Annotated in this window: 111 protein-coding genes, 6 tRNA genes, 1 other RNA gene, 5 pseudogenes and 1 riboswitch (1 of these 124 running past the window's edge); of the genes and pseudogenes, 28 read left to right on the forward strand and 95 right to left on the reverse strand. The window is 31.4% G+C overall.

All coding sequences use genetic code 11. The features are described 5' to 3' along the window. Nucleotides 1-2,645, reverse strand: a 2,645-nt coding sequence (locus tag AJN60_RS10215; protein ID WP_070286213.1) for an autotransporter outer membrane beta-barrel domain-containing protein, incomplete at its 3' end; no start/stop codon positions are given. Between the two features lie 268 nt (nt 2,646-2,913). After that, complete coding sequence (locus AJN60_RS07715) at nt 2,914-4,290, reverse strand: replicative DNA helicase (protein WP_044794230.1); 1,377 nt, start codon at nt 4,288-4,290, stop codon at nt 2,914-2,916. 139 nt (nt 4,291-4,429) lie between these two features. On the opposite strand from AJN60_RS07715, the gene AJN60_RS07720 reads away from it, so the two are divergent. Further along, entirely contained in the window at nt 4,430-5,359 is a 930-nt protein-coding gene (locus tag AJN60_RS07720; RefSeq protein WP_002881020.1) for a DUF2860 family protein, read from the forward strand. Between the two features lie 49 nt (nt 5,360-5,408). On the opposite strand, the gene AJN60_RS07725 is transcribed toward AJN60_RS07720, so the two are convergent. Both AJN60_RS07725 and AJN60_RS07730 read right to left on the reverse strand, forming a co-directional pair. Beyond that, on the reverse strand, nt 5,409-6,737 hold the full coding sequence (locus tag AJN60_RS07725) for an MATE family efflux transporter (RefSeq protein WP_070240552.1): 1,329 nt from the start codon (nt 6,735-6,737) through the stop codon (nt 5,409-5,411). 207 nt (nt 6,738-6,944) lie between these two features. Continuing rightward, nucleotides 6,945-7,880 (reverse strand): NAD(P)-binding domain-containing protein, encoded by a 936-nt coding sequence (locus AJN60_RS07730; protein WP_070286214.1) that lies wholly within the window; start codon nt 7,878-7,880, stop codon nt 6,945-6,947. A gap of 70 nt (nt 7,881-7,950) precedes the next feature. Between AJN60_RS07730 and AJN60_RS07735 the strand changes: the two genes are divergently transcribed. Both AJN60_RS07735 and AJN60_RS07740 read left to right on the forward strand, forming a co-directional pair. Further along, on the forward strand, nt 7,951-9,183 hold the full coding sequence (locus AJN60_RS07735) for a glutamate-5-semialdehyde dehydrogenase (RefSeq protein WP_070240554.1): 1,233 nt from the start codon (nt 7,951-7,953) through the stop codon (nt 9,181-9,183). Then, a complete protein-coding gene (locus AJN60_RS07740) occupies nt 9,180-10,265 on the forward strand; it encodes an FUSC family protein (protein ID WP_070240555.1) in 1,086 nt (361 codons plus the stop codon). The genes AJN60_RS07735 and AJN60_RS07740 overlap by 4 nt, the downstream gene beginning before the upstream one ends. Here AJN60_RS07740 and AJN60_RS07745 read toward each other — a convergent pair. From AJN60_RS07745 to efp, 3 genes are all read right to left on the reverse strand, one after another. Then, the gene (locus tag AJN60_RS07745) at nt 10,262-11,059 is read right to left on the reverse strand and encodes an amidohydrolase family protein (RefSeq protein WP_044779921.1); all 798 of its coding nucleotides are present in this window, start codon (nt 11,057-11,059) and stop codon (nt 10,262-10,264) included. The genes AJN60_RS07740 and AJN60_RS07745 overlap by 4 nt on opposite strands. 10 nt (nt 11,060-11,069) lie before the next feature. Then, a complete protein-coding gene (locus AJN60_RS07750; RefSeq protein ID WP_079860385.1) occupies nt 11,070-12,362 on the reverse strand; it encodes an SLC13 family permease in 1,293 nt (430 codons plus the stop codon). Nucleotides 12,363-12,729: 367 nt separating this feature from the next. Further along, complete coding sequence (efp, locus tag AJN60_RS07755; RefSeq protein ID WP_002855210.1) at nt 12,730-13,299, reverse strand: elongation factor P; 570 nt, start codon at nt 13,297-13,299, stop codon at nt 12,730-12,732. Between the two features lie 113 nt (nt 13,300-13,412). Here efp and rnpB point away from each other — a divergent pair. Continuing rightward, nucleotides 13,413-13,733, forward strand: an RNA gene (rnpB, locus tag AJN60_RS07760) — RNase P RNA component class A. Here the strand turns inward: rnpB and AJN60_RS07765 are convergent. The 21 genes from AJN60_RS07765 to AJN60_RS07865 all read right to left on the reverse strand — a co-directional run bounded on the left by AJN60_RS07765 (nt 13,730) and on the right by AJN60_RS07865 (nt 35,483). Continuing rightward, nucleotides 13,730-14,005, reverse strand: a complete 276-nt coding sequence (locus AJN60_RS07765; protein ID WP_002861272.1) for a hypothetical protein — start codon at nt 14,003-14,005, stop codon at nt 13,730-13,732. The genes rnpB and AJN60_RS07765 overlap by 4 nt on opposite strands. Beyond that, nucleotides 13,986-14,372 carry a flagellar export chaperone FliS gene (gene fliS / locus AJN60_RS07770; RefSeq protein WP_002861271.1) on the reverse strand — a complete coding sequence of 129 codons (387 nt, stop codon included), beginning with the start codon at nt 14,370-14,372 and terminating at the stop codon, nt 13,986-13,988. Before fliS ends, AJN60_RS07765 begins: the two co-directional genes overlap by 20 nt. An 11-nt stretch (nt 14,373-14,383) precedes the next feature. After that, nucleotides 14,384-16,327: a flagellar filament capping protein FliD gene (gene fliD, locus AJN60_RS07775; protein WP_044778754.1), complete on the reverse strand. Its 1,944-nt coding sequence runs from the start codon at nt 16,325-16,327 to the stop codon at nt 14,384-14,386. 2 nt (nt 16,328-16,329) lie between these two features. Next, nucleotides 16,330-16,695, reverse strand: a complete 366-nt coding sequence (locus tag AJN60_RS07780) for a FlaG family protein (RefSeq protein ID WP_002870942.1) — start codon at nt 16,693-16,695, stop codon at nt 16,330-16,332. Between the two features lie 154 nt (nt 16,696-16,849). Then, nucleotides 16,850-18,652, reverse strand: a complete 1,803-nt coding sequence (locus AJN60_RS07785; RefSeq protein ID WP_070210647.1) for a menaquinone biosynthesis decarboxylase — start codon at nt 18,650-18,652, stop codon at nt 16,850-16,852. Then, entirely contained in the window at nt 18,649-19,572 is a 924-nt protein-coding gene (hemC, locus tag AJN60_RS07790; RefSeq protein WP_002870944.1) for a hydroxymethylbilane synthase, read from the reverse strand. Before hemC ends, AJN60_RS07785 begins: the two co-directional genes overlap by 4 nt. Next, nucleotides 19,569-19,958 (reverse strand): FxsA family membrane protein, encoded by a 390-nt coding sequence (gene fxsA, locus AJN60_RS07795; protein ID WP_002870945.1) that lies wholly within the window; start codon nt 19,956-19,958, stop codon nt 19,569-19,571. The genes hemC and fxsA overlap by 4 nt, the downstream gene beginning before the upstream one ends. Next, a complete protein-coding gene (locus AJN60_RS07800) occupies nt 19,955-21,664 on the reverse strand; it encodes a proline--tRNA ligase (protein ID WP_072223793.1) in 1,710 nt (569 codons plus the stop codon). Before AJN60_RS07800 ends, fxsA begins: the two co-directional genes overlap by 4 nt. Next, nucleotides 21,648-22,946 carry a glutamyl-tRNA reductase gene (gene hemA, locus AJN60_RS07805; protein ID WP_044778757.1) on the reverse strand — a complete coding sequence of 433 codons (1,299 nt, stop codon included), beginning with the start codon at nt 22,944-22,946 and terminating at the stop codon, nt 21,648-21,650. The genes AJN60_RS07800 and hemA overlap by 17 nt, the downstream gene beginning before the upstream one ends. Next, nucleotides 22,946-23,839, reverse strand: coding sequence for a hexaprenyl-diphosphate synthase (locus AJN60_RS07810; protein ID WP_044778758.1), 894 nt, complete (start codon nt 23,837-23,839; stop codon nt 22,946-22,948). Before AJN60_RS07810 ends, hemA begins: the two co-directional genes overlap by 1 nt. A 13-nt stretch (nt 23,840-23,852) precedes the next feature. Then, the gene (locus AJN60_RS07815; RefSeq protein ID WP_044778759.1) at nt 23,853-24,389 is read right to left on the reverse strand and encodes a hypothetical protein; all 537 of its coding nucleotides are present in this window, start codon (nt 24,387-24,389) and stop codon (nt 23,853-23,855) included. A 2-nt stretch (nt 24,390-24,391) separates the two neighbouring features. Continuing rightward, entirely contained in the window at nt 24,392-24,655 is a 264-nt protein-coding gene (locus tag AJN60_RS07820) for a DUF2018 family protein (protein WP_002854834.1), read from the reverse strand. A gap of 138 nt (nt 24,656-24,793) precedes the next feature. Next, entirely contained in the window at nt 24,794-25,351 is a 558-nt protein-coding gene (locus AJN60_RS07825) for a 2-oxoacid:acceptor oxidoreductase family protein (RefSeq protein ID WP_070274443.1), read from the reverse strand. Then, entirely contained in the window at nt 25,348-26,193 is an 846-nt protein-coding gene (locus AJN60_RS07830) for a 2-oxoglutarate ferredoxin oxidoreductase subunit beta (protein ID WP_070274445.1), read from the reverse strand. Before AJN60_RS07830 ends, AJN60_RS07825 begins: the two co-directional genes overlap by 4 nt. Continuing rightward, nucleotides 26,194-27,318 (reverse strand): 2-oxoglutarate synthase subunit alpha, encoded by a 1,125-nt coding sequence (locus tag AJN60_RS07835; protein WP_052857915.1) that lies wholly within the window; start codon nt 27,316-27,318, stop codon nt 26,194-26,196. 8 nt (nt 27,319-27,326) lie between these two features. Further along, complete coding sequence (locus AJN60_RS07840; protein ID WP_032599199.1) at nt 27,327-27,638, reverse strand: 4Fe-4S binding protein; 312 nt, start codon at nt 27,636-27,638, stop codon at nt 27,327-27,329. 12 nt (nt 27,639-27,650) lie between these two features. Continuing rightward, nucleotides 27,651-28,520 (reverse strand): succinate--CoA ligase subunit alpha, encoded by an 870-nt coding sequence (sucD, locus tag AJN60_RS07845; protein ID WP_070286215.1) that lies wholly within the window; start codon nt 28,518-28,520, stop codon nt 27,651-27,653. A gap of 9 nt (nt 28,521-28,529) precedes the next feature. Further along, on the reverse strand, nt 28,530-29,693 hold the full coding sequence (gene sucC / locus AJN60_RS07850; RefSeq protein WP_002855069.1) for an ADP-forming succinate--CoA ligase subunit beta: 1,164 nt from the start codon (nt 29,691-29,693) through the stop codon (nt 28,530-28,532). Beyond that, on the reverse strand, nt 29,694-30,596 hold the full coding sequence (locus AJN60_RS07855) for a malate dehydrogenase (RefSeq protein ID WP_070286216.1): 903 nt from the start codon (nt 30,594-30,596) through the stop codon (nt 29,694-29,696). Beyond that, nucleotides 30,593-32,797 carry an NADP-dependent isocitrate dehydrogenase gene (locus AJN60_RS07860; protein WP_070286217.1) on the reverse strand — a complete coding sequence of 735 codons (2,205 nt, stop codon included), beginning with the start codon at nt 32,795-32,797 and terminating at the stop codon, nt 30,593-30,595. Before AJN60_RS07860 ends, AJN60_RS07855 begins: the two co-directional genes overlap by 4 nt. Before the next feature lie 115 nt (nt 32,798-32,912). Continuing rightward, complete coding sequence (locus tag AJN60_RS07865) at nt 32,913-35,483, reverse strand: DUF3971 domain-containing protein (RefSeq protein WP_070286218.1); 2,571 nt, start codon at nt 35,481-35,483, stop codon at nt 32,913-32,915. Here AJN60_RS07865 and mltG point away from each other — a divergent pair. The 5 genes from mltG (at nt 35,398) to AJN60_RS07890 (ending at nt 39,532) form a co-directional block, all read left to right on the forward strand. After that, a complete protein-coding gene (mltG, locus tag AJN60_RS07870; protein ID WP_044778761.1) occupies nt 35,398-36,399 on the forward strand; it encodes an endolytic transglycosylase MltG in 1,002 nt (333 codons plus the stop codon). The genes AJN60_RS07865 and mltG overlap by 86 nt on opposite strands. Nucleotides 36,400-36,478: 79 nt before the next feature. After that, nucleotides 36,479-36,910 (forward strand): flagellar basal body rod protein FlgB, encoded by a 432-nt coding sequence (flgB, locus tag AJN60_RS07875; RefSeq protein WP_002854879.1) that lies wholly within the window; start codon nt 36,479-36,481, stop codon nt 36,908-36,910. Between the two features lie 9 nt (nt 36,911-36,919). Next, nucleotides 36,920-37,414, forward strand: a complete 495-nt coding sequence (flgC, locus tag AJN60_RS07880; RefSeq protein ID WP_002855235.1) for a flagellar basal body rod protein FlgC — start codon at nt 36,920-36,922, stop codon at nt 37,412-37,414. Between the two features lie 6 nt (nt 37,415-37,420). Continuing rightward, complete coding sequence (gene fliE, locus AJN60_RS07885; RefSeq protein ID WP_002856884.1) at nt 37,421-37,717, forward strand: flagellar hook-basal body complex protein FliE; 297 nt, start codon at nt 37,421-37,423, stop codon at nt 37,715-37,717. Nucleotides 37,718-37,723: 6 nt separating this feature from the next. Further along, nucleotides 37,724-39,532, forward strand: coding sequence for a peptidoglycan D,D-transpeptidase FtsI family protein (locus AJN60_RS07890; RefSeq protein WP_002861253.1), 1,809 nt, complete (start codon nt 37,724-37,726; stop codon nt 39,530-39,532). Here the strand turns inward: AJN60_RS07890 and AJN60_RS07895 are convergent. From AJN60_RS07895 to AJN60_RS07945, 11 genes and pseudogenes are all read right to left on the reverse strand, one after another. Beyond that, nucleotides 39,529-41,298, reverse strand: a complete 1,770-nt coding sequence (locus AJN60_RS07895; protein ID WP_070286219.1) for a Na/Pi cotransporter family protein — start codon at nt 41,296-41,298, stop codon at nt 39,529-39,531. The two genes, AJN60_RS07890 and AJN60_RS07895, sit on opposite strands and share 4 nt — an antisense overlap. Before the next feature lie 3 nt (nt 41,299-41,301). Further along, on the reverse strand, nt 41,302-41,736 hold the full coding sequence (locus AJN60_RS07900) for a hypothetical protein (protein ID WP_044778764.1): 435 nt from the start codon (nt 41,734-41,736) through the stop codon (nt 41,302-41,304). Beyond that, nucleotides 41,736-42,053: a rhodanese-like domain-containing protein gene (locus AJN60_RS07905; protein ID WP_002872637.1), complete on the reverse strand. Its 318-nt coding sequence runs from the start codon at nt 42,051-42,053 to the stop codon at nt 41,736-41,738. Before AJN60_RS07905 ends, AJN60_RS07900 begins: the two co-directional genes overlap by 1 nt. Then, on the reverse strand, nt 42,050-43,876 hold the full coding sequence (htpG, locus tag AJN60_RS07910) for a molecular chaperone HtpG (RefSeq protein WP_002921604.1): 1,827 nt from the start codon (nt 43,874-43,876) through the stop codon (nt 42,050-42,052). The genes AJN60_RS07905 and htpG overlap by 4 nt, the downstream gene beginning before the upstream one ends. A 72-nt stretch (nt 43,877-43,948) precedes the next feature. After that, complete coding sequence (gene crcB, locus AJN60_RS07915; RefSeq protein ID WP_052857932.1) at nt 43,949-44,317, reverse strand: fluoride efflux transporter CrcB; 369 nt, start codon at nt 44,315-44,317, stop codon at nt 43,949-43,951. Next, the gene (locus AJN60_RS07920; protein ID WP_070286220.1) at nt 44,311-45,003 is read right to left on the reverse strand and encodes a lysophospholipid acyltransferase family protein; all 693 of its coding nucleotides are present in this window, start codon (nt 45,001-45,003) and stop codon (nt 44,311-44,313) included. Before AJN60_RS07920 ends, crcB begins: the two co-directional genes overlap by 7 nt. Next, nucleotides 44,984-46,180 carry an SH3 domain-containing protein gene (locus tag AJN60_RS07925; protein ID WP_044779934.1) on the reverse strand — a complete coding sequence of 399 codons (1,197 nt, stop codon included), beginning with the start codon at nt 46,178-46,180 and terminating at the stop codon, nt 44,984-44,986. Before AJN60_RS07925 ends, AJN60_RS07920 begins: the two co-directional genes overlap by 20 nt. Further along, nucleotides 46,152-46,824 (reverse strand): annotated as a pseudogene (gene purQ / locus AJN60_RS07930) (phosphoribosylformylglycinamidine synthase I). The gene AJN60_RS07925 and the pseudogene purQ overlap by 29 nt, the downstream one beginning before the upstream one ends. 1 nt (nt 46,825) lies before the next feature. Then, entirely contained in the window at nt 46,826-47,071 is a 246-nt protein-coding gene (purS, locus tag AJN60_RS07935; RefSeq protein ID WP_070278850.1) for a phosphoribosylformylglycinamidine synthase subunit PurS, read from the reverse strand. An 8-nt stretch (nt 47,072-47,079) separates the two neighbouring features. Then, complete coding sequence (purC, locus tag AJN60_RS07940) at nt 47,080-47,790, reverse strand: phosphoribosylaminoimidazolesuccinocarboxamide synthase (protein WP_002880951.1); 711 nt, start codon at nt 47,788-47,790, stop codon at nt 47,080-47,082. Between the two features lies 1 nt (nt 47,791). Further along, the gene (locus AJN60_RS07945) at nt 47,792-49,126 is read right to left on the reverse strand and encodes a S41 family peptidase (protein WP_074487233.1); all 1,335 of its coding nucleotides are present in this window, start codon (nt 49,124-49,126) and stop codon (nt 47,792-47,794) included. A gap of 117 nt (nt 49,127-49,243) precedes the next feature. Here AJN60_RS07945 and AJN60_RS07950 point away from each other — a divergent pair, with 117 nt between their 5' ends. Together AJN60_RS07950 and AJN60_RS07955 are read left to right on the forward strand one after the other, a co-directional pair. Beyond that, entirely contained in the window at nt 49,244-49,534 is a 291-nt protein-coding gene (locus tag AJN60_RS07950) for a metal-sensing transcriptional repressor (protein WP_002859054.1), read from the forward strand. Between the two features lie 111 nt (nt 49,535-49,645). After that, nucleotides 49,646-52,219 (forward strand): ATP-dependent Clp protease ATP-binding subunit, encoded by a 2,574-nt coding sequence (locus AJN60_RS07955; RefSeq protein ID WP_070286221.1) that lies wholly within the window; start codon nt 49,646-49,648, stop codon nt 52,217-52,219. Between the two features lie 28 nt (nt 52,220-52,247). Here the strand turns inward: AJN60_RS07955 and AJN60_RS07960 are convergent, their stop codons facing one another. The 3 genes from AJN60_RS07960 to alaS are packed head-to-tail and all read right to left on the reverse strand — an operon-like array spanning nt 52,248 to nt 57,255. Further along, nucleotides 52,248-54,179, reverse strand: coding sequence for a penicillin-binding protein 1A (locus tag AJN60_RS07960; protein WP_070286222.1), 1,932 nt, complete (start codon nt 54,177-54,179; stop codon nt 52,248-52,250). Then, nucleotides 54,176-54,727: a septum formation inhibitor Maf gene (maf, locus tag AJN60_RS07965; RefSeq protein ID WP_070286223.1), complete on the reverse strand. Its 552-nt coding sequence runs from the start codon at nt 54,725-54,727 to the stop codon at nt 54,176-54,178. The genes AJN60_RS07960 and maf overlap by 4 nt, the downstream gene beginning before the upstream one ends. Further along, on the reverse strand, nt 54,727-57,255 hold the full coding sequence (alaS, locus tag AJN60_RS07970; RefSeq protein ID WP_044779939.1) for an alanine--tRNA ligase: 2,529 nt from the start codon (nt 57,253-57,255) through the stop codon (nt 54,727-54,729). The genes maf and alaS overlap by 1 nt, the downstream gene beginning before the upstream one ends. Before the next feature lie 114 nt (nt 57,256-57,369). Between alaS and AJN60_RS07975 the strand changes: the two genes are divergently transcribed. From AJN60_RS07975 to hemH, 3 genes are read left to right on the forward strand one after another with little or no spacing between them, the layout of a single operon-like run. Next, nucleotides 57,370-58,443, forward strand: coding sequence for a DegT/DnrJ/EryC1/StrS family aminotransferase (locus AJN60_RS07975; RefSeq protein ID WP_044779940.1), 1,074 nt, complete (start codon nt 57,370-57,372; stop codon nt 58,441-58,443). A gap of 4 nt (nt 58,444-58,447) precedes the next feature. Further along, entirely contained in the window at nt 58,448-59,314 is an 867-nt protein-coding gene (locus tag AJN60_RS07980) for a Gfo/Idh/MocA family protein (RefSeq protein ID WP_002861237.1), read from the forward strand. Then, nucleotides 59,311-60,228, forward strand: a complete 918-nt coding sequence (gene hemH / locus AJN60_RS07985) for a ferrochelatase (protein ID WP_002861236.1) — start codon at nt 59,311-59,313, stop codon at nt 60,226-60,228. The genes AJN60_RS07980 and hemH overlap by 4 nt, the downstream gene beginning before the upstream one ends. A 66-nt stretch (nt 60,229-60,294) precedes the next feature. Here hemH and AJN60_RS10170 read toward each other — a convergent pair whose 3' ends face one another. From AJN60_RS10170 to nssR, 34 genes and pseudogenes are all read right to left on the reverse strand, one after another. Further along, entirely contained in the window at nt 60,295-60,414 is a 120-nt protein-coding gene (locus tag AJN60_RS10170; RefSeq protein ID WP_126224537.1) for an ammonium transporter, read from the reverse strand. A 92-nt stretch (nt 60,415-60,506) separates the two neighbouring features. Continuing rightward, entirely contained in the window at nt 60,507-60,644 is a 138-nt protein-coding gene (locus AJN60_RS10175) for an ammonium transporter (protein WP_002861234.1), read from the reverse strand. Next, nucleotides 60,631-60,909 (reverse strand): annotated as a pseudogene (locus AJN60_RS10180) (hypothetical protein). Before AJN60_RS10180 ends, AJN60_RS10175 begins: the two are co-directional and overlap by 14 nt. A gap of 8 nt (nt 60,910-60,917) precedes the next feature. Beyond that, nucleotides 60,918-61,460, reverse strand: a pseudogene (locus tag AJN60_RS10185) (ammonium transporter). Nucleotides 61,461-61,808: 348 nt separating this feature from the next. Next, nucleotides 61,809-62,795, reverse strand: a complete 987-nt coding sequence (gene mnmH, locus AJN60_RS08005; protein ID WP_070286244.1) for a tRNA 2-selenouridine(34) synthase MnmH — start codon at nt 62,793-62,795, stop codon at nt 61,809-61,811. Beyond that, nucleotides 62,785-63,270 carry an HIT family protein gene (locus AJN60_RS08010; protein WP_002861229.1) on the reverse strand — a complete coding sequence of 162 codons (486 nt, stop codon included), beginning with the start codon at nt 63,268-63,270 and terminating at the stop codon, nt 62,785-62,787. Before AJN60_RS08010 ends, mnmH begins: the two co-directional genes overlap by 11 nt. Nucleotides 63,271-63,279: 9 nt before the next feature. Further along, complete coding sequence (trpC, locus tag AJN60_RS08015; protein WP_002868783.1) at nt 63,280-64,056, reverse strand: indole-3-glycerol phosphate synthase TrpC; 777 nt, start codon at nt 64,054-64,056, stop codon at nt 63,280-63,282. Next, nucleotides 64,053-65,330: a tetratricopeptide repeat protein gene (locus tag AJN60_RS08020; RefSeq protein ID WP_070286224.1), complete on the reverse strand. Its 1,278-nt coding sequence runs from the start codon at nt 65,328-65,330 to the stop codon at nt 64,053-64,055. The genes trpC and AJN60_RS08020 overlap by 4 nt, the downstream gene beginning before the upstream one ends. After that, complete coding sequence (locus AJN60_RS08025) at nt 65,303-65,677, reverse strand: YkgJ family cysteine cluster protein (RefSeq protein ID WP_070286225.1); 375 nt, start codon at nt 65,675-65,677, stop codon at nt 65,303-65,305. Before AJN60_RS08025 ends, AJN60_RS08020 begins: the two co-directional genes overlap by 28 nt. Further along, nucleotides 65,667-66,368, reverse strand: a complete 702-nt coding sequence (locus AJN60_RS08030; RefSeq protein ID WP_002861225.1) for a tRNA1(Val) (adenine(37)-N6)-methyltransferase — start codon at nt 66,366-66,368, stop codon at nt 65,667-65,669. The genes AJN60_RS08025 and AJN60_RS08030 overlap by 11 nt, the downstream gene beginning before the upstream one ends. A gap of 7 nt (nt 66,369-66,375) precedes the next feature. Then, complete coding sequence (locus tag AJN60_RS08035) at nt 66,376-66,525, reverse strand: hypothetical protein (protein ID WP_004306029.1); 150 nt, start codon at nt 66,523-66,525, stop codon at nt 66,376-66,378. A gap of 17 nt (nt 66,526-66,542) precedes the next feature. After that, nucleotides 66,543-66,619 (reverse strand) — tRNA-Arg (locus tag AJN60_RS08040). Between the two features lie 28 nt (nt 66,620-66,647). Next, nucleotides 66,648-68,723: an elongation factor G gene (gene fusA, locus AJN60_RS08045; protein ID WP_070286226.1), complete on the reverse strand. Its 2,076-nt coding sequence runs from the start codon at nt 68,721-68,723 to the stop codon at nt 66,648-66,650. A gap of 12 nt (nt 68,724-68,735) precedes the next feature. Continuing rightward, complete coding sequence (rpsG, locus tag AJN60_RS08050; protein ID WP_002779471.1) at nt 68,736-69,206, reverse strand: 30S ribosomal protein S7; 471 nt, start codon at nt 69,204-69,206, stop codon at nt 68,736-68,738. 69 nt (nt 69,207-69,275) lie between these two features. Further along, nucleotides 69,276-69,662: a 30S ribosomal protein S12 gene (rpsL, locus tag AJN60_RS08055; RefSeq protein WP_002782934.1), complete on the reverse strand. Its 387-nt coding sequence runs from the start codon at nt 69,660-69,662 to the stop codon at nt 69,276-69,278. A 121-nt stretch (nt 69,663-69,783) separates the two neighbouring features. After that, on the reverse strand, nt 69,784-74,337 hold the full coding sequence (gene rpoC, locus AJN60_RS08060; RefSeq protein ID WP_070286227.1) for a DNA-directed RNA polymerase subunit beta': 4,554 nt from the start codon (nt 74,335-74,337) through the stop codon (nt 69,784-69,786). Next, nucleotides 74,330-78,466: a DNA-directed RNA polymerase subunit beta gene (gene rpoB / locus AJN60_RS08065; RefSeq protein WP_079861570.1), complete on the reverse strand. Its 4,137-nt coding sequence runs from the start codon at nt 78,464-78,466 to the stop codon at nt 74,330-74,332. The genes rpoC and rpoB overlap by 8 nt, the downstream gene beginning before the upstream one ends. Before the next feature lie 108 nt (nt 78,467-78,574). Further along, complete coding sequence (gene rplL / locus AJN60_RS08070; RefSeq protein WP_002854820.1) at nt 78,575-78,952, reverse strand: 50S ribosomal protein L7/L12; 378 nt, start codon at nt 78,950-78,952, stop codon at nt 78,575-78,577. Nucleotides 78,953-78,972: 20 nt separating this feature from the next. Beyond that, nucleotides 78,973-79,452: a 50S ribosomal protein L10 gene (rplJ, locus tag AJN60_RS08075; RefSeq protein WP_002858610.1), complete on the reverse strand. Its 480-nt coding sequence runs from the start codon at nt 79,450-79,452 to the stop codon at nt 78,973-78,975. A gap of 151 nt (nt 79,453-79,603) precedes the next feature. Further along, the gene (gene rplA / locus AJN60_RS08080) at nt 79,604-80,305 is read right to left on the reverse strand and encodes a 50S ribosomal protein L1 (RefSeq protein ID WP_070286229.1); all 702 of its coding nucleotides are present in this window, start codon (nt 80,303-80,305) and stop codon (nt 79,604-79,606) included. A 54-nt stretch (nt 80,306-80,359) separates the two neighbouring features. Further along, nucleotides 80,360-80,785 carry a 50S ribosomal protein L11 gene (gene rplK, locus AJN60_RS08085; protein WP_002779452.1) on the reverse strand — a complete coding sequence of 142 codons (426 nt, stop codon included), beginning with the start codon at nt 80,783-80,785 and terminating at the stop codon, nt 80,360-80,362. A 25-nt stretch (nt 80,786-80,810) separates the two neighbouring features. Next, nucleotides 80,811-81,344: a transcription termination/antitermination protein NusG gene (gene nusG / locus AJN60_RS08090; protein WP_002851098.1), complete on the reverse strand. Its 534-nt coding sequence runs from the start codon at nt 81,342-81,344 to the stop codon at nt 80,811-80,813. A gap of 9 nt (nt 81,345-81,353) precedes the next feature. After that, a complete protein-coding gene (secE, locus tag AJN60_RS08095) occupies nt 81,354-81,533 on the reverse strand; it encodes a preprotein translocase subunit SecE (protein WP_002854985.1) in 180 nt (59 codons plus the stop codon). 18 nt (nt 81,534-81,551) lie between these two features. Next, nucleotides 81,552-81,627: transfer RNA gene (locus tag AJN60_RS08100), tRNA-Trp, on the reverse strand. A gap of 12 nt (nt 81,628-81,639) precedes the next feature. Continuing rightward, complete coding sequence (gene rpmG, locus AJN60_RS08105) at nt 81,640-81,798, reverse strand: 50S ribosomal protein L33 (protein WP_002793551.1); 159 nt, start codon at nt 81,796-81,798, stop codon at nt 81,640-81,642. A gap of 52 nt (nt 81,799-81,850) precedes the next feature. After that, nucleotides 81,851-83,050, reverse strand: a complete 1,200-nt coding sequence (gene tuf, locus AJN60_RS08110) for an elongation factor Tu (RefSeq protein ID WP_002855271.1) — start codon at nt 83,048-83,050, stop codon at nt 81,851-81,853. Between the two features lie 68 nt (nt 83,051-83,118). After that, nucleotides 83,119-83,193, reverse strand: a tRNA-Thr gene (locus AJN60_RS08115). A gap of 104 nt (nt 83,194-83,297) precedes the next feature. Continuing rightward, nucleotides 83,298-83,374 (reverse strand) — tRNA-Gly (locus AJN60_RS08120). Nucleotides 83,375-83,380: 6 nt separating this feature from the next. Further along, nucleotides 83,381-83,466, reverse strand: a tRNA-Tyr gene (locus AJN60_RS08125). 49 nt (nt 83,467-83,515) lie between these two features. Then, nucleotides 83,516-83,591: transfer RNA gene (locus AJN60_RS08130), tRNA-Thr, on the reverse strand. Between the two features lie 91 nt (nt 83,592-83,682). Then, nucleotides 83,683-84,443, reverse strand: a pseudogene (locus AJN60_RS08135) (amino acid ABC transporter ATP-binding protein). 1 nt (nt 84,444) lies between these two features. Beyond that, on the reverse strand, nt 84,445-85,101 hold the full coding sequence (locus AJN60_RS08140; protein ID WP_070286230.1) for an amino acid ABC transporter permease: 657 nt from the start codon (nt 85,099-85,101) through the stop codon (nt 84,445-84,447). Further along, nucleotides 85,094-85,795 (reverse strand): amino acid ABC transporter permease, encoded by a 702-nt coding sequence (locus tag AJN60_RS08145; protein ID WP_002858512.1) that lies wholly within the window; start codon nt 85,793-85,795, stop codon nt 85,094-85,096. Before AJN60_RS08145 ends, AJN60_RS08140 begins: the two co-directional genes overlap by 8 nt. Before the next feature lie 15 nt (nt 85,796-85,810). Next, complete coding sequence (gene nssR, locus AJN60_RS08150) at nt 85,811-86,407, reverse strand: nitrosative stress-sensitive transcriptional regulator NssR (protein ID WP_002871191.1); 597 nt, start codon at nt 86,405-86,407, stop codon at nt 85,811-85,813. A 94-nt stretch (nt 86,408-86,501) separates the two neighbouring features. Here nssR and ctb point away from each other — a divergent pair, with 94 nt between their 5' ends. Beyond that, a complete protein-coding gene (gene ctb, locus AJN60_RS08155; RefSeq protein ID WP_002858471.1) occupies nt 86,502-86,885 on the forward strand; it encodes a truncated hemoglobin Ctb in 384 nt (127 codons plus the stop codon). Here the strand turns inward: ctb and recG are convergent. From recG to AJN60_RS08170, 3 genes are read right to left on the reverse strand one after another with little or no spacing between them, the layout of a single operon-like run. Next, a complete protein-coding gene (gene recG / locus AJN60_RS08160; RefSeq protein ID WP_070286231.1) occupies nt 86,882-88,705 on the reverse strand; it encodes an ATP-dependent DNA helicase RecG in 1,824 nt (607 codons plus the stop codon). The genes ctb and recG overlap by 4 nt on opposite strands. Further along, complete coding sequence (locus AJN60_RS08165; protein ID WP_070286232.1) at nt 88,695-89,915, reverse strand: M16 family metallopeptidase; 1,221 nt, start codon at nt 89,913-89,915, stop codon at nt 88,695-88,697. The genes recG and AJN60_RS08165 overlap by 11 nt, the downstream gene beginning before the upstream one ends. Further along, nucleotides 89,915-90,961, reverse strand: coding sequence for a dehypoxanthine futalosine cyclase (locus AJN60_RS08170; RefSeq protein WP_070286233.1), 1,047 nt, complete (start codon nt 90,959-90,961; stop codon nt 89,915-89,917). The genes AJN60_RS08165 and AJN60_RS08170 overlap by 1 nt, the downstream gene beginning before the upstream one ends. 73 nt (nt 90,962-91,034) lie before the next feature. Here AJN60_RS08170 and AJN60_RS08175 point away from each other — a divergent pair, with 73 nt between their 5' ends. Next, on the forward strand, nt 91,035-92,222 hold the full coding sequence (locus AJN60_RS08175) for an MFS transporter (protein WP_070286234.1): 1,188 nt from the start codon (nt 91,035-91,037) through the stop codon (nt 92,220-92,222). Between the two features lie 15 nt (nt 92,223-92,237). Here AJN60_RS08175 and nusA read toward each other — a convergent pair whose 3' ends face one another. Continuing rightward, the gene (nusA, locus tag AJN60_RS08180) at nt 92,238-93,326 is read right to left on the reverse strand and encodes a transcription termination factor NusA (protein WP_002871185.1); all 1,089 of its coding nucleotides are present in this window, start codon (nt 93,324-93,326) and stop codon (nt 92,238-92,240) included. A gap of 127 nt (nt 93,327-93,453) precedes the next feature. Between nusA and AJN60_RS08185 the strand changes: the two genes are divergently transcribed. The 6 genes from AJN60_RS08185 to AJN60_RS08210 are packed head-to-tail and all read left to right on the forward strand — an operon-like array spanning nt 93,454 to nt 97,600. Continuing rightward, a complete protein-coding gene (locus tag AJN60_RS08185) occupies nt 93,454-93,696 on the forward strand; it encodes an HP0268 family nuclease (RefSeq protein WP_002851103.1) in 243 nt (80 codons plus the stop codon). Next, on the forward strand, nt 93,693-94,994 hold the full coding sequence (gene miaB / locus AJN60_RS08190) for a tRNA (N6-isopentenyl adenosine(37)-C2)-methylthiotransferase MiaB (RefSeq protein WP_002857621.1): 1,302 nt from the start codon (nt 93,693-93,695) through the stop codon (nt 94,992-94,994). Before AJN60_RS08185 ends, miaB begins: the two co-directional genes overlap by 4 nt. Beyond that, complete coding sequence (locus AJN60_RS08195; RefSeq protein ID WP_002938027.1) at nt 94,978-95,607, forward strand: lysophospholipid acyltransferase family protein; 630 nt, start codon at nt 94,978-94,980, stop codon at nt 95,605-95,607. The genes miaB and AJN60_RS08195 overlap by 17 nt, the downstream gene beginning before the upstream one ends. 1 nt (nt 95,608) lies before the next feature. Continuing rightward, nucleotides 95,609-96,568, forward strand: a complete 960-nt coding sequence (locus tag AJN60_RS08200; RefSeq protein ID WP_070286235.1) for a clan AA aspartic protease — start codon at nt 95,609-95,611, stop codon at nt 96,566-96,568. Next, a complete protein-coding gene (locus AJN60_RS08205; RefSeq protein WP_070286236.1) occupies nt 96,565-97,092 on the forward strand; it encodes a hypothetical protein in 528 nt (175 codons plus the stop codon). The genes AJN60_RS08200 and AJN60_RS08205 overlap by 4 nt, the downstream gene beginning before the upstream one ends. Beyond that, nucleotides 97,082-97,600 (forward strand): hypothetical protein, encoded by a 519-nt coding sequence (locus AJN60_RS08210; RefSeq protein WP_002867617.1) that lies wholly within the window; start codon nt 97,082-97,084, stop codon nt 97,598-97,600. The genes AJN60_RS08205 and AJN60_RS08210 overlap by 11 nt, the downstream gene beginning before the upstream one ends. Here AJN60_RS08210 and thiC read toward each other — a convergent pair. The 3 genes from thiC to rpe form a co-directional block, all read right to left on the reverse strand. Further along, a complete protein-coding gene (gene thiC / locus AJN60_RS08215) occupies nt 97,592-98,884 on the reverse strand; it encodes a phosphomethylpyrimidine synthase ThiC (RefSeq protein ID WP_070286237.1) in 1,293 nt (430 codons plus the stop codon). The genes AJN60_RS08210 and thiC overlap by 9 nt on opposite strands. Nucleotides 98,885-98,940: 56 nt before the next feature. Then, nucleotides 98,941-99,045: riboswitch (TPP riboswitch) on the reverse strand. A gap of 21 nt (nt 99,046-99,066) precedes the next feature. Then, complete coding sequence (locus AJN60_RS08220) at nt 99,067-99,828, reverse strand: 3'-5' exonuclease (protein ID WP_044779802.1); 762 nt, start codon at nt 99,826-99,828, stop codon at nt 99,067-99,069. Beyond that, entirely contained in the window at nt 99,825-100,472 is a 648-nt protein-coding gene (gene rpe, locus AJN60_RS08225) for a ribulose-phosphate 3-epimerase (protein ID WP_002859889.1), read from the reverse strand. The genes AJN60_RS08220 and rpe overlap by 4 nt, the downstream gene beginning before the upstream one ends. Before the next feature lie 139 nt (nt 100,473-100,611). On the opposite strand from rpe, the gene rpmB reads away from it, so the two are divergent. The 4 genes and pseudogenes from rpmB to AJN60_RS10195 all read left to right on the forward strand — a co-directional run bounded on the left by rpmB (nt 100,612) and on the right by AJN60_RS10195 (nt 102,313). After that, a complete protein-coding gene (rpmB, locus tag AJN60_RS08230) occupies nt 100,612-100,806 on the forward strand; it encodes a 50S ribosomal protein L28 (protein WP_002854974.1) in 195 nt (64 codons plus the stop codon). 184 nt (nt 100,807-100,990) lie between these two features. Next, on the forward strand, nt 100,991-101,206 hold the full coding sequence (locus AJN60_RS08235; protein ID WP_002855201.1) for a YdcH family protein: 216 nt from the start codon (nt 100,991-100,993) through the stop codon (nt 101,204-101,206). A 420-nt stretch (nt 101,207-101,626) separates the two neighbouring features. Continuing rightward, nucleotides 101,627-101,881, forward strand: a pseudogene (locus AJN60_RS10190) (methyl-accepting chemotaxis protein); the annotation flags it as partial. Then, nucleotides 101,879-102,313, forward strand: coding sequence for a CZB domain-containing protein (locus tag AJN60_RS10195; RefSeq protein WP_373604568.1), 435 nt, complete (start codon nt 101,879-101,881; stop codon nt 102,311-102,313). The pseudogene AJN60_RS10190 and the gene AJN60_RS10195, both read left to right, overlap by 3 nt. A 31-nt stretch (nt 102,314-102,344) precedes the next feature. On the opposite strand, the gene AJN60_RS08245 is transcribed toward AJN60_RS10195, so the two are convergent. The 5 genes from AJN60_RS08245 to acpP form a co-directional block, all read right to left on the reverse strand. Continuing rightward, nucleotides 102,345-102,941: an NUDIX domain-containing protein gene (locus AJN60_RS08245; protein WP_044778825.1), complete on the reverse strand. Its 597-nt coding sequence runs from the start codon at nt 102,939-102,941 to the stop codon at nt 102,345-102,347. A gap of 82 nt (nt 102,942-103,023) precedes the next feature. Further along, nucleotides 103,024-105,078, reverse strand: coding sequence for a TonB-dependent receptor domain-containing protein (locus AJN60_RS08250; RefSeq protein WP_070286245.1), 2,055 nt, complete (start codon nt 105,076-105,078; stop codon nt 103,024-103,026). A gap of 151 nt (nt 105,079-105,229) precedes the next feature. Beyond that, nucleotides 105,230-106,168, reverse strand: coding sequence for an acetyl-CoA carboxylase carboxyltransferase subunit alpha (locus AJN60_RS08255; protein ID WP_002854780.1), 939 nt, complete (start codon nt 106,166-106,168; stop codon nt 105,230-105,232). A gap of 1 nt (nt 106,169) precedes the next feature. Further along, nucleotides 106,170-107,384 carry a beta-ketoacyl-ACP synthase II gene (locus AJN60_RS08260; RefSeq protein ID WP_070243548.1) on the reverse strand — a complete coding sequence of 405 codons (1,215 nt, stop codon included), beginning with the start codon at nt 107,382-107,384 and terminating at the stop codon, nt 106,170-106,172. Nucleotides 107,385-107,409: 25 nt separating this feature from the next. Further along, nucleotides 107,410-107,643 carry an acyl carrier protein gene (acpP, locus tag AJN60_RS08265; protein ID WP_002871173.1) on the reverse strand — a complete coding sequence of 78 codons (234 nt, stop codon included), beginning with the start codon at nt 107,641-107,643 and terminating at the stop codon, nt 107,410-107,412. 109 nt (nt 107,644-107,752) lie between these two features. Here acpP and tenA point away from each other — a divergent pair, with 109 nt between their 5' ends. Next, the gene (tenA, locus tag AJN60_RS08270; RefSeq protein WP_079861569.1) at nt 107,753-108,388 is read left to right on the forward strand and encodes a thiaminase II; all 636 of its coding nucleotides are present in this window, start codon (nt 107,753-107,755) and stop codon (nt 108,386-108,388) included. Between the two features lie 56 nt (nt 108,389-108,444). On the opposite strand, the gene sdhE is transcribed toward tenA, so the two are convergent. From sdhE to gpmI, 7 genes are all read right to left on the reverse strand, one after another. Continuing rightward, nucleotides 108,445-109,302, reverse strand: a complete 858-nt coding sequence (gene sdhE, locus AJN60_RS08275; protein WP_002871171.1) for an 8-methylmenaquinol:fumarate reductase membrane anchor subunit — start codon at nt 109,300-109,302, stop codon at nt 108,445-108,447. A 3-nt stretch (nt 109,303-109,305) separates the two neighbouring features. Continuing rightward, on the reverse strand, nt 109,306-110,271 hold the full coding sequence (gene sdhB / locus AJN60_RS08280; RefSeq protein WP_002854950.1) for an 8-methylmenaquinol:fumarate reductase iron-sulfur subunit: 966 nt from the start codon (nt 110,269-110,271) through the stop codon (nt 109,306-109,308). Beyond that, on the reverse strand, nt 110,268-112,103 hold the full coding sequence (gene sdhA, locus AJN60_RS08285; protein ID WP_070286239.1) for an 8-methylmenaquinol:fumarate reductase flavoprotein subunit: 1,836 nt from the start codon (nt 112,101-112,103) through the stop codon (nt 110,268-110,270). The genes sdhB and sdhA overlap by 4 nt, the downstream gene beginning before the upstream one ends. A gap of 336 nt (nt 112,104-112,439) precedes the next feature. Then, a complete protein-coding gene (locus tag AJN60_RS08290; RefSeq protein WP_079861568.1) occupies nt 112,440-112,850 on the reverse strand; it encodes a pyridoxamine 5'-phosphate oxidase family protein in 411 nt (136 codons plus the stop codon). A gap of 6 nt (nt 112,851-112,856) precedes the next feature. Then, on the reverse strand, nt 112,857-113,600 hold the full coding sequence (gene fabG, locus AJN60_RS08295; RefSeq protein ID WP_002870134.1) for a 3-oxoacyl-ACP reductase FabG: 744 nt from the start codon (nt 113,598-113,600) through the stop codon (nt 112,857-112,859). Then, on the reverse strand, nt 113,590-113,688 hold the full coding sequence (locus AJN60_RS10105) for a 3-ketoacyl-ACP reductase (protein ID WP_079861413.1): 99 nt from the start codon (nt 113,686-113,688) through the stop codon (nt 113,590-113,592). Before AJN60_RS10105 ends, fabG begins: the two co-directional genes overlap by 11 nt. Next, nucleotides 113,672-115,150, reverse strand: coding sequence for a 2,3-bisphosphoglycerate-independent phosphoglycerate mutase (gpmI, locus tag AJN60_RS08300; protein ID WP_070286241.1), 1,479 nt, complete (start codon nt 115,148-115,150; stop codon nt 113,672-113,674). Before gpmI ends, AJN60_RS10105 begins: the two co-directional genes overlap by 17 nt. Before the next feature lie 79 nt (nt 115,151-115,229). On the opposite strand from gpmI, the gene mraY reads away from it, so the two are divergent. After that, on the forward strand, nt 115,230-115,343 hold the start of the coding sequence (gene mraY, locus AJN60_RS08305; RefSeq protein ID WP_070286242.1) for a phospho-N-acetylmuramoyl-pentapeptide-transferase. It continues 948 nt past the right edge of the window; only the first 114 of its 1,062 coding nucleotides appear in the window; the start codon lies at nt 115,230-115,232; its stop codon lies beyond the right edge, outside the window.

Raw genomic sequence — 115,343 nt, forward strand, 5'->3', positions numbered from 1 at the left:
CCTCCTTCATAAGCAAGACCTATTTCAGGGGAGAATATATCTTTATTAGAAATAAAATTCATACCTAAGGCTGTATTGACTCCATAAGCATAAGAATTAGGTTCAGCTTTAGCTTCATTATTTCCTATTTTTTTAGTTAAATCATTTTTAATCAAAGCAGCTTTACCTTGAGCTTTGATATAAACTTCTTGACCTTTTTCTGTAGTAAATAAGGTATTAAAGTATTTTAAACCTGCATAATAGGTTCTATTATTAATATCAAAATAAGTTGAACCCATTTTTGTATCTTCATAACCTGCATACACACCATATATTCCACTGTCTTTTAAAGTAGAATAACCTATAATGGTTCCTTTAGTGTGTCCTTTACTTTCTTCATTCAAAGAAAGTTCAACATTCTGTGAAGAAGTATAAGGAAGGATGAATAAAGAATGTTCTTTATTAGAACCATAGCTTCCATTATTTAAATCACTCTTTATATAATCACTTGCATCTGCATATAAATTACCCTTTTCAGACATAGCGATGCTTTGAGATTTACTTGAAGAAGCTAAAGCAAAGCTTTGCATAGAATTACCCATAACATTATCTATAAAGGTAGATCTTCTTGAAGTAGTAGAGATTAAAGATCTAAAGGTTGCACCTGATATGGAGGCATTAAGATTAAAATCTGTAGTAAGCTTTCCTGTTATTGGATCAAAGCTTAAAGATATTTCTCCACCTCCATTGGTTCCTATATTGCCAATATTGCCTTGATTAACACCTGAGATGATATTGTTTATATTGCCTAATTCATCAAGATTAACATTGCTTTGATCTACAGTGATGTTTTCTACTTTTACATTATCTTTACCACTTCCACCTACAACCACAGTGTCTAATTTACCTGTATCTTTATCTGTAGTAACAAGCCAATCTTCTATGACTATGCTACCAGATCCGCTATTAGTTAAATGATTGCCACTATTATCTTTATCTATGGTTCCTTGGTTATTAACAAAGATGGTTCCACCACCTTCATTTTTAATACCACTTGTAATAGTCGCATCAGAATCATTTTTTAAACTTAAATTATTATTACTTCTATTGAAGATATTACCATAAATAATTCCATTGTCAGTATTTAAAATACCACTTCCTTTTGCAGAAGCAATAAGACCTTCATTTTCAATAGTGATTCCGTATTCTTGTTTTTCTTGTCCTTCTTTTCCAATGGTTCCAGTATTTATAATACCCCCATTACCACCTTGGATAGTTCCAGATACATTGATGCTAGTATTTACTTGCTTACCGCCACCTATATAAATACCTGCATTACCACCTTCTAATCTACCCCCTGCTTTAACTTCAATGCCTTCACCCTCAATACCATTTTTACTTCCATCTATATGGATTGCATCATTGCCTGCTTTAATAACACCACCACTTTCTATAGTGATTTTACCAATATTAACGGGCTTTTTATTTGTATCAAATGCATAAAAAGTTATACCATTGTTGCCTGCTTCTATAGTTCCTTTATTTGTAAGGGTTTCTATCTTGTTGCCATCACCTATGAAGATACCATTAGCGTTTTGATTTTTGATTAGGCCTGTGTTTTCAAAATTTTTAATAGTGGAGCCGCTACTATAAACACTTTGTATATTTATAGCTCCTGCTAATTTATTGGCTCCAGATGTTCCTTCTATAGTGCCACTGTTTTTAAAATCATCTATGATGCCATTTGACAAATTTACACCTACTTTACCTGAAATGAAACCCGAATTGTCAAAAGTTTTTATAGTAGAGCTATAAAGATTAACCCCAGAACTCGCATATAAACCAGCGAATGATTCATTTGGTTCTGCTGTTCCACTAGTTTTTATAGTTTTAGTATTTTTAAAATTTTCTATAGTAGCACTGGAGAGGTTTACACCACTTCCACCACCGCTGTTTATTGAACCGTTATTAGTGAAAGTTTGTACATTAGTATGAGTAAACCGGACAGCTTCTTTATTTGTTGAACTTATAACTCCAGTATTGTTAAAATTATTAATCGTAGATTTGTTATTAGCAAGGCCTTGGAAAAAAACTCCTTGATCATTGTTGGAAGCTGTTATAGTTCCACTATTTTCAAATTTATCCACAGTGAGAGTTCCCTGACCTCCCCAAATTCCCATGTAAATTTGACCATTAACTTGACCTGTATTTTCAAAGGTATTGACAGTAATGGTTCCTGTAAAATCTTTATCATGTTCTACAGCTACCTTACCGTTAATAGTTCCTTTATTGGTAAGATTGGTAAGAGTAAGAGTATCGCTATTCTTAGCATGAACATAGATGACTTTGTCTTTACCGGTTAAAGTTCCGGTTTTTTCAATTATTATGGTATGTGGACCTTGATCGGAAATGTTGATTTGATTGTTGATTGAACTACTTACAGTCGTATTAATCCTAGCTTGAGGAGCATAAACACTTGCTGAACTAGCTTTAGTATTTTTACTTATTTCATCATAAGTTTTTATTTCAGGAGTAGGTGCAGCATTTGCACAACTAGCTAAGAAAGAAATAGTAGCTAAAGATAAAACTATCTTTTTAGAATTTAAACAGGGTTCTTTAATCCCCCCCCCCGTAGACACCTTACTTGAAATAATATTTTTACTCAAATATTTTTCTCCTTCCTTATTTAAAATGATTTATTTTGAAATTAATTTCATATTATTCATTTTTTAATAATAATATAAAATATAAAAATAAAATAGCGGAATAATAAAATATTTAAACTTAAAGTATAATTAAATACTGATTATTATATAATTATAAAATTTCAATTTAAATTTTATTTTATATAAAAAATTGATTTAATGAGAGTAAAATTAATTAAATATTGAAATTATCTGTGAAATATTTTTAATTAATTTATATTAATTAAAGCTAGCCTGTAAATTCAGTAGCTTCATAGCCTATAGGTTTATCTACAAAACAAGATTTTTCTTTTAAAAATATAACCTCTATAGTTCCGACCGGTCCATTTCTATTTTTTCCAACAATAATTTCAGCATTTTCTTGCATAGGATTTGGTATAAAAAGCCTTTGATAAGCTTTACCTTCAGCTTTAGCTTTATTCTCTCTTTCTTTTTCTTCTTGCTCCCTATAAACCTCATCGCGATATACAAATAAAATAGCATCCGCATCTTGCTCTATAGCTCCACTTTCTCGCAAATCACTCATCAAAGGACGCTTATTTGCTCTTTGCTCTAAACCACGATTAAGTTGTGAAAGTGCGATAATCGGCATATCAAGCTCCCTAGCCAAAAGCTTAAGTCCTCTTGAAATTTCACTCACTTGCAAATGCCTATCATTAAAATTTGAATTACTCATCATAAGCCCTATATAGTCAATCACACAAAGTCCTACACTTTCATCTTGAGATTTTAAACGCCTTAAAATAGCCCTTACATCAGCAATAGTTGCATAACCACTATCATAAATATATAATTTCTTTTGACTATAATCATTACAAGCATCTCCTAAACGCTCCCATTCATCATCGTTTAAATCTGCGGTTAAAATTCTTTGTAAAGGGATAGAAGTTTTTGAAGAAAGCATTCTTTGCATGATTTGAGTTGCGGGCATTTCAAGAGAAAACAAAGCCACACCTTTATTTTGTCTTAAAACTTTATCAATGAAATTTAAACAAAGGGTTGTTTTTCCCATACCTGGGCGCGCAGCGATTATTATAAGCTCACCTCCTTTAAAACCTTTTGTCATTTTATTTAAACCCTCAAAACCTGTATCAAGGCCTATGATATTTTTATTTTCTAAAGTTTTTTGCTTTTTAAATTCTTCAAAAAGTTCTGATATTATTATATTAACATCTTTAATATCTCTAAAATTTACACGATTTGTAATGCTAAAAATTTCTTTACCAATTTCATCTGCGATTTCACTTACAGCACGATTTTCATTAATACGAGCTGGTAAAAGATGTGCAAAACTCAAAAGTTGTCTTTTGATGGACTTTTCGCGAAGTTCATTTACATAAGCAGGCAAATCTATCATAGAAGGAGTGGCAAGAATTTCTGCTAAAATCTCTTCATCTATTTTTTTATGTTTTTTTAAAAAACTTATAGAAATAGGCTCTTTGTTGTTGCTACAAGCTATAATTGCTTTAAAAATATCTTCATGAGCTTTAAGACTAAAATCTTTTGGACTGATATCGCCTGCTATACTAGCGTAAGCTTCTTCACTCATGATGCAACTGCTTAAAATAGCTCGCTCTAAATCCAAGTCATAATACTCTTGTTGCACTAAATTTCCTTATAAATATAAATAGTTTTAAAAATTTTATCTAAAAAAACTTAAAATTATAAACTTTAATTTTTTATAAATATTTAAAGTAATATTAGTTACAATTATAATCACAACATTTATTTTATTAGGAGAACACTTGAAAAAACATTTATTTTCATGTATTTTAGCTTCCATCTTAGCCCAGTCAGCTATGGCTGTAGATTTTCAAGAAGGTTTTAGTGGAAATTTAAGCATAGGTGTAGGTGCAAGAGATATTAAAAGCAATATTTCAACTTTAGCGGATAGTGATTACTTAGGTGGTTATGATGCTGATAATTCGGACTCTTCTTTTATTCCTTTTATCGGTGTAGAACTTTACTATGGCAACCTTATAGACAATGATAGAGTTTTTATCAAAAACTACAATGGAAGAGATATCAGCGGTATAGCTTTAGGTTATGAAAAAGCCTATTTAGAGCGTTTTAGTACTTCTTTTTCTGTAATTTCTTCTTTAAGAGAAAAAGCTTATGCAAATCCTTATCAAATAGGCAATAGAGAAGAAACTGATGTTGATAGATATGGTTTTAAAATCTCTCAACTTTACGAAAGTGATTTAGGAAAATTTACAGCTTCATATTTATTTAGCAAAAACAAATATGATAAAGACGCAGTTGAGTACAACTCTTTAAAAAGAGAGGGGTATTATCACGAGTTTGAATTAAATTACAATTATAGTTTGTTAAATTTAGGACTAAGCTATGATTATAATGATGCAGATGGAAAAGCTCAAAGTTACTCAAGATATGGTTTAAGCATGGGGGCAAATTTAGCTTTTGCTAATGACTATATCTTCACCCCAAATTTAAGTCTTAGTAAATATGAAGCAGTAGGAACAGATCCTATCTTCCACAAAAAACAAGACGGTAATATAGTTAAGCTTAATCTAAAAGTTGTTAAAAATCAATTTTTGGGCTATAACGGACTTTATGGTTTTGCAAATTATGGTATAGAAAAAAGAAATAGCGATATAGGATTTTATGATGAAACCTATCAAGTTGTTTTAACTGGAATAGGATATAAATTCTAAAAAATTATAAAAAAAGCTCCTTTGATAAAATTTAAAAAAGATCTATCCACTATAAAGATAGATCTTTAAAAATCCTTTTAAGAAAAATCCAAGCTAAAATCAAAACACAAAATTCAGCAAAAAATGGACTTAACCATACTCCATTTAAACCTATAAAATAAGATAAAAGCAAAAGAAAAAATAAAGGCATGAATAAATTTTGCATTAAGCTTAAAAACAAAGAAAAACTTGCTTTATTAAAAGCTGTCAAAAAAGAACCGCTTAGGACATTAAACCATGCAAAAATATAATTAAAAGCAAAAAGCATCAAAGCTGTATAAGCAAAAGTTTTAAATTCTTGATCATTTTCTTTTGCAAAAAGTGCTATTAAATTTTCTCCAAATATCAATATAAATACTATAGAAAATAAAGATAAAATTCCCCCTGCAAAAAATACCACTTTTATAATAGCTTTAATCCTTAAAAAATCTTTTTTAGCATAATTATAACTAAGTGCAGGTTGCATCGCATCCCCCATAGCAATAATGAGCATTATAATAAAACTATCAATATATAAAATAATAGAAAAAGCTGCCACGGCTTGAGTGGTAGAAATTTTTAACAAAACAAAATTTGCAAAAATACTATATAAAGAACCCGAAACATTGCCAAAAAACTCGCTACTTCCATTATAAAGAATATTTTTAAAAATTCTCAAATTTATATATAAACTTGAAAATTTAAGCTCTAAATTTTGAAATAAAAAAGGAATAATTCCAAAAATACCACTTAAAACAATTCCTAAACAAGTTGCAAGGGCTACCGAAAACAAGCCCCAACCAAATACAACTATAAAAAGATAATCAAATATAATATTACTTAAAGCTATGATTATGTTCATAATCATACTATAGGTTGTTTTTCCACAAATTCTTAAATAATTATCCAAGGCAAAAGAAAGCATGGTAAAAGGTGCAAATAAAGCAAAAACAAACATACATTCTTTAGCCATGGTTTTAATCTCATCGCTAACATTTAGACAATCAATCAAAACAGGTCCTAAAAAATACTCCAAAATTCCAATAAAACAAGAGATTAGAAAAATAATCAATATACTAGAACTAAATATCTTTCTAGCTAAATTCTTCTTGCCTAAACCCAAATGCATAGAAATTTGCACTGCTGAACCTATAGCTATCATATCAGCCAAAGCAAAAGACATCATAATAAAGGGAATAATCAAGGCTAGTACTGCTAAAGCATCACTTCCTAGATATTTTCCAACAAAAATTCCATCAACTATATAATAAAAAGAAATAAAGGCCATGCTTATGACATTTGGCACGGCACATTTTATAAAAAGCCTAAAAGGGCTTAAAGTGCTAAAAATATTTGACATACAAATCCTTTAAAAATATTAAAATAAAATATTTTTAAAGACGCTAGTAGAGTGCTTGAAGTCCTAAAATATAGAAATTTAAACGATAAGTTCTTATTGTTGTTTTTGTATTAGTTTTATTTTGCATTTTCATAGTTTTAAATTAAAATAACTAAGAATTATAAAATTTACTTATTAATAAGTCAAATTTAGCCCGAAGGCTAAATTTTAAAGCACAGAAAGAATTTTTACAGCGTCATTTAACCCTGTAACTATACTTGCTCCATTTTTAGTAGCAATATCTCCTGCTACAAAGATACCTTTAATATTGCTTTGTTTATTTTCATCCATTAAAGGCACGCCTTTATCATCAACATTAATCCCGCATTTTTGTAAAAAATCAAGTGGAGTAGAACCACCAATAGCATAAATAATTCTATCATAAATATCGCTTGTACCATCGGTAAAATTTACCTTAGCCTTGCCACTATCATCTTCTACCTCATTAATATCAATTCCTAGTTTTAACTCTACTTTACCCGAATTTCCAGCTTTGTGAATATCTTTAAGATTGATATCATTTAATCTTGTAAATTCTTTTTTGCGATAACAAAGGCTAACTTGATTTGAATTAGCCAAATCCACAGCGTATTCTGCTGCTGAATTTCCACCACCTACAACAAGAATTTTTTCATTGCCCAAAACTGAATTGGCATTAAAATTAATGATTTTTGTTAAAGTCATAGGAAGTTTGTAATCAGGCTTATTAGGCTTACCCATTCTACCTATAGCAACGATGATGTTTTTACACTCATAAGCGCCTTTAGCTGTGCTTACTAAAAAAACTCCATTTTCATTTTTAACGCTCTCAACTTCAGAGCCAAATTCAACTTCTATATTGTGCTCTTTTAATGCGTTTTGAAAAGTTTCTATAGTACTTTCTTTGGTACCATCTTCAAAAGGAACATGTCCATGATTAGTTCCTTCGCATCCCTTATAAGCTTTATCTACTCTTTTGCCATCTTTATAAAATTGCATTAAAGTTTGACAAATGTTATTTGATTTTTCCAGTATCAAAACTTCTTTGTTTTTAAGCTTAGCTTCAACCGCACAACCTATGCCTGTTGGACCTGCACCTACTATAATTAAATCTATTTTTTTCATTTATATTTACCTTTCAATTCTGATTTTTTTTGTATAATTTATCAAGTTTTTTGTAAATAAAGGATTAAAAATGCGAAATTTGCTTGAAAATATTAAGAAAAATTCTCAAAAACTACTTAACTTAACACCTAAAGATAAAGAAAAAATTATTTTAAAATTAGCTCAAATTTTAAGAGAAAATTTCAAAATTATCCTAGAAGCAAATGAAAAAGATATAGCAAATTTCACAAAAAGTGGGGCAATAAAAGATAGGCTTTTATTAGATGAAAAACGCATTTTAGCTCTTTGTGAAGGCCTAGAAAAAATCGCTTATATCGAAGATCCTATAGGTAAAATTTCTAAAGGCTGGAAAAATTATGCGGGTTTAAGCATACAAAAAATAAGCATTCCTTTGGGACTTATTTGTGTTATTTACGAAGCAAGGCCTAGTCTTAGTGCTGAAATCGCAGCTTTAATGATAAAAAGTTCTAATGCTTGTGTATTTAAAGGTGGAAGTGAAGCAAAATTTACAAATGAAGCTATATTTACTCTTGTTAGCAAAACACTTAAGGAATTTGGTTTACAAGATTGTTTTGCTATGTTTACTCAAAGAGACGAGATCAAACAAATTCTAACTTTTGATGATTTAATCGATGTGATCATACCTCGCGGTAGTTCAAATATGATACAAGAAATCGCAAACAATACCAAAATTCCTCTTATTAAACAAGATAAGGGCTTGTGTCATGCTTTTGTAGATCAAAGCGCTAACTTAGATACGGCTTTAAAAATAATCCTTAATGCAAAGTGTCAAAGAGTAAGTGTTTGCAACGCTTTAGAAACGCTTTTAATCCATGAAAAAATTGCTAAAAATTTTATAAGTCTTTTAATCCCTGAATTTAAAAAATTTAAGGTAAAAATTCATGCCTATGAAAATGCTTTGGCTTATTTTAACAACTCAAATTTAGAAGTTTTTAAAGCAAGTGAAAATACCTTTGATACAGAATGGCTTGATTTTGCTTTAAGTGTAAAATTAGTAAAAGATTGCGATGAAGCTATAGAGCATATCAATAAACACAGCTCCTTGCATTCTGAAACCATTATCTCAAATGATGCTTCAAATATCGCTAAATTTCAACGCCTTATAAACTCATCTTGTATTTATGCTAATGCTTCAACGCGTTTTAGCGATGGAGGAGAATTTGGCTTTGGTGGGGAAGTTGGAATTTCAACTAGCAAATTGCATGCAAGAGGTCCTATGGGGGTTGAAGATATTTGCACTTATAAATATATAATTAATGGAGAAGGACAAATTCGAGAGTGAATAAAATAGAAATGCTAAAACAACACTTTAAAGAAATTGCTAAACTAAATTCAAGCGAACAAGTTTGGCAAATGCCTTTTTTTGCGGCTTTAGGTGTGGGTATAGTTTTAGGGTTTAGTGTATTTTTTGGAAAATTAAACTATGGACTCATTGCCATGATAGGAGCTTTATCTTTTTTATATGTTCCAAACACTCCTTTATATCATAGAATGGCTGTTGTAATGTGCTGTTCTTTTGGCATAGTTTCTAGTTTTTTCTTAGGAATTTTAACCCATTTTTTACCTTCAGTTTTTGCCTTCATCCCTATAGGACTTGTGGCCATGGGAAGTTCTATTTTAATTAGATATTATAACATTGGTGCACCTGGATATTTCTTCTTTGTATTTTCTTGTGTTTTAGGAGCTTATTCTCCTTTTGAAGCTAAGGATTTTATCTTTTTAGTGGGTCTTGTTTTTCTTGGAGCAATGGTAGCTAATTTAATGGCTTTTTTATACTCTATCGTTGTGATTTATGGATTTAAAAATGCTTTACCTAGCGAAATTCCACCTAGAGAATACATAGGTTTTGATGCAGTTTTTGTGGATTCTTTGATTATGGGTTCTTTTGTAGCTTTTTCTATATTTTTAGGAACTTTTTTAGAACTTGAAAGAAGTTATTGGATAGCCATTTCTTGCACAGCTATTATGCAAGGTGTAACTTTAAACTCTATATGGATTAAACAAATTCAACGTATCATAGGAACGGCCTTAGGAGTATGTTTTGCTTGGTGGCTTTTATCTAAACAATTTCACAATATAGAACTTGTTTTACTTATGATGTCTTTGTTTTTTATAGGACAATTTTTAGTCAATCGAAACTATGCTTTAGCTATGATTTTCTTTACTCCTTATGCCACTTATCTTTCAGAAGCAGCTAATTTTATGAGTGAGAATGCAAATACATTAATACTCGCTCGTTTAGTTGATGTCGTAATAGGAAGCATTTTAGGACTTTTGGGTGGTTTTGTAATTTATAAACCTTATCTAAGAGTACATTTTGAACGCATTGCAAAATACATCTTTAGGATAAAACGAAAAGCTTAAAAGTCAAATAAAACACAAGCATTATCCCCTAAAATTTGCTCTTGTTCTTTTTTAGATACGACAACTTCATTAAAAGCTGCTAGAGCCGATGAAAAATTAACATTTGCTTCAAAATTTGTATGTGGCCAATCGCTTCCAAAAACAAAATTGCTAAGTGGAAAATATTCTTTTAAAATTTCATATATTTTCTTTGCAAATTTTATAGCTTGTTCATTATTAACATAGTCTATTTTTGCCCTATAAAAACCGCTAATTTTAAAAAATATTCTAGAATTTTTTAAACAAATTAAATCCTCTAAATTTGTTAAGTTTGCATTAGCTCTTGCTAAATGATCAATAACAATATTACAACCATAAGGAATTAAATTTTTAACAATATCAACAAGATTATTATCCAAATCTCTTTGAATTTCTATTTGCATTTTAAGCTTACTTAAATTTTCAAAAAATTGAGTCCAAACCGTACTTTTAAAATTTGGCAATTCTTTGCCAATTAAATTTAATCTAACTCCACAAGCTTTTCTTTCTTTTAGTTTTTGAAGCTCATCAAATTTAATACCTTCATCAACCACAACTATAGCTTTTATATTTTCATCTTTTTCGATACTCTGAAGCAAAAATTCATTATCAACACCTAAAAAACTTGGCTGAACTAAAACCCCTTTATCAAAATCATAATGATCTAAATTTGCTTTATAATCTTTAAAACTAGCGTCATAATCAGGCTTATATCTTGCATTTGCAACTGTATTTAACTTTTTCAAAAATATATGTGCATGAGTATCAATCTTCATTAAATTATCCTTATAAAATAAAACTCATTATAATAGTAGCTAAAATCGCCGCCATAAATCCTATTGGCACAGCTTTAATAAGTAAATCTTTAAATAATTTTTCCTTATATTTATCAGGACAAGATCCTAAAATTAAACTTCCTCCAGAAGAAAAAGGAGAAATAGCAGAAGCTTGAGCCCCTACAACAATACAAGAAAAAAGCAATGCCTCGCTTAATCCACTGCTTGCAGCAATGCTTGGAACTATAGGAAAAAGCGCTGGAGTAACCACACCCAAAGTACTTGAAAAAAGCGACATAAAAGCTGCAATAGCACACATTATTAACGGGATAAAAATCACATTGATCTCATTTTCTACAAGATCTGAAAATAATTTTATAGCCCCTGCTTCAACTGCTATGCTAATTAACATCCCTACTCCACAAATCATTATTAAGGTTCCCCAAGGAATTAAAGCAACAACTTGTTTCTCATCGGCTAATTTTAAAAATAAAGCAATGGCAACAAAAATCATGGCTATCATAGCTATATCTATTTTTTTATTAAAATAACTAATTGTCTCATTATGTGGAAAAATAATATTTAGCACAGGAAAGATTAAAACAACAATAATCATCATAAACATGAGAATTAAAGTAGTTTTTTGTTTACAATCAAATGGATCAGGTTTTGAAATAACACTGGTTTGCATCTTATTTCTAAAAGCATTAAACACAAAAAAAGATAATACCACAATAGGCAAAATTATAGTAAAAGCAAAAATAATACTAGAATTTATAAAAGCTTCATTTGCTTCAATACCTGAATTTTGCATCAATCCTCGAAAAATAATCCCACTTTGAGAAGTCATAAAATTTGCTCCTCCTAAAGCACCATAGTTTATGGCCATAGCTCCGGCAATTTTACTTAAACCGATTTTATCGCAAAGTAAAAAAGTAAGGGGTGCCATAAAAGCCAAAACCGTATAAAAACCCGCTCCTAAAGCAGCTATAATAGCACTAACCACAAAAATAACAAAAGGAAGTAAATAGGGATGATTAGCAAAACGATACATCAAATGTCCAGCTAATTTTTCAAGAGTTCCATTTACGGTTGCAAAATTATAAAACAATGAAACAGCAAAAATAACAAAAAATATAGAAATAGGCCAAAAAGCTATGATTTTTTTAGGAGCTAAATCCATAAAAAAGGCTCCTATAATATAAGCAAAAATCATAGCAAAAATTCCAACATTATGTCTAGTAATATAGCCTAAAATGATGGCTACTATAATACTAGAGATGATTAAAAAAACCATTATCATCCTTTAAAATATTATAGGGCTTATGATATCAAAAAATATATTTTTCAAAGCATAAAAACAAAATCTAAAATTTAAAAAATATCTATTTAGTAACAAATTTACTCATCTTATAAAATATTTTACAGAATATCTTGAATTATAACAAGCAAAAACCCCTTTTAGGCAAAAAACAATACCATAATCCCATCTAAAAATATTTGAAAATAGAAAGAATATTCTCATAAGCTCATCTTTATAATATAGAATTAAAACACTACAGAAAAGTCAAGTTTAAAAATTTAAAAAATGTCTTGAAGAATAAAATAAAGAAAATAAAAAATTGTATAAATTTAAAAAGCTTTGGAATACTCCAAAAGCTTTTTTTATATTATTTGTTCGCTCTTTCTATATACTCACCACGCACAGTATCAACGCGTATAACTTCACCTTCTAGCACATGAAAAGGAATTTGCACTACTGCGCCTGTTTCTAAAGTAGCTGGTTTTTTATTTGATCCTTGAGTATCACCTTTGAAATTTGGAGCTGTTTCGATGATTTTGAGTTCAACAACTTGTGGAACTTCTACGCCAATAGCTTTACCATTATGAAAAAGTACATCTACCATCATACCATCAAGCATCCATTTTTTTGCCTCACCCACATCATCATCACTGATAGCTACTTGTTCATATGTTTGTGTATCCATAAATTGGCAATTTTCACCATCATCATAAAGATACTGCATAGTTTTATCTTCTAAATTTGGAGCTTCACATTTATCGCCTGCATGGAAAGTTTTTTCAAGTACTTTACCATCAATAAAAGATTTGATTTTAATACGCACAAAAGCAGGACCTTTACCTGGTTTTACATGCTGATACTCAACTATTTTAAAAGGAATTCCATCGATTTCTATTTTAAGTCCCTTTTTTAAATCACCCATTGAATAAGATGCCATAAATTTCCTTTGTTAAAAAATAAAAAATAATTCTATCAAATTTTGATTGATATCACAATAAAATTATTTTATTTGATAAAAAAATAAGTAAAATTACGCTAAAATTTAAATTTAAAGCATAGTAAATGCTCGCTTCTTTTTAGAAGAGGAAAGTCCGAGCTGCTAAAGACAAGCATTCCATCTAACAGATGGCTAGGGCAACCTAAGGGATAGTGCAACAGAAAGAAAACTACCACACAAGTGGAAAAGGTGAAACGGTGGGGTAAAAGCCTACCAGCGATTTTGGCAACAATTTCGGCTATGTAAACCCAATGCGCAGCAAGAAGGGATGGTTAGCGTCTTTGTTTTAACCCTTCGCTTGATTTTGTTTGTAAAAACAAAACTAGATAAATGAGCATTCAAGACAGAACTCGGCTTATCGCTATGCTTTTTAAGATCTAACATAGGTCAAAGCTTTTTGAAATTTTTGAATTTCAACAGCCTTTGCTTTTTTCTTTTGTTCAATTAGTGCAACAGCTTCTTGCAAAAGAGCTTGAATTTGATAAAATATATCATTTATATTTTCTTTTATAAAGTCTTCTGAGGGCGATCTTTTAGCTAAATTTTTAATAAAAGCTTTCATATCAAGTTTATCAAGCAAATTTTCAAGCTTATTAATATCTTCTTGAATTAACGCGAGTTTAAAATCATTGATCCACTGTTTCATTACTATGCACTTCTCTCCAAGCTTCTAGTAAACCTTTGGTTACATTTATAACTTCATTAATTCTTTCTTCGTTATTTTCTAAATTTGCCAAAGATAAAAGTTGAATTTCTCTTGTATAAAGCCCACTTAAATAATGCGCCACATCTCCACCTTTTTCGTAATCTAAAGTATTAATAAGCTCTATAAAAATAGCTGTTGTTCTTTTTACAAAGTATACTCTTTGCTCTATATCCTCGTTTCTTATCGCCACTTTAGCCCTTGCACAAAAACGCAAAATTCCCTCATAGAGCATTTCGATAAGTTTTTGCGGAGATTCTATCCCCGCTTGATTTTGAGAATAAGCATTATAAGCTAAACTATTTTGCATCTTTTTTATCCTTAATTATTAGAATTATTTGCTGCATTGATCATATTAGTCACAGTTGTTAATTGCTGATTAAGTTTATTTAAGATGCTCTCATATTGCAACCATTGATTTGCCATTGTATCATACCTTGTATCAATCAAAGTTTGAGTTGATTCTTTGGTTTGGGTTAAAGACTTAGTATCATTTGTTAAACTCTCATCGTATTTTGTTAAAGAGCCATCTTTGCCTGTTATACCTTGTAAAGTTGTTTTAAGTTGCGCAAAAACACCCACACCTTCAACTGCCTCAGCAGCAATGCTCGTTTGGCTTAAGCCAAATTGTTTAAGAAATTCGCTATCTCCTTTTATGGCAAAATCAGAACTTCCGTCGGTTTTAAAATTAAGCTTATATCCTTTTTCTCCATCTTTTTCATAAGTTTCAACTTTAACCGTTAAACCTTCAATACCTTTACTATTGATATGATCAGCTAGATTTTGAAGCATTTCTTGTTCTGTTTTTCCTGTTAATTTAAAATCAGTTCCATCAGCATTTTTAGATAAATCATAAGTTTCAAAATTCGTAACAATTTGAAACTTACCTGAAGAAAAACTTATACCTTTATCATCACCTTCGCCCACATATTTGTTAAGACTACCTTCTTTAATTAAATCACCAGTATAGTTTATATCCTTGTATTGAGTAATGCCTGAAAAAAAGCTTTCAGTTAAATCAGGATTTTCTTTCATCTTGCTTTCAAAAGTGGAAGAGTCAAAATTTAGAGTTCCTGACTCAGTCATACTTAAACCATAGTCTTGTAAAGAAAGCATTACCTTAGCACTTACTTTATTTCCATTAGTATCTTCTACAGTACCATCAACTGATTGAGTTTTAAAAAGCGCAGAAATAATACTTGAGCGTATAGAGTTTACTTCGGTTACGCCTTGTAAAGAACCTTTGGTTCCTGTTTCGCTGTTATAGTCTGTAGCAGCATTAAGATTTAACACTAAATCATTATAGGCATCAACCATATCTTGCATAGCCTTGGTAACAGACTCACTATCTTGCTGAACATCAAAATTAATTTCACCTGTTTTATTTAAAGTCAAAGTAATACCTACACCAAGATCGGTTATAGTATTGCTCGATCTTGTCATCTTGATACCATCCATGGTAAATTTAGCATCCTGAGCTTTTTGAATATGCAAAGGATTATCTTCGCTATCAATAATGCCAACACCTTTTTTACTTTTAGCAGGATCAAAATCTTCAGCTTTTAAAGCATCTTCATCGAGTTTCCAACCAAGACTTTCAAAAACACTTTTAGCATTTTCATCAACTTTGTATTTACCATCAGAATCTTTTGCACCCGGATAAAAGCTTATAGCACTATCTTCACCTGTCTCCTTACTCGTTAAGGTTAAGCGATAAGGTGCGTCTTTTTCTCCTGTATTTACCATCTTAGCTACAATTTCTCCACCCGTAGCAGTATTAATCTTATCAACTAAATCACTATAGGTTGTATTTTTATCTATAGTAACGCTATATTCTTTTCCATTAGAAAAAAAAGTTAAATTTGTAGGTTCTTTTAAACTTGCATTGATAATTCCTGTATCATTTACCAAACCCTTGCTTTGATAAACATCTTTTTGGGCAAGTTGAGTTACATTGATATTCATGCTTTGCAAAGCAACACCTGAAGTCACACTAAGGCTTGCAGGAGGATTATCAGTGATACTTGCTATAACCTTTCTTTTTGCAAAAGCCGTAGAGTCTCCTAAAGACGATACAGCTGCTTGAAAAGCAGAAAGCTTGGTTTTAAGCTCGGTTAAATCTTTTTGTTTGGTTGTATTTTCTTCGATTTTTTTAGTATAAGGATCAATACGAGCTTTTTGTTCTGCTTCTTTTAACTTGTCTAAAGTTTCTTGAGTTAAAACCCCAGAACCAAATCCTAAACTAGATAAACTACCAAATGCCATTTTTAACTCTCCTTATCAAATATCATTCCTATCACATCTCTAAAATACTCAGCTAATCTCATAGCTTCTTCGCTAGGAATTTGACGAATTTCCCTTCCAGTACTTTTTTCAGTCACGCTAATATACATAGAATTAATTTTATCACTATAACCAAAACGAACATTAGTATCTAAAGAATCCATTTGTTCATTTAACTTTTTTGTAATATCAGCTAACTTTTCACTCACACCTTGTTGTTGTCCATCATCGCCTCCTTGGCTTTGACTTCTATCGGTTTGAATGTTTAAACTAGCCTGTGTCTCACTTGTTCTTTGACTAATGTTTGCCAAAGCTGTATCCATTTGCCCATTTGCCTTCGATATTTCCATTTTAAAATCCTTTTTAAAATTTCTTATTGCTAGTTACAAGCTTATATCGACAAATTTATAAAATTATGAACACCCTATAAAGAAAAATTTATTTTTCAATATAAAAAATAGTAAGCAAAAACTGTGCCAAAATTTTAAAAAAATCTCAACTATCTTAAAAAATTTCAAATTTATTAAAAAGATCTGGATTATTTTCTAAGATATTACGCAAGATTAAATCTTCTATCACACTTTTAGTGCAATCTGTTTGCTTAGGCCAAGTTCTTAAATAGCCCTCAGCTTCACCCTTAGCACTTGCATCCACTCCAAGTCTTTCTTCTTTGATAAAAATATCTCTTTTAGCATCTATATTATTTACCACACGCCAAACAAGCATATAAGGGTTTTCAAGCTTATTTGCGGTATCCAAAAATACTAAAATCCTAAAATGTTTTTTAAATTCTAAAAGTTTATTAAAACTTTGTTCGATTTTTTCTTTTTTATCAAGCAAAATGCAAACTATAGGACTTTTGCTTTCTTTATAAAATTGCTTTAAATTTAAAAGCTCTACCTTGGTTTTAAAAAGTTCTAACAATTTTTCATCTTCTAAAATTTCAAGCTCTTCTACTTGCGTTTCCTTGCAAGCATCAAGTCCTGCTTTACCCCCAAAACAAGCATTAGGCGAAGCATGATCTAATTGATCGCAAATTCCTTCTGAAATTAAAATTTTTTCCGTATCAAAACGATTTAAAATATAAGGAATTAAAGCATCATAATCTTTCAAAGAAGGTGCATTTTTATCCACAAAAATTGCATGTTTAACAAAGCTCATTTGCCCCACTCCCCAAAATGCATGCATGATTTGTTGCGCATGAGCGGGATATTTTGCATCGATTTTTGCTAAGATAAGATTATGAAAGACTCCATTTTCGGGCATATTATAATCAATTAAATCAGGTACTGAAGTTTGAAGCAAGGGTAAAAAAATTCTTTCGGTACCAAGCCCCATAATCTTATCTTCTAAAGGAGGCTTTCCTACAACCGTTGCTTGATAGATCGCATCTTTTTTAGTATAAATTTTTTCTACTTTCATCACAGGAAAAAGTTCGGCAGGAGTGTAAAAACCCGTATGATCTCCAAAAGGACCTTCAATTTTAAACTCTTCTAAATCCACATAACCTTCAATAACCACATCACTATCATAAGGTACAAAAATACCATTTTCACAAGGGGTAAGTTTTGCAGGAGTTTTTTTAATAAAACCATAAAGCAAAAGTTCAAAAATTCCTTTAGGTAAAGGTGCTTGAGAACACCAAATATAAAGCGGATCTCCGCCTATAGCTATACTTATAGGCATTTTTTTAAAACCAGCATTTTTGTATTCGTGATAAAAATTTGCCCCATCTTTATGAATTTGCCAATGCATTAAAAGTTCATTTTTATCGCTCATTTGCAAACGATACATTCCAAGATTATTTTGAGTTTTATCTAAATTTTGTGTATAAACTTGCCCCATAGTGATAAATTTACCCGCATCATATTCCCAAGTTTTTAGTATAGGAAGTTCTTCAAGTGAGTTTAAAATTTCATAATCATACAAGGCTTTATTTTTTTTCAGTCTTTTAGGAGGAACATTTTTAAAACTTAACAAATTCATAAAAAAATCCATTTTTGCTTTAAAACTCGTAGGAATATGAAGCTTGGTGAGTTTTGAAATTTCTTCAGCCACCTCTTCATAATCACGCCCAAAAGCTAAATTTAAAGCCTTTTCATTACAAAAAGTATTCATCAAAACAGGAAATTTATATTGTTTATTTAATTTTTTATCTATAGGATTTTTAAATAATAAAGCCTTACCTTTTTCTCCTTTTTTAGCTTCTATATAAGCTAAATGAGCGATTTCAAGATCTACATCTACAGGCTCTTCAATTACCCTTAAAAGATCATTTTCTTTTAAAATTTGAATAAATTCTTTCATATCATACTCTCAGCTTTTTTTAAAAGTTCTTTAGCACCTTTAGCAATAAACTCCTTAGCCAAACTCTCCCCAAAACCTTTAAAATCATTCTTTTTAATCATTCTTTTATCTTTTAAAATTTCACTTCCATCGGGTAGTCCAAGCACCGCACGCACACAAATTTCATCCCTTAAAAGCTCTGCGTTAATACCTATAGGAACCTGACAACCCCCTTCTAAAGTAGCGATAAATTCCCTTTCAATGCTTGTTTCAATCAAAGCATTTTCATCATTTAAACATTTTAAAAGTTTTAAAATTTTTTCATCATTTATACTTTCTATACCTAAAGCTCCTTGAGAGGCTGCAGGAATTAGTTCATCCTTGCTAAATTCATAAACAAAATTCACTTGCTTATCTAAGTTTAAGCGTTTAATTCCCGCCATAGCTAAAATAATCGCATCAAATTCATTATTTTTTAATTTCTCTATACGAGAATTAACATTACCGCGCAAAGAAATAATCTCTAAATCAGGTCTTAATAATAAAATCTGCATCTTGCGTCTAAGACTAGTAGTGCCTATTTTTGCACCTTTTGGCAAAGAAAGAAAATCTTTATAATTTTGACTTAGCATAGCATCATTGCTTTGCTCTCTTTTACTTACCGCTGCCAAAACTAAACCTTGAGGAAAAAAACTAGGCACATCTTTTAAACTATGCACCGCCAAATGTGCTTCTTTTCTTAACATACTTTCTTCAAGTTCTTTTGTAAAAAGTCCCTTGCCACCAATTTTTGCCAAAGGAGAATCCAGCAAAACATCGCCTTTTGTTTTAAAACCTTCTAAAAGCACTTCAATTTGATGTGTATTTTTTAAAATTTGGGCTACATGTTCACTTTGCCAAAGAGCTAATTGACTTTTTCTTGTTGCGATAATAAGCTTCATTTTCTATCCTCTATAATTTCAACATCAATGATTTCTTCATTAGAATTTTGATACTCTTGCTTAGTGTATTGATATTTTGATTTAGTCATTATTTTCAAAACAATACCAAAGAAAAACACAAAAATTCCAAAAACACTTGTAATAATCCCTGGAAAAACAAGTAAAAACCCTGCGATAACAAAAGAAAATTGTGTTAACATATCCTTTAAGCCACCCATTTGAAATTCAAGCATATTTTTCCAAAAAATTCCCAATAAAACCACACCAAAAATCATACTCAAAAGTATGAAAAATAAAAAATTACCAAAACCAAAAAACACTATAAAAAATATACTTGCAATAATTTCAAGTACAAATAAAGGACTTAAGCTTAATTTATAATTCATAACACTTTCTTTTTAAGAATTTCCATAAGTTCATCAGTTTTTATAAGTTCTTTTATCAAACCCTCTCTTTGGATAAACTCTATTTCATTATTTTCTAATCCTTTGCCAATAACTAACGCATAAGGAAAACCCATAAGTTCAAAATCATTCATTTTAACCCCAAAACGCTCATTTCTATCATCAAGCAATACCTCTAATCCAAGATTAGTTAAATCCTCATAAAGCTTATTAGCAAATTCTAAAGCCTTTTCATCTTTGAGATTTGAAACAATAATTTCAAGCACAAAAGGAGCTAAAGTTTTATTCCAGATACATCCTTTTTCATCATGATTTGCTTCAATAGCTACAGCCAACAAGCGTGAAACACCTATGCCGTAACATCCCATATAAAAAGGCTGACTTTTGCCATTTTCATCTAAGAAATTTGCATTCATCGCTTTAGAATATTTTTGTCCTAATTTAAAAATATGCCCTACTTCTATACCTTTGCTTTGTTTTAATTTTGCTCCACATTTAGCACAGCAATCCCCTTCTTTAACTTCAATCAAATCTTTAAAACGATCTTTGTTTAAATTTACAACATCAATGCCGATTAAATGATAATCTTTTTCATTCGCACCCATAATCATTTGCTTTTCGTTTTCAAGCTCAAAATCTATATAAAAATCTATATCTTTTAATCCCACAAAACCTATAAAACCAGCTACTAAACCAGCTTTTTCTAATTCTTCTTCGCTTGCATCGACTAGTTCAAGGGCATTGCAAGCATTTTGAGCCTTGATTTCTTGTAAATCATCACTTCCTCTTATAAAAAACACAACTAACTTGCTTTCATTTTCATAAATAGCTTTTTTTACCACTGCTTTAATCGTATAAAAAGCATTGATTTTAAAAAATTGTGCTAAAGAATCTATAGTTTTAATATTTGGAGTGTGAAATTTACTTGCATAATTTGCTTCAGGACGCTCATCTTGACAAATTTTTTTAGCTCTTTTTGCAGCTTCAACATTAGCCGCATAATCACAATTTTCGCAAATTAAAATATCATCTTCCCCATTTTTTGCCAAAACCATAAATTCCTTAGAACCGCTTCCACCAATAGCCCCACTATCAGCTTCAACTGCTCTAAAATCAAGTCCCATTCTTTGTAAAATTTGAGAATAAGTTTTATACATAAGCTCAAACTCACGCCCTAAATCTTCTTCATTAGCATGAAAACTATATCCATCTTTCATTAAAAATTCACGACATCTTAAAAGCCCAAATCTAGGCCTTGCTTCATCACGAAATTTAAGTCCGATTTGATATAAATGCAAAGGAAGTTGCTTATAGCTTGTGATTTTGTTTTTTACCAAAGAAAGCATAGCTTCTTCATGTGTTGGGCCTAAAACAAATTCATTTTCTTTTCTGTCTTTAAAACGCAGAAGTTCTTTTCCAAAAACATTATAACGCCCACTTTCTTGCCACAAACTTGCAGGAGTGATAAAACTAAGATTTACTTCTTGTGCTCCAGCCTTATCCATTTCTTCTTTAACTATATTTTTAATCTTATCTAAAACTCTTTTTCCTAAAGGCAAGAAATTATAAAGTCCACTGCCAATTTGTTCTACAAAACCTGCACGCGTTAAAAAAATATGACTAGGTAAACTGGCATCTTTTGGTGCTTCTTTTAAACTTGGTGCATAAAATTTAGTAAATCTCATCATTATTCTCCATATCAAATTCACATTTATATTGATTTAAACCTTCAAGATTATTTTGCAAATCAAAAACATAACGCATAGCATTAATCACTGTATCGCTTTGCATTTTACCTTGTAAATGCTTCAAATTTACAGTAGGTGTGTGTAAAAAAGCCTTAAAAACTTGATGAATCAACTTTCTAGCCTCTTCTTTGTCGGATTTTTTCAAGTATCCTTTTTTTAACGCAATTTCAAGTTGTTTATCTGCATATTCTTTAGCTTGCAAGCGTATAGCTTTGATAATAGGCATCAAAGCCAAATCGTTTAAATACCTAAAAAATTCACTTGTTTCACGGCCTATTATCCCATAAGCCATGCGAGCTTCTTGTTCTCTTAGTGCTAAATTTTTTTGAACTACAATCTCAAGATCATCTACAGCAAAAACAGATATATTTTCATTTTCATTAATATCAATATCCCTTGGAACTGCAATATCAAAAAAATACCTTTTGTAAGGAAGTTCTTCTATTAGAGAATTTGTAATAATAGCATTTGGTGCATTAGTAGCTGAGAAAAAAAACTCATATTGATTTAAATATTTTTTTAAATTTTCTAAACTATCATATTCGCTTAAAACACCAAGTCTCTCACACAAATCTTTAGCTTTTTGCAAGTCACGATTTAAAATAATCACTTTAGCACCCGCAGCAATTAAATGTTTTGCCGCAAGTTCTCCCATCTCTCCAGCTCCAATAACAACAGCTTTTTTTTGCGTTAAATCTGCAAGTTCTTTTGCTTTTGCTACAGCAACGCTAGCTACAGAAATAGGATTTTTAGAAATTTGAGTTTCATTGCGTACCTTAGCAGCACATTTAAAAGCACTATGTACCGCTCTTGAAAGGTGTACTCCGCAAAAATTATTTTTTACAGCAAAAGCAAAGGCATCTTTTAATTGCCCTGCTATCTGAGTTTCTCCAACCACCAAACTATCCAAAGAACTTGCTACAGAAAAAAGATGGTGAATTGCTCCACTATCTTCAAAAATATCAGCTTTTTCAAGTAAAATATCTTTATCCATATCACAAAGCAAAGCCAAAGATTTAACAATAAACTCCGCACAGGCCATTTTTACAAAAGCAACAATTTCAACACGATTGCAAGTACTTATAACCAAACATTCTTCAATATTTTCATGAGTGCTAATAACTTTTAAAAACTCACTTTTTTTAGCTTCATTGGAAAAGCTTAACCTTTCCCTTAAGGCAATATCTGTATTTTTATGAGTAAAAGATATACAATAATACATTAAAATTCCCTATCTATCATAGCTTTAATAATATCATTAAGCTTGTTATTATCATATTTTTCAATCGCTTTACTAGCCTTTTTTGCATAAGTTTTAGCTTTCAAAATAGCTTTTTCCAAAGCTTTTTGTTCTTCAAATTTAGTTTTTAACCATTCTTTTTCATTTTCATTTAAATCTTTTTTAAATAAAGTCTGCAAATATGTCCTATCTTGTTCTTGCAAATTTTCATAAAGATAAATATAGGGTAAGGTAGTTTTACCCTCTTTAAAATCATTCATAGCAGGTTTTCCAAGAATTTTTTCATCGCTCTTAATATCTAAAATATCATCAATCATCTGAAAAGCGAGTCCTAAATTTTTACCATATTCTGCAAAATCTTTTTCATATAATCCAGCCAAAATAGCTCCGCATCTCGCACTTGCTTCGATCAAAACAGCTGTTTTATTATAAATCATTTTCAAATAAGCTTCTTTATTGATATTAAATTTCTCTCCCAAATCAACATCCATAAGTTCGCCTATAGCAAGCTTTACAACAGCATCTGAAATAATACTTGCAAATCTAGCATCCATTTTGCTTAATTCATAAAAGGCTTTGGAATACAAAATATCGCCCAACATAAGAGCATTTTTTGTACCAAATTCAGCATTAACAGATCTTGCTCCACGTCTTAACTCACTCTCATCAATAATATCATCATGTAACAAACTAGCAAGATGTATCAATTCTATAGCTGCGCAAATTTTAAAAGCAATCTCACTCTCATCTGCGATAGCTAATAATAATTTAGAACGTAATTTTTTTCCTGATTTTACATTTGAAAGCATATTTAAAATAGGTTCATAGCCAAGCTCTTGTAAAAACTGTTTTATTAATTCATCTATTTTTTGCACTATCTTTTCCTTGTTAATTACTATTATTATTTTCTTTGCTTGTTAATGGTTTTACCTGAGGTTCGTTAAAATTAATCATAGGAACAACCTGATTATTTTGCGGTGGATTTTGTAAAGCTTTTTTTCTTGGATCTAAAAATTCTACCATTAAGCGAGATTCCTTATCTTCTATATAAACCGTAAAAGTTGCCAAACCTTTATTATAAGCACTAAATTCTAAAATCAGTCTTGCTCTATCAATATGTGGATTAGTATAATCAGGTATTAAAGTTTGAGTTACCCAATCTAAATTTCTTCTTAAACTCATCACAAATTGACGCGGATATTTGCGAAATTTCGAATGTACGATGATATTAGTATTATCAAACAAAGTCCAATAAAAATCAAAATTTTGCACCTTATCTTCATAGCCTATTTCTTTAATCTGCACACTAGCTCTCTCATCTTTTTTAAGTATAAATTTATAAGTATAATCAAAAGTTGGTTCAGATGCTAAAACATTGCTAAAAATAAAAAAAATACAAATTAAACAAGGGCTTATTTTAAACAATTTTAGCCTTCGTGTCCTAAAATTTTTGCGCCTAATTCTATATAAATATCATTTTGCCTTTCTTCTATAAAATCACCATTTTCTAATATGAAATTTTTTACATCCATTTCTGTTAAACCTTGTTTTTCTAAAAGTTCTACCATGGCAATATGATCAGCAAAAAATTCCTCAAAAACTTTTTCTAAGGCTCCTAAATTTCCATTTTGTATAATTTCTATAAATTTTTCTTTTGGAGTTTTATTAAACATTTCATCAAAAAAATCCATTAATTTTCCTTGAAAATATAAGTTTTTGATTATAAAATTTTAATCGTTAAAAGTAGCTAAATTAAAATAATTAAAATTTAAATTTTATTTGCAATATGTAAAATTTTAGAAGTTAAATTCCGCATGGTGCGGAATTTATTATGAATGTGGTTTTGCTTGAGTGGCGTATTTTACACCCAAATCAAAAGCTTTAGCATTTGCATCACGAGTTTTTGCAGGAACCATATGAAGCATAGTGTCTTTTAAAACATCTAAATCTATACATTTGCTCATATAAGCAGCAATTGCAAGTGCTACAACTGATTGAGTAGCCACATTTCCTACCTCATCTTTAGCTATGGTAATAATAGGAATTTCAAAAATTTGCCATTTTTTATAATCTTCACTTTCAGGATGCACCAAATTTGGCTCTACAACTATGATGCCTCCTTCTTTTACACCGCCACGAAAACCTTTATAGCCCTTATCTGCAGTCGAAAGCATAAAGTCTATCTCCCCTTCTACAGCATAAGGAAATAAAATTTCTTTATCATCAATGATAATATCCACTTTAGTAGGACCGCCACGTACTTGTGAAGTATAAGTTGAAGCCTTAAAAGCTTGACGGCCTTCTTTAATGGCTGCTTCTGCTAAAATTTCTCCTGCGGTGATAACACCTTGTCCGCCTTCACCGCCAAATCTTAATTGATATTTCATTTTAAAACTCCTAAATCCACCATTCTTTTTTCTTTGGCTGCACGACGTACTTCTTCATAAGCGTGGCAGTATTCTGGCTGAGAATTATCTTCATGTAAAATTCCTGTTGGAAATTTATCTTTTCTTTCTTCAAAATCCATGCTTTCAAATTTAGCTTTATCCACAACGCGATTTTTAATCCAATCAAGCATAGCTACAGCTTCGCCCATTTTGTTTTTTCTACCTAGATTAATATGACAATTTGAAAAAACATCTACAAAACTATAACCCTTATGCGCTAAAGCCTTATAAATTAAATTTTCAAGCTTATTAGCTTCGATCACATTACCCCTTGCCACAAAAGAAGCTCCTGCAGCTTTAGTTAATTCACACGCATCAAAATTTGGATCAATATTTCCAAATTGAGCTGTTACTGTATAAAAACCTTTTGGAGTAGTTGGACTTGTTTGAGAATTCGTAAGTCCATAGATAAAATTATTGATCACAATATGTGTTAAATCAATATTTCTACGACAACCATGTATGGTATGATTTCCACCAATTGCCAAAGTATCCCCATCTCCACTTACTACAATAACATGTTTACTAGGATTGGCTAATTTAATACCTGTTGCATAGGCTATTGCCCTACCATGAGTTGTATGAACTGTATTGCAATTTACATAAGAACTCATTCTACCACTACAACCTATACCCGAAACAAGACAAACATCATCCATATTCCAACCAAGTTTTTCTATTGCACGGATAATACATTTTAAAACAACGCCATCACCACATCCCCAGCACCACTGAGTAGGCATTTTATCTACTCTTAGATATTCATCATAATTAAAAGCCATTTATATACTCTCCTTTACCTTAGCAATAATTTCACTTGGAGTGATAGGACGACCATTTGCACGGTGCAAGCTAATAAAATCGCGACGCGAAGTTACTCTTTCAATCTCTTCAAGATATTGCCCCATATTAAGCTCGCTTACCATTACTTTTTTAAATTTGCTTACAACTTCAGCGATTTTTTTCTCAGCCACTGGATAAAGAGTAATTGGACGGAAAAGTCCCACTTTAATCCCTTGTTCTCTTAATCTTTGTATAGCTTCTTTTGCTGAACGACTCACGCTTCCATAAGCAATGATTAAAAATTCAGCATCATCAAGCATATACTCTTCATAAGCACAAATATCTTCTTGATTATTTTTAATTTTACCTATGAGTCTTTCCATATTTTTTTTCACTATAACTCCATCTTCAGTTGGAAAACCTATATCTCCATGATGAAGTCCTGTAACATGATAACGATAACCTGTAAAGAAAGGATTTAAAGTTGCAGGCTCATTTTCTCCTGCTGCATAAGGTTTATAATCCTTTTTATCTCCTTCAAATTTTTTACGGTTATAAACTTTAATATCTTTTAAATCAGGTAAAACCGCTTTACCATTCATGTGCCCTACAGTTTCATCCATAAGCAAAAATACTGGAGTCATATATTTTTCAGCTAAATTAAACGCTCTAATGGTTTCTATATAAGCTTCTTCAAGACTTGCAGGAGCAATAGCAATGCTTGCAAAATCCCCATGAGTTGGAGCTTTAGCCTGAAACAAATCTCCTTGTGCTACACGGGTTGGAAGACCTGTTGAAGGACCACCTCTCATAACATTTACAATCACAAGTGGAATTTCGGCAATAAATGCAAGTCCTATTTGCTCTGCTTTTAAAGAAATTCCAGGACCGCTACTTGCAGTCATGGATTTTACTCCACTCATTGCCGCACCAATAGCCACACTAATACCTGAAATTTCATCTTCCATTTGTATAAAAGTTCCATCATTTGCAGGAAGCATATGACTTAGCTCGTGAGCTATCTCACTACTAGGGGTAATAGGATAGCCTCCAAAAAATTTACATCCACAATCAATCGCAGCTTTGGCGATTAAAACATTACCTGTTGCTATAACTTCTCTCATTATTTTTCCTATGCTAATTTTTTGTATTTGTTATTTTTTACGGCTACAGCTCTATCTTTAGACTCAGCAGTAAGTTTGGCAAATTTAAATTCATCTCTTTTTGCGACCATAATAGCAAAATCAGGGCAATGTGTCTCACACTCGGTACAACCTATACAGGATTCAGGGTGTACCACCTCTATCATTTGTCCTAAAACCGCATGCACATCATCACGCATAGCTAAAACCCCAGCGGGGCAATAGCTAACACAAATATTACATGCTTTACATCTATGCTCATCCACCCAAACAGGGGTATCTTTTGGAGCTGTCATACTCATGTTTTTCCTTTATTAACCTAATATTTTTTGAATTTCTTCACCAATTAAAGCCGGAGAATCCACCACATGAATTCCATAACTTTTCAAAGCTTCTTTTTTAGCTGCAGCGCTTTCATCAGCACTTCCTACTATGGCACCTGCATGTCCCATTCTTTTGCCTTTAGGAGCAGTTGCACCTGCAATGAATGCTACCACAGGTTTGCTAATATTTTCTTTAATAAATTTAGCCGCTTCCACTTCCAAACCACCACCAATTTCACCTATCATTACAATAGCTTTAGTTTCATCATCTTTTTGGAATTCACTTAAAAGTTCTTTATAAGCAAGACCTATGATAGGATCACCACCAATTCCTACTGCAGTAGAAATTCCATAACCACCTTGAACTACCTGATTAGCAGCTTCATAAGTTAAAGTTCCACTTTTTGAAATAAGCCCCACGCAACCTTTTTTAAAAATAAAACCTGGCATAATACCTAATTTGCATTCTTCAGAAGTGATAATACCTGGACAATTTGGTCCAATGATTTTCATACCCTTTTTATTGGCATATTGCTTAGCAAACATCATATCTTTTACAGGCGTATGCTCGGTGATTACAACTGCAAGTTTAATACCCGCATCAGCTGCTTCAATCACGCTATCACCCACAGCAAAAGCAGGTACAAAGATCAAGCTCACATCAGCCTTTGTTGCTTTAACCGCATCTGCAACGGTATCAAAAACTGGTTTACCTAAATGAGTTTGTCCGCCTTTATGAGGGGTGACACCTCCAACTATATTTGTACCATAAGCCATGCATTGCTCAGCGTGAAAAGTTGCTTCTTTACCTGTAAAACCTTGAACTATTACTTTTGTATTTTTATTAACCAATATACTCATTTTCTATCCTTATCCTACTAAACTTTTTACAAGCTCTGCACCGTTTTTAAGATTGGTTGCTGCTTTGATATTTTTAAGATTTGAATTATCTAAAATTGTCTTTGCTTCTGCTGCGTTAGTGCCATCAAGACGCACTACAATTGGAATATTTACCTCAACATTCTTAGTAGCTTCTAAAATTCCATTTGCTATCCTATCACAACGAACAATACCACCAAAGATATTGATAAATATAACTTTTACATTCTTATCTCTTAAAATGATTTCAAAAGCCTTTGCAACAGTTTCAGGAGAAGCTCCCCCACCTACATCTAAGAAATTTGCAGGTTTTGCACCACTATAATTAATAATATCCATAGTTGCCATTGCTAGACCCGCACCATTTACCATACAAGCTACATCTCCATCTAATTTCACATAGCTTAAGCCAAATTCAGCCGCTTCTCTTTCAGCAGGATTTTCTTCAGTAATATCTCTAAGTTCAGCAATTTCAGGATGACGATAAAGCGCACTATCATCAAAACTGCATTTTGCATCAAGGGCATAAAAATCCCCTTCTGCAGTTTTAATTAAAGGATTGATTTCAAGCATATTCATATCTTTATCCATGTAAAGCTTATAAAGTTTAGCTATCATAGAAATAAGTTTTTTGCCTTCATCTTTATCAAGTCCTAAAACTCTCGCTACTTCAAGTCCATGAAACATTTTAAAACCAATTTGTGGATCAATGCCTACTTTTGCAATTTTTTCAGGACTTTCTTTGGCTACTTTTTCTATATCCATCCCTCCTTCACTTGAAGCGATAATGGTAATTTGCTCTGCCATTCTATTAAATAAAATAGCCAAATAATACTCTTTTACTATATTAGCGCCACTTTCTATATAAAGTTTTTGCACGAGCTTACCTTCAGGTCCTGTTTGATGAGTTACTAAATTCATTCCTAAAATTTTACTTGCATAATCTTTTACCTCATCTAAATTTTTAGCGATTTTAACACCACCACCAAGACCACGGCCTCCTGCATGAATTTGAGCTTTAACCGCCCAAACACTACCGCCTAATTCTTTAGCATTAGCCACAGCTTCATCTACGCTAAATGCAACTTTTCCCTTTAAGGTAGGGATACCATTATCCGCAAAAATTGCTTTTGCTTGATACTCATGTATGTTCATTTATTCTCCTTTATATTGATATTTGATTAAAGATTTTTCTAATTTGTCTTTTTCTTGCAAACTAAGATCCATTTTCATGATTTCAATCACACCTTCAAGTCCTAATCTTGCCATAACTCCCAAGGCTTTGTTTTGCACTCCAAATTCTCCATGTAAAATCACACTCATGGGTAAAAACTCGCCACTTCTTATGGACTCAAGCATTCTTATGCAAGCACTAGCAGGGGCTAAATAAGCTGAAGTTTTAAGATGTTTGATTACTTTAGCTCCACCTGTTTTTACTTCATTTTCTAAATCATCAAATTCTTCTTCATTTAAAAATTCGCTTATATTTTTATTTTTAACACTTGCGTAAGATTTTACCAAAACCATATCATCATTATGAAAACCAATAAGTCTTGTATCCACACTTGACATTTTGACATTAAGTTTTTTGGCAAGCTCATACTTAAATCTTGCATTGTCTAAAACTCCCGCCATGGCTATAATTTTCTTTGATGAAAAAATCCCGCTTTCATAAAGAGTATTAAGTAGAAAATCCACAGGATTAGTTAAAATAATAAAAAGCGGATCTTCTGTAAAATCTTTAATTTTTTTAGCACAATCAAGCATAATGCTTGTATTCAACTGAAGCAATTCTTCTCTACTTTGCCCATCTTTTCTAGCAAAACCTGCACTAAAAAGTACTATGTCTGAATTTTTAGTATAAGCATAATCTTTAGTGCAAAGCAAATCTATATTTAAATTTAAAGCAGCTATGCTTTGAGTAAGCTCTAATTCTTTTGCGTAAAGCAAATCCTCATTGATATCTACTAAAACAATTTCATTTGCTATTTCTCTTAAAATCAAAGCATAAGCTACGCTTGAGCCTACATTGCCAGCCCCTATAACAGTGATTTTCATCTTTGTCCTATTTTTTCTAAAATAGCGTTAAAAGTTGCACTTGGACGCATGATTTTATTTGCTTTTTCATCATCAAATTTATAATACCCACCCAAATCCACTTTCACACCTTGTGCATCGTTAAATTCGGCTCTGATTTTTTCTTCATTAGAAGAAAGCTCTAGGGCAATATCTTTAAAAAAGCTTTGAAGCTCCATATCACTTGCCTGTCTTGCTAAATGATTTGCAAAATACATTGCTAAATAAAAATGACTTGTTCTATTATCATCTTCTTTAACTTTTCTTGATGGAGCTTTATTATTTTCAAGCCATTCGCCTATAGCCTCATCAAGACATTCTGCTAAAACCTTAGCTTTATGATTGCTACACTTATTTGCATAAAATTCCAAACTTGCTTGCAAAGCCAAAAATTCACCCAAACTATCCCAACGCAGATGATTTTCTTCGACTAATTGTTCTACTTGTTTAGGTGCTGAACCCCCTGCTCCTGTTTCAAACATAGCTCCACCCTTTAACATAGGCACAACAGAAAGCATTTTTGCACTTGTTCCAAGCTCTAAAATAGGAAAAAGATCGGTTAAATAATCCCTTAAAACATTACCCGTGATAGAAATAACATCTTTGCCTTCTCGGATTAACTCTAAACTTCTTAAACAAGCTTCTTTTGGAGTTAAAATGGCTATATTTTTACCCTTTTCTTTTAAACGATTTTGTACCAAAGTTATCATGATTTTATTACTAGCTCTTTTGCTATCTAACCAAAAAATAGCTTCGGCTCCACTAAGTTCTGATCTTTCTATACCTAAATCAATCCAATTTAACACCGCATCAAATTTAGCCTGATTAGCTCTATAAATATCACCTTTTCTAACCTTATGTTCTAATAAAACTTTACCGTTAGAAACTATTTTAAAAGTTCCTTCTTCTTTAGCCACAAAGGTTTTATCGTGCGATCCATATTCTTGAGCTTTTTTAGCCATTAAACCTACATTAGATACACTGCCAAGTTTTGAAGGATTTAAAGTACCATTTTTATGCAAATCTTCAATAACCGCCTCATAAATAGTTGCGTAAGTTTGATCAGGAATTACGGCATTTGTGTCCTTTTCCTTACCTTCCTTATCCCACAATCTTGCGCCATTTTTAAGCATTGCAGGCATAGAAGCATCAACGATAACATCACTTGGAACATGAAGATTTGTAATGCCTTTATCTGAATTTACCATAGAAATATCAGCAGATTTAGCTAAAATTTCATTGTATTTTTTTAGAATTTCATCTTTTTTGCTTGAATTTTCGATTTTACTTAAAAGCTCGCTTAAGCCATTATTTGGATTAATGCCTAATTTTTCAAATTCATCTTGAAATTCGATAAATAATTCTTTAAAAAATACTTTTACCGCATAACCAAAAAGTATAGGATCGCTTACTTTCATCATTGTAGCTTTTAAATGCAAAGAAAAAAGCACATCATCATCTTTACTTGCTTTAATTTCTTTTGCATAAAATTCCTGAAGCTTCTCTACATCCATAAAAGTAGCGTCTAAAATTTCATTTTTTTCAAGCTTTAAACCCTCTTTTAAAATTTCACTTTTACCATTAATGCTTATAAATTCTATATTAGCCACACAATCTTGATCGATTAAAACCGCTTTTTCATTAGAGAAAAAATCCCCTTCTTTCATGTAAGAAACACGAGTTTTTGAGTTTGGATTAAACTCAACCACACGATAAGGATTGTTTTTTGCATAGTCTTTTACCGCTTTTGTTGAACGACGATCTGAATTTCCTTGTCTCAATACAGGATTAACCGCTGAACCTAAAACTTTTTGATATTTTGTTTTAATTTGCAATTCTTCATCATTTTTTGGCTCATCTGGGTAATTTGGTAACATATAACCCTTATCTTGCAATTCTTTAATCACTGCCTTAAGCTGAGGAATAGAAGCTGAAATATTTGGGGTTTTAATAAGATTTGCATCCGATCTTTTGACAAGCTCGCCTAAAAGCTCTAAAGCATCTTCACATCTTTGCTCCTCTTTTAAATACTCACTAAAAGTAGCTAAAATCCTTCCAGATAAAGAAATATCCGAGGTTTTTACTCCTATATACGCCCTACTTAAAAAAGCTTTCACTATAGGCAAAAACGAATAAGTCGCAAGAGCTGGGGACTCATCTGTTAAGGTATAAGTAATTTGCATTTTTAGTCCTTTAAAAACTTATTTTTATTTTCATTTTTAAGTATATTACAAATAAAAAAAAATGCAAGAGTAAGTTTAAAGTTTGTTTTAGTTTTCAAACAAACTTTAAATATTTTTAATTAAGTAAATTAGCAGGAAGTTGTATGATATTTTTAATAAGATTAAAAGGGGTTTTTAGAGTATCTGTTAAAATTTCGGTATGAAATTTAGGGTCATCTATACTTCCATCTATTTTTAAGTTTGTGCTAATTTCTTGATTTTTACCTAAAATTACATAATTTAAAATTGGAACCTTGGATATAGCTTCTGAAGCTGATTTTAAAGTTTTAAGCTCTAAACTAAAATCCACTGTATTTAATCTTAAATTTGCTGATCCTAAACCATATATATCTACACTATCGCCGTTTAAATTAATAGCTGAAACACTTAAAAGATCTTTTTTTCTATTAAAAATAATCTTTCCATCATGTAGGCTTAAACCTTTTTGATTAAAAGTTGGAGATTTAAACATCAATAAACTTGGTACAGTATCAATAAAGGAAATAAGCTGATTTACACCTTTTAAATCCTTCACATAAGTGTTTTTAAAATCGATCTGTCCGTCAAAATACTCCAATCCACTTCCTTTTATACTTAAGTTAAACACTCCATCTTGAACAGCTTGTTTTTGTAAAAACTCATTTAAATAATTATCATCAATATTGCTAACGTTTAAATTTAAATCATTAGAAGAATAATAAAGATCAAATTTTGCATTTCCTCTAGAACCTTTAAGATCCAAAGCATTGCCTTTTAAATCAGCCTCTACCCTATCAAAAGCCAAAGTTTTATTAGAATCTGGCAAAATTAAAGCTACATTTGCTCCACCAAAACTAATATTTTGGGTATTAGTAGAAATATCAAATGTTGAATTTGAAGAGTTGGAATCTTTTCTATAAATATAACTTAAATTTTTCAAATGAATTTCTTTATTATCAGAACTTATTTTAGCACTTGCTGTATCACTTTGAGTATGAATTTCCATAATGCCCTTATTTTTTACAATATCAAAGCTATCATTTTCATAAGGAGTTTGACCGTTGATAAGTAAATTATTTTTAAAATAAGCATCATTAACGCTTGCATTAAAATCTTCGAAATTTAAAGTTTTATAATAAACATTTTTAGCATCGATAAACCCAAACTTTTTAAGCAATGGAGAAAATGAAAATAAAATCTTAGGATTACTAAGATTAGCCTCAAGTCCATCTTTAAAATTTAAAATCAAATTCCACTGAGGAATGCTAATGTTAACATTTTGCGAATAATCTAATTTTACTTCTACATTTTGATTTTTTAAATCTAAAAGCTCCCCATTGTCAAAATAAAGCCTTGAAATCTGAGTATTGAAATTTCCTTGCTGTTTTTGCAAGTCAAATTTAGCATTAAAATCAGCTTTTAAAAAGCCATTTTCAACACTAGCATTTTCTATATTTAAATTATTTTGATTTAATTTTACAAATGCTTTTGTAATATTAAAATCAGCCAAAGAAATACTAGCATTCTCTAAAGCTAAAATACCACTATAAGAAATTTCACCCTTATCATGAAAATCAATTTTAAGCTCTAAATCACTTTTAATTTTTCCGCTTTTTTGATAAAAAGGTAATGAAAAATGATAATCTTCCAAAGCTTTAGCAAGTTTTTCATCAAATTTTAGATTATTAGACTTAATGCGCAAATAAATCCCAGCTTTTTTTTCATCAAATAAATCATATAGATAAACCTTACTAGAACTTAAATCAGCACCATTATAGAAAGCTTTATTAAAGACAAAATCAAGCTTTTGTTTGTTTAAATTTAAATCGAGTTTTGGAATTTCAATAGCATTCATTTTATCATCCAAGCGAACTTTGACATTATTAACATAACCTGATGCACTAATATTGTCTAAATAATAATTATTTTTAGTAAAATCTATAAAGCCCTGCAAATAATCTAAATGATAAAATTCTCCCTTAGCCCTATATGCCATCCAAAGATTTAAACTCTGTGGAAGTTCTATTCTTTTATTAACTCTTTTAAAAATTTCCGTAATATTTCTAATGTTTAAATCTTCTATTTTATAAGCTAAATTTTTATCTTTGTAAGAGATGCTTGCGTTAAAGTCAAGCAATTCTCCACTTGCTCTACCTTGAAAATAATAAAACTCGCTCTTAGCATTGATACTTAAATTTCCATCAATATTTAAATCATAATCTTTTAATAAAAGTTTTTTAATACCAGCTATAAGTTCTTTATTTTGACGCTGTAATGTTAATTTTAAAAACAATAAATCATTATCTATAAAAAATTCATTATCTTTAAATAAAATACGCACATGATTATCTTTTATATTTAAATTTTGTATATCAATCTCTTCAACAAAAGTATATAGATATTTTAAATTTTTTGTTATTTTTAAAATCTCTGTTGAAGCATTATCAGAAGAGTGAGTTTGTGATGAAATTTCGGAATTTTGAGTCTCATTTATAGTGATATTTTTTGCTCGTACAATTAATTTTTTATCTAATTTAATATATAATTGTTCTAATTTTAAAAAATCAAATTGGATACTAGAGATGACAATCCCATTTTTAAGCACTATAAACAAAGCTAATATAAGCACAACAAAAAATACAACAATATATAAAATTTTCTTTTTCATACGCAACTTCTTTTTGATATTTATTTTGGGGATTTTTTATTATCTAACTCAGCCTTTAAAAAGCAATTCTGTGGTATTTATTCCCCAAGGTTCAATTTCTCAAATTATAACATATTTAAAGCAAAATAAATATCAGATGAGTAGTATTGATAAATATATTTTATTTTTTTTAGGACACCCTCAATCAGGCTGGATCAACATAGGTACAAAAGATTTAAATAGAGCTGAATTTCTACATAAACTCACTATTGCTAAAGCAGCACTTCAAACCATTACTCTTATCCCAGGGGAAACAAGTGTAATCTTTTTAGAACAAGCAGCCAAACAACTTGGACTTGATAAAGATATACTTTTAAAAGAATTTCAAGCTCAAGCTCCTTATGATGAAGGAGTTTTTTTACCAGAAACTTATAAAATCCCAAAAGGCATTACAGAAAATCTACTCATTCAAATGCTTTTAAATCATGCTGAAATTTCCAATAAAAAAACTTCTGAGAAAATTTTTGGGGATTATAATCCAAAAAAATGGCACCAATATATCATCATCGCTTCTGTAATACAAAAAGAAGCTGCCAATGAAAATGAAATGCCTATAGTTGCAAGCGTAATTTACAATCGACTTAAAAAAGGTATGAAGCTTCAAATGGATGGAACTTTAAATTATGGAATTTACTCCCATGTAAAAGTTACCCCACAAAGAATAAGACAAGATAATAGCTCTTATAATACCTATAAATTTACAGGATTGCCTAAAGAAGCGGTTTGTAATGTTTCTTTAGCTGCTATTCGTGCAGCTATTTTTCCTTTAAAGACAGATTATTTATATTTTGTGCGTGATAAAAATACTGGAGTTCATATTTTTAACACAAATATAGATGATCACAATAAAGCCATAAATTTACAAAAAGGAAAATAATTTTGATATTTTTATACAAAATAGTTAAATTGGAACAGTATTTGCTTGTTAATATTAAAAATTATAAAAAGGATAAAAAATGATTAACCCATTTAAATCAAAAGAACTAGTTACTGGTGCTTTAGCGGGTAGAAATCTAAGAAATCAACTCATCAATGCCAATCTTGCAAATGTTGATACTCCTTTTTATAAAGCAAGAGATATTGAATTTGAAACAGCTTTGGTAAATCGTGCAAATGAAATTTTTAAAAAAAATGATAATAAAGAATTGCAATTAGCTGTAACTGAAGAAGGACATCAAAAACCTTGGAAATTTCCAGATCCTAGTAAATCTACTATTTACTTAAGAGACGGACATTTAGCAAGAAATGATGCAAATACTGTTGATCTAGATGTGGAAACCACAGAAATGAGTAAAAATACAGTTATGATAACAGCTCTTGATGGAGTTTTAAGAAGACAAAGCAATATCTTTAGTTCTATACTTGATGCAAGCTCTAAATTAAGTTAAAGGTAAATTATGGCATACTTAAGTGATTTTGATATTAGTGGTTATGGTTTAAGTGCTCAACGTTTTAGAATGAATGTTATTAGCTCTAATATAGCTAATGCAAACACTACAAGAACAGCTGAGGGTGGGCCTTATAGAAGACGCGAAGTGATCTTTAAAGCAACAGATTTTGATAAGCTTTTAAATGAGCAAATTAACAAAGATAATAATTTTTTAAAATATGAAAATCCTTTAAATGATCCAAGTTCGCCAGAAGAAGCTAAACCTGCTATTCAAAGTGTTGTAGTGGATAAAGTGGTCAGAGATGACAAAGATTTTCGCATGAAGTATGATCCGAGCCATCCTGATGCAAATGCTGAAGGTTATGTAGCGTATCCAAATGTAAATCCTGTTATTGAAATGGCAGATTTGATTGAAGCTACAAGAGCTTATCAAGCCAATGTAAGTGCTTTTACAAGTGCAAAAACTATAGCTCAAAGTGCGATTGATTTATTAAGAGGATAATAAAAAATGAACAATATTAATGATTTAAGATTAAATAATAATATTTCAAATACCAACAAAAGTCAAAATTCCACAGGAATTGGTGATGAATTTGCCAAGATGCTTAAAAATGAAATCGATGATTTAAATAAAGCACAAGAAAGTGGAGAAGCTGCAATGACAGACATTGCCACAGGACAAGTAAAAGATTTACATCAAGCAGCTATAGCTATCACTAAAGCTGAAAGCAGTATGAAATTTATGCTAGAAGTAAGAAATAAAGCGATCAGTGCTTATAAAGAAATCACAAGAACTCAAATTTAAACCCTAATGCAAGAATATAAAAAAAATAGGGTTTCAAAAGTTGCCTTTGCCTACTGCATGGCACTTTTGTTTATGATTATTTTTATCAGCTCTACTTTTTTTCTTACATCAAAACGTCATATACCTAACACTGAAAAAGATCAATACGCTCTTGCTCTAAGAGGATCGATTATAACTAAAGATAATTTTACTATCACAAGTTCTAAACAAATTTATCGCGCTGAAATTGATCTTAGAAGTATCAACAAAGATAAATTTGATCTATTTTTAAAGCTTTTTCAAATTTATAGTGGGATAAGTAACGATCAAATAGCAGATATTAAAAAAAGAATGCAAAATCAAAAAAAACGCTCTTATAATTTTGTTCTTTTACAAAACTTAGATTCCAAGCAAGCAAGCTACCTTAAAGACCTTGCTAAAAAACTTTATATACAAGGCTTTTTCAAAGCTTTTACAAATAATTCTGGAAGAGTTGAAACAAGAGGATTAAATATCATCGAACATGAAGAAGATAGAATTTACATGTCAAAAGATTCTTTTACTCCTATTATCGGTTATACTAAAATGATATTAGATCCAGAAAGTGGAATTTTAAAAAATATAGGAGTTAAAGGTTTAGAAAAATACTACGATGAATGTCTAAGTCCTGTTCAAAATGAAAAAATTCAAGGACTTAAAGATATAGGTGGAAATATTATTTTAAATCTAAATTCACTACAACAAAAAAAGATCAATGGTTGTGATTTATATTTAAATCTTTCTTTGAAACTACAAAAAAGCATAGAAAAAGCCATAGATCAAAGAAATGAGGATTTAAAAGCCAATGAAATCATCGTTGGGGTAATGGAAAGCAAAACAGGTAGAATTTTAGCTTTAGCAAGCTCAAGGCGCTATGACCCGCAAAATCGTGGAAAAGATCTATCAGTTCTTAATGCAAGCGCTATAGAATACGGCTATGAAGCAGGTTCTGTTATCAAACCTTTTATCTTTACAACAGCCTTAAGACTTGGTAAAATAAAAATGGATGAAGTGATTAATACTTATGGCGGTTCTTATAAGCTAGGACGTTTCACCATCAAAGACGATCACAAAATGGACAAAATGACCATGGAGGAAGTTATAAGATATTCTTCAAATATAGGCATGATACAAATTGCTAAAAGACTTAACAATATAGAAATCGTATCAGGACTTAAAATATTTAAATTTGGTGAAAAAAGTGGTATTGACCTACCCTATGAACAAAAAGGAGAAATTCCAAATCCTAAGCGCTTAAGAGATATAGAAAAATCTGTTTTAAGTTATGGTTATGGACTTAAAACGACCTTTATACAACTCCTTGCAGCTTATAATGTTTTCAACAATGATGGGTTTTATATCACACCGCGTTTAGCTGAAAAATTCTATCAAAATGGACGCTTTACAAATCTTGATAATGATGTAAAAAAAGAAAAAATTCTTTCTAGCGAAGCCACTAAAACGATGCAAAATGTTCTTATAAATGTTATAGAAAAAGGAACAGGAAAAAAGGCAATTACACAAGGTATTATTGCAGGAGGTAAAACAGGAACGGCAAGAATAGCCGAAAGACAAGGTTACACCTCAAATCGCTACAATGCATCCTTTTTTGGTTTTGCAAATGATTTAAATCACGCCTATACCATAGGAGTTCTCGTAAGACATCCTACTAAACCTTATAGTTATTATGCTGCACAAAGTGCTTTGCCTATGTTTAAAGATGTTGTTGATATTTTAATCAATGAAGAATTTCTAACGCCTATACAAGACAATAACCAAACTAGCACAAACAACTAGTTTGATATATCTTTAGAAAATATCACCTCAACAGCACCTATAAGTTCTTCAGCAATCTTAGCAGCAAAAGTTGTATCATTAAGTATTGAAATTCCTTCAGCTGTTGTGATTTTTCTTACTGAAATAAGATGTTCAACATTGCTCAAGGTTAAAGTATCGATTTCTTTTAAAATTTCTTTTCCTTTTTGAAGATTTTTAATAATCAAATAAAGCTTTTCACGATCTTCAACCACTCTAAGCTCTTCGATACTTCTTAAAAGCTCTCCTAAATTCGATCTAATTTTATTATACTCTAAAGCCAAAAATTCATTAGAAGAACTAGAATATTTCTTAATATTTGCTTGGATAATTTTTAAATTTTTAGTTGTTTCGACTAAATTTTTAGCTGCCATCTTAAAGGTAAAAATTTTATGATTCTTTGTTTCATCGTTAATATAAACTTGTGCTTTAGTTGAAAAATCAATAATAGCTTCAAAAAGAACCTTTATCCTAGTTTGATACAAATAGTCCAAATCCACATTTTTACTAAACCACCTTTTATTTTCTAAAATTTCTTTAAAACTTTTATCACTTTGTATATCTTTACGACTAAAACCTATAGCATGAGCAACAATTGCATAGGTATTGTTATAAAGATGCTCGCTTTCTTTCCTTAAAGCTTCGATGGCTGTGTCACTAAACTTAACCAAACTACTATCAAGATATAAAGGCTTGTCTTTATTCTTATCTTTAGGAGCTTTTACTATCTTATTTAAAAAAAGAACAATTTGAGGAGTAAAGAATGAAAAAAGCACAACACCAATTAAATTAAACAAAGTGTGAAATAATGCTACTTTCAAAGCTATATCTTCTATGTTTAATGCAATGGATAAAAAATTAAGAAAATGTATAAAATAAGGAAAAATAAGCACTATTAAAAAAGCTATACCAAAATTAAAAATACAATTTGCAAACGCTAATTTCTTTCCTTCAATATTGGTACTTAAAGAAGCTAAAACAGCCGTTACAACCCCTCCAACACTAGTACCTAAAGTTGCTGCTAAGGAATTTTCCAAACTGATTTGTCCAGCAAGTAAAGCAGCAACAATAATAGCCATTGTAGCTGTGCTTGATTGTATAACTCCTGTAAGCAAAGCACCTAATCCTAAAAAAACAAAAACTCCTTTAAAACCAGCAAAATCAAAGCGAGAAAGATCAATTATATGTTTAAAATTTTCAAAACCACTTTTAATATAATCCACACCCAAAAAGAAAAATCCTATACCAATAAAAATATTACCCAAACCCTTTAAAACACTATCTTTTTGAAAGAAAAATAATACTCCAATAATCAAAAGTGGGATAGCTAACATTGAAATTTTAATATTTGTCAAACCAACAATCAGCCAAGAACTTGCCGTATTTCCTAAATTTGCTCCAAAAATAATCCCTATGCCCGCACCTAAAGAAATAAGCCCTGCACTCAAAAAAGAAATCGTAATAATAGAAACTAAAGTTGAAGATTGCATAATTAAAGTACTTAAAGTACCAAAAAGTATACTTTTTATCTTTGTATCAGTTGACTTTGCTAAAATTTTTTCAAGCAAACCACCACTAAAAGCTTTAAAACCTATACCTAAATTAGTCATTCCAATAAGAAGTATTGCCACTCCTGCTAAAAGATTGGCAAGCTCGTCATAACGAATTAAAATAAAAATCAGAACTAAAGTAAAAATGCTCCATGAAATAAATTTAAAATATTTTAAAGAATTTCTTTCCTCTTGCAATACCTAACCTTTTAATTTTTCAAATTCATTCATCAGAAATTCTCTTAAATTTTCAGCTTCTTCTTCGCCTTTTTCTAGATACTCAAGTAATAAATTTTCTAATTCTTTTAAAAAAGAAAAAAGTTCATTTTGCCAGATACTATCGTTTTTATTACTCAAATTCATGGTTTGTATGAAAGTCAGCTCCCTGCTTAAATCCCCAAGTTTTTCTAAAAATTCATCTTTTTGATCAGAAATTTTTAATGCTAAATTAGCATTTTGGATATTTTCTTTAAATTCTCTGATTTTTTCATCGATTAAATCACAAAATTTCGGATAAATATCCATTTTAATAGGCTCTAAAAGAGTTCGCTCATCTATATTTAAAGTAAGCTTTTTAACAGCAAAATAAAGAGCTAAAAAAGACAAAGCTGCTATGAGTAAATAAATTCCTAGCATTAATAACCCTTAAGGGCTAGCATTCCGCCATCTAAATTGATGCTTTCAAGTCCCAATTTTTCAGCTATAAATTCAGCTGCAACCATGCTTCTATGACCACTACGACAAATAAAAGCAAGTTTTTTATTTTCATCTCTTTTGCTTTGAAATTCATCTAAAAATTTAGCATTTAAAAGCCCTTGATTATCATATAAAGCTACACATTGCGCATTAGGTAAAATGCCTTCTTCCCATTCTAAAGGAGTACGCACATCAAAAATTTGATATGCGTTTAAATCTTGCTTTGTCCAAAGACTCGCAGGGATATTTTCTATCATGAAAAAGCCTTGTTGATGATTTTTGTAAGGCTTGCATTAAATTCAGCAGGATTATCCACACCCATACCTTCGCTTAGTTTTGCCATATTTAAAACCAAAGTTGCTATATCTGCACTAAAGGTTTCGTTATTTTTAAGACCTGTAAAAATAGCGTGTTTTGGATTGATTTCTAAAATAGGTTTGAAATTTTGTTCTTGACCCATTTGTTTTAAGAGTTGTTGCATAGCAAAATCAGGTTTATTTTTATCATAAACTATACAACTTGGGCTATCTTTTAAACGACTGGTTAGTCTTACATCTTCAACTTGATCTTTTAGAAGTTCTTTAAATTTAGCTACAAGTGGAGCAAAAGTATTTTTTTCTTCATCGCTTAGTTCATTTTTATCTTCTACTTGATTGATGGCTACAAATTTCAAACCTTCAAATTCTAGCATAGGAGTTACTAAAGAATCAATCTCATCGTCCATGAGTAAAACTTCTATATTTTTTTGTTTATACTCTTCAAGTAAAGGAGAGGTTCTTAATAAACTTTCATTATTTCCTGCTATATAAAAAATTTCCTTTTGTTCGCCTTGAAGGTCATTTTTATACTCCTCTAAAGAGCGTAAATTTTCACCTTTAGTGCTTTTATAAAGCATGAGTTTTAAAAGACCATCTTTTTCTCCACCAAAACCATAAAGTCCTTCTTTTAATACCTTGCCAAAGGTTTTAAAGAAAGATAAGTATTTTTCTTTATCATTGTTTTTTAGTTTTTCAAGTTCACCTAAAATCTTTTTAACGCTAGCTTCTTTAACACCTTTTAAAATTTGATTTTCTTGTAAAATTTCACGGCTTACATTAAGTGGTAAATCTTCTACATCGATAATCCCACGCACAAAACGCAAATAAGTTGGTAAAAGTTCTTTATCGTCATCACTGATAAATACGCGTTTTACATAAAGTTTTAAGCCACTTTGATAATCCACACGGAATAAATCAAAAGGTGCATTTTGTGGTATGAAAAATAAAGAATTGTATTCTAATTTTCCTTCGCTTTTAGTGTGAAGATAAAGTAAAGGTTTGTTTGAATCATGAAAATTTTGCTCATAAAATCTTTCATAATCTTCTGCTTTAAGGCTTGATTTTTGCATTCTCCATAAAGCATTGGCTTTATTGATTTGAGAAATTTTAAGTTCAGTTTTCCCTTCTTCTTCGCCTTCTTTAGCAGGAGTAAATTCTTCTTTTTCCATGAAAATTGGAAATTGAATATGATTAGAATATTTTTCAATAATGCTTTCGATTTTATAAGTATTAGCAAACTCATCATCTTTTAAATATAAAGTAATGCTTGTTCCTTGTTCTTCTTTGTTTGCGTCATCAATCTCATAACCATTTGCATCAGAACTCCAAAGATAAGCTTTATCATCTAAAGCTTTTTTACTTAAAACTTCGATTTTACTAGCCACCATAAAAGCAGAATAAAAACCTACTCCGAATTGTCCTATGAGTTGAGAATCTTTTTTAGCATCACCGCTCAAATTTTCTAAAAAGCTTTTAGTACCGCTTTTTGCTATGGTTCCAAGGTTGTTGATAAGATCATCTTTATCCATACCTATACCATTATCACTAATGCTTAAAGTTTTTTTATCTTTGTCAATTTTGATTTCAATTTTAGGTTCGAATTTTAAGCTTTTATATTTATCATCACTTACGCTCAAAAAATTAAGCTTATCTAAAGCGTCGCTTGCGTTTGAAATAAGTTCTCTTAAAAAAATTTCTTTATTAGAATATAAAGAGTGTATCATAAGCTGTAAAAGCTGATTTACTTCGGTTTGAAATTGCATTTTAATCTCCTTTGTAATTTTTTAAAGTGGTATTTTAGCAAAAAATACAAATTCTAAAGTAAATTTAAAGATTTATTTGAAAATTATAAAACCAAGCCATGTAGCAAATAAGCAAAGAAAGACATTTAAGATAATATTTAACGCAAAATGAAGATAATTTCCACTTTGCAAAAGAAGTAAATTTTGATAAGAAAAAGTAGAAAAAGTTGTAAAAGCTCCTAAAAAACCTGTACTTATAAAGCTTTTAAGTAAAGGAGATAAACCTTTATTTTGTACATAAGAAAACAAAAGTCCTATGATAAAAGAACCCAAAACATTAACAAAAAGAGTTCCAAGGTTGATAGAATAAGGAAAAAATTTATTCACTAAATTAATAGAAAGCATTCTTAATATTGCTCCTATAAATCCCCCAAAACCAACAACTAAAAGGGTATTTAGCAAAGCTTAGCTCTTTCTTGATCGAGTAATTCTTGCATTTTTTTTCTAGTGTTTTCAAGCCATTTGTCATCATTTGTATCGACTAAATCCATACAAATGATTTTAAGCACTCCGCTGCTTGCACTAAAACTTTTTGTGTCTAAAATTTTTGCAGAATCCACAATTAAAATGGGTTGAACTTTAAGATTTAATTTTTCACTTAAAATTTTTGCTCCACTTTGAAATTTAAGCATTTTTTCATTTTTAGATCTAGTTCCTTCTGGAAAAATAGCCAAAACCCTATCTTCGCTAATTCTTTCTTTTGCTTCTTTTAAAACTCGTACCAAATCACGCGGATTTTTTCTATCTATACAAAGAAGTTTTGGTTTTTTCATAGCGACTTTGAAAATAGGAATTTCTCCTAATTCTTTTTTGGCAATCCAGCATAAATTTTTAGGATATAATTCTTCTAAAGCAATGATATCTAAAGCACTTTGATGATTCATTAAAATCATCTGAGCTTGTGGATTAAAAGTGCCAATGATTTCTTGTTTATAAGAGATGGTATATCTTTGAAATTTAGCCCAAATTTTGCGGATTTTCCAAAGTGTGTTTTGAGATTTTGTAAAGTAAAAACAAAAAACCACCAAAGCAACGCTTAAAACAAAAAAAATCCAAAAATAAAGAGCTTTAATTTTTTTGTAAATCATCTTTATTAACCCAACCTATTTTTCCATCAGAAAACAGTACTTTAATATAATTTTGTCTTTTGCCTAAAACTTCTACTTTTTCATCTGCATTTGCCGTATAAAAATAAGTTGAAGGCTCTGTAGGTAAAATTTTAGCCCTAGAACCAGCCTTGATAATTGCATTTTGAGTATTGGTATCTACAAGAAAACTAAGCGCAAAACAAACAACTGCCAAAGCCAGAATAATGTAATTTTTTCTCCATACAAATAAAGCTCCAAATAAAACCGCTAAAAACCATAAGGTATATTGTTTATAAATATTTAAGTCTTTATTTACAGGATTTAAATCACTCTGAGTGCTGATCTCATCGTCACTAATTTTTAGTTTTAAATTTATATTTTCAAGCTTTTTACTGTCCTTATTGAAATACGAAAATTCAAAATTTGTTTTACTTAATGGCAAAATAGCATAATAAAAAGCACTAGAAGCATTAAAATCCCCTTTTAAATTTTCAATGCCTTGCTTTTGAATTCCTTCTATAAAAAAGCTTTTAAGATTTGTATTGGTTGCGTTTAGTTCTACCATCATAATGATATTAGCATCATCAAAATAACTCGCTTTAACTTTTTTAATTTCCAAAGAACTTGCCACAAGGTGTGAAAAATCTTTATTGGATAAAGTATTTTCAAATTTGATAGGATTAAGATTGATATCGGCCTCTTGAAAAGCTTCATTATTTCTAAGAAGTTTGATAGAAATTTTACTCAAACTAGCATTTGAATTTTTGGCTTCAAACCATAAAGTTGTTTTATATTCGTTATTGATAAATTCCCATTTTGCATCTGGATTTAAAAAAGATAAGTTAGTTTTTTCTACGCTTATGTTAAAATCAAATTTTGTATTTTCCGTAGTGCGAGCATAGATCGTAATAGGAAAAACTTCTCCAACATATACCCTACTTGGATATTCATCATTTGTAAGAACCAAACTCCCTTTAGCTATAAAAGGATCATCTACATTGCTTTCAAAGTCATTATTTTCATCGCTTGGCGGAATATTTTGATAAATTTTTTGTTCTTCTTGGGGTAATTTTTGTAATTCTTTTTGCATATTTTCATCTTGGCCGCTAAATACAGAAATTTCACCTCTGCCGAACAATACAACAACACTAAAAACTAAAGTTAATAAAATTTTCAAAATAAAAAGCCTTTAAGCATTTTCAAACCTAGATCATTACCTAGAACTTTTTCACAAGCACGCTCAGGATGTGGCATGAGTCCAAAGATTTTTTTGTTTTCATCACAAATTCCTGCGATATCAAATACAGAACCATTTGGATTTGACTCGTATTTTAGAGTAATAAGATCTTTATCTTGCAATTCTTTTAAAGTAGCCTCATCAGCGTAATAATTTCCCTCTCCATGGGCAATTGGTAAATTAATAATTTCATCTTTTTTGAAATTTTTCAAAAAGGCATTATCATTAGAAACTACTCTTAAATTTTGGTTTTTTGAGATAAAGCTAAGATTGTTGTTATGCTTCATTGCACCTTTTAAAAGACCGCTTTCAAGTAAAATTTGAAAACCATTGCAAATACCTAAGATATATCCTCCCTTTTTTGCATGATTAAAAACACCTTGCATAACAGGAGCAAGTTTTGCAATAGCTGCACATCTTAGATAATCTCCATAAGAAAATCCGCCTGGCAAAACAACTAAATCTGCATCAAATTCTTTTTCTTCATGCCAAACAATCTGCGTTTTTACTCCAAGTTTTTCAAAGGCATAAGCTGTATCAAATTCACAATTTGTCCCTGGAAATCTAATAATAGCAACTTTCATTTTACTCTTTCTCAATTACAAGCTCATAATCTTCAATGACGCTATTTACCAACAACTCTTCACACATTTTTTTTACTTGTTCTTTGGATAATTTTTCATCTTTCTCATCAAGAGAAATTTTGATTTGTTTTGCTATTTTTACTTCTTTTACGCTATTAAAATTTAAAGAATGCAAAGCTTTTTCCACCGCTTTGCCCTGTGGATCTAAAACCCCATTTTTTAAAGAAATATTTACAATAACTTCCATATTTTTCCTTAATTTAATATTCTTTTTAAAACTTCTTCATAAGCCATTTTTACATTACCTAGATCTTGACGAAATCTATCTTTGTCTAATTTTTCATTACTAAATTTATCCCAAAATCTACAACTATCAGGACTTATTTCATCAGCTAAAACAAGCTCATTATCTTTAGTTAAACCCAGTTCGATTTTAAAGTCAATCAGCCTTAAATTCTTATTGTCAAAAAATGGAGTTAAAATAGAGTTAATCTTTCTAGCTATATTTTTAATTTCACTAATTTGAGCTTCATTTTGCACTAAATTTAAAATCAAACAATGCTCATCATTGATAAAAGGATCGCCTAAGGCATCATCTTTAAGACAAAATTCCACCAAAGCAAAAGGTAGTACAGTGCCATCTTTAATGCCCAGTCTTTTTGTAAGAGAACCTGTTGCAACATTGCGTACTATAACTTCAATAGGAACAATTTTACATTTTTTAACCACTTGTTCTGTATCGCTTATAGTTTCTACCAAATGGGTTTTAATCCCATTTTTTTCAAGCAAATGAAAAATTTCGGTACTGATTTTACAGTTTAATGCGCCTTTTCCACTTTCATTGCCTCTTTTTTCTGCATTAAAAGCAGTTAAATCATCTTTAAACTCACTAATTAGTAAATTTTCATCATCAGTTTTGAAAAGTTTTTTACCTTTTCCTTCGTAGAGCATTTCTTTTTTTGTCATTTTATTGTCCTTGTTTGATATTTAAAATTTTAATAGTATCAATAGCTGATTTTAACTGTGCGTCATCATTGATTTGTTTTTGACTGATTAGATTTTTATTGTCTTTATTTTCTTGTTTATCTTCTTTTTTATTTTTATCTATTTTTTCAAGCTCACTTTCTAAATGTTGTTTTAAGTCGCTTTCTTTTATAGAAAAACCATCTTCTTGAGTATTTACTTTACCTGGAAAAACTTCAATATCAGGTTTTACACCCACTGCTTGAATAGTACGGCCGCTTGGAAGATAATATCTTGCAATAGTAAGCCTTAAAGCTTCAGTTTTATTAATAGGTATGATTTGTTGAACACTACCTTTTCCAAAAGTATTTTCACCCACAATAACACCGCGTTTAAGATCTTGCAAAGCTCCACTTACGATTTCACTTGCACTAGCACTTCCACCATTTACAAGCACAACCAAAGAAGCATTAGAAATTTTGTTTTTAGGATCGGCTTTATATTCTTGATTTTCACTTGCGATGCGTCCTTTTTGAGAAACAATAACACCTTTATCTACAAATAAATTTACAAGTCCTATAGCTTGATTTAAAAGTCCACCAGGATTATTTCTAAGATCTAAAATAACCCCTTTAACATTAGGATATTTTTTAAGTTCTTTACTTGCCACATCTACAACATTTTTATCAAAATTTGTAACTCTAAGATAAAGAATGTTTTCATTTTCTATCATTTTTGTATAAACACTTTCTATCTTAATAATTTCTCTTGTAAGCGTAACATCAAAAGGTTTTGTTGCACCTTTTCTAAAGATGGTTAAAGTGATTTGAGTTTTTGGCTTACCACGCATTTTATCCACAGCATCATTGAGATTAATTCCCAAAGTGGCCTCATCATTAATTTTTAAAATAATATCTCCTGATTTTATCCCTGCTTTATCTGCTGGTGTTCCTTCTATAGGAGAAACAACTGTTAAAGCACCATCTTTCATACCTACGGTTATACCAAGGCCACCAAATTCACCATTGGTTTGAATTTTCATATCATTAAAATCTTTTTCATTTAAAAAAGAAGAATGCGCATCAAGATTGCTTAAAAGTCCTGATAAAGATTTATCCACCAAATCGCTGATATTTTGATCATCCACATAATATTGCTCTACTATGGCAAGAGTTTTTGTAAGCTTATCTAAAGCTTCTAGGCGTTTTTGAACCTGCTCTTCTTTTTGATCAACTTTAGCTTGTAAATGACTCGTTAAAAATAGACATAAAATAAAAGTAGTGGCAAAGCCTGCAAGACCTGCAAAAAATCGTTTTGTTTTCAAAATAAGCTCCATTATTGAGTTTTAGTTTAAAGAGTAAATTTTAATAAAAATTACTTAAAACTTCGTAAATAAATTTAAATTCTTAAAAATATGTTAAAATAGACTAAAAATTCCAAAAAGAAAGTTAATACAATGTGCCAAGAAAAACATACTCATACACATTCTCAAAAACATCTTAAAGCAGTTTGCAATCGTCTAAGTAGAACTATAGGGCATTTAAGTGCTATTAAAAGAATGGTTGAAAATGACAAAGACTGTAGTGAAATTTTAATCCAGCTTGCTGCCGTAAAAGCCGAAGTTAACAATACCGCAAAAGTAGTTTTAAAAGAACATTTAGCTCATTGTATGGTACATGCTATAGAAGAAAATGATATTCAAAGCATAGAAGAATTAAACAAGGCTATAGATATGTTTATGAAATAATCTAAAATTAGTCATTTGTCCTATTATTTAAAAAATTTTACTCAATTAACTTGACATTATATGACTAAAGTTATATAATGCCAAGTATATAAACCAAATAAAGGATAAAACATGGCAAATATACAAGATTTTTTAACTGATAATATGCTTTCAAACCTTGAAAGTGCAGCATCTTTAGCTATACATTCTAAAAATACCGAAGTCGTATCTTTGCACCTTTTATGGGCTTTAAGCGTAGATAGTACAAGTATTTTAAATCAAATTTTAAATAAATTAAATATTTCTAAAGAAGCCTTAGAGCTTGAAATTAAAAGCAGAATTTCAAAACTTGCAATGAGTTCAAATGTAAACCGTGAAAATATACGCTTTTCCAATGAACTTATAAATTCATTAGAAAATGCTAAAGGATTGATGAGTGCTAATGGAGATAGTTATTTAAGTGTGGATACTTGGCTTATAAGTGAAAGTCAAAAAAGTCCTATTAAAGAAATTTTAGCGCAATTTTTAGATTTAAGAGAATTTCAAAAAGAGCTTGAAAGTCTAAGGGCAGGACGCAAAATAGATAGCAAAACAAGCGATGAAACCTTAGATAGCTTAAATAAATTTGGTATAGATTTAACCTTAAAAGCAAGTGAGGGTAAACTTGATCCTGTTATAGGTAGAGAAGAAGAAATCGAACGCTTGATGCAAATTTTAATACGTAAAACCAAAAATAACCCTATACTTTTAGGTGAACCAGGTGTAGGAAAAACAGCTATAGTAGAAGCTTTAGCGCAAAGAATTATCAAAAAAGATGTTCCAAAATCTTTACAAAATAAAAAAGTCATCGCTCTTGATATGAGTGCTTTAATTGCAGGCGCAAAATACAGAGGAGAATTTGAAGATAGATTAAAAGCTGTGGTTAATGAAGTGATAAAAAGTGAAAATATCATTCTTTTTATCGATGAAATTCACACTATAGTAGGTGCTGGAGCGAGTGAAGGCAGTATGGATGCGGCAAATATTTTAAAACCCGCTCTTGCAAGAGGTGAACTCCATACCATAGGCGCAACTACTTTAAAAGAATATCGTAAATATTTTGAAAAAGATGCAGCCTTGCAGCGCCGTTTTCAGCCTGTAAATGTAGGTGAGCCAAGTGTTAATGAGGCTTTGGCTATGTTAAGGGGTATAAAAGAAAAGCTTGAAATTCATCATAATGTAACCATAAATGATAGTGCTTTAGTAGCCGCGGCTAAACTTTCAAAGCGTTATATAGCAGATCGTTTTTTACCTGATAAGGCTATTGATTTAATCGATGAAGCTGCAGCTGAACTGAAAATGCAAATTGAAAGCGAACCAAGTTCTTTAAGAAAAGTACGCAAAGATATAGAAACTTTAGAAGTTGAAAATGAAGCTTTAAAAATGGAAAATGATGAGAAAAATCAAAAAAGACTCGATGAAATCACAAAAGAACTAGCTAATTTAAAAGAAAAACAAAATGCCCTAAATTCACAGTTTGAAAATGAAAAAAGTGTTTTTGATGATATAAGCACTAAGAAAAAAGAAATTGATCTACTTAAAAATGAAGCTTCTTTAGCTAAAGCTAGAGGTGAATTTCAAAAAGCAGCCGAGCTAGAATATGGAAAAATTCCAAGTCTTGAAAAAGAAGTAGAAATTTTAGAAGATAAATGGAAAAAAATGAGCGAAAATGGAGTTTTACTTAAAAATCAAGTAGATGAGGATTTGGTTGCTGGAATTTTAAGCAAATGGACAGGTATTAGCGTGCAAAAAATGCTAACCTCTGAAAAACAAAAATTCTTAGAAGTGGAAAAACATTTAAAAGAAAGTGTCATAGGACAAGATAAGGCCTTAAGTGCTTTAGCTAGAGCCATTAAACGCAACAAAGCAGGACTTAATGCGGACAATAAACCTATAGGAAGCTTTTTATTTTTAGGGCCAACAGGGGTAGGAAAAACACAATCAGCTAAAGCTTTGGCGAAATTTTTATTTGATGATGAAAAAGCAATGATTCGCTTTGATATGAGTGAATTTATGGAAAAACATAGTGTTTCAAGACTCTTAGGTGCGCCTCCAGGATACATAGGGCATGAAGAAGGTGGAGAGCTTACTGAAGCTGTACGAAGAAAACCTTATAGCGTGCTTTTGTTTGATGAAGTTGAAAAAGCGCATAAAGATGTATTTAATGTGCTTTTAGGAATTTTAGATGATGGTAGAGCAACCGATAGCAAAGGTGTAACAGTGGATTTTAAAAATACCATTATCATTTTAACTTCTAATATCGCCTCAAGTGCTATTATGAATTTAAGTGGAAAAGAACAAGAAGATGCGGTAAAAAATGAGTTAAAAAATTTCTTTAAACCTGAGTTTTTAAACCGCTTAGATGATATTATCACCTTTAATCCACTTGGAAAAGATGAAGCTTATGAAATAGTCAAGCTTTTATTTAAAGATTTACAAATGAGCTTAGAAAACAAGGGGATAAAAGCAAGTTTAAGCGAAAATGCAGCCCTTTTAATCGCTAAAGATGGTTTTGATCCTGATTTTGGTGCTAGACCTTTAAGAAGAGCTATTTATGATCTTATAGAAGATAAATTAAGCGATATGATACTTGCTGATGAACTTCATGAAAATGATAGCATTATCATTGATGCAAAAGATGATGAAATAATCATCAAAAAAGCTTAATCATTTTGAAAGTAGAAAGGAACTACTTTCAAAATATAATCTCACTTTCATTAAATTTCATATTTGCTTTTGGTAATGGTGATTTGGTGGTATAATAAGCACTTTCTCCTTTGTAATTTCCACGATAAACTCCATTAGGAATGCTAAATTTTCTAGTTGTATCAGGGAATTTTTCTATATATTGAGTTAAAAATTCTCTAAACACAGGAGCAGCCGTTCTAGCACCACCTTCTGTATAACGCATAGGCTTGTTGTTATCATTTCCATACCAAATGATTGCTTCTATTTCAGGCGTAAGTCCACAAAACCAAGCATCAACACTTTTATTCGTTGTTCCTGTTTTTCCTGCTATTTCTATATCTTTTACTCTTGCATTACGCCCTGTGCCTTTTTCAACAACATTTCTCATCATATCTAAAACCAGAAAACTTTGCGCTTCATTGCTGACTTTACGCTCATTTGAGTTAAATTCCATGATGGTTTTACCGGTTTTATCCTGAACTTGTCTGATAATTTGAGGATCTTTAATTATACCATAGTTCCCAAACATGGTATAAAATTTCGAATACTCCAAAGGAGAAATACCAAAACTTCCCAATACGATTGATAAATTAGGCGGTATATCTTTAAATCCAAATTCCATTAGTTTAGAGTAAAGAACATCAAGCCCCATATCAAGTGCGAGATTAATGGTAGCTAAATTTCTTGATCTTGTTAAAGCTTCTTTTAAGGTAATTAAACCTAAAAATTTACCCCCTTCATTTTTAGGTTTCCAATCCTCATTATTACCCGCTCCACCTTCAAAAATTCTAGAAATATCAGCAATTTCACTCATAGGCGAATATCCTAAATTAATCGCCACTTGATACACAAAAGGTTTAAAAGAGCTTCCAGGTTGACGCATACTTTGAGTAGCACGGTTATAATTACTTTTTTCATAATCAACCCCACCTACCAAAGCTAAAACATCACCACTTTGATGATTTACCACGACCATGGCTCCGTTTAAAGTGCTTAAATTTGCATCTTTATCGCGTTTTACTATCTCATCATAACCAAATTTCAAAGCATTCTGCGCCATATTTTGAACATCTAAGTCTATATTTAAAATGATTTTATATCCACCTGTTTTTAAGTCTTTGATATTAGGGCTTAATTGTTTAATCACTTCATCTACGACATAAGGAGCAGTATTTTGAGTAAGCGTATCATCATAAACTTGCGGAATTTCTTTGATGGCCGTATCATAATCTGCTTTTGAAATCCAACCTAGATTATACATTCTTGAAATAACATTATTTGCTCTTGAAATGGAAAGATCTAAATGCTTTGTAGGATCATAACTGCTAGGTGCTTTTGGCATACCTACTAGCATAGCAATCTCTTTAAGGCTTAATTCATTTAAATTTTTATGAAAATACCCCAAAGCTGCGGTTTTTACTCCATAATACCCATGTCCAAAAAAGATAAAATTTAAATATCTTTCTAAAATTTGCTCTTTAGTTAAAATGGTTTCCATTTTATAGGCAAGCAAAGCTTCGCGAATTTTACGTGTAATAGTTCTTTCAGGGGTTAATTCCGTGTTTTTAATAAATTGCTGGGTAAGAGTGGAAGCTCCTTCCATGGTTTTTCCACCGCTTTTTATGATTTTTACAGCAGCTCTAAAAATGGCATCGATATTAACTCCATTATGTTCAAAAAAGCTTGTATCTTCTATAGCAACCAAAGCTTCTATAAGGCGTGGAGGAAGCTCTTCATAAGGAGCGTAAAAACGATGTTGTTCAAAAATATTAGCCACGAGCTTGCCATTTCTATCGTAAATTTGTGTTGTAAGAGGAGGTTTGTATTCTTTAAAAGTATAACCCTCAGTATCAGCACTTGTGAAAAGATAAGCCACATAAATAAATCCAGCTATAAACAAAAGAGTAAAAAATGAAAAAATATATTTTAATATTTTCATAAATAAGCCTTTAAAGTTTGGATATCAAGCCCTAAAGCAGTGCTTAGATTTCCTACTTGTTGGGTGATGAAATTTTGATGAAAACCCTCACACATAATACAACCCGCCTTGCCTTTATAAAGATCATTTTCTACATAATCTCTTAAAGCATTTTCATCAAAATTTTTAAAATAAAGCGTAGTTTTTGAAAGAGAAAAAACTCTTTTTTCAGGTTTTACAAGCAAAAAAGCCGATAAAATACTTGCATACTTTCCATTTTGCAAGGCAAGCATTTCATAAGCTTCTTTTTTATCCTTTGCTTTGGTAAGAATTTTTTCATCTATACAAACTATACTATCTGCAAAAAGCAAATTTTGGTTTTGAAAATCTTTGCCTAAAGTACTTAAAAATTGTCTTTCTTTTTCAAGAACTATTTTTTGAACATATAAAAAAGGTGAAATATTTTTATTTAAATTTTCATCATAATCAAAACTAACTTGCCTAAAATCAATCTTTGCGGTTTTAAGCAAGTTAACCCTTGAAATGGAACTTGAAGCAAGAATTAACATTAAAGTGCTTTTTCTATCGTTTCTAAGCTTTGTTTTAAAGCTTCATCAATTTTGTTTAAATCTTTTCCACCTGCAGTAGCAAAATCATCTCTTCCGCCACCATTTCCACCTAAAATTTGCGCCGCTTCTTTAACTAAAGCTCCTGCTTTTAAAGGCGCATCTTTAACACCAGCTGCTAAAGTGATTTTTTCATCTTTTACTTGGATAAGTAAAATCACCGCTTTAGCAAATTTGTTTTTAAAATCATCAATCATAGCTTTAATATCGCCATTATCTATACGCTTTACGCAAATTTCAACACCTTGGATATTTTTAGAATCAAGCTCGGTTTTACTTGAGTTTTTAAGCTCATTTTTTAAACTTAAAATTTCATTTTTAAGTTTCTTAATCCCGCTTAAAATATCATTATTTTTAAGCTCATTTTTTGCTTTAGAAAGTTCTTCAAGTTGATTTTTTACAAATTCTAAAGCCGCTTTAGAAACCACAGCTTCAATGCGTCTAACCCCAGCACTCACACCACTTTCTTTAACTATGTAAAAACTTCCTATTTGAGCAGTATTTTTAACATGAGTTCCTCCGCAAAGTTCCTTGCTTTCACCTAGAGTTAAAACACGCACATTGCCTTGATATTTTTCATTAAACAATGCTATGGCACCGCTTTTTTTAGCTTCTTCTAAAGGCATATTTTCTAATATAGCTTCACTTGAGTTTATAATCATTTCATTCACTCTTTTTTCAATGCTTTCTAGCTCTTCTTTGCTTAAAGCTTTATGATGAGTAAAATCAAATCTTAGTTTATTGCTTTCAACCAAAGATCCTGCTTGGCTTACATGAGAACCTAAAATTTCTCTTAAAGCATGGTGCAAAAGATGAGTAGCTGAGTGGTGGCGTGCGATTTGCTCTCTTTTTTCTGTATCGATTTTTGCATGAACCGTATCGCCAACTTTTAGTTCTTCACCTGCTTTTACAAAGCTAAGATTGAGATTAAAAAACTTTTGCGTATCTAAAACTTCACACTTAGCTATAAACCCACTATCAGCACTTTGCCCCCCACTTGTCGCATAAAAAGGTGTGTTTTCAAGCATCACCCAACCCGCATCTTTAAGGGTAGAAACTTCTTTAAAATCTTCATCTAAAAGGGCTAAAATTTTACTTTCGCATTCTGCTTTTTCATAACCTATGAAATGATTTTCTCCAAATTTTTCAAGCAAGTTTTTAAAATCTCCGCTTGCAGTTTTATCTCCACTTCCTTTCCAAGAAGCCTTAGCGCGTGCTTTTTGCTCATTCATTAAAAGTTCAAATTTTTCTTCATCAACTTTGAGGTTTTTTTCCCTTAGCATATCAGCCGTTAAATCAAGCGGAAAACCATAAGTATCATAAAGCTTAAAGGCTACTTCTCCGCTAAAAATTTCTTTGGTGTTTTTAAGCTCTTCATTAAAAATTTCAATTCCATTTTCTATAGTGCTTAAAAATCTTTCCTCTTCAAGGCGAATTTGTTCTTTTATAAAGTCTTTTTTCTCATTAAGATAGGTATAATGTCCACCCATTAAATCGCATACAACATCAACTAGTTTATACATAAAAGCTTGTTTAAAACCTAGCAAATATCCATGCCTTAAAGCACGACGCAAAATACGACGCAAAACATAGCCTCTGCCTTCTTTGTCAAAACTTACCCCTTGCGCAAGTAAAAATACACTTGATCTTATATGATCGGCTATTACTCTAAAACTTGCTCCACTTTCATAAACATAAGTTTTATTACAAAGTTTTGAAATTTCATTGATGATTGGCATAAAAAGCGAGCTATCAAAATTACTAAATTTACCTTCTTTAATCGCTGTTACCCTTTCAAGCCCCATTCCTGTATCAATACTTGGTTTTGGCAGTGAGCTAAGCACTCCATCAGCGCTTCTTTCGTATTGCATAAAAACAAGATTCCAGATTTCTAAAAATCTATCTCCATCTCCACCCATATAATCTTCGCTTGAGTTAAAATGCTCTTGTCCTTGGTCATAAAAAATCTCACTACAAGGACCACAAGGACCAGTATCGCCCATTTGCCAGAAATTATCTTTATCGCCAAATTTGTAAATTCTTTCTTTTTGGATGTGTTTTTGCCATAGATTAAAAGCTTCATCATCGTTTTCATGCACGGTTACATAAAGTCTATCTTTAGGTAGTTTTAAAACTTCAGTTACAAATTCCCAAGCATAAGCTATGGCTTGTTCTTTAAAATAATCTCCAAAGCTAAAATTTCCAAGCATTTCAAAAAAAGTATGATGGCGTGCGGTATATCCTACATTATCTAAGTCATTGTGTTTTCCACCTGCTCTTATACAAGTTTGACAGCTTGTTTTGCGTGGAGGGTTTGGGCGTGGAATTTCTCCTGTAAATATACTTTTAAAAGGCACCATACCCGCATTAGTAAAAAGTAAAGTTGCATCATCAGGAACTAAAGGACTTGACGGGGTTATCTCATGTCCTTTTGATGCAAAAAAATCCAAATAAGCTTTTCTAATATCCATGAATTTTCCTAAAGAAATTTTTATAAAAACATATCATACCAAAATTACTTTAAATTAAGTAAAACTAAAATACAATAAACATTTTTATTTAATTTTATTTCTCTAAGGTTTTTTATGAATTTTATCAATCTTCAAGCCCAATATCTCGCATACAAAGATGAAATCAATACTGAAATTGAAAGTGTTTTATCAAGCTCTTCTTTTATAGGCGGTGCAAAGCTTAACGAATTTGAGCAAAATTTAGCTCATTTTTTAGGTGTTAAACACGCTATAGGTTGTTCAAGTGGAACCAGTGCTTTATATCTTGCCTTAAGAGCCTTAGATATTGGCAAAGATGATGAAGTTATAGTGCCTAGTTTTACTTTCATAGCAACAGCTGAAGTTGTGGCCTTAACAGGCGCAAAACCTGTTTTTGTAGATATAAATTTATCAAATTACAATCTTGATTTTGAAGCAGTGCAAAAAGCAATAACCCCAAAAACTAAAGCTGTTATAGCAGTAAGTATGTTTGGACAAATGAGTGATTTAAGGGCTTTAGAAGAAATTTTAAAAGATAAAAATATCACTTTGATCGAAGATGGTGCACAAAGTTTTGGTGCAAGTTTCAAAGGAGAAAAATCCTGCTCTATAGCTAAAATTTCATGCACAAGCTTTTTTCCTTCAAAACCTTTGGGAGCTTATGGCGATGGTGGGGCTATTTTTTGCCATGATGATGAAATTGCTAAAAAAATAAGAATTTTACTCAATCACGGACAAACTCAGCGTTATAAACATGAATTTATAGGTATAAATGGACGCCTTGACACCTTGCAAGCGGCGATTTTAAATGTTAAGTTAAAATACCTAGAAAAAGAATTAGACAAAAGACAAAAATTAGCACAAACTTATAATGCAAATTTAAAAAACTGCCAAATTCCACAAATTGATCCAAATGCTTTTAGCGCTTATGCGCAATACAGCGTTTTAGTTGAAGATAGAGCTAGTGTATTGCAAAAATTCGAAAAAACTAATATACCTTATGCTATACACTATCCAACCCCTTTGCATAAACAACCTTGCTTTAGTGAGTTTTCAAATTTAGAACTTAAAAATTCAGAATATGCAAGCAAACACATCTTATCTTTGCCTTTTTCACCTTTTTTAAGTGAAGAAGAGCAAGAGCAAGTTATTTGTATTTTTAAAGATTAATTCCATGAAAATAGGTATCATAGGCCTTGGAAAAATGGGGCAAAACCACTTAAATGAACTTAGTAAAAATTCTCATTTTAAACTTAATGCACTTTTTGATCTTTGCAAAAATCCAAATCTAAATATTTTTGATGATATTTTTTATGATGATTTGGATAAATTTTTAAATCAAAATAATGATATTATCATCATAGCAACACCTACAAATTCACATTTAGCAATAGCAAAAAAAATTTTTAAACAATGCAAATGCGTTTTAATCGAAAAGCCTTTAGCTCTAAATTTAAAAGAAATAGACGAAATTTCAAATTTAGCTAAAGAATACAGCGTAAAAGTAGGCGTAGGTTTTTGTGAAAGATTTAATCCTGCGGTTTTAGCCCTAAAAAAAGAGCTTGAAAATGAAGAAATTATCAGCATTAACATACAAAGATTTTCACCCTACCCGCAAAGAATCGGCGATGTAGGAATTTTGCAAGATTTGGCTGTGCATGATCTTGATTTGCTTTGTTTTTTAAGCAAACAAGAAATAACAAAAACCAATTTGCTTAAAAAATACACCCAAGATCAAACAAGAGAAAGTGAAAGCATTATTCTATGTGGGCTTGAAAAATGTATTGCTAGCATACATCAAAGTTGGAATAGCACACAAAAACTAAGAAAAATTCATCTTATTACTAAAAATCATTTTTATGAAGCCAATTTAAATGATTTTTCTTTATTAAAAGATGGAAATTTTATAGAACTTACTCAACAAAGTCCACTTTTTTCAGAACACGAAGCTTTGTTAAAACTTATCGATAATCAACCCAATCATCTAGCCAGCACGAGCGATGCTTACAAAGTTCAAGAAATTTTAGAAAGGTTTGCGTGAAATTAGTTTTATTTTTAAATATGGGCGGAGCTACAAATTTACAAGATTGTGAAGTTTTTTTAAAAAATATGTTTAATGATCCTTATATTTTAGGAATCAAAAATCGATTTTTAAGAAAATTTGTAGCATGGATCATAACAAAGGCTCGCGTTAAAGCCATGCAAGAAAACTATAGAAAAATGGGTGGAAAATCCCCTTTAAACGAACTTACTCAAAGCCTGTGTAATAAACTTAATTTAAAACAAGATGAATTTAAATTTGATTTTGTAAATCTTTATGTGCCTCCTTTTGCCACAGAAATTTTGCAAAAATACACTTTAAATGAAAATGATGAAATTATTCTTTTTCCACTTTATCCGCACCATTCTTGCACCACAGTAACTTCATCTTTAGAAGTTCTGCAAAATGAAATTTCAAAGCAAAAAATTCAAGCAAAAGTAAAAACTATAGATATTTTTTACAAAAATGAGCTTTATAATGAGATGATAGTTTCGCACATTTTGGATAAAAAAAGTAAATTTGATGCCAAAATTTTGATTTTTTCAGCGCATTCTTTACCACAAAGCATTATTGATAAGGGTGATTTATACGAAAAGCATGTAAATAATCATGTAGAAATTTTAAAAGAAAAATTAAAAGATCATTTTGATGAATTTATTTTAGCTTATCAGTCCAAACTAGGCCCTGTAAAATGGCTTGAACCAAATACAAGCGATATTTTGGCAAATTTAAACGATAAAGCTTTGATTTATCCTATTTCTTTTTGCATTGATTGTTCTGAAACGATTTTTGAACTAGGTATGGAGTATAAACATTTAGCAAAATGTGATTATGATTTAATAAGTTGTCCTAATGATAGTGATGAATTTATGGAATTTATTTTAAAATATTTATCTGATCTTAACCAAGAATGAATTTGAGACCCTTGTCTATCATTTTTTTAAAGATTAACAAGGACTTTTTGGTAAAAATTTAGTTGACTAAGCCAAAGTATAAGCTTTTTCTCCGCGCAAACTCACATCTAAGCCTTTTTGTTCTACTTCTTCTTTCGCTCTTAAGTCTACAAAATAAGAAATGATCTTAAAAATAATAAAGCTTATGAGAGCTGAAAAACATACAAATCATAATAGCAAGAATTTGCTCTTTTAAAAGCTCTAAACTTCCACTGATAAAAAATCTCGCCAAGCGCATTTTAAGCAATCACATTAGGATTTACTTTAGCACTTGCAAAAAGCCCTGTAGCAATTCCTCCCCAAACACCTCCGATTCCGTGTAAAGAAAAAGTATCTAAAGAATCATCCCATTTGAGTTTGTATTTAATAAAACTCAAACCAAAATAACAAAATACAGAAAGACAAAGCTCCTATAACAAGAGAAGCATAAATATCTACATAACCGCAAGCTGGAGTAATCCCTACAAGCCCGCTAAGTCCACCTAAAATAGTCAGTTTTTATGGATGAGCCACTCAAGCACTACCTAAGATAAAAAGCCACAAGCTGCTGATATAATACTTAACTATAAAAGCATTGATAGTATTACCATTCATTTCACCAACGCTTCCAGCATTAAAACCCAGCCATCCTATAAAAAGCAAAATCGCACCTAAGAAAGCATAAGAATAGAATGCGCGTTTTTATCCTCATCATCGCTTTTTCCAGCACCCACCATCAAAGCTCCTACAAGTCCAGCAACCCCAGAGCCAATATGCACAACACCATCCCCAGTAAAATCAAGACTTCCTCTTTTAAGCAAAAACCCCTCGCTACTCCGAATCATATGCACTAACACATCATAAAATAAAGTACTCCAAAAAAGCAAAAATATCACCAAAACACCCAGTTTATTTCTTCCTACCAAAGAGCCTGTTATGATGTCAGATGCAATAAGTGCAAACATCATTTAAAAAATCACAAAAAGAATATTTAGAACACCTGAAGCATTGTATCCGCTAATACCCTTTAAGAGAAAATTCTCGAAATTTCCTACAAGCCAAAGTCCTTCATCTTTACCAAAAGAAAGGCTAAATCCAAGCACTACCCATTGTAAAGTAATGACACTAAAAACAATAAAGCAATTCATTATGGTATTGAATGTATTTTTACTTCTTACCATACCCAAATAAAATATTGCCAAAGCTGGAGTCATAAGCAAAACTAGCAAAGTACACAATACAATAAAACTTGAATTTACCGCATTCGCTTACCTACCCTTGCTTACAAAATATAATTACAAGATAATTATATTTAAAATGATTTAAAAAATATAAATTTAAGAAATATTTTATATATTTTTTTATAAAAATTTATTTTTTTATTTTAAATTACTATAAATAGGGATTTAAAAAATATTTTACTTCTCTATAATTCAAATTTACTAGCATTAAAATAAAAATTTGGGCTAAACTAAAAAACAACAAAGATAAAAAAGGATTATTACAAGATGATGAAGAAAAATTTGATTATTTAATAAAATTATCTAATATTAAAAAAGCAATTACACTTTAAAATGATCTAAAAGCTCTTCTTTAGCTTTAAAAATATCATCGGTATTTAACTCAAGATCAATCTTATCTGGTTTTTTATAAGTTTTATCATAATACTCCAAAAGCATAGCAATAAGCTTTTGCCATTCTTTTTTCTCATAACTTTGAAGCAAATCTTGGCGTAAATTTAAGCTGATATAAGGGCTGATTTTTTGCACGCATTGTTGAAATTTTAAAGGAGTCATTTTTTCTTGATAAATTTTTTGTATTCTTTTAACGCGATTTTCCAAAGAACAAAAACAATAAATTTTAAAAGCCTTTTGCATTTTTTCATAAAATTTCAAAGGTAAGATGATATCCCCTATTTTGCGACTTTCACTTTCTATGAAAGCAAAATTTTCTAAATTTTGCATATTGTGAAAAAGTTTTGCTTCAAAAGCTTTTTGCGTAGGTTGTTTTCCTAAAATATCACCAAAAGACGAGCCTAAATGATTTGCCATTTTTTCTAAATTTATAGCTTGTGGGAGTTGTTCTAAAAGCTCTGTTTTTCCACATCCTGTATTGCCGCAAAGAGCAAAAAAATCAAAATTTATTTCATTTTCAAAATAACGCGTTACAAAAGTTCTATAAGCTTTAAAGCCACCTTTTAAACGCACCACTCTAAAACCAAGCTCACTTAAAATCACTGCGATAGATTTTGAACGCAAACCCCCACGAGAACAATAAATCCCCACCTTTTCTCCTATGCGAAAATTTTGGGTGATTTCTAATATATGTTTAGCGGTATTTTGGCAAATATAACTCGCACCCCTAGCCTTGGCTAAAGCTTGATTCTTCTTATAAATTGTTCCTATTTCTTGATATTCTTCATCATTGAGTGCATAAAAATTTAAAGCTCCTATCAAATGAGAATGCAAAAATTCTCTAGGGCTTCTTGCATCGATTAAAAGAGAGAAATTTTCTTTTTGAAATTCTGTAAATTCAACTTCACTGAGCATTTTTAAAAGCCAAAACAAGTTTTTGATAAACTTGCTCGATATTAGTGCCACAAACCCTAGTTTCTCCTATGGTTGTGATAAAATTTGTATCTCCTGCCCAGCGTGGCACTAGATGATAATGACAATGAAAAGCTATGCCAGCTCCTGCATCTTTGCTTAAATTCATACCGATATTGACCCCATTTGCATGGATTTGCTCTTTTAAAATTTTTACCCCCAAACGCACAAAATGGCTCATTTCTTGCCAAATTTCATCGCTTAAATTTTCTATATGCTCTTCATGTACATAAGGAATCACCATAAAATGCCCCGCAGAATAAGGATAGCGGTTCATCACTCCAAAACAATGCTTTGCTCTAAAAATCACACCTAATTCTTTATCACTTTTGATCTTATTAGTACAATCACAAAATGGACAAACAGTTTTTTCTTTTTCAAAATACTCACTCCGCCATGGTGCATACAAATATTGCATTTTCCCTCCTTAAAGCAAAGCTTTTAAAGCCTTTCCTTCATCTTCCTCACGCATAAAATATTCGCCGATTAAAAAAGCGTCAACGCCTAAATTTTGTAAATGCTCTAAAAATTCTTTATTTTCTAAACCACTTTCTGCGATGATGATTTTTGAATTTGGGATTTGTGGGATAAGCTTTTCGCACAAACTCATATCCATAGTAAAATCCTCTAAATTACGATGATTAATACCGATAATATCCGCTCCAGCAAAAATTGCCTTACTCAAATCCTCTTTATCATGGATCTCAACCAAAGCCTCAAGACCTAAATGTCTTGCAAACTCAAGCAGTTTTTTAAGCTCTTTCATGCTTAGCATTTTAGCGATTAACAATACAAAATCTGCCCCATAAACCAAAGCTTCTAAAATTTGATACTCATCAAAGATAAAATCTTTTCTAAGTAAAGGAATTTGCGTATAACGGCGTATAAGACTTAAGTATTCTAAAGAACCTTTAAAAAAATGTGGCTCAGTCAAAACAGAAATCGCCGTAGCTTTGTTTTTCTCATAATTTAAAGCGATACTCAAAGGATCAAAGTCTTCTCTAATGACTCCCTTGCTAGGGCTTGCTTTTTTTACTTCTGCTATGATTTTAACTTCTTTTTCTACTCTTTTTAAAGCCTTAATCACATCTTTTGGAAAGAAAGGATTTGAAGCTAAAGAACGCCCTAACATATCATAAGGAAGTTTTAGTTTGCGTTCTTTTAAATCTTCTTTTGTTTTTTCAAAAATTTTATCCAATATCATGGTTTTATACACGCCTTTATCGCTTTTATATGAGCTTTGCTCTCATCAGAATTTGCAAATTCTTTATCATCTAATGTTTGCTTTAAGATCTCCCATGCTTGCTTACAATTGCCTAGTTTATAATACCCCCAAGCTAAAGAATCTAAATAATATAAATTCTGTGGATCTTTTTCTAAGGCAAGTTTCACAAGCTGCATGCCTTTTTTAACATCTAAATCGTAATCTATGAGCAAATATCCATAGTAGTTTAAATACAAAGCATTGCTATCTTTATCGATAGCCTGTTTGAATTTTTCTTTTACAGAATCAATAACTTTTGGAGTGATTTTTTTAGCTTCATTTGCAGCTTCAAATTCAAAAACTGCCGCTCGTAGAAGATATTCTTTATTTTTTGTTTTATGATAAAGAGCTAAACTCATTTTTTTAGCATCATCAAAGCGTTTTAAATTCTGATACAAAGCAAGTTTAATATCATCATCTAAATCATACTTCAAAGAAATTTTTAAAGCTTCTTCTGTTTTGCCTTGAGAATTTAAAAGCTCAACCAAAGCCAATGCAAAACTTTTATTTTTGGTAAGTTGATAAAGCTCTTTATATATACTTTTTAAAGCTTCGATATTTTTTTCATCAAAATAAATTTTAGCAAGCAAAACGCAAGTTTTGAGAGTGCAACCATTGGTTTTTCTTGAAAATTCTAAAACATTTTTAATATTTAAAGTATCATTTAAAATCGCATAAATTCCTATGAGTTTAAATAAAATTTCTTCATTTTGCACTTGATTGTAAGCAGATCTATAGTACTTTGTGGCATTTTTTAAATCATTTTTTTTAACCAAAATATCACCATAAAGCTCTAAATTTCTAGGATCGCTATCTTTTTTTGTTAAAAGCTCTTTCATAAGTTTTTGAGCATTATTGATATCATTTGAATTTAAAGCATAAAGAGCACTAAGTCGCTTAAGATTGTCATTTTGATTTAAATAAGACTTTGCTAGATTATTTAACTCTGCTTGCCTGTCAAGACTGTTTGCTAAAGTAAGCAAAAATGCATTTTCTAAAAAATTAGTATTATTATAATCTTGATAAAGACTTAAAAATTCATCTCTGGCTTTTTTGTATTGTTTATAATACTCATAATTATAAGCCTTCATAACCCTTAAATCAAAATCATTGCTTTTATATTTTGTATAATCAGGATAAACAACATTGATTTTTGAACTTCCACAAGCTACCAAAAAAAAGGCTGCTAAGACAAATAACAAATACCTATACATTCTTTTTCTAATTCCTTTTGATGTGTTTTAAAATATCCCCAAAATGGAAAAGTTCTGCATTGTTTTGGACGAAAATCGTAGATACTGCAATTTCTTTTTTGAGTATCAAAAAAAATGCAAGCAAAGCCATCTTCAAATTCGACTTCCTTAAAACTCATTTTAAAGCCCACTTTTCTCAAGTATTTTTCAGCAAATTCTTTGCTTTCTAAATTTAAATGCTTTCTTAATGCTTCTAATTCTTCCTTGCTTGCAAAAATATTGCCACTTTCTCCAGTACAACACTTTCCACCGCATTTCTCACAAGCATTTTCATCAAAAGCATAAGAAAAATTTTTATCAAATATCATAACTTTTTAACCTAAATCTTAAGTGAATTTCTTGCATTTGTTTGCTTAAAATTTCATTTTCATATACAAAAAAAGGAGGTAAAATCTCACAAGGCGATTTTGAACCTTTTTTTACCTGTATCAAAACAAGTCTTGCCTTTTTGTTTTGATGTGTATGTACAAAGCAAAGCTTTGTTATTTTTATTTTCATATCTTTTAAAATAAAACAAATTTCATCTAAAGCTAAAGCTTCATAGCAAAAATACAAAGTACCATTTGGCTTAAGCATAGAATTTGCTTTAGTTAAAAAGCTATGCAAGGGTAAAAATTCCTGAAATTTACTTATAGCTTTATGCTGATCTTCACTCTTGTAAGCTCCTTGTCTATAAAATGGAGGATTGCAAACTATGAAGTCAAATTTTTTTATGCTTTGAAATTGATTGAAATCATCATGAAAAATATCGCCTTGTATTTGGTTGGATTTTAAATTTTTTTCAATCAATTTTATATTTTCTTTTTGAATATCAATCAAAGATAAACTTAAATTTGCAATATTTTTTTTAAGTAAAATACCTATGATACCACAGCCTGCACCTACATCAAAAACAGCGCCTTTAATTCCTTGTTTTAAAATAAAATCAGCTAAAATTAAAGAATCACTATTGTAACGATACCCTTGTGATAATTGTGCTAGCGTAATCAAATCTGACATATATATTTTAATGCGTTGGAATTTTAATGCGTTTTGGAGGTTGTTCTTTAAATATATTTTGTTCTTTTGTTATATTATTATCTTCTTTAAAATTTACTGGGCTTTGTGCTACCAAAAAAGAAATTACAAAAGTTATAAAAAAAGCAATTTTTATCATAATAACACCTCATAAAATGGTGTCCACGGCGAGATTCGAACTCACGGCCTCAAAATTAGGAATTTTGCGCTCTATCCTGCTGAGCTACGAGGACAGAAAGCGGGAAAAATCCCGCTAACAATTTAACCGTTTCTTTTTTTGATGATTTCATCCGCAACATTTTTAGGAACTTCATCATAGTGATCAAATTCCATAGAATAAGTCGCACGACCTTGAGTTTGACTTCTAAGATCAGTAGAATAACCAAACATTTCAGCCAAAGGACAAAATGCTGTAATGATTTTATTTCCGCCACGCTCATCCATGCTATTTACTTGACCGCGGCGTTTGTTAAGATCGCCAATAACATCACCCATATAATCTTCAGGAGTTTCTACTTCAACTTTCATCATAGGCTCTAAGATTACAGCACCTGCTTTTCTAGCGCCTTCTTTAAAGCCCATAGAAGCAGCAAGCTTAAACGCCATCTCAGATGAATCCACCTCGTGATAACTTCCATCATAAACAGTTACTTTAACATCTTCCACAGGATAACCTGCTAAAACACCATTTTGTAATGCTTCTTGAACACCTTTATCAACTGCAGGAATGTATTCTTTTGGAATTACCCCACCTTTGATATCATTAACAAATTCATATCCACTACCTGGCTCAAGTGGTTCAAGGCGTAAGAATACATGTCCATACTGACCACGTCCACCTGATTGTTTAGCGTATTTGTATTCTTGTTCAACAGTTTTTCTAATAGTTTCGCGATAAGCAACTTGTGGTTGACCTACTTCAGCTTCAACTTTAAATTCACGAAGCATTCTATCAACGATAATTTCAAGGTGTAACTCACCCATACCTGAAATGATAGTTTGGCCACTTTCTTCATCTGTAGAAACTCTAAAACTTGGATCTTCTTGTGCTAATTTATTTAAAGCAATAGACATTTTTTCTTGATCAGCTTTAGTTTTTGGCTCAACTGCAACAGAAATAACTGGATCTGGAAAATCCATTCTTTCAAGGATTACCTTATCTTTTTCACTTGCAAGAGTATCCCCTGTTAAAGTATCTTTAAGTCCTACAACAGCACCAATTTCGCCTGCGTAAAGCACTTTAATCTCTTCTCTTTTGTTAGAGTGCATTTTTAACAAACGACCAATTCTCTCTTTTTTATCTTTAGTTGAGTTATAAGCATAAGAACCACTTTCCAAACAACCACGATAAACACGTACGAAAGTAAGTTGTCCTACAAATGGATCTGTCATGATTTTAAATGCAAGCCCTGCAAACTCGCCATCATCAGTTGATTTTACAGAAACTTCTGTGCCATCTTCATATTCACCCTTGATATTTGCCACTTCATCAGGAGCTGGTAAATAAGCCACAACAGCATCAAGTAAAGGTTGAACCCCTTTATTTTTAAACGCTGTACCGCAAAGCATAGGAACGATAGAAAGACTTAAACATCCTGCTTTAATCCCTGTTTTAATCTCTTCAAGGCTTAATTCTTCTCCGCCTAAATATTTTTCCATCAACTCATCTGAAGTTTCAGAAACTGCTTCTATCATTTTTGTGCGATATTCTTCTGCCTTTTCTTTAAGTTCAGCTGGAATTTCTTTTTCTACATAATCAGTTGGCTTAGTATCATCTTCCCAAACTAAAGCTTTCATAGTTACAAGATCGATTACGCCTTTAAAATTATCCTCAGCACCAATTGGAATTTGAAGTGGAACTGGATTAGCTTTTAAACGGTTACGAATTTGATCTTCTACATTGTAAAAATTTGCACCGATTCTATCCATTTTGTTTACAAATACTATTCTTGGAACACCGTATTTATTTGCTTGTCTCCAAACTGTTTCACTTTGAGGTTGCACCCCACCCACTGAACAAAATACCGCAACAGCACCATCAAGAACACGCATAGATCTTTCAACTTCAATTGTAAAATCAACGTGGCCTGGAGTGTCAATAAGGTTGATTTGATAGTCTTTCCAAAAACAAGTTGTAGCCGCAGAAGTGATAGTAATCCCACGCTCTTTCTCTTGTTCCATCCAGTCCATAGTTGCAGCACCATCATGAACTTCACCGATTTTATGACTCATACCTGTAAAGAAAAGAATTCTTTCAGATGTAGTCGTTTTACCCGCATCGATGTGAGCAGCAATACCGATATTTCTAACTTTTTTCAAAGGAGTACTTCTTGACATACACACTCCTTCTTACCAACGATAGTGAGCAAATGCTTTATTTGCTTCAGCCATTTTATAAGTATCTTCTTTCTTCTTAAATGAAGCACCTTTGCTATTAGCAGCATCTAAAAGCTCAGCTGCAAGTTTATCAATCATAGTTCTTTCACTTCTTTTTCTTGCAAAAGAAATAATCCAACGAATCGCCAAAGCTTGTTGTCTAGCAGGGCGAACTTCTACTGGAACTTGATAGGTTGCGCCACCTACACGACGAGATTTCACTTCTAATAAAGGCTTGATATTTTCAATCGCATCATTAAAAATATCAATACCTTTTTTCTCGCCACCTTTTTTATCAATAGCTTCCAAAGCACCATACATAATTGTTGTAGCTGTGCTTTTTTTGCCATCATACATTAAAGAATTAATAAATTTTGTGATTACTTTATTACCATAAATCGGATCAGGCAAGACTTCTCTTACCGGAGCTTTTCTTCTTCTCATTATTTTTCCTTCAAATTTTAAATTTTACTCAAACAAAATCAAATCTAACGGATTTGTCTGTATGAATGATTATTTTGCAGCGCCTGCTTTAGGGCGTTTAGCACCATATTTAGAACGAGAAACTGTTCTTTTTGCAACACCTGCTGTATCAAGAGCACCACGAACGATGTGATATTTAACCCCTGGTAAGTCTTTTACCCTACCACCACGCACTAAAACAATGCTGTGTTCTTGCAAGTTATGACCTTCACCGCCGATATAACTGATCACTTCAAAGCCACTAGTAAGTCTTACTTTGGCAACTTTTCTTAACGCTGAGTTTGGCTTTTTAGGTGTTGTAGTATAAACCCTAGTGCAAACTCCCCTTCTTTGTGGACAATTTTTAAGCGCTGGAGATTTAGATTTTTCTAAAACTTTTTTGCGCTCTTTTCTAACCAATTGATTTATGGTAGGCACAATAATTCCTTTCTTTAAAAATGTAATAAACTTTGGATGATATCTAATTTTTGCTTATAATTTAGTTAAAAAATATTTAAATGAGGAAATATAGCCCTAAAAAAGGGCTATTAATAAAAAGTTATTCTTGTTCTTTAAGTTTTAAATTTTGTTCGCCATAAAGCCCTGTTCCAACAGGTATCATTCTACCTAAAATAACATTTTCCTTTAAATCTTCCAAGTAATCAAATTTACCTGCAATACTTGCTTCGGTTAAAACTTTAGTAGTTTCTTGGAATGAAGCCGCAGAAATCACACTATCACTTCCAATCGCTGCTCTTGTTACACCTAAAAGCACAGGCTCGGCAATAGCTGGTTCTCCACCCATTCTAATGATTCTTTCGTTTTCTTCACGGAATTTACGTCTTGAAACCAAATCACCTTCGATAAATTTCGTATGTCCACTATCTACAACTTTTACTTGTCTTAGCATTTGAGAAACGATAACTTCTATATGTTTATCAGAAATCACAACACCTTGCCCGCGATAAACTTGTTGAATTTCAGAAATCAAATAATAATGCAAGGCTTTTTCACCTAAAATTTTAAGCACATCATGACTCGAAACAACTCCATCTGTAAGTTTTTCACCTGCATGTATAAACTCGCCATCTCTTACTTGAATGTGTTTTGATTTGTCGATTAAATACTCAGCACTTGTTCCATCTTCTGCTTGGATAATGATTCTTTCTTTGGAACGTAAAGGTTTATCAAAACGAACAACACCATCAATTTCTGCAATCACAGCCGCATTTTTTGGTTTTCTTGCTTCAAAAAGTTCAGAAACTCTTGGAAGACCTCCTGTAATATCTTTTGATTTAGCTGCAGCTTTTGGAGTTTTTGCTAAAATATCTGCTTGAGCGATTTTATCGCCATCATGAACAAAAATAACGGTTTTTGGTTCAAGCTGATAACGCACAGCCTTATCACCTTTTCCTGCAATTACCAAAGTCGGTCTAACTCCGCTTGGCAAATACTCATTAATCACTAAAGAACGCTTACCTGTAGCTTCATCAATTTGCTCATCAGCACTATAACCTGCTTCAATATCTTCAAAGCTTACAACACCATCAATTTCTGCAATAATAGTATTATTATAAGCATCCCATTCTGCAATCACTTTTCTTTCTTTTTTAGGAGCACTTGCAATGATAGTATTTGCATCATCGATTTTTTCACTATCATTAAATTCTATCTTAGATTCTCTTGGGATATAGTGTCTTTTTGCTTCTCTATCATTTTCATCAGCAATCACCACAAAGAATCCCTTTTCTTTAACAATATCGCCTTTTTTAACATTTTTTACTCTATCTAAACCATCGCCTTTAAGGATATAAAATTTAAGCGTTCCCTTTTCTCCTGCTTTGATATTTTGTACCACGGGCTCGCCATCTTCTACTAAAATTTCACTCGCAAAAGGAATACGATTAGGAATGTTCCAACCCTCTTTAATCACTTCCACGATACTTTCATTTTCTTCTACTTGCATACCACTTTGATATGGCAAATAAAGTTTTCCATCTATACTACCACTTACGCCTGCTAATTCATTTGGTTTAGCAAGATCGTATTTTCTTAGTATGTACTTTACTTCTTGTTTTTTATCTTTAATAGAAACAATCACATCTTCATGAATATTTTCTATATTAATCACACCTTTAAATGGAGTTTTGATTTTTGGCTCCACAAGTAAAATCGCCGCATTTCTACGATTTGCTACGATATTTTTACCTTCTTTGTTTTTATAAGTTTTAAGATTATAAAATCTTATAAAACCTTCTTTTTGTGCGCTTACTTGTCTATCTTGTAAATCCGTACTTGCAGTCCCCCCGCTGTGGAAAGTTCTTAGAGTTAGCTGCGTCCCTGGCTCGCCGATAGATTGAGCGGAAATAATTCCTACTGCTTCACCTGGTTTTACTAATTTACCTTCGCCAAGATTGATACCATAACATTTTGCACAAATTCCTTTTTTAGCTTTGCAAGTAATAGGAGTGCGGATATTGACACTTTTTATACCGCTTTCTCCAAGAATTTTTGCTTTTTCCTCATCCATTAAAGTACCTTCTGCAAAAAGCACAGAATTTGTAATAGGATCGATCACATCTTCAGCTAAAACCCTGCCTAAAATTCTTTCTTCTAAAGTTTCTATAATAGAACTATCTGCGGTAATTTCATTGGTTTCAACACCTTCATGCGTTCCACAATCTTCAATGGTAATTTTTACATTTTGTGCAACATCGATGAGTTTTCTTGTCAAATAACCAGCGTTTGCTGTTTTAAGAGCGGTATCTGCAAGACCTTTTCTAGCACCGTGGGTTGAAATAAAGTATTCAAGAACATTCAGTCCTTCACGGAAATTCGAAATAATAGGCGTTTCGATAATAGAACCATCAGGTTTAGTCATAAGTCCTCTCATCGCAGCAAGCTGAGAAATTTGAGCCGCACTACCCCTAGCACCAGAATCTGCCATCATATAAATAGAGTTAAAACCTTCTTTATCTTTTTCTACAAGCTTCATCATCTCTTTTGAAAGAACATTGTTTGTACTTTTCCAAATATCAATGATTTTATTGTATCTTTCCCCTGAAGTAATCAAACCGAGATTATAAGAATTTTGAATTTCTCTTACTTGTTTTTTTGCTTCATTGATAGCTTTTTGCTTGTCATTAGGAACAATAATATCTGCAATCGAAATTGAAATACCTGCTTTCGTTGCATACTCAAAACCTAAATTTTTAAGTCTATCCAAGAAACTTGCTGTAATCTCTAAACCACCTTGTTTATAAACATAATCCACAAGCGCGGCAATGTCTTTTTTCTTTAAGACTTTATTCCAACTATTTTCAGGCACAAAATCAGGTAAAATAGATTTAATAATCAATCTTCCTGCTGTAGTAGTAATCTTTCTACCATCTATCATAGTTTGTATACTCGCATGAATATCCAAACACTTGCTTTCAAGTGCCATCATCACTTCATCAATGCCTGTACAAATTTTATGCGAACCTTTAGCACCTGCTTTTTCCAATGAAAGATAATAAATTCCTAAAACCATATCTTGCGATGGAACGGTTACAGACTTACCACTTGCTGGCAAAAGAATATTCATTGATGAAAGCATAAGCACTTTACATTCTGCAATAGCCTCTTGAGAAAGTGGCACATGCACCGCCATTTGATCCCCATCAAAGTCCGCGTTAAATGCTGCACAAACTAAAGGATGAAGTTGTATAGCCTTACCTTCCACTAAAACAGGATGAAAAGCTTGAATAGAAAGTTTATGTAAAGTAGGCGCACGGTTTAGCATAACAGGATGCCCTTTTACCACCTCTTCTAAACATTCCCAAACTTCATTAGTTTTATTTTCTATCATTTTTTTAGCTTGTTTTACTGTGGTTGCATAACCTTTTTCTTCAAGTTTAGCTAAAAGATGTGGTTTAAAAAGTTCTAAAGCCATTTTTTTAGGTAAACCACATTGATCCATTCTAAGTTTTGGACCCACAACAATAACGCTACGACCTGAAAAATCAACCCTCTTACCTAGTAGGTTTTGTCTAAAACGTCCTTGTTTGCCTTTAATAATTTCACTTAAAGATTTTAATGGGCGTTTATTTGCTCCTTTTACAGCATTAGCACGACGACCGTTGTCAAAAAGTGCATCAACAGCCTCTTGGAGCATTCTTTTTTCATTTCTTATAATGATTTCAGGTGCATCAAGTTCCATAAGTTTTTTAAGACGTGTATTTCTATTAATAACACGACGATATAAGTCATTCACATCAGAAACTGCAAATTTCCCACCATCTAAAGCCACTAAAGGACGCAAATCTGGCGGTAAAACTGGAAGATTTGTAATCATCATCCATTCAGGACGATTTGGTACGGCTTCATCGCTATCGGTATTGGCGTTTAAATTTGAATTTAAGAAATTTTCTACAACTTTTAAGCGTTTAATGATGGTTTTTTTCTTAGCCTCTGAATTTGTAGCCGCCATTTCTTCTTTAAGCTGATTTAAAAGCGCTACAAGATCTAAATTTGCAAGTAAATCACGAACAACTTCTCCACCCATTCTTGCTTTAAAGCCACTATTTTCATAGCGTTGCATTAAATTTTGATATTGCTCCTCGTTTAAAACATCGCAATATTCCACTTTTTTAGTACTTTCATTATCATAGAAAGCATCTCCTGGGTTTTCAACGATATAAGCTTCATAATAAAGCACGCGCTCAAGATCTTTCATCTTAACACCCAAAAGCGTCCCTATACGGCTTGGAAGAGAATTAACATACCAAATATGAGCCACAGGAGTTACAAGCTCAATATGCCCCATTCTAGAACGACGCACTTTTGAATTTGCTACTTCAACACCACATTTTTCACACTTAACGCCTTTAAAACGCATTTTTTTGTATTTACCACAAAGACACTCATAATCTCTTATAGGTCCAAAAATCTTTGCACAAAAAAGCCCATCTCTTTCAGGCTTTAAGGTTCTATAATTGATAGTTTCTGGTTTTTTTACTTCTCCATAAGACCATGATTTGATTTTTTCAGGACTTGCAAGTCTTAGTTGAAACGCTTCAAAATCTCTAGGTCTTGCATCTTCTTTGATTTCTATTACTTTAAATTTACTCATTATCTTCATCCTTATCAAAAATCTCAACATCTAAAGCAAGAGATTTAAGCTCATTGGTTAATACAAAAAATGTTTCAGGAATTCCTGTTGCTGGAACATTTTCACCTTTTGTCAATGCTTTATAAGCACTAAATCTACCTTCTACATCATCTGATTTTATGGTTAACATTTCTCTTAAAGTATGAGCCGCTCCATAAGCTTCAAGTGCCCAAACTTCCATTTCTCCAAATCTTTGTCCCCCAAAGAGTGCTTTACCACCCACAGGTTGTTGGGTAACTAAGCTGTAAGGTCCTGTACTTCTTGCGTGAACTTTCTCATCAACCAAGTGGTGGAGTTTTAGCATATACATACATCCTACATGAACACGCTCTGCGATTTTCTCACCCGTGCGTCCATCATAAAGTTCTGTTTTGCCGTCCATATCTATCTTGGCCATTTCAAAAAGCTTGCTAAATTCTTCTATATTTACACCTTCAAAAACAGGAGTAGCAAATTTAACTCCTTTACTCCAGTCTCTAGCATAGTTTAAAAGCTCTTCATTGCTTAAGCTTTTAATAAATTCTTTTTCGCTTGCAAGTCTTGGAATAGAACAAATTTCAAGCATTTTTGCTCTTAATTCTTTAAGAAAATCTTTTTGCTTTCTGTCAAAAATTTCTTGAATCTGATCTCCGAGTCTAAGTCCAATTAAACCCAAATGGCTTTCTAAAATTTGGCCTATATTCATACGACTTGGAACGCCAAGTGGATTAAGCGCAATATCCACGCTTTTGCCATTTGGTAAATAAGGCATATCCACTTCAGGAACTATAGTTGAAACTATACCTTTGTTTCCGTGGCGTCCTGCCATTTTATCACCGACTTTAAGCTTTCTCTTTGTAGCAATATAAACTTTAACAAGCTTAATTACCCCACTTGGTAAAATATCATCTTTTTCTAAAATTTCAAGCTTTTCATCGTGTTCTGCTTTTAATTTTTTCTTCTCATTTTGGAAATGATTTTTTAAATCATCGTATTCTTTTTGAATCTCTTTAGAATAAGCTTTAATCAAAGTTGTTAAAGTAAAACGATTGATTTTTTCAAGTTCGCTAATATCTGCAGTTTGTCCTTTTTTATAATTTTTATCTCCAATTTTTTGATCACTATTTAAAGGGGCTTTGGAAAGAAGAGCACAAACACGAAGCATTTCTTCTCTATCCATCATCAAAAGTCTATCATGATGTTCTTTTTCTAAAGCCATTTTTTCTTTATCATAAGATTTTATTGCGCGATCATCTTTTTCATAGCCTTTTTTAGTGAAAATTTTAACATCCACAACAACACCCTCTAAAGAAGCGGTTGCATAAAGTGATTTATTCACAACATGTCCTGCTTTTTCCCCAAAAATAGCTCTTAAAAGTCTTTCTTCAGGAGTTGGTTTAACCTCACCTTTTGGAGAAACCTTACCCACCAAAATCATACCTGGTTTGATATGGGTACCAATTTTTGCAATACCGCTCTCATCAAGATGTGCAACATCTTCTTCTTTTACATTTGGGATATCTTTGGTAATTTCTTCTATGCCGTCTTTTAGTTCTCTTGCTTCAATTTCTTTTTCATAAATGTGCACGCTTGTAAAGGTATCTTCACGAATAATTCTCTCACTTACAACTATAGCATCCTCATAGTTATAACCATTCCAAGGCATAAAAGCGATTAAAGCATTTTTACCTATAGCAAGTTCGCCTTGATCCATAGAAGGACCATCTGCGATAATTTGTCCTGCTTTTACTATATCACCTTTTTTAACAATAGGATGTTGAATATAATTTGTATTTTGATTGGTTCTTAAATTTTTCTCCATAGTATAATGGTCAATAAATGGACCTTTATCATCTTCACCTAAAATGAAAATGCTTTTATTATCCACTTTCTCAACCACACCGCCACGCTTTGCTTTAACAGCTTCCCAAGCATCACGCGCAATAATTTGTTCCATACCTGTTCCTACTATCGGAGCTGAAGCAGTAAGAAGTGGCACAGCTTGACGTTGCATGTTTGAACCCATTAGTGCTCTGTTTGCATCATCGTGCTCTAAAAACGGAATCAAAGAAGCCGCAACCCCAACAACCATACCTGAGCAAAGATCGATTAATTGCACTTCTTCGCGTCTTGCAAGTATAGTTTCACCATCTTGTCTAGCCTCAACAAATTCTTCTACTATATTGCCTTTAGCATCAACTTTGGTTGAAGCTGGTGCAATAAACAAGCCTTCTTCTTGTGTTGCTGTAAGATAAACAACTTCATTAGTCACTTTACCATTTACAACTTTTCTATATGGTGCTTCAACAAAGCCAAGTTCATTTACTTTTGCATAAGTAGAAAGAGTGTTAATCAAACCAATATTTTGACCTTCAGGTGTTTCAACTGGACAAATTCTACCATAATGTGTCGCGTGAACATCACGCACTTCAAAACCTGCTCTTTCTTTTACAAGCCCACCTTCACCAAGCGCTGACAAACGACGCTTATGAGTAACCTCACTTAAAGGGTTGGTTTGATCCATAAATTGCGAAAGCTGACCTCCTGTAAAAAATTCAATGATAGTTGTAGTAATCATTTTAGGATTGATTAAATCATAAGGCATTACTTTATCAAGATCTGCATTTAAAGAAGTAAATTTATCTCTGATCGCCTTTTGCATTTTTGCAAGACCTAAATGAAGTTCATTGGCTAAAAGTTCACCTATAGAACGGATACGACGATTTCCTAAATGATCTCTATCATCAATATGTCCTTTACCATTTTTTACTTTAATTAAATATTTTGCAGTTTTAATAATATCTTCATTAGTCAAAACAGTAACATACTCAGGTACTTCAAGACCTAATTTATGGTTCATTTTCATACGACCTACCTTGGTAAGATCGTATCTTTCAGGATTGAAGAATAAATCATTTACAAAAGCCTTCGCTGCATCTTTTACCACAGGTTCACCTGGGCGCATAACTTTGTAAATTCTAATCGCAGCTAAATCATTTTCATCATCGATATTTTCACTTTGTTTAAGAAGTTTTAGAGTTTCTCCATCTTGAGCAAAGGAGTTAATAATCGCTGCATCAACGCCATTAGCCAAGTCATTTGCTATATCAAAACTTTTTTGCTCTTTAATCTTAGCAAGCTTACTCTCATCTAACAAAGTTAAAAAATCAAATAAAACCTCTCCACTTTCTTTATCAATAATAGGATTTGCTAAATAACGATTAAGTAAAATTTCTACAGGATATTCTATCCATTTTAAACCGTCTTTAATAAGCTGTTCTGCTTTTTTCTTTGTAAGTCTTTTTCCAGCTTGATGAACGATTTTTCCTTTTTCATCTTTAATATCATATTCTATTCTATCCATAAAATCATTTGGATTAAATTCTGTTAAAAATTTATCTTTTTTCACATGTATAGTCTGAATAGGATAAAACAACTTAATAATATCTTGTTTTTTATACCCTAAAGCTCTAAAAAGCATAGTTACAGGAACTTTTCTACGCTTATTGATTCTTACATACAAAACATCTTTGGCATCGTATTCAAAATAAAGCCACGAACCACGATCAGGAATAATTTGTGCTGTATAAACAAGCTTATTTGCAACCGTTGAACTTTCTTCTTCTTTAAAAATAACACCAGGGCTTCTATGTAATTGATTTACAACCACTCTCTCAACCCCGTTAATGATAAAAGATACACGATCTGTCATTAAAGGAATTTCGCGGATATAAATTTCTTGTTCTTTAATATCTTTTACGCCAACTTTTTCCCCTGTTTTTTCATCTTTTTCATGCAGAGTAAGACGGATTTTCATTTTTAAATTTACAGAATAAGTCAAACCTCTTTCCATGCATTCGCGAATGGTATATTTTGGCTTGCCTATTTCGCTACTAACATATTCAAGACTCAATCTATTTTGCGGATCATGAATAGGAAAAATTGATTTAAAAACTTTTTCTATGCCACTTTCACCATTATCAAGATTTAAAAAATAATCAAAACTCTTTTTTTGTAATTGTAGAAGATTTGGGATTTCTATTTGTTTTGAAATGTTTGAGAAGTCTACTCTTAAACGATTTCCTAATTTATTATCTAACATATCGCACATACCTCATGGTAAATTTTGTAAATTTAAAAAAGAAGACCTAAAAATTAGGTAAAAATAAAAAAAGAAGACTTGCCTTGGCAAATCTTCTTCTAACTTTAAAGCTTAAAATTACTTAAGTTCTACTTTAGCACCAGCTTCTTCAAGTTGTTTTTTAGCTTCCTCAGCTTCAGCTTTAGCCACACCCTCTTTTAGAGTTGAAGGAGTTTGCTCAACTGCATCTTTTGCTTCTTTAAGACCAAGGCCTGTAAGAGCACGAACGATTTTAATAACTTCAATCTTTTTAGCGCCGCCATCAGTTAAAACGATATCAAATTCAGTTTTTTCTTCAGCAGCAGCTGCAGCACCACCAGCTGCAGCACCACCAGCCACCATTACAGGAGCAGCAGACACACCAAATTTTTCTTCAAATTCTTTTACAAGTTCTGATAACTCAAGAACACTTAAATTTGAAATATATTCTAATACATCTTCTTTAGAAATTGCCATTTTTTATCCTTTTATTTAATTTATTCAGATTCTTTTTTATTTTTAAGCGCATTTAAACCTATTGTGAAATTGGTAATTGGCGCATTCCAAACTTGCAAAAGCATAGCAAGCAACTCATTGCGTGAAGGCATTTTAGCAAGAGCTTTAACCTTAGCAACATCTGCAACTTCGCCTTCAATATGAGCTGTTTTGATTTCAAATTTATCGTTATTTTCTTCAAATTTAGCAGCTACTTTTGAAACACTTAGCTGATCTTCGCCCCAAAGATAAATATTTGTATCTTTAAGAACTAGACCTGTTTTACCGGAATTGTTAAGAGCAATGTTAGCCAAAGTATTTTTAACAATTTGAACTTTTACATTGTTTTCTCTTGCATTATTTCTAAGCTCTTCTAGTTTTTTTGTGCTAAGACCTCTGTAATTACAAACTACAATAGCTTCACTAGCTTTAAAACCTTCTTCAAGTTTAGCAATAATCTCAACTTTTTCGCTTCTAGTCACATTTTCTCCTTTCCGATTGAGATTTCAAGTAGAGTGGAAATCCAATTAAGCTTACGCCTCGACTATCTTCAATCTAAAATAAACATTTGAAAAAATCAAAAATTTTTTCAAATGTTTATTTTAAAACAAAAGAGTTGCAAAAAAGCAACTCTTATCTCATATCAAGCAATTCTTGTGTTTCAAGCTTTACAGAAGGACTCATTGTCAAAGATAAAGCCGCATTTTTAATATATCTACCTTTAGCTGCAGCAGGTTTGTGTTTGTTAATTGCCTTTACAAAAGTGCTAACATTGTCCCATAATTGTTCTTTAGAAAAACTTACTTTACCAAGACCTGCATGGATATTTCCTTGCTTATCAACACGGAAATTTACCTGACCACTTTTTGCATTATTAACCGCTTGAGCAACATCCATAGTCACTGTTCCGGTTTTAGGATTTGGCATTAAACCTTTTGGGCCTAAAATTCTACCAACTTTACCAACAAGTCCCATTAAATTTGGAGTAGCAATCAAAACATCAAAATTCATATTACCTTTTTGGATTTCTTCTACTAAATCATCGCTACCCACAATATCTGCACCAGCATTTTTCGCTTCATCAGCTTTTGCGTCTTTTGCAATTACAGCAACGCGAACTTTTTTACCCGTTCCAGCAGGTAAAACAACAGATCCTCTTACCATTTGATCTGCATGTCTTGGATCAACATTAAGTTTTAAAGCAATTTCTACAGTCTCATCAAATTTAGCAGACTTTAAAGTCTTTATTGTATCAATTGCATCGCTTAAAGCATACTCTTTATTTGAATCAATTTTTTGTGATAATTCTTTTAATCTTTTTGCTATCTTAGCCATTTATTTTCTCCGCATTTTAAAGTGCTACCGCCTTTTACCTTGACGGTGAAAGGATTAATCTACGATTTCAACACCCATAGAACGAGCTGAACCTGCAATAATTTTAGCAGCTTGATCTCTATCTTTAGTATTTAAATCTGCAATTTTCTTATCTACTATTTCTAAAACTTGAGCACGAGTTAACTTACCCACCTTATTTTTAAGCGGATTGTCCGTACCTTTAGAAATTCCAGCTGCTTTTTTGATCAAATCCGTAGCTGGCGGTTGTTTTGTAATAAAAGTAAAACTTTTATCTGCATAAACAGTGATAACAACAGGGATATTAAAACCTGCCATATCTTTTGTTCTTTCATTAAAAGCCTTACAAAACTCCATAATATTAACACCTTGCTGACCTAAAGCAGGACCAACAGGTGGTGATGGGTTTGCTTTTGTGGCAGCAATTTGCAATTTAATTTCGCCTACGACTTTTTTAGCCATAACAAATCTCCTTACTTGATATAAATTAAATTATTTTCTCAACTTGAGAATATAAGATCTCCACTGGAGTTGAGCGTCCAAAAATAGAAACATTTAATTTTAATAAACCACGAACCATATCATACTCTTCTACAATTGCAGTAAAGTTTGCAAATGGCCCTTCTGTGATTCTCACATTTTCCCCTTCTTCAAAAGAAATCTTTGGTTTAGGCGCTGCACGATTGTGAACTTTTTCTAAAATCAAATTAATATCTTTTTCTGTTAAAGGGGTTGGCTTTTTGGATTCTCCAATAAAACGACCAACCTTTGGAAGAGATTGAATGCGATGCCAAAGCTCTGTATTTAAATCAAGAAGTGCAAAAACATATCCTGAATACAAACTTCTTTCGCTAATCTTCTCCTTTCCATTTTTAAATTCAATAACATCTTCAGTTGGAACAACAATTTCTTTAAGTTGTTCTTCAATTCCGTTATCTTTTACTAAATTTTCAATGGCTCTTTTAACTGCCATTTCACTGCCAGCATAAGTTTGAATTGCATACCATTTATGAGTACTCATTTACTCTCCTTATACGATCGCAGAAACAATAGAGGACATAAGCCAATCCACTAACGCCAAAAACAAAGAAATCACCGCAACAACCACAAAAACTGTAATATAGGCATTTCTTACCTGTTCTTTTAAAGGAAAAATTACTTTCCTTAATTCGGCTTTTGATAATTTAAAATAAGTTATTAATTTTTCCATTTATTTAAACCTTAATTATGGCAGGGCAAGAGGGATTCGAACCCCCAACCATCGGATTTGGAATCCGGCGCTCTACCGTTGGAGCTATTGCCCTAAGGGCGCAAGCTTAACTTTTTAGCTTAACTTCTTTGTGAAGTGTATGTTTTTTTAATCTTGGGCAATATTTTTTTAATTCTAATTTTTCAGTAGTATTTTTACTATTTTTATAGGTGCTATAATTAATATCACCACATTCTTCACACTTTAAACCAACTTTAATTCTCATTTCAATTTTCCTTAAAAAATTAAAGCCAAGCTTTTAACTTGGCTTTATTAAATTATTTAATAATTTTAGAAACAACACCTGAACCAACAGTTTTACCACCTTCACGAATAGCAAAACGAGTTCCTTCTTCAAGTGCTACTGGAGCGATCAAGCTTACAGTAATTCTCACATTTTCACCTGGCATAACCATTTCAACACCATCAGCTAATTTAATCGAACCTGTAACATCAGTTGTTCTTACATAAAACTGTGGTCTATAGTTGTTAAAGAATGGAGTATGTCTACCACCTTCATCTTTATTTAAGATATAAACTTCAGCTTCGAAGTCAGTGTGTGGAGTAATTGATTTTGGTTTAGCAAGAACCATACCACGGATAACTTCTTCTTTTTTAGTACCACGAAGAAGAACACCTACGTTATCTCCTGCTTCGCCTTGATCCATTTCTTTTCTGAACATTTCAACACCTGTTACAGTTGTTGTTTGAGTATCTTTAATACCAACGATTTCGATAGTATCACCTACTTTTACAACACCTTTTTCAATTCTACCTGTAACAACAGTACCACGACCTGAAATTGAGAAAACGTCTTCAATTGGCATCAAGAAGTCTTTTTCGGTATCACGAGTTGGAGTTGGAATATAACTATCAACTGCAGCCATAAGATCCATAATTTTTGCTGACCATTCACCATCTTGTCCAGCTTTAGCTTCTTCAAGAGCTTTTAAAGCAGAACCAGAAATAATAGGTGTATCATCGCCTGGGAAATCATAAGAGCTTAACAATTCTCTAATTTCCATTTCAACTAACTCTAAAAGTTCAGCATCATCAACCATATCTGCTTTATTCATAAAAACAACAATATATGGAACGCCTACTTGACGAGAAAGAAGAATGTGTTCTCTAGTTTGTGGCATAGGGCCATCTGCAGCAGAAACAACCAAGATCGCTCCATCCATTTGTGCAGCACCTGTAATCATATTTTTAACATAATCTGCGTGACCTGGGCAGTCAACGTGTGCATAGTGACGATTGTCTGTTTCATATTCAATATGAGAAGTAGCAATAGTAATACCACGCTCTTTTTCTTCTGGAGCATTATCGATATTATCATAATCTTTAAGCTCTGCTAAACCTCTTCTAGAAAGAACAGCAGAAATAGCAGCTGTTAAAGTAGTTTTACCATGGTCAACGTGACCAATAGTACCAATATTTACGTGTGGCTTATTACGTGAAAATTTTTCTTTAGCCATTTTTTTCCTCCGTATAAAAAATAAATTGAGCAAAGCAAGTCTTATATCTATATAATTTTTTCAATTCATGGAGCTCATAGCGGGAATTGAACCCGCGACCTCTCCCTTACCAAGGGAGTGCTCTACCTCTGAGCCATACGAGCGCTCAGAAAAATTATACATAATAATAGACAACAAAAACTCTTAAATGGGATATATACTGTAAGTTAAAGGTTTTAAAATACAGCTCCCAGTTCTTTTAAATTGTTGGAGCGGGAAACGGGACTCGAACCCGCGACCCTCAGCTTGGAAGGCTGATGCTCTAGCCAACTGAGCTACTCCCGCAAAGCATGGTGGTGAGTCGTGGATTCGAACCACGGAAGGCGAAAGCCAGCAGATTTACAGTCTGCCCTCGTTGGCCACTTGAGTAACTCACCATAAAAATATTGCTTTTTCAATATTCTGGTCAAACACTGCTAAAATAAATGGAGCTGGTTAAGGGACTTGAACCCCCGACCTGCTGCTTACAAGGCAGCTGCTCTACCAACTGAGCTAAACCAGCAAAAATAAAAGTGAGATTATAACTCAAAAAAAAATTTTTGTCAAGACTTTTTTAGTTTTTCTATAAAATTTTAGTCTTGTAAAGTTTATTATCATAAACCAATATTATTTTTATCTATTTATGATAATCAAACAAATTTAAAAATTTCTTTGCTCTTTCGCTTTTTGGATTTTCAAAAAAACTTTTAGGATCATTTTCTTCGATGATTTTTCCTTCATCCATAAAAATAATTTTATCTGCTACAGCTTTAGCAAAACCCATTTCATGAGTAACAATAAGCATAGTCATACCCTCTTTTGCAAGATTTAACATCACTTCTAAAACTTCTCTAACAATCTCAGGATCCAACGCTGCTGTAACCTCATCAAAAAGCATTAACTCAGGATTCATACATAAACTTCTTACTATGGCAATTCTTTGCTTTTGTCCTCCGCTAAGCTCTCTTGGATAAGCATGAATTTTATGCAAAAGTCCCACCTTTTCAAGCCAAATTTTAGCCTCTTTTAAAACCTCATCTTTCTTTCTTTTTTGTACTTTCATGGGTCCTAAAAGTATATTTTCTTCAACACTTAAATGCTCAAAAAGTTCATAAGATTGAAAAACCATGCCAACTTTTTGACGCATTCTTGGCCATTCTTTAAAATCTTTATCTATTTTCTCATTATCAATATAAATATTACCACTTGCAATCTCTTCAAGCCCATTAATACAACGCAAAAGCGTAGATTTTCCACATCCGCTAGGACCTAAAATCACCACAACTTCTTTGGCTTTAACTTCTAAATTAATATCTTTTAAGGCGTGATGCGAACCATAATACTTTTGTAAATTTTCTATTTTTAGTATGCTCATTTTAGCTCCATTTTTTCTCTAATTTTCTTGAATATAAAGTGATAGGATAACAAAGTATAAAAAAGATAAAAAAAATCAAACCATAAATAATAAAAGGTGCAAAATCATTTTTATTATGAAATTCTATAATTTGTTGCCCTATCTTGACAAGCTCTACTGCACCGATTAAATAAGCAAAGGTTGTACTTTTAATCATGCGAGTAAGTAAATTCATGCTCATAGGAGTTAAACGACGCATAGCTTGTGGAATAATAATATAAACAAAACTTTGCACCGTATTTAAACCTAAAGATGATGCACTTTCATACTGATGCTTTGGAATACTCTGCAAGGAAACACGCACTAAATCCATCATCTCAAAACAACCCCAAATGCTAAAGACAATAATAGCTGCACTTATAGAACTCAAATCCCACCCAAACCATCTAGGAAAACCAAAATACACCACAAAAAGCCATACCAAAAGTGGCATAACACGCACAAATTCTAAACCTAAACGACAAAAAGCATAGATATAGGTATTTTTAAAACTCATTAAAATTCCCAAAAACAACCCACCTATCGAAGTAATAATAATGCTGATAAATGAAATTTCAAGAGTGACAAAAAGCCCTTGCCAGAGTCTTAAAAGCGTATCGGTATTTAAAAATTCAAGCATGAAGCAACCTTTTTTCAAACTTTAGCAAAATAAAAGACAAAGGCAAAATAATGCATAAATATCCCATAAACAACAAAAACAATAGCTCATCTGTCTTATAGGTTAAGGAATTTAAACTCTTCATTAAATTCACCAAATCTGGCAAGGCAATAATGCTAACAACTGAAGTTTCTTTGATTAAAAATATAATATTAGCACTAATACTTGGCATAGAAATAGCCAAAGCTTGCGGCAAAATCACATAACGCAAATTTCCAAATTTTGAAAAACCCAAAGAAAGTCCCGCTTCAAACTGCTGTTTTCTTATGGCTTCAAATCCCGCTCTTAAACTTTCAGCCATATAAGAACCCCCTAAAAAACTAAGTCCTACTATAGCACAAGCAAAAGAAGGTCTTAAAGTTTCTTCTACGCTTAAACAAATCAAATCAAGCGGTGGAATTTGTTCTAAATGTATATTAAATTTAGGTAAAGCATAATATAAGAAAAAAAGTTGAATTAATAAAGGCGTATTTCTTGAAAACTCTATATAAAGCTTGCAAATATTTTCTAAAATTTTTATTTTAAAATAACTCATTAAAATGCAAAACAAGCCTATTATCAAAGAAAAAATAATTCCAAAAAAGCTTAGTTTTATCGTAAGCCAAGCAGCCGTTAAAAAAGCAGGAGCTTGAGCTAATATAAAATCAAAATCCATTCTCTACCTTAAATTTTACCAAAGTTCTTTCATGATCATATCTTTATTTAAAATTTCAATTCTACCTTTTTTTGTATCAATAAGTTCTGAAATTTTAAGTTCTTTTAACACTCGAGATAAAGATTGTGCTCTAACATTTAAATCAATTGCAATTTGTTTTTGCGAAATTGTATCTAAATTTTTTTCATTTTCCAAAAGATACTTTAATAATCTCGTCCTTAAATCTAATGCATTTTGAGATAATTTCTTTTCTAAAATTTTAATTTTATCAAAAAGTGAACTGATGAGTAAAAAATTGAATTCTTTATTTTCACTGCATAAATTTTGAAAATTAATAAAATCAATTTCCAAAATTTCTCCATCTTCTTCAAAAATAGCATTAGCAGGATAATTTAATTTTTTAAAAGCAGGCATTTCTGCTATAAAATTTAGAGGATTAAAATAATGCAAAGTAATTTCTTTATCACTTGCTGTACTTTTATAAATGCGTATTTTTCCCTTGAGTAAAATAAAAAATTTTTTAGCCTCTTCGCCTTCATAAAATAAAATACTATTTTTTTGAAATTTTTTTAATTTTCCTACACTAGATAAAAGTTCTAAATAATCTTTCATTATATACATTTTCCATTCTTAACTTATGTTAAATTTAATTTATCTTATTTTTGCTATATTAACGCCATAAAATTAACATTTAAGAAAGGCTTATATGAAATTTGAAACAATTAATCAAGAAAGCATAGCAAAACTCATGGAAATATTTTATGAAAAAGTTAGAAAAGATAAAGATTTAGGTCCTATTTTTAACAATGCTATTGGAACAAGCGATGAAGAATGGAAAGAACATAAAGCAAAAATAGGAAATTTTTGGGCAGGCATGCTTTTAGGCGAAGGTGATTATAATGGGCAACCCTTAAAAAAGCACTTAGATCTACCTCCTTTTCCTCAAGAGTTTTTTGAAATTTGGCTAAAACTTTTTGAAGAAAGTTTAAATATAGTTTATAATGAAGAAATGAAAAATGTCATTTTACAGCGTGCACAAATGATAGCCTCACATTTTCAAAATATGCTTTATAAGTACGGTGGACATTAATTTGGCAATTTTTTTGCCAAATCTTTTTTTACCTTTTGTAAAATCTCCTCATCCTTGGAAAAATCAAAAAATTTAAACTCATTTCCATGTTGCATAAAACCATCGAGCAAATCTCCACTCAAACGATTTTTAAGATCAAGCTCTGCTATTTTAAACCCATCTAAAGTGCTAGCAAATTCTTTTAAACGACTCGGAATTTCTTTAAGCTTAGTATAAAGATAGCAAGTACTTTTAAGCCCTACACGACCTACACGGCCACGAAGTTGATGTAAAGTAGCAAGTCCTAAACGTTCCGCCCCCACAATCACTATCATACTCAATCTTGGCAAAGAAATACCTACTTCCACCACTGTAGTGCTTAGTAAAATATTTCCCTCATCTCTAAAACGCTCTAAAATTTCATCTTTTTGTTTATCTTTTCCATGAGTTACAAAAACTTTTTCATAATGACTCTGCCAATATTCTTTGGCCTGCTCTAAAGAAAGATAAGGAATCTTATCACTAGCACTCACTAAGGGATAAATAATGATAATTTGATGATTTTTAGAAATTTCTTCCTTGATCTTCTCGCTAAGCTTAGAAAAGCCTTCATTTTGTATACAATAAGTTGTGATATCTTTTTTAAAAGGCATTTGTTTAATAAAGCTAAAATTTAAAAGTTCAGATTGTATCATGCTTAAAGTTCTTGGAATAGGCGTAGCTGAAAACTGTATAAAATGAGGGGCAAATTCTTGCTTATTTAAAGAATGAATTTTCTCACGCTGAGCTGATCCAAAACGATGTTGTTCGTCTATCATTACAAGTACGGCATTATGGCTTTCTAAATGAATTAAAGCATGAGTGCCTATGATAAGATTTGCTTTTTGAATATTTTGTTCTAAATCTTTTTCTTTTTTACCCCCTTTAATAAACAAAATATTCATAAAATCAGGTAAAAATTTCTTAGCCTCTTCATAAAGCTGATACGCTAAAATACTAGTAGGTGCCATTAAAATAGCTTGCTTAGGATAAACCATCAAAGCCGCACCAAGTAAAACCAAGGTTTTACCACACCCTACATCACCCATAATCACACGCCTTTTAGCTTCTTTTGAATGCAAATCTTTTTCTATATCTTTTAAGGCATTAAGCTGATCTTTAGTAAGAGAAAAAGACAAATCCTTAATCCAATTGGCTATATTAAAAACATTGATTTGATGAGCTTTAAAATGCGTTTTTTTAGCTTTTAAACGCTTTAAAAAATTATATATTTCTATGTATTTTAAATCTTTGCTAAAATTTTGCAAATTTTCAAACATAAAAAAACTTTTTTCATCATAAGCATGCAAATTTAAAAGAAAATGTATATATTTATCCTCTATGCCACTTTCTTCTAAATTTTCATAGTTAAGATATTTATGTATAAAAGCAGCAATTTTTGTATCTTTTAAACCTAAAATTTGATACTTTGGACTAAAACCCTCAAAAGAAGTTAAAATTTTAGGATTGTTAAATTGCCAAGTGTGATTAAAACGCGAGAGTTTAGCATTAAAAATAAGCTCTTTTCCTACCTTACAAATCCCAAAATGCCAAGCCCTAGGATGAAAAAATACAAAAGAGATATTTTCTTGCCATTCTTCACAAAAACCCAAACCAAAAAGTTGATTTTTTCTTGAACTAACGCTTTTTATAGTGATTTTTTGGGTGCAAATTTCATTTTCTTTAGGATTTTTACTTGGATTTAAATTTTCAATTTTTTTAGGTAAAAGAAGCGCTAAATCAATAGCGCTTCTAATTTTTAATTTTTTAAAAAATTCAAAATCACTTTCTTTAATTTTCATTTTGTATGCTTGCAAAACTTATATTTAAAAGCTCTTGATGTTTTTTAATATAAGCATTGATGGTTTCAAGTTTAACCTTTTCCATAAGTTTTAACTCTTCTTTATAATATCCCAAATTTAAACCTTGATAAAATTCATTAAAGGCCATAGATAAACGCTTGCTTAAGCTTTCATAACGCAAAGGAGTTGATCCTATGAGAAAATTTTTAGCTTGATCAAGTTCGTTTTGAGTCATGCCATTTTTTATAAAATCTTCAAAAAGCTCTTTTACAATTTTTTTAGCTTCTTTAGCGCTTTCATTTTTAGTTTGTAAATATCCAAAAACTCTAGAAAAAGACATATTCATATCAAGCATAGCATAAGCTGAGTATGCAAGACCTCTTTTAACACGAATTTCTTCCATAATCCTTGAACCAAATCCCCCTTGTCCTAGCACAAATAAAGCAATTTTTGCAAGATATAAATCCTTATCTTTAAAATCGGCAAAAAAAGGCGTAGCAAAATAAATATAAGCTTGTTCACTTTCTGGGCGTAGCAAAATTTCATCTTTGATGTTTTTGCTTAACTCATATTTTTTTGGAGTATTTTTCTTACCTATTTGAAGTTTTGATAAGAGTTTTAAAAGATCTTCCTTGGCTTGTTTTTCTTCTAAATCTCCTCCTAAAATCACAACCAAATCACTAAGATGGATAAAATTTTTATAAAAATTTTGTAAATCTTTTAAAGACAAAGTTTCTATACTTTTTTCATCTCCATCATTTGGACTTTGAAATTCTTTACATTTAAAAATTTGAGTATTGAGTAAATTTTTTGCTAAATAATCAAAATCACTATTTTTACTCGCGAGCTCACCTAAGGCATTGATTTTTAATTTTTGCAAAGTTTTTTCTTCTATTCTTGGTTTTAAAAGCAATTTTTCTAAACTCTTTAAAGCAAAATCAAAATTTTCTTTCAAGCAAGAAAGATTGATTTCCAAGCTTTCAAAACCACTACTTGCCTCTAAATTTATCGCTCTAAATTCTAAATCCTTAAAAAATTTATCATCCACGCCTTCATTTAAAATACGTGAAAACATCTTAGCTAAGCCTGCTATTTCATCATAACTTCTAGCACAATTTCTAAAGACAAGCTTTAAAACAACAATAGGAAAATCAGAATTTTTTTCAAAAATAAAAGGGATTTTAACACCCCTACTCTCTAAATACTGCATTAAAACCTTTCTAAAATTTCATAAGCGGTATTGCGTTTAGCTGGATTTTCGCCTAAACTTCTAATCAGCCTTATCATCTCATCTTGATTCATTCTATAACTTGCTCCTGCGGCACTTACTACATTTTCTTCCATCATGGTTGAGCCTAAATCATTAGCCCCAAATTTTAAAGCAAGTTGACCTATAAGCGAGCCTTGAGTTACCCAAGAACTTTGCAAATTCTTAAAATTATCTAAATAAAGTCTTGCTAAAGCTAAAAGTCTTAAATACTTATTAGAACTTTGTTTCATAATCTTTGGATGTTTTTGGATTAAAGCAGTATTATCACTTTGAAAGCTCCATAAAATAAAAGCTCTAAAACCACCTGTTTCATCTTGTAATTTTCTTAAATGCTCAAAATGATCGATGATTTCTTCATCATTTTCAACCGTTCCAAACATCATGGTAGCTGTACTTTTCATACCGATTTTATGAGCTTGGCGATGTACTTCTAACCAAGTAGATGTATCGCATTTATTGGGTGCAATGATATCACGCACTCTATCGCTTAGCACCTCAGCTCCCGCTCCTGGTATAGAAAATAAACCTTTAGCTTGCAGTCTTTGCAGCACTTCAGTGATGGAAATTTTAGATGCCTTTGCAATATAAGCGATTTCAACTGCTGAAAAACCGTGTACAGTGACATTTGGATAATGTTCTTTTATCCAAGAAACTAATTCTTCATACCATTCTATTTTTAATTTTGGGTGCACCCCACCTTGAAAAAGAATTTGTGTACCCCCAATAGCTTCAAGCTCCTCTATCTTCTTGCCTATCTCCTCAAAGCTTAAAATATAAGCATCATCTTCTTTATGATGGCGATAAAAAGCACAAAAAGAACAATCAATACAACAAACATTGGTATAATTAATATTTCTATCCACAACAAAAGTGGTAATTTTTTCAGGATGAAATTCTAATTTTCTTTTATAAGCCATTTCTCCAAGTTCTGTTAAACTCGCATGATGTAATAAATCTAAAGCTTCTTTTTTATCCAGTCTTTTCAAAATTTTTCCTTGTTTTTTACATAATTAAAATAATTATAGCATTTAAAATATAAATTATGCTATAGTTTCACTTATGAATTACATTGAACTATTAAAAAATAATAAAAATATCAGAATATTAGCTTCGGTTCAGTTTATAGTATATTTTGGAGCATGGTTTTCTCAAACTGGAGTTTTTACCCTTTTAGTCGAGCTTAATGCTCCTACTTGGGCAACAGCTACAAGTGCTATGCTTGCTTTTTTACCTGGAGTTTTACTTGCTCCTATTAATGGCGTCATAGTAGAGAAAAATAAACCTAAAAAACTTTTACTCAGTATGATTAGCATAGAATTAATTTCTATTTTTTGTCTTATTTTTGTCACAAGTCTCAGCATGCTTTGGCTTTTGTTTATTTTAATCTTCATAAGACTTTGCGTTGCTTCGATTTATTTTCAAGCTGAAATGAGTTTATTGGCTAAAATTTTAACCCCTCAAGAACTTAAACTTGCTAATGAAATGCACAGTGTCATTTGGGCGATTTCTTATACAGCAGGTATGGCAAGTGCGGGAATTTTTATTTATTTTCTAGGAGTTAAAACCGCTTTTTTATTTGACTGTGTACTTATACTCATAGGCATTTCTTTTTTAGTAAGATTAAGCATTCCTGATTTTCATCAAAAAACACAAAGTCGCTTTTTTACCATGATAAAAGAAGGATTTTTCTATGTTTTAAACAATAAGATAATTTTTCATCTTATCTTGCTTCACGCTTTTATAGGTTTAACTGCTTATGAAACCTTGGTTACGCTTTTAGCACAACATCAATATAAAGAAGTTTTATCTGCTGCTTTAGTAATAGGGTTTTTAAATGCAGTACGTGCTTGTTCTTTAGCTATAGGACCTATGGTTTTAAGCAAATTTATTAATGATAAAAATTTATTTTACATGTATCTTGGTCAAGGTTTTGGTATTATACTTTGGGCTTTAACTCAATTTAATTTTTATATTTCTTTTTTAGGTTTAATTGGTGCAGGTTTTTTTACCTCAGCGCTTTGGGCTTATACCTACACTATGATACAAAAAAATGCCGACAAAGAATATCATGGCAGAGTAATTGCTTATACAGATATGATTTATCTTAGTTTTAGCGCTATTATTTCAATGCTTATGGGCTTTTTATTTGAAATAGGCTTGAGTTTAGAACTGATTACAGGTTTATTGGGTATGATTTTTATCTTTGCGGCATTTTATTGGAAGTGGTTTTATAAAAAATATTTGTGAAAATTCACAAATATTTTAAATTTTAAACAAATCTTGAAGATTTTTCATTGCTTCTTCATTGCTGATGGCATTATTTAGCTGCGACGAGCTTAATTCATTGAGCTCTATTTCATAACCACTTAACATAGAAGCAAGACGAATATTAATACCATTTTTTCCTATAGCTTTACTTTTTTGTTCGCTATTTAAACTTACAATAGCTTTTTTATCTTCAATTTTTACAGAATTTACAATAGCAGGAGCCAAGGCACGAGAAATTAAAATTTCACTCTCATTTGTAAATTCTATACAATCAATATTTTCATTATGAAGCTCTTTGCTTACTGCATTAATTCTTACACCTTTAACACCTACTGTAGCACCTACAGGATCGATATTTGCTCCATTGGCTTGAAGAATGATTTTTGCTCTTTCACCTGGAATTCTAGCACATCCTATAATATTGACATAACCATCTTTGATTTCTGGAACCTCAGCTTCAAGTAAACATTCTAAAAATTTAGGACTTGTACGACTAAGCTCGATTTTAATACCCTTATCTGTATAAACACGGCGTATCACCGATTTTACCACATCACCTATTTTAAACTTTTCCCCTTTAATGCGATTTTTTCTTGGCAAAAAAGCTCTTAATTCATCTATTTCAATAAAAGTATTTTCTTCATTATCCACTCTAACAACTGTACCAAAAACCATTTGCCCTACTTTGTTTTTATATTTTTCAAAAATAGTTTGTTCTAATAATTTTTGTATATGATATTCAAGTTCTTTATGCAAGGTATTTACCGCAGTTCTTCCTAAATTTTCCAAAGAACATTCATAAGTTAATTCATCTCCTATTTCAACATCTGGAGCTTCTGATTTTGCCTTACTTAACGCGATAAAACTCTCACTTTTATTTTGTAATCTCTCGTCATTATCTGCTACTATGGTAATTTTTTGATAAAGATTTAAATTTTTAGGATCTACAAAAAACTCATATTCTTGTCCATAAATTCTTTTTGCAGTATTGATTAAAGCGGTAGCTACTTTTTCTTTTACATTCTCTAAGTTTAAATTTTTTTCATTAGCAATAGATTCGATAATATCTGCTATCTTTTCCATATTTTATAAAACCTTTTTTTGTGGGAAATTTAAAAATGTAGATAAAAATTATATCCTTAATAAGTTTAATTAAAAGTAAAATTTGCTAAAATTATAGATTAAAATGAAAATTCTTAAGGATTTAGCTATGGAATTAAAATTGGCAAGAACTTTGATTAATGAAAAACCTAAAAATATTAGCCTAGAAAAAATCGAAGAGGCTATAGAAAAAGAAGGACAAAAGTTTTTTTATTTTGATAAAGATAATACACACAAACAACTCATTGCCCTTGTAAATCATTTTGAAAAAAAAGGAGTAAGCATTTATCATAGAACCGTAAAATACGGACTTGATGATAATGATTTTATGTATGAGGTACATATTCTTTGAGTGCTAAAAAACTTTTTATCCAAACTTTAGGTTGTGCGATGAATGTCAGAGATTCTGAGCATATGATCGCAGAATTAACACAAAAAGAAAATTACGCACTAACAGAAGATATCAAAGAAGCAGATCTTATTCTCATCAACACTTGTTCAGTGCGTGAAAAACCTGTGCATAAACTTTTCTCAGAAGTAGGTGGTTTTGAAAAAGTTAAAAAAGAAGGTGCTAAAATAGGAGTTTGTGGATGTACTGCATCGCATTTGGGAAATGAAATTTTCAAACGTGCTCCTTATGTGGATTTTGTTCTAGGGGCAAGAAATATTTCTAAAATCACTCAAGCTATAAAAACTCCAAAATTTATGGGCGTGGACATAGACTATGATGAAAGTGAATTTGCTTTTGCAGATTTTAGAAATAGTATTTATAAATCCTATATTAATATCTCCATAGGTTGTGATAAACACTGCACTTATTGTATAGTGCCACATACTAGAGGAGATGAAATTTCCATACCTTTTAATATTATCTATAAAGAAGCTCAAAAAGCCGTTGAAAAAGGCGCTAAAGAGATTTTCTTGCTAGGACAAAATGTCAATAACTACGGCAAAAGATTTAGAAACGAACATAAAAAAATGGACTTTTCAGATCTTTTAGAAGAACTTAGCACTATAGAAGGTTTGGAACGCATTCGCTTTACAAGTCCACATCCTTTGCATATGGATGATAAATTTTTAGAAGTTTTTGCCAATAATCCAAAAGTTTGCAAATCCATGCACATGCCTTTACAAAGCGGCTCAAGTGAAATTTTAAAAGCTATGAAGCGTGGCTATACTAAAGAATGGTATTTAAATAGAGCTTTAAAACTTAGAGAACTTTGTCCAAATGTTAGCATTTCTACAGACATTATTGTAGCTTTTCCAGGGGAAAGTGAAAAAGATTTTGAAGAAACTATGGATGTTTTGGAAAAAGTGCGTTTTGAACAAATTTTTTCTTTTAAATACTCCAAACGCCCTTTAACAAAAGCCGCAACCATGCCTAATCAAATCGATGAAGAAACAGCTTCAAGAAGACTTAGCACCTTACAAAATCGTCATAGTGAAATTTTAGATGAAATTGTAAAAAAACAAGAAAATAAAACTTTTAAAGTTTTATTTGAAGAATTAAGAGCAGGCAATAGCATTGCTGGAAGAACAGATAATAATTTTTTAGTTCAAGTTGAAGGTAGCGAAGAACTTTTAGGGCAATTTAAAGAAGTAAAAATCACTAATGCAAAGCGTATGGTTTTATATGGGGAAATCGTTTAAAATCCATTGCTTAACATATATAATTTTCATCTTGCAATGGCTTATTTTTTTAAGCTGTAAAAAGCACTATAAAGGTGAAAAAGTTGACCGTAAAGCTAGTGTGATACTTTTTTGGCATGGAAAATTAGCACTCATGCCTTTTGCGTTTAGACATTATAGACAAAAAAATAAAAAAGCCTATGTCATGATCTCCCACCATAAAGATGGAGAACAAATTGCAAAAATCATCAAGCTTTTCGGTCTTGATACTGTAAGAGGAAGCACTTCAAGGGGTGCTAGCAGTGCACTTAGAGCTGCATTTAAAGTTTTAGAACAAAATGACGATATAGTTATCACGCCTGATGGTCCACGTGGGCCTTATCATAGTATTTCAGATGGTTCTATCATTTTGGCTCAAAAAAAAGAACTAAAGATAAGAATTTTAAACTATGAAGCAAATCGTTTTTGGAAATTTAAAAGTTGGGATAAGATGATCTTGCCAAAACCTTTTAGTAAGATTACTTATAGTCTAAGTGAACCTTTGGATATTTTATCTTTAGATAAAGAAAAAGCTAAAGAATTTCTAATGGAACAATTTGATAAAATTAGCTTAGCTGATCAATTTAAGGAATGAAATGTTATTTTTACTTAAAAAAATATTTCCACAACTTTTTATTAGTATTATTTTAGAAGATAAAAAAAATATTGTAAAAGCTTCTATTTACAGAGGAAATAAACTAATCAGTAGTAATGAAAAAACTTTTGATAAAAGTGAAAATTTATTAGAATACATAAAAAATTTAAGTAAGCATTTCTTATTTTACCACACTGCTTTATTTTTAGACGCCAAAGAACAAGGATTAATACCTAGTACAAATATTCAAGATTGTGAGCACTTTAATATAGGAAAAATCAGCTTACAGCATATTTTGTTTAATAATGCCCTTGTTTATACGGCTACCGAACATGTGGAATATTATAGCGAGCTTTTTGAAGAATATAGAGGTTTAGATTTTTTATATTCCCCTTTTGCCCTTCTTTACTACAATATACAAAAAGAAAAACAGCCTGATGATCAAATTTTACTTTATGGATTTAAACAAGGACATCTTTTGGCAATTATTGTTGCTAAAGGCAATACTATCTTATACGGTGATTTTAAAATATTTGAGCAAGAATTAGGTTTAGAACTTGAACTTCCATCAGAAGATAATCAAGAAATTGAAAACAACAACGATGATACCGAAGTTACCTTAGATAACTTCAATGAAGCCTTAAATAATAAATTTGATCTACTTGATCAAGAAAATAATCTTGAAACTTTGGATAATAATGATAATTTTAATCTTGATGAATTAAATCAATTTAGCAATGATATGGAACTTTGCCGTTATATTATTACGAGCATTGAAAAATTTTACAATGATGATAAATATGCTGGGGTATTTATCAATGGTATTTTATTATATAGCGAATCAGATATTAACATAAGTGCTATTGATTTTTTAGAAAGTGAAACTTTTTTAGAGATAAAAACGAAACAAATCAACGCCTTAGATCTTATGATAGAATTGATGCGAAAGGAGCTTAAATGACTTATAGCTTCATACAGCCAAGAAAAAAACCTATTTTCACACTCTTTGATAAAATTTGGCTAGGAATTTTTGGTTTTAGTATATTATTTATCTTGCTAGTATATTTTACATATACAATAAAAATTGCATTAATCAATAGCTCTATCGATGATGAAAAACAACAAGTTATAGTGCTTCAAAATCAAACTAAGCAAAATGAAATGCTTTATGAAATTTTATTTGATCAAAGCCAAATAGCGAAAAATTTTAACACTCAAAATCAAATTGTTAAAGAAAGCTTAAGAAATCTATTTGATATTATTGTCAAAACTGATAACATTACTCTTGAAAGCGTTGAACAAGACGAATATTCCTTAAAACTTATCGGAGTCACTCCTACAAGAGAAATGTTTACTCTACTTTTAGAAACCCCTTTAAAAAGCATCTTTGATCAAAGCTATACAACCTATTATCGCTTAGATAATGGGTGGTATCGTTTTGTTAGTATTAGTAAACAAATTCCAGGAGTTGCAGATGAAAGATAAAAGTCTAGAAGAAATTGATTTATTAAAGCTTATCATTTGCGCGTTAAGTTTTATAAGCGTTTGCACAGCCTTGATCTTATTTTTACTTTTACCGACATTAAAAAATTATAAACAAGCAAATCTTAGAGAAAACTCACAACTTGCTATCTTAAAAGCCGCTAAATTAAAATTTGACTTTAGTGAAGATAAAATATCAACTCTAAGAAGCGAAAACAACAAAAGTTTAGAGCAATTTGAGCAAAATTTTAATATAGGAAATTTTGATATTTTTTTACAAAAATATTTTCAAAATGTAAAAATTCAAGAAACTAAGCCCGAAAAACAAGAAAAATATCTAAAAAACCGCTTAGCCATTAAAGCGACAATGAACAATCCTAGAAGGCTTTATGATTTTATTGATGCTCTAAAAAACTATAATAACTTAATCAAGCTTGATTATCCACTTAATCTTAAAGCAGGAGAGCAAGGCATCTCTATAGATCTTACTCTCAAAGTTTATTCAAGCTAAACTCACATCTTCACCTTTTAAAATTTGATTCATAGTATTCATTGCGCACATTTTTCCACACATAGAACATGAGTTTAAATCATCAGGGCGACGCTCATTAAACATTTTTTTGGCCCTTTCTCCATCAATAGCGAGTTTAAACATTTTTTCCCAATCTATCTCTTGCCTAGCCTTACTCATCTCATCATCTCTTGCTCTTTCTTTTGGAAGTTTAGCTATATCTCCTGCATGAGCTGCAATTTTAGTTGCAACTATACCCTCTCTGACATCTTCTAAATTTGGAAGTCTTAAGTGTTCAGCTGGTGTTACATAACACAGCATATCAGCACCATTAGCTGCAGCCACAGCTCCTCCAATAGCACCACTGATATGATCATACCCTGCGCCAATATCTACTACCAAAGGGCCTAAGACATAAAAAGGCGCTCCTTTGCATAAACGCTTTTCTAATTGCATATTTGCCTCTATTTCATTAATAGCCATATGCCCTGGACCTTCTATCATTACTTGAACCCCAACATCCCAAGCTCTTTGAGTAAGGAGTGATAATTCTATAAGCTCTGAAATTTGCGCCCTATCACTTGCATCGTGAGTAGAGCCAGGACGCAAAGCATCGCCCAAAGATAAAGTTACATCGTATTTTAAACAAATGTCAAGCAAATCATCATAATACTCAAAAAAAGGATTTTCAGCATCTTTCATCATCATCCAAGCATAAAGCACAGAGCCTCCTCTTGAAACTATATTTGTAAGTCTTTTACTTTGTTTAAAAATATGCGCAGCGCGAGAATTAATACCTGCATGAATTGTCATAAAATCAACCCCGCTTTTAGCATGATGATATACAACATCTAAAAAGTCTTTAGCACCAATTTGTTTTAAATCTTTTTCTAAAAATCCTACTGCATCATATACAGGAACTGTTCCTATCATAGCTTTTGAAACATTAACAAGCTCGTCTCTAAAACGACTTGTTTTGCCATAATTACTTAAGTCCATAATTGCTTCTATATCAAATTTATGAGCAAGCTCTACTTTTTTCATTTCCTCGCTATAATCAACGCAATCATTTGAAACTCCTAAATTTACATTAACCTTAGTTCGAAGTCCAAAGCCTATACCATTTGGATCAAGACTCTTATGGTTGATATTTGCAGGGATAATAATTTTACCGCAAGCAATATTTTCAAGCAAAAAATCTTTACTTAAATTTTCTTTTTGTGCAACAATCTGCATTTCTTTAGTAAAAATACCTTGTTTGGCATAATTCATTTGAGTTTTCATAAATTTATCCTTTAAAAAATTTGGATAAATGAAGGGTGAGTATAAATTTTTAAAGTATTGAAATTTATAAATCTTCCCGACGCTGGCATTATCCAGATCCGGTTCGGTCTAAGCTTTTAGCTTACTCTCAGCCTGTTACACAAGCTCCCGTCATTTATGTTTTAATTATACACTTTAAATATTTATTTTTGCTTTATGCGTGCAGTCTTTGTAAAATTTATAAGTTCTTCTGTAGTTTTTATATGATAAGGAAGTTTTCCAAGGCAATATTTAAAAATTTCAGCAGCTGCTAAAGCATCATCTAAAGCCCTATGATGTGCATTTTCTATACCCAAAAGCTCTTTTAAAACTTCTAGTTTGTATCTTGGGCTTTCTATGCAACATTGTGCAAATTCTATAGTGCAAATACGACGATTAAGCAAAATGCCAAAACCACACTCATTTAAAGCCTTAGAAATAAAACTATAATCAAAACGCACATTATGCGCTACAAAAATACTGTCTTTTAAAAAAAGCCTAAAATCACTTAAAACCTTTGCTAAACTTGGAGCATTTTCCACCATCTCATAAGTAATACCCGTAAGTTCGGTTATATTTTCTGGAATTTCTTTTACTTTAACAAAACTTTGAAAGCGTCCAATTTCTTTAGAATTTTGAATTTTTACTGCTCCAATTTCTAAAATTTCCCCCTTACTTACACCGCCAGTACTTTCTATATCTACTATGCAAAAAATTTCATCTTTAATTTTTGTTGTGCGTGTTTTAAGGGTAAAAATATTATCTTTATTCAAAGTTAAACCCAAACCCAAAAGCTCAAAAGTTTCCAAATCTAAATCAAAATTTTTTAATTCTTCAACTTTGGCAAACTCTTGCATCACCCAATCATAAGGCTTGCTTTGCTTATTTAATATAGAAATAATCTGATCAATTTGCTGCAAACTCAAAATTCAAGCTTTAAAGATGAAATTGCAGTTTTATAATCATTAGAAGAAAAAATATAACTTCCAGCCACCAAAATATCAGCTCCGGATTCTTCTAAATCGCTAGCATTTAAACCATTAACACCACCATCAACCTCTATAAAAACTTTAGCATTTTTTTTATCAATCATTTGGCGCAATTCTTTGATTTTTTCATGCACCAAAGGTAAAAATTTTTGTCCACCAAATCCAGGATTAACACTCATTAAAAGTACCATATCTACAAATTCTAGCATGTGTTTAATAGAATCAATAGGAGTGTGCGGATTTAAAACAATAGCAGGATGGATTCCTTGACTTCTTATATATTCACAAAGTCTTATAGGATGAACTTCGCTTTCCATATGAAAAGAAATGAATTTTGGTTTCAAAGGGATAAAAAGATCTATAAATTTACTTACATCTTTAACCATCAAATGCACATCTAATGGCAACTTACTAATAGTTGAAATTTTTTCGATCACGCAAGGTCCAAAAGTCAAATTTGGAACAAAGTGTCCATCCATTACATCAATATGTAAAAGATCTGCACCTGCAGCTTCAATAGCTTTAACTTCTTCTTCTAATTTCAAAAAATTTGCAGACAATAAACTTGGAGCTACATACATGATCAAAACCTTAAAGTATATATAAATGTGATAAATAATATTTTATCGACTTATATATTAAAAAAACTATAAATTATGGAATATTTTAAGCTTAATTTTGATAAAATCTCCATTTAAAAATTTTCATAAGGACAAGAAAATGGCAAGAGTATGTCAAATCACAGGCAAGGGTCCAATGGTGGGTAATAATGTCAGCCATGCTAACAATAAAACAAAAAGACGCTTTTTACCTAATCTCAGAACAGTTCGTGTAACTTTAGAAGATGGCACCACGAGAAAAATGAGAATTGCAGCTTCTACTCTGAGAACTCTAAAAAAACAAAATTCTAAATAATTTTGAGGATTTATTCCTCAATTTTAATATTTCAAATTTAAAAATAAAATTTAATAAATCACTTATATAACACACATTTAAAAATTATTATTAAGTTTATTATTTTTTAAGCCAAAAATATCTTTTAATAGTGTAAAATACCTTATTAAATGAATTTTAAATTTCACTAATACAAGGAGAGTTTATGCTACATGAATATAGAGAATTAATGTCAGAGCTAAAAGGTAAAGATGCTCATTTTGATAAACTATTTGATCGTCATAATGAACTTGATGACATGATTAAAGATGCAGAAGAAGGTAGAACTTCTCTTAGCAGCATGGAAATTTCAACCTTAAAAAAAGAAAAGCTTCATGTAAAAGATGAACTTAGCCAATATCTAGCAAATTATAAAAAATAAGGCAAAACAATGTTTGGAAGTAAAATAAACCATTCTGATCTTCAAAAACTTGAAGAAGAAAATAAAAATCTTGCACATAAAATTGAAAAATTTCAATCGGAAAATTTAGAATTAAAAAATAAAATTACATCATTAGAACAAGCGGCTTTAGAGTCTAAACTTAAAACAGATCTTTTAAATGTTTTATTAACTGGGGTTTTAAAAAATATTACTATTGTTCAAGGCGATATGTTAGAAAATGTAAATAAGGCAGAAGTTATCTCTAGCTATTCTAAAACTTCTCTTGCTGAAATGGATGAACTTAACCATATTGCTAATTCTATCAATGCTTCCTTAGGGGATATTACAGAATCAGCCAATAAAACAAGAGATGTTGCAGGAACATTGCATAGAAGTGTTGATGAAATTACTAATGTAATCAATTTAATTAAAGATGTTTCCGATCAAACCAATCTTTTAGCTCTTAACGCTGCTATAGAAGCTGCACGCGCAGGTGAACATGGGCGTGGTTTTGCTGTTGTTGCTGATGAAGTAAGAAAACTAGCTGAAAAAACACAAAAAGCAACCACAGAAGTTGAAATGAATATCAACCTTTTAAAGCAAAATGCAAATGAAATGTATACTCAAAGTGAGCAAGTTGAAAAAATTTCTATAGATTCTAATGCTCATATTATGAGTTTTTCCGAAAAATTTACTCACTTAGTAAATGAAGCGCATTCTACCAATTCAAATGCAGTTGGTATCGCTTCAGAAGCTTTCGTATCTTTAGCAAAACTAGATCATATAGCTTTTAAACTAAATGCTTATAAAGAAATTTTTTCCAAATCAGGAAAGCAATTAGCCGATCATACATCTTGTCGCTTAGGAAAATGGCTTGCTAGCACTGGAAAAGAAAGATTTGGGCAAAATAAAAGCTTCTTAAAAATTAACGAGCCACATGAAAAAGTTCATGAAAATATGAATAATGCTATAACAATAGCAAATACAGAAGATATTAGCAAAGATATTACTCAACACAGCATAATTAATAAATGTGAAGTTGCTGAAAATGCATCGCTTGATCTTTTCAATGTATTTAAAGAAATGCTTGATGAGTCAGATCATTAAAATCCTAGGTTGAACCTTTTTAAGGTTTAACCTAAATAATCTTTAATTTTCCCCACTTTTCCTTTAAAAACCACATATAAGCAAAATCAAGCAAAGGCGTTCTTATCATATTTTTACATTTTTTTTCAAAATCCTGCACCTTAACATAAACAGCTTCAATCTCTTCATCACCAACTCCACCTCCAGAAGAAATTTTATCTTTTTCATCAACTTCTGCGAAATAAAAGCTTTGCTTGCTTACACCTGAACCAAACCCTGTATAAAAATCTCCTATTTTTTCTAAATTTCTAGGAGCATACCCTAGTTCTTCTATACATTCTTCTTTTGCTATTTCCTCTAAAGATAATTTTTTATCTACAAGTCCTGAACAAAGCTCTATAGTATAGCCCATATTATCATCTTTTACATAATCTTTATCATGCATTTGATGATACCAAAGTGGTATGCGAAATTGGCGTACAAAAATAAAACTTTCTAATTCTTTATGATACAAAAGCACTGAAACACTATCTTTAGATTCTATAAAATCCCAAGTACAAAACTTACCATTACTTTCATAAGCAAATCTCTTAGGCTTAATATAATTTGATTTTTCAAAAGAAAGTTCTTTTAAATTTTTAAACGCCATAATAAAACCTTTTATTTATTTTTCACATTGTACTTTATTTTTGCTTTTTTGAAAATATAAAGATGATTAAAGCCTTAAAAAATTAAAAATCATATTTATAACTCAACCAAAAACTCCTTCCTTCTGTATAGTCTTGATAACGATTTGCATATCCAGCAGGATTAGCCCCATCCCATTTAGTAACTTGAGGATCGAAGAAATTTTTATCAAAAAGATTTTGCACTGCAAAACTTAAGCTAGATTGCTTATTAATTTTATAATTTATCCCTAAATCTACTATATAAAAAGGCTTATATTTTTGCCATGGCAGACTACCATTACCGCCACCTTTTGCTTTAGCTATAGTATCAAGTCTTGCCCGTGTTTTTATATAGGAACTAAATTTACCTCGCTCATAGTTTAATTTTAACATTGCTATATGCCTTGGTAAATTTTCTATTCTATCACCACCAAACCAATTTTTTTGACCATCTTTGTAGCGATTATCCATAAAAGTATAACTTGAATTTAGGCTAAAGCCATTGTAAGTTTTGGTATTAAATGCAAATTCTACACCTTTAGTCTGTGTTTTTCCAAGATTAATAGGACGAGTGCAAACAGTGGTATTGTTACAATTAATACCATTTTGCATACCTGTTAAATCTTCACTACTGATTTGATTTGTAAAATCAGTAATAAATCCTGTGATAGAATAATGTGCAAAATCAAATACCCTAAAATCAACACCCAATTCATAATTTATACTTTCTTCTGGTTTTAAGTCAGGGTTTCCAAAATAAGCATTATTATTGGCATAATTATAATATCCATTTGTCAACTGCTTGACAGCAGGAGTTTTATAGCCTTTTGAAACACCTCCTTTAAAGGCTATATTATCATTTAAGTGATAAACCAAATAAATCCTAGGGGTAAATTCAGAATCAAACAAATTGCTATAAATATAACGCAAACCTGTAGTAAAAATCAAATCATCGGTTATAAAATACTCATTTTCCCCATAAAGTGCAACCGTGGTTTGATCAAGTTTTTTACCTCTTATTTGACTACCTGCGCTTGCTTGATCATTTTTTAACATCTCATAATCAATCCTTGCACCAAAGGTATTTACTAAATTACCGTATTGACCTAAATTCCAAGGTAAAACAACCTTACCTTCTCCTACCCAAATTTGACTATGTAACTCCTTATCCTTAGTGCTACCATATTGTAAATATGAGCTAGTTAAACCAAAATCATAATTACCATCATGATTTAAAACAATATTATCTTTAAACAGTTGCCTTTCGCTTTTAATAGCCCTACTACTTGTAGAATTCACCGAAATTTCATTAATATATCGCTCTATATCAAAATATATATTATTTTTATCATTTACTGTCCAATTAAGCCTAGAACCAAAACCCAAGCTAGTAAAAGCACCTGGACTATGACTAGCAATTTGGTAATTATCAGGTCTTTGTTGATCACCATTCCAAACCGGTGTAGGCCATTTTAAATCAGAAGCTACCTTATCATAATACTTCAACCTTGCAGAAATTGATAATGTATCTTCAATCAAAGGAGTTGCTACATAAGCATTAAATCCCCCAGCATTGCCATAGTGATTAGAGTGCTGTTGCAAAAGAGTGTTAAATTCTATATTTGCCTCAGTTTTATCAGGATTTTTCTTAGTGATAATATTTATCACACCGCCTACAGCATCACTGCCATAAAGCGTAGAAGCTGGACCACGTATAACCTCAATACGCTCTATCATAGACAAAGGTGGCAGATATCCTGACTCACTGCCACCAAAACCATTATCATAAAACCCATTTGCAACACTTTGACGTTTTCCATCAATTAAAACTAGAGTATAAGAACTACCAAAACCTCGTATGCTAAAATCATAAGTGCCTGTTTTATTCATAGTCACATCTACACCTGGAATATCTCCTATAGCCTCTCCTATATCCTTAATTGGCTTTTTTTCAAGCTCTTCTTTTGTAATGATAGAAATACTAGCAGGCGCATCAACCAAATCTTGTTCAAAACCACTAGCACTAACCACAACATCATCAAGTTGATATTTTTCCTCTGCTTTCAATAAAACTCCAGATAAAATTAAAAAACACAGTAAACTTTTTTTAAATTTCATATTTTTGATTTGAGTCAAATTAATTCCTTTAAAAATAATTATTTTGATATTTAAAATCATTTTTGAAGTATAAAAAAAGAATACTTTTAATTAACTTAATTTTGATAACAATTATAAATAATAAAATTATTTAAAAAAGCGAAGTAAAAGCCTAAGCCTCTTGATAGGCTCCAAGCTTTAAAATTTTCTGCATACGATTTGCAGAAAGTTCTCGTACGTCAATATTTTCAAGTTCATTTAGAGATTTTTTTACATAATCAGCAATAGCTACTGCTGCAGCTTCTTTATTACGATGTGCACCATTTGTAGGCTCATCTATAACATCATCAATTAAACCTTGAGATTTTAAATCATCAGCCGTTACCTTCATAGCCTTGGTTGCAGCTTCACTTTTTGCAGGATCATTCCAAAGTATTGCAGCACAACCTTCAGGAGAAATTACTGAAAAAACAGAATTTTTCATCATTGCAAGTCTATCTGCAACCCCTATAGCTAACGCCCCGCCACTACCGCCTTCTCCAATAACTATAGCAATGGTCGGTATTTTCAAATCACTTAATTCATATAAATTTCTAGCGATAGCTTCACTTTGCCCTCTTTCTTCAGCACCTATTCCAGGATAAGCACCTGGAGTATCTATCAAAAATAAAATAGGAATTTGAAATTTCTCTGCAAGTCTTGCTACTCTTAAGGCTTTACGATATCCTTCAGGATGTGGCATCCCAAAATTTCTAGCGATTTTATCTTTTGTTCCACGTCCTTTTTGCTCACCAATTACAATTATTTTTTTCTCTCCTAAATAACCCATAAAACAAACAATAGCAGGATCATCTCTAAAGGCACGATCACCATGTATTTCGTGAGCGTCATTTAAAATAAGTTCAATATAGTCAAGAGCATAAGGGCGATCTGGATGACGTGCTAATTGCAAACGTTGAAAATCACTTAAATTCTTATAAGTTTTAGAAATTTCTTTTTCAAGATTTTTCTTTAAAATCGATACAGCTTCAGTGTCTCCTTTAATCTGAGCATTGATAATGTCCTCGTCAATTTGCTGAATATTTTTTTCAAAATCTAAATAAGAAGCCATATTAATCTACTTTTTTAAATACAACACAGCCATTTGTGCCACCAAAACCAAAAGAATTGCTCATCACCACTTTTAAATCTACTTTTCTTGATATATTTGGAACATAATCAAGATCACATTCATTATCTTTTACAAGCTGATTGATTGTAGGCGGAACTACCCCGTCTCTTAAAGCCATAACACTAACAACTGCTTCAATTGCACCTGCAGCACCCAAGCAATGGCCTGTTTGTCCTTTGGTGGAACTTATAAGCGGGATATTATTGCCAAAAAGCTCTTTAATTGCTGCGGTTTCATTTTTGTCATTTACAGGAGTTGAAGTTCCATGTGCATTGATATAATCTACCTTTGGATTCCCTGCCATATTTAAAGCTTTTTTCATAGCTCTTAAAGGTCCATCTAAAGTTGGTGAAGTAATATGATGCGCATCTGCACTTTCTCCAAATCCAATTAATTCAGCATAAATTGTAGCACCGCGTTTTTTAGCCTCTTCATATTCCTCAAAAACCAAAGCTCCAGCACCTTCTCCCATGACAAAACCATCTCTTTCTTTGTCAAATGGTCTTGAAGCATGCTGTGGATCTTCATTTCTAGTTGATAAAGCTTTCATTGAAGCAAAACCACCTATACCCACAGGACAAATCGCAGCTTCTGCGCCTATGACTAACATCTTTTTAGCATTTCCCAAAGCTATACTTTTATAAGCTTCTCCTATAGCATGAGTTCCTGCTGCACAAGCTGTAACACAAGAAATATTTGGCCCTTTAAGTCCATGCTCTATAGAAATCAAACCTCCTAACATATTTACAAGTGCTGAAGGTATGAAAAAAGGGGAAATTTTACGCGGACCTCGCTCGGAACAAATAACGGAATTTTTTTCTATGTTAGGCAAACCTCCAATACCAGCAGCCGAAACAATGCCAAATTCTTCTTTGTCTAATTCTTCGCTAAATCCAGCATCCTGCATTGCTTCTCTTGCTGCTTTAATTCCAAGTTGTATGAAACGGTCAATTTTTTTTACTTCTTTGCCATCAACAACCTCTAATGGATCAAAATTTTTAACTTCAGCTGCAATTTGAACAGGAAAGTCTGTGGCATCAAAAAGAGTAATTTTATTTACTCCGCTTTCTCCATTGCAAATTGCTTTAAATGAACTTTCTTTATCTAAACCAAGGGCATTGATCATACCAATACCTGTAACTACAACTCTTTTCAAGAATAAGCTCCTTGCAAGAAAAAAATTATTTTTTTAGATTGTCAATATAATTTACAACATCTTCAATTTTAATTAATTTTTCAGCATCACTATCTGGAATTTCTACTTCAAATTTTTCTTCTAAAGCCATAATAAGCTCTACAACATCTAAAGAATCAGCACCTAAATCTTCAATAATTTTTGATTCCATTTTAACTGCATCTGCATCAATACTTAATTGCTCTATTACTACTGCTTTTACATCATCAAATGTTGCCATTTGTTCTCCTTCAAAAAATTAAAATAAAGCGTATTTTACTATAAAAAGCTTAAAATATTTATAGTTTTTCATTATACTTGAAAATAAAATATTAAAACATAAAGGAAAAATGATGCTTTTCTCTAATTTAATCAAAGAAAATCAAAAAATTTGGGATGCTTATCTACATCATGATTTTGTTAAAAAATTAGAAGATAAAAGCTTAAAGCAAGAAAATTTTCTTTTTTATCTCAAGCAAGATTATATTTATTTGCTTAATTACGCAAAATGTTATGCAAGATTAGCACTTAACTCAAATACTGCAAAAGAACTTCGTTTTGCTATGAAATTCCAAAATTATATAGTTGAAGGAGAAATGGAACTTCATCGTGCAATTTTATCTCTTGGCATTAATGCAGATGAACTCGATACAAAAAATGAAAGTTTAGTCAATATAGCCTATTCGCGTTATATGTTAAGCGTAGGTGAAAATGGAGATTTTTTAGATATGTTAGTTGCTCTTAGTGCTTGCGTTATAGGCTATGCAAAAATAGGTGCTGAAATTATAAATCGTTTAAAAAATGAAAATTTAAAAGATCATCCTTACAAAGAATGGATTTTGACCTATGGAAGTGAAAATTTTCAAAATGAAGCTAAAGAATTTGAAGATTTTGTTAATTCTTATACTTCAAGTGTTAGTGTACAAAAATTCCAAAAACTCAGCGAAATTTTTCATACTGTAACACGCTTGGAAGTGGCTTTTTAGGAGCATTCTTTAAGAATGGAATTAAATCTTTAAACATGGGCTTTTTGCCCATGTTTTTATGCAATTTTACTTGCATTAATAATATTATAATCTAAACCAACCATTTCTTTAGAAAGTCCTAATGCAAGTCCTACTAATTGTGATAAATGAATAATAGGCAATCTTGCTTTAGAATTAGTATAATCTTGAAATCTTTCTTGATAGATATCAAGCTGCATTTGACAAAGTGGACAAGGTGTTACAACACAATCGGCTTGATTTTCACTTGCATTATTGACAATTTGACTAGACATTTTTTTCACAGATTTTTCTGCAGGATAAGAAGCATGAAAACCACAACAATCAAGGCGTTTTTCAAAAGGAACTATTTTAGCCCCTAAAACTTCTACTACACTTTCAAAACTTTTTGGATTGGTTGAACTTTCTTTTTTACCGAAAGCATCTTCAGGTCTTAAACTATGGCAACCATAAAATAAAGCTACTTTTAAATTTGAAAGCGGCTTTTTCACCTTGCTTTTTAAATTATCCAAATCCTCATAAAGCTCCCACAAAAGACTTGTAATAGGCGTTGAACCTTGATATTTCATTCCACCTTGTGCTAAAAAAGTATTTATGCGTTCTTTTGCACCCTTATCAAGAGTATTTTTTGCTTTAGTTAAAGTTAGCATACAAGTACTACAAGTTGTAAGCATTGGCATTTTCATCTCTTCTGCTAAAGCAATATTTCTTGCATTAGCTACCAAAGTCGCAATAGGATCAACACACTGCGCTTGAGAAGCTCCACAACAACTCCATCCCTTAATTTCATTCAACTTCCAACCCAAAATAGGTGCAATAGCTTCAAGTGAAATTTTAGATTCTTTTGCAGCTTGAGATAAAACACAACCTGGAAAAAAAGCGTATTCTTTTTGCATATTTTACTCCTTAACAGCAGCTTCTTGTGCCGCCTTTATCATTTTAACCAAATCTTTATGCCCTTCTATTTCATCCTCGCCAAAAACATGCATAGGATTCATTTTTCCTGCGCGCATAAGTTTAAAAGCTATATCTGTTTTGCCCATAGAACCTATAACACCCTCAGAACGCAAAGCAAGATAAATTTCATTCAAACGTCCTGAACCTTCAACTAAATCTTTATAAAAAGCTTCAGCATGATCAGGCCCTAAGCCTTCATTTAAACCTTTTTTAATCGCCATCACTCTTAAATTTGCTATATCACTTACTGAACTTATACCCTTTGGACAACGATCAGCGCACTCTTGACAATGAACACAAAGCCAAAGTCCATTCATTACACTAGGTTTTACATGCAACATAGGATCCTTACCTCGAGAGTCTGCCGCTGCACGCCAAGCATGAGTAAAAACAAAAGGTTGCATATAATCGCTACTATCTGCTTCTAATTTATTACACTCTGAAGCACAGCTACCACATAAAATACAATCCCATTGCTTGCTAATACGATCAAATTCTTCTTGACTTTGTTTACAGCCCTTTTCCGCTGAAAATTCATTTTTTGCCACCATGGCAGGACGAATTTTTCTTAAATTTTCTATAGAAGGCTCCCAATCCACAATTAAATCAGAAATTACTCTAAAATTTCCAAGCGGAGAAATGCGTATACTTGAAGGATTATCATATTCTTTTAACAAATCTTGCATTTTAGTATCACAAGCAAGATAAGAATGCCCATTCACACGAACTGCACAAGCCCCACAAATCGCAGATTGACAAGATGCGGTAAAATTTAGAGTAATATCTTTTGTTTTTTTAATAAAAAGCAAAAGAGAGAGTAGAGTTTTTCCCTGTATATCCTTATCATCAATATCATAACTTTGTTCATATTTTTCCTTGCCATTAAAACGATCTATGATGATTTTCATTGTACTCTCCTTCCATCAAGTGAAAACTCAGTTACCACGACATCTTTATAACTAAGCTTTAATTCATCATTTTCTAAATTTACAATGCTATGTTTTAAGAAATTTTTATCATCTCGCTTTGGATAATCTTCTCTAGTATGAGCCCCACGACTTTCAAGTCTATTTCTAGCTGCTAAACAAGCACAGCGAGAAAGTAAAATCAAATTACCAAGCTCTACATAATCTGTAAAAGCAGTATTCATCACTTCATTAGGATTTGGAATACGAATTTTTTCATATCTTGCTTGTATATCTTCTAAATTTTTTGCTAGAAGATCGAGTTTTTCTTGAGTTCTAAAAATCCCCATATTATCCCAATTTTGACTTCCTAGCTCTTCTCGCAATTCATACATTTCTTGACCATTTCCGCCATTATTTGTAATTTCTTTAAATCTAGCCTGCCATTTTTGAGCAAGTTCATGAGTTTTTACCCCTTTTCCAAAACTTGCATCTTTGGCATAATTTGTCGCACCAATACCTGCTAAATGCCCCGTTACAACTGCATCGGCTAAAGAATTTCCCCCTAGTCTATTAGCTCCATGTATAGAAATACAAGAAGCTTCTCCACCTACATAAATTCCAGCAATTTTAGTACTCATATCTTCAAATTTAGCCACTTCAATTCCACCCATAGAATAATGCGCCGTTGGACGGATAGGTACAGGAGTATCTACTAAATCAATATTTTCAAAAAGCATTGCAGTGTGACGAATTTTTGGTAAATCTTTTAAAATTTTTTCTTTTCCTAAGTGGCGTACATCGCACAAAACATAAGCTCCAAGTCCCTCACCATAACCTCTACCTTCACGAATTTCTGTTTCTATAGCACGCGCAACCACATCTCGCGGTGCAAGCTCCATTTTTTCATGGTAATTTTTCATAAAACGCTCACCACGATTATTTAAAAGATATCCCCCTTCACCGCGCGCCGCTTCTGTAATAAGAGTTCCACCATTTGCAACTCCTGTTGGGTGAAATTGTATCATCTCAGGATCTTCAAAACCAAGTCCTGCTCTAAGAGCAGCTGCCACACCATCTCCTGTGGCAATAAAAGGAGTTGAAGTTCTATTATAAAATATCCTTGTATATCCCCCTGTAGCAATTACCAAAGCTTTACATAACACAGGATAAATTCCACCGCTTTGTATATCTCTTAAAACGACACCTTCACATTTTCCATCCACAACACCTATATCCAAAAGCTCATGATCCATTAAAAATTTCACACCGCTACTAATAGCATCATCTAAACAAGAATGCATTAAAATATGACCTGTTTTATCTGCAGAATAGTTACAGCGTTTCTTAGAAGCTCCTCCCATTAAACGCTGAGCTACTCCACCTTGTTCATTTCTTGAAAACAAGGTTCCTATAAAATCCATATTAAAAATAGCCTTTCCAGCTAATTCACAAAATTTTAAAGCCGCATCTTGATCTACCAAATAAGCTCCGCCTTTGATAGTATCATAAGCATGTAATTTATAGGAATCTCCATTAGAAAAATCAGTAACTCCATTAATTCCACCCTCTGCCATACAAGTTGCGTTACGCGATGGCATCATCTTTGTAGCTACTACAACGCTTAATTTTGGATTTTCTTTTCTCACTGCGGCTGCAGCACGCAAACCTGCTCCACCTGATCCAATTACCAAAACATCACAAGAAGGTAAATTTGCATCTTTATCTATCTTAGATGAATCATCTAAAGCATAAACTCCACTTGAACTTGCAGCTAAAGCTCCTACACTAATACAGGCTGTTTTTATAAAATCTCTTCTAGAAAATTCACCCATATCATTCTCCTTATTTAAAAAATTAATAATAATTTTTAATGTAAGTCAATCTTACATAACCGCATGCCAAAAATCCAAAAACAAACTCTCCTTTCAATATAAAATGGATTAAAAATAAATTTATAATTTAATAAATATAAAAAAGCATAAGATAAGTAATCAAAGAAGATAGATGAATATAATAAAATAAATATTAAAAAATTTTTGCAATATATCATAATCTATTCCTTGCAAATTAAACGGAATGATTATACTTTAAAAAAATAACAAAAAGTTAACATTAATTAAGATAATATTTATCTTAATTAATATATAGTTAATAAAATTATCAAATCATTAAGCTTTAAAAAGCTTAAATTCTCCATTCATAAATTGCATTCTAGCGCTTAGATTATCGAGATAAAAAACTTCAAATTTTGAATTTTGTGGAGTTTCATAAAGATTTACAAGATAAGGATATTTTTCAAACATCATTTTTTTAACTTCTAAATTTGATTCAAAAACTGCATTAGCTCTAAGTCTTAAAAAAGTATCATCTTTTGCACAAGAACAAAATTCAATACCATTATAATTTTTTATATGCTTAAAAAGTCCTTTTGTGTTTGCTGTGCAAAAATAAATTTTATCTCCCACAAGCAATGGACTTTGTATAGGACGCACTCTAGGATTTCCACAAGTTCCTAAAGTGGCTAAAAATGCCGGTGCATTATCATCTAAAAATTGTGCTATTTCTTTTAAATCCATCATTTTTCCTTACATATATAAACCACCATTGATCTTAAGTACATCGCCTGTCACATAAGAGGCATAATCACTAAGTAAAAATGCTACACAATTAGCCACTTCTTCAGGTTCTGCAAAGCGTTTTAAAGGGATATTATCTTGATAGGTTTGTTTGATTTCATCGCTTAAAACTTCAGTCATATCGCTTTTTATGAAACCTGGAGTTACACAGTTAAAGCGTAAATTTCTACTTGCTCCTTCTTTAGCAAAAGATTTAGTCATAGCTATCATTCCACCTTTACTAGCAGAATAATTTACTTGTCCAGCATTGCCCATTTCTCCGACAATAGAAGCGATATTTACAACAGCACCAAAGCGTTTTTTACTCATGGTTTTTAAAGCTTCTCTACAACCTAAAAAAGCTGAGCTTAAATTCGTATCCACAACGCCACTAAAATCTTCTAATTTCATTCTTAAAGCAAGTTTATCATTTGTAACGCCTGCGTTATTTACAAGATAACTTAACTCTCCATCGCTCTCCACTATGGTTTTTACACCATTTTCAAACTCATCTTCTTTGCTTGCATCAAATTTAATCACAGCAGCAACGCCACCACTTGCAATAATTTCATCTTTTAAAGCATCTGCAAGTTCAGGTTTTGAACGATAATTGATCCAAACTTTAAGCCCAAAACCTGCCAAAGTTTTTGCGATAGAAGCACCTATTCCCTTACTTGCTCCAGTAATTAAAACATTTTTTCCACTAAATTTCATTATCTATCCTTAATAAGTTTAATTTTAAAAATTGCAATCTTAACAAATTTCTTATAAAAAAGACAAACAAACTAAAACAAAGCCTCATTCATTTCTTTTGGAATTTCTAAGTCTAAAATTTTAAGCACGCTTGCAGCTATATTACTCAGCCCCATATTATCTTTAATCTTTGAAACTTCCTTTGCTTGCACAAAAACAAAAACATCAAAAGTGGTATGATTGGTAAGCAAATTTCCTTTTTCATCTTGCATAGCTTCGCAATTTCCATGATCGCTTGTAATGATAAAAGCATAATCATGCTTTTTTGCACATTCTACAATCTCGCCCAAACAAGTATCCACCGCTTCAACAGCCTTTATAGCAGCATTAAAATCGCCTGTATGTCCAACCATATCTCCATTTGCAAAATTTACCACTATAAAGTCTTCGCCCTTTTCTATACCTTTTTTCACTGCATCACACACTTCAAAAGAGCTCATTTGGGGTTTTGTATCATAAGTTTTTACCTTAGGACTTGGGATTAAAACCCTTGTTTCATTTTCCAAAAGCTCTTCTTTCCCGCCATTAAAAAAGAAAGTTACATGAGCATATTTTTCGGTTTCTGCAGTATGAAGCTGACTAAGCCCTGCTTTAGAAATCACTTGGGCTAAGGTATTTTCAATTTTTTCTTTTTCAAAAAGTACAGGGAGTTTAAATTTATCATCATAAACACTCATAGTAAGTAAATTTTCGAAGACTTTTTCTCGTTCAAACTCTTTAAAATCTTTAGAATTTAACACTTCAACGAGTTGTTTCATTCTATCATTTCTAAAATTGATAAAGATAATGCCATCTTCTTCTCTCATACCCTTGTAATTCTCATTTTGCACCGCTTTAATAAACTCATCAGTAATATTTTCATCATAAGATTTTTGTAGATATTCTAATAAATTTGGCACCTTATAAGCCTTACCTAACAAACACTCATAATATTCTTTTACCCTATCCCAACGTTTATCTCTATCCATAGCATAAAAACGCCCACAAAGTGTAGTAAAATGCACGCCTAAATTTTCACAAAATCCTTTTAAGTCTTTTATGAAATTTAAGCCACTTTTTGGGCTTACATCACGCCCATCAGTGATTGCGTGAGCAAAAACTTCATTGCCATTTTTCGCACAAATTTCAAGCATGGCTTTAAAATGCGTATCCATAGAATGCACCCCGCCATCGCTATAAAGCCCTATAATATGTACTCTTTTACATTTTGCTAAAAGTTTTTGTAAATTCTCATTTTTTTCAAGCTCTTTGTTTTCAATGGCTTTATTAATACGCACTAAATTTTGATAAATAACACGCCCACTTCCTATACACATATGCCCTACTTCGCTATTTCCCATTTGCCCTTCTGGTAAACCTACAGCCAAACCACTCGTTTTTAGTAAAGAATTTGGGACCTCCTTAAAAAGCTTTTCATAACTTGGTTTTTTAGCTGCTTCAAAAGCATTAAACTTACTATTCTTATTATACCCTATTCCATCTGTGATAATTAAAACGCATTTTTGCTTCATTTTTCTCTCTTTTATAAGAATTTTTTTGGTTAGATTTTACTAAAATTAAACTTTTAAAAACCAAAAAGAAGGCTAGATTTTGTATTACCTTTCAGATTTAAGTCATTATGCTTTTTTTACTTATATTAGTGTGCGTGCAGGATTTGCATTTTTTATCGCTTTATATTTGTCTTTATTTTTAATGCCTAAATTT

Origin of the sequence: Campylobacter sp. BCW_4323 (assembly GCF_001763115.1) — a bacterium.
Taxonomy (GTDB): domain Bacteria; phylum Campylobacterota; class Campylobacteria; order Campylobacterales; family Campylobacteraceae; genus Campylobacter_D; species Campylobacter_D jejuni.

Bases quoted from the DNA above. Each gene is read 5' to 3' on its own strand.
- AJN60_RS08140 (WP_070286230.1), bottom strand. From the start codon at position 85,101: ATGCTTGAATTTTTAAATACCGATACGCTTTTAAGACTCTGGCAAGGG.
- recG (WP_070286231.1), bottom strand. From the start codon at position 88,705: ATGAAAATTAAAGAAAGTGATTTTGAATTTTTTAAAAAATTAAAAATT.
- mltG (WP_044778761.1), top strand. From the start codon at position 35,398: ATGACAATCCCATTTTTAAGCACTATAAACAAAGCTAATATAAGCACA.
- AJN60_RS08250 (WP_070286245.1), bottom strand. From the start codon at position 105,078: ATGAAATTTAAAAAAAGTTTACTGTGTTTTTTAATTTTATCTGGAGTT.
- AJN60_RS07840 (WP_032599199.1), bottom strand. From the start codon at position 27,638: ATGAGTATGACAGCTCCAAAAGATACCCCTGTTTGGGTGGATGAGCAT.
- AJN60_RS07820 (WP_002854834.1), bottom strand. From the start codon at position 24,655: ATGGATTTTTTTGATGAAATGTTTAATAAAACTCCAAAAGAAAAATTT.
- AJN60_RS08245 (WP_044778825.1), bottom strand. From the start codon at position 102,941: ATGGCGTTTAAAAATTTAAAAGAACTTTCTTTTGAAAAATCAAATTAT.
- AJN60_RS07750 (WP_079860385.1), bottom strand. From the start codon at position 12,362: ATGATAATGGTTTTTTTAATCATCTCTAGTATTATAGTAGCCATCATT.
- rpoB (WP_079861570.1), bottom strand. From the start codon at position 78,466: ATGTGCGATATGTTAGATAATAAATTAGGAAATCGTTTAAGAGTAGAC.
- hemC (WP_002870944.1), bottom strand. From the start codon at position 19,572: ATGAAGCTTATTATCGCAACAAGAAAAAGTCAATTAGCTCTTTGGCAA.
- sucC (WP_002855069.1), bottom strand. From the start codon at position 29,693: ATGAACATACATGAGTATCAAGCAAAAGCAATTTTTGCGGATAATGGT.
- tuf (WP_002855271.1), bottom strand. From the start codon at position 83,050: ATGGCTAAAGAAAAATTTTCACGTAATAAGCCACACGTAAATATTGGT.
- purS (WP_070278850.1), bottom strand. From the start codon at position 47,071: ATGGAAGTTATTGTAAATATTTCTTTAAAAAATGGGGTTTTAGATCCA.
- AJN60_RS08185 (WP_002851103.1), top strand. From the start codon at position 93,454: ATGGAATTAAAATTGGCAAGAACTTTGATTAATGAAAAACCTAAAAAT.
- thiC (WP_070286237.1), bottom strand. From the start codon at position 98,884: ATGAAAACTCAAATGAATTATGCCAAACAAGGTATTTTTACTAAAGAA.
- AJN60_RS07960 (WP_070286222.1), bottom strand. From the start codon at position 54,179: ATGAAAATATTAAAATATATTTTTTCATTTTTTACTCTTTTGTTTATA.
- gpmI (WP_070286241.1), bottom strand. From the start codon at position 115,150: ATGAAGCAAAAATGCGTTTTAATTATCACAGATGGAATAGGGTATAAT.
- AJN60_RS07865 (WP_070286218.1), bottom strand. From the start codon at position 35,483: ATGAAAAAGAAAATTTTATATATTGTTGTATTTTTTGTTGTGCTTATA.
- AJN60_RS08025 (WP_070286225.1), bottom strand. From the start codon at position 65,677: ATGATATTTGATAAAAATTTTTCTTATGCTTTTGATGAAAATGCTTGT.
- mnmH (WP_070286244.1), bottom strand. From the start codon at position 62,795: ATGCTCAGTGAAGTTGAATTTACAGAATTTCAAAAAGAAAATTTCTCT.
- AJN60_RS07825 (WP_070274443.1), bottom strand. From the start codon at position 25,351: ATGAAATATCAATTAAGATTTGGCGGTGAAGGCGGACAAGGTGTTATC.
- rpmB (WP_002854974.1), top strand. From the start codon at position 100,612: ATGGCAAGAGTATGTCAAATCACAGGCAAGGGTCCAATGGTGGGTAAT.
- sucD (WP_070286215.1), bottom strand. From the start codon at position 28,520: ATGAGTATATTGGTTAATAAAAATACAAAAGTAATAGTTCAAGGTTTT.
- AJN60_RS08235 (WP_002855201.1), top strand. From the start codon at position 100,991: ATGCTACATGAATATAGAGAATTAATGTCAGAGCTAAAAGGTAAAGAT.
- rpmG (WP_002793551.1), bottom strand. From the start codon at position 81,798: ATGAGAATTAAAGTTGGTTTAAAGTGTGAAGAATGTGGTGATATTAAT.
- AJN60_RS07735 (WP_070240554.1), top strand. From the start codon at position 7,951: ATGCGAAATTTGCTTGAAAATATTAAGAAAAATTCTCAAAAACTACTT.
- nusG (WP_002851098.1), bottom strand. From the start codon at position 81,344: ATGAGTACTCATAAATGGTATGCAATTCAAACTTATGCTGGCAGTGAA.
- AJN60_RS07860 (WP_070286217.1), bottom strand. From the start codon at position 32,797: ATGCAAATTACTTATACCTTAACAGATGAGTCCCCAGCTCTTGCGACT.
- AJN60_RS07830 (WP_070274445.1), bottom strand. From the start codon at position 26,193: ATGGCTTTTAATTATGATGAATATCTAAGAGTAGATAAAATGCCTACT.
- AJN60_RS08035 (WP_004306029.1), bottom strand. From the start codon at position 66,525: ATGATAAAAATTGCTTTTTTTATAACTTTTGTAATTTCTTTTTTGGTA.
- AJN60_RS07785 (WP_070210647.1), bottom strand. From the start codon at position 18,652: ATGAAAGAATTTATTCAAATTTTAAAAGAAAATGATCTTTTAAGGGTA.
- AJN60_RS07730 (WP_070286214.1), bottom strand. From the start codon at position 7,880: ATGAAAAAAATAGATTTAATTATAGTAGGTGCAGGTCCAACAGGCATA.
- AJN60_RS08255 (WP_002854780.1), bottom strand. From the start codon at position 106,168: ATGGCTTCTTATTTAGATTTTGAAAAAAATATTCAGCAAATTGACGAG.
- AJN60_RS08200 (WP_070286235.1), top strand. From the start codon at position 95,609: ATGTTATTTTTACTTAAAAAAATATTTCCACAACTTTTTATTAGTATT.
- AJN60_RS08175 (WP_070286234.1), top strand. From the start codon at position 91,035: ATGAATTACATTGAACTATTAAAAAATAATAAAAATATCAGAATATTA.
- fliD (WP_044778754.1), bottom strand. From the start codon at position 16,327: ATGGCATTTGGTAGTTTATCTAGTTTAGGATTTGGTTCTGGGGTTTTA.
- trpC (WP_002868783.1), bottom strand. From the start codon at position 64,056: ATGATATTGGATAAAATTTTTGAAAAAACAAAAGAAGATTTAAAAGAA.
- rplA (WP_070286229.1), bottom strand. From the start codon at position 80,305: ATGGCTAAGATAGCAAAAAGATTAAAAGAATTATCACAAAAAATTGAT.
- AJN60_RS08165 (WP_070286232.1), bottom strand. From the start codon at position 89,915: ATGCAGTATTTAGAGAGTAGGGGTGTTAAAATCCCTTTTATTTTTGAA.
- AJN60_RS07900 (WP_044778764.1), bottom strand. From the start codon at position 41,736: ATGCTAGGAATTTATTTACTCATAGCAGCTTTGTCTTTTTTAGCTCTT.
- flgB (WP_002854879.1), top strand. From the start codon at position 36,479: ATGATTAACCCATTTAAATCAAAAGAACTAGTTACTGGTGCTTTAGCG.
- AJN60_RS08010 (WP_002861229.1), bottom strand. From the start codon at position 63,270: ATGCAATATTTGTATGCACCATGGCGGAGTGAGTATTTTGAAAAAGAA.
- sdhA (WP_070286239.1), bottom strand. From the start codon at position 112,103: ATGGGTGAATTTTCTAGAAGAGATTTTATAAAAACAGCCTGTATTAGT.
- AJN60_RS07950 (WP_002859054.1), top strand. From the start codon at position 49,244: ATGTGCCAAGAAAAACATACTCATACACATTCTCAAAAACATCTTAAA.
- nssR (WP_002871191.1), bottom strand. From the start codon at position 86,407: ATGAAAGATTATTTAGAACTTTTATCTAGTGTAGGAAAATTAAAAAAA.
- tenA (WP_079861569.1), top strand. From the start codon at position 107,753: ATGATGCTTTTCTCTAATTTAATCAAAGAAAATCAAAAAATTTGGGAT.
- ctb (WP_002858471.1), top strand. From the start codon at position 86,502: ATGAAATTTGAAACAATTAATCAAGAAAGCATAGCAAAACTCATGGAA.
- AJN60_RS08195 (WP_002938027.1), top strand. From the start codon at position 94,978: ATGGGGAAATCGTTTAAAATCCATTGCTTAACATATATAATTTTCATC.
- rplK (WP_002779452.1), bottom strand. From the start codon at position 80,785: ATGGCTAAAAAAGTCGTAGGCGAAATTAAATTGCAAATTGCTGCCACA.
- AJN60_RS07905 (WP_002872637.1), bottom strand. From the start codon at position 42,053: ATGATAGAAAATATCCCTGCGAGTCTTTGGACAAAGCAAGATTTAAAC.
- purC (WP_002880951.1), bottom strand. From the start codon at position 47,790: ATGACAAAAAAAGAAATGCTCTACGAAGGAAAAGGTAAAAAACTTTTC.
- AJN60_RS07855 (WP_070286216.1), bottom strand. From the start codon at position 30,596: ATGAAAATCACTGTTATAGGGGCTGGCAATGTAGGCTCAAGCGTAGCT.
- acpP (WP_002871173.1), bottom strand. From the start codon at position 107,643: ATGGCAACATTTGATGATGTAAAAGCAGTAGTAATAGAGCAATTAAGT.
- sdhE (WP_002871171.1), bottom strand. From the start codon at position 109,302: ATGCAAAAAGAATACGCTTTTTTTCCAGGTTGTGTTTTATCTCAAGCT.
- fusA (WP_070286226.1), bottom strand. From the start codon at position 68,723: ATGTCAAGAAGTACTCCTTTGAAAAAAGTTAGAAATATCGGTATTGCT.
- maf (WP_070286223.1), bottom strand. From the start codon at position 54,727: ATGTTAATTCTTGCTTCAAGTTCCATTTCAAGGGTTAACTTGCTTAAA.
- AJN60_RS08290 (WP_079861568.1), bottom strand. From the start codon at position 112,850: ATGATGGATTTAAAAGAAATAGCACAATTTTTAGATGATAATGCACCG.
- fabG (WP_002870134.1), bottom strand. From the start codon at position 113,600: ATGAAATTTAGTGGAAAAAATGTTTTAATTACTGGAGCAAGTAAGGGA.
- rpe (WP_002859889.1), bottom strand. From the start codon at position 100,472: ATGTATGTAGCTCCAAGTTTATTGTCTGCAAATTTTTTGAAATTAGAA.
- AJN60_RS07800 (WP_072223793.1), bottom strand. From the start codon at position 21,664: ATGATGAGATTTACTAAATTTTATGCACCAAGTTTAAAAGAAGCACCA.
- AJN60_RS07745 (WP_044779921.1), bottom strand. From the start codon at position 11,059: ATGAAGATTGATACTCATGCACATATATTTTTGAAAAAGTTAAATACA.
- nusA (WP_002871185.1), bottom strand. From the start codon at position 93,326: ATGGAAAAGATAGCAGATATTATCGAATCTATTGCTAATGAAAAAAAT.
- htpG (WP_002921604.1), bottom strand. From the start codon at position 43,876: ATGCAATTTCAAACCGAAGTAAATCAGCTTTTACAGCTTATGATACAC.
- AJN60_RS07920 (WP_070286220.1), bottom strand. From the start codon at position 45,003: ATGATTTACAAAAAAATTAAAGCTCTTTATTTTTGGATTTTTTTTGTT.
- AJN60_RS08205 (WP_070286236.1), top strand. From the start codon at position 96,565: ATGACTTATAGCTTCATACAGCCAAGAAAAAAACCTATTTTCACACTC.
- AJN60_RS10105 (WP_079861413.1), bottom strand. From the start codon at position 113,688: ATGAGGCTTTGTTTTAGTTTGTTTGTCTTTTTTATAAGAAATTTGTTA.
- AJN60_RS07725 (WP_070240552.1), bottom strand. From the start codon at position 6,737: ATGTCAAATATTTTTAGCACTTTAAGCCCTTTTAGGCTTTTTATAAAA.
- AJN60_RS07890 (WP_002861253.1), top strand. From the start codon at position 37,724: ATGCAAGAATATAAAAAAAATAGGGTTTCAAAAGTTGCCTTTGCCTAC.
- AJN60_RS07835 (WP_052857915.1), bottom strand. From the start codon at position 27,318: ATGAGAGAAGTTATAGCAACAGGTAATGTTTTAATCGCCAAAGCTGCG.
- AJN60_RS10195 (WP_373604568.1), top strand. From the start codon at position 101,879: ATGAGTTTTTCCGAAAAATTTACTCACTTAGTAAATGAAGCGCATTCT.
- AJN60_RS07975 (WP_044779940.1), top strand. From the start codon at position 57,370: ATGAATTTTATCAATCTTCAAGCCCAATATCTCGCATACAAAGATGAA.
- AJN60_RS08210 (WP_002867617.1), top strand. From the start codon at position 97,082: ATGAAAGATAAAAGTCTAGAAGAAATTGATTTATTAAAGCTTATCATT.
- AJN60_RS07955 (WP_070286221.1), top strand. From the start codon at position 49,646: ATGGCAAATATACAAGATTTTTTAACTGATAATATGCTTTCAAACCTT.
- fxsA (WP_002870945.1), bottom strand. From the start codon at position 19,958: ATGAATTATAAATTAAGCTTAAGTCCTTTATTTGTACTTGAAATTATT.
- sdhB (WP_002854950.1), bottom strand. From the start codon at position 110,271: ATGAAAATCATCATAGATCGTTTTAATGGCAAGGAAAAATATGAACAA.
- fliS (WP_002861271.1), bottom strand. From the start codon at position 14,372: ATGCAAAATAGTTTAGCTTATAATGCTTATTCTCAAAATCAAGCGGGG.
- rpsG (WP_002779471.1), bottom strand. From the start codon at position 69,206: ATGAGAAGAAGAAAAGCTCCGGTAAGAGAAGTCTTGCCTGATCCGATT.
- AJN60_RS08145 (WP_002858512.1), bottom strand. From the start codon at position 85,795: ATGGATTTTGATTTTATATTAGCTCAAGCTCCTGCTTTTTTAACGGCT.
- efp (WP_002855210.1), bottom strand. From the start codon at position 13,299: ATGGCATCTTATTCAATGGGTGATTTAAAAAAGGGACTTAAAATAGAA.
- alaS (WP_044779939.1), bottom strand. From the start codon at position 57,255: ATGGATATTAGAAAAGCTTATTTGGATTTTTTTGCATCAAAAGGACAT.
- flgC (WP_002855235.1), top strand. From the start codon at position 36,920: ATGGCATACTTAAGTGATTTTGATATTAGTGGTTATGGTTTAAGTGCT.
- rpoC (WP_070286227.1), bottom strand. From the start codon at position 74,337: ATGAGTAAATTTAAAGTAATAGAAATCAAAGAAGATGCAAGACCTAGA.
- hemA (WP_044778757.1), bottom strand. From the start codon at position 22,946: ATGTATTATTGTATATCTTTTACTCATAAAAATACAGATATTGCCTTA.
- AJN60_RS07980 (WP_002861237.1), top strand. From the start codon at position 58,448: ATGAAAATAGGTATCATAGGCCTTGGAAAAATGGGGCAAAACCACTTA.
- AJN60_RS08030 (WP_002861225.1), bottom strand. From the start codon at position 66,368: ATGTCAGATTTGATTACGCTAGCACAATTATCACAAGGGTATCGTTAC.
- fliE (WP_002856884.1), top strand. From the start codon at position 37,421: ATGAACAATATTAATGATTTAAGATTAAATAATAATATTTCAAATACC.
- AJN60_RS07780 (WP_002870942.1), bottom strand. From the start codon at position 16,695: ATGGAAATATCGAAGGCAAATGGGCAAATGGATACAGCTTTGGCAAAC.
- AJN60_RS07765 (WP_002861272.1), bottom strand. From the start codon at position 14,005: ATGAAACAGTGGATCAATGATTTTAAACTCGCGTTAATTCAAGAAGAT.
- AJN60_RS08020 (WP_070286224.1), bottom strand. From the start codon at position 65,330: ATGTATAGGTATTTGTTATTTGTCTTAGCAGCCTTTTTTTTGGTAGCT.
- rplL (WP_002854820.1), bottom strand. From the start codon at position 78,952: ATGGCAATTTCTAAAGAAGATGTATTAGAATATATTTCAAATTTAAGT.
- secE (WP_002854985.1), bottom strand. From the start codon at position 81,533: ATGGAAAAATTAATAACTTATTTTAAATTATCAAAAGCCGAATTAAGG.